Origin of the sequence: Modicisalibacter radicis (genome assembly GCF_900961225.1) — a bacterium.
Taxonomy (GTDB): domain Bacteria; phylum Pseudomonadota; class Gammaproteobacteria; order Pseudomonadales; family Halomonadaceae; genus Modicisalibacter.
The window spans coordinates 168,389-250,733 of the sequence record NZ_CAAHFN010000076.1 but is presented as its reverse complement, the minus strand read 5'-3'; the positions used below and the strand labels follow the sequence as shown (position 1 = coordinate 250,733).

The following is an 82,345-nucleotide window of genomic DNA, read 5'->3' as shown; positions in this document are numbered from 1 at the left end:
GAGATAGAGGGCATCAGGGGGCATAATCTAGGTCCCAGGCTATACCGCCTCAGGGTTTGTGGATGCTCACCCTGATGCCAGAGCCTGCTGGTAGCTAATCAACAGGCCCGGAGAGACACAAGGGTTTTGTTTCGTCAAGGAGAAACACCGCGACGGGCCTCTGCACTATTCATCGCAAGATGCCGGCTTTGTGTTTGAACTTTACCCATTGGCGGAGATTTAGGAAGCGGGCAACTCCAGGATAGGTTTCTCGGCAAAAGACATACAGCAGGTTCTCTCCCGAGTGGCAATTACGAGTCAGCATGAATTCGATGGCAAGCAGATTTACGTCGTTCGAGATCCTGATGGAAGAAAGGTCGAGCTTAGGGAACAATGACCATACAATACGCGTCACACGGATGCTCTTGTCTCCGCTTCGCTACGTCAAGGCCACCGGCGCGCTCTGCGCATGAATAGGGAGTAAATGCATGGTTTTCGAGCTACCTGCACCGGGATTGCAAAGCTCTGAGTCATTGGTTGGCTGTATTGAGTCTCGGCGTAGCTCAAGAGAATATTCGAAGGCACCCCTACCTTTAGGTGTTTTGTCCCAATTGCTTTGGTCGGCTCAAGGCGTAACTGGTGCCGAACAGAAAAGATCCACTCCATCGGCGGGAGGGTTATACCCGCTGCATCTAAAAATTGTGGTGCAGCGGGTATCGGAACTTGAGCCCGGTACTTATGAGTATGACGCTGATAGCCATTCGTTGAAGCTAGTCGGTGGCTGTATTCCGGAAGGGGCAATGCACGAGCTAGGGATTGGTAATCAACCGTGGTTGAAAGACGCGGCCGTTGTCATCGGAGTTACAGCGAAACTTGGAGATGCGGTTCGGAATTTTGAGCATCAGCCACCCCAGGGAGAGCGCGGTGCTTGCTATGTGTATATGGAAACTGGTGCTTTAGCACAAAATGTCTATTTACAGAGCACTGCTTTGGGCGTTGGTTGCGTTCTCGTTGCAGGGTTTGATGATTCAAGGGTGAAGAAGGTATTGAGATTGCCTTCGGAGTTGGAACCTACAGCGCTGCTGTGTATCGGGAAACTGCGGGATGCCTAGCAGCGCATAACTATGGAATCAAAGAACACCTTGATCCGATCAAGGCTCAGCTCTCTGAGCTCTGGCTCCAAAGTTTTAAGCTACCCCCTGAATATGATGGAGGTTCAGCATGTTCGACTACTCAATGGTCCATTGGATGACGTTTTTATCTGCGGCGGTTCTTCTAAATATTTCTCCAGGCCCAGATATGGCTTTTATTTTAGGGCAGACACTGCGCAGCGGTCGTCGATGCGGGGTTGCTGCGATGCTAGGTATCTGGTCAGGTGCGTCGTTGCATGTAGTTATGGCGGCGGTAGGACTGTCGGCAATCCTTGCCACATCAGCTTTGGCATTTTCAGTGGTCAAGTGGGTTGGGGCTACATATTTGATATGGTTGGGCATCAAGATGCTTCGTTCGCAAGGTGCTTCATTTTTATCTAATAACGAAGGTGACAGTTTACGGATGCAGTCGGTCTATTGGCAGGGAGTTCTTGTTTCTGCTCTCAACCCGAAAGTAGCTGTATTTTTCCTCGCTTTCTTGCCACAGTTCGTCGTCGACGGTGCTGGCCCTGCCGGTGCTCAGCTATTACTTCATGGAAGTTTGATCATTGTTGTCGCGGCTTTTATAGAACCTCCTTTGGTTGTTGCGGGTTCGAAATTGGGTGCTTTCTTGAAGAAAAATAAGCGCGTTGGGTTATGGATAGATCGAAGCCTTGGGGCCTTGTTTATTGCCCTGGGAGCGCGCCTCGCGGCTAGTACGAAATAAAGCCATGGTGGCCGAGACGAATTATACCATCAACCATATGATCAGGCCTTGCGCCGAATGCCAAAATCTTCGCTCTGCTGCGAGTTTGTCATCGGTGATGGCGGGTGTCATGCCTTTGGATGAGATTCGATACCGGAATCGAGTTTGCTTTTAATGAGAGTTTCCGATCTGGAAAGCTCAAGAGCTTGGTACGAGCATCTCGGTTTGGAGTTTTCTGAAGAGCGGCATGATGACGGACCTGTCCATTATGCGGCAGCGGAGGCCAATTTTGTCTTCGAGCCATATCCGGAATCGGCATCCAATCCCGTGTCATCGGCTGTAAGACTAGGTTTCTGTGTGCAAGATGTGTGTGCGATCGTTGATGCCAAGACACCACTTGGTTCGGTAGCGGTTGAACCGGATCTGAGCTCTGGTCGACTCCACGCTGTTCTGGTAGACCCGGAGGGCATTAAGGTGGAAATAAATGAAGCCAAGACATAAGATGGCGCTCAATGTGACTGGGTTACGCTTCGCTCCACCCAGCACCTCAGCTCCGCGTTCAGCAGTCACGGGTAGAAGTATGGAAGGAGTTTCGAATGCCAGAGAAATTTGTAAAATTGGACTGCAGATCGCTCTGGAGTGAGTCAGTTGGCCCAGGCCCAGCGGAAACAATTCTCCTGATTTCTGGTGCAAACGCATCTGCTCTGATGTGGCCGGATGACTTTGTCGAACTGCTAAGTTCCAAGGGGTATCGCGTGATTCGTTATGATCATCGGGATACCGGGCGTTCTACCTTTATTGGATTTGATGAAGCTCCTTATACCGTCGAGGAGATGGCAGCAGATGCAATGTCCGTCCTTGATGCTTGGGGAGTGGATAAAGCCCACGTTGTGGGTTTATCGCTAGGTGCGACGTTAGGCCAGGTTTTGGCACTTGATCATCCTGAGCGACTTTATAGCCTCACGCTCATGTGTGGAGCAGCACTGGACGTAGACTTTGTTGGCAATATTGCTCGTACCTTTTCAGGTGAGAGATCTACAAATGAACTCCCTCTACCCAATAGGGAAGTATTGGAAGCACTTTCGCAGCGTGCCAAACCATCCAACACGATGGAAGAAGAGCTAGATCGCCGTGTCAAAGAATGGAGCCTGCTATCAGGGAATAGGCTCGAATTTGACAAGTCAGATTTTCGGCTGCGTGAGCAACGCTGTATAGAGCACGCAGGTACTTGGGTACAGCCCGGAAATCACGCAATGGCAACCCCAGTATCGCTATCGCGGGGAAAAGAGTTAAGAAGGGTGCACGTTCCGATCCTCGTGATTCAGGGTTCTGAGGACCCGCTTAACCCACCGCCGCATGGAAAACATATTGCAGGTATGTTGCCAAATGGGCAATTAGTAGAAATTGAAGGGCTTGGCCACTGTCTGCCGAAAGCGCTCCTGCCCATACTGGCGGATGAAATCAGTAGCCATGCAGTCGACGCTCGCACCTCGCGCGCCTGATGGCGGCGCTATACAATCGGGGAAACTTTTGTGTTAAACATCGAAGCTTTTGAGGCGATCGAGAATGAATCAAAGATAATTGAAGGTCTTGAATTAGACGGGTGTGTCTGCGTACACGGAATGAGAACAAATGTAAGAGATCTTCTCGGCCGAATCTGCGATTATTTGAACAGTGGTTGTGAGAGTGAAGAGGAAGACTATCTTCGAGGCGATTACAATCACCCATATGCTCAGGTTGGTTTCGCATACCACAAAAAATTCAGTTATAGTGAGGCAAAAATAATGGCGATAGAGGCGTACGAGCGCACAAATATATAATGCATGTTAGGCAATGCAATCGGTTCCGCAACCGGGATCCGAGGTTCCAGAATGAGAAAACCGAGTATGGAAAACGTCACCAAAACTGGCTGGAAGAAGGCCATTCTTGACAGTGAATTCCAGTTCGATCCGGTGACTCTCAGATGTCTCTGCCAGGCAGGCGAAAGCCTCACCTGTCGCAGCCAGCGGGAAACCGAGGATGCAAGATCCGGGTGTACTTCGAAGGGCGTGATTGTTCCAATGCCGCCACTGCCCGAAGAAGCGCCGGTGCATGCAGGATCCCTCCTCGGCAGACCATCGCAATGGCTCGGGGCGCCAAGTCTTTTTCACGATCGAGAACAAACAAACGTCTGCCGAACTACACTGATTGGGTGAAACACCGGGTGGATAGCCCAAAAGGTAAGGTCATCTATCGCTTTGTTTGAAAATGATGCCTTGCTAACCTTTCCACCATCAGGCTTGAAGAGGTTGTCATGGCAGGACGTTACGAGATTTTCGATCAGGGGTGGGCATTGATTGAAGATATCGTTTTGATCTTACCCAGCACTCGTGGACATCGATCTAAGCGATCATTCGATCCTCGAAGGCCTCTGGGCTGATCATCCCAATCGCACTGTGCCGGCGTTGTCGGTTGTAGTCCATCTCGATGTACTCGAACACGTGCCGTCGCATGACGTCCCGTGTCTCGAATTGCTCGCCATGGATCGCTTCAACCTTGAGACTACGAAAGAAGCTCTCGGCACAGGCGTTGTCGCAGCAGTTGCCCTTGGCACTCATGCTGCACTTAGGGCTACGCACCCACATACGCAGCGAGCTCCTCGGGCCCACCCGAGGGAAACACTTCTTTTAGAAATTCCAGAAAAGCCGAAACACGGGCATTGAGCAGCCGGCGTGACGGATAGAGCGCCCATAGGGCGATTTCGGGGCCTTCGACGTCGCCCCAGCATAAGAGTCGTCCAGCGTCCAGATCCTGACTGACCAGTGAAACCGGAAGCAGGCCGGCGCCGGCACCGGCACGCACCGCATCGCGAACCATGATCATCGACGAAAGATGAAGCACTGGGTTCACTGCCAGGCGCTCTTTCCTGCCAGCCGTGTTTAAATCCCATGCAGACGTCTGCTGGCTGGACCCTCGGATAACAGCCGGTACCGCTTGATTTGCAGAGGGTCGTATCAAGTCGGGGCTGGCCACCACCACCAATCGATCCCGCAGAAATTTGCGCCCGTAAAGGTTTTCATCGGTGTCGGGATTCACTCGAATCACTAGGTCATAACCTTCATCAACCATATCGACAGGCCGATCTTCTGTAGTCACCTCAAGTTGCACATCCGGATACTTCGCGGCGAACTCGGCAGCGAGCTTGCCCATTGCCAGTTGGCAGAACAGCAGTGGCGCACTGATGCGCAAGCGGCCTGAAGGCCGGGCTGCGCCCGAAGCAATTGAATTGACGGTCTCATCCAACTCGGTAAGCAAGGTTCTGGTTCGCTCGTAAAGTGCCATTCCCTCCTGAGTCAGCCTGAGTTTGTGAGCTCCACGCTCGAAAAGCCTCAGTTGAAGGCTGCCCTCCATCTCGGAAACCCGACGGGACAAGGTTGCCTTCGAGCGTCCAGTCGCCCGTGCGGCTCGACCAAACCCGCCATGGAGGGCAACCAGGTTGAAATCAGCGAGAGCAAGCAGATCCATCATGTTCCACCAGTAAGACAGTCTGTCTATATATAGCATCTATCGGGCCACAAATGAAACAAATAGAGTGGGAGTCGTCAATAAGACAGAACCTTAACCCTTATCAGGAGTACACCTCATGACTATTCTCGTAATTGGAGCCACTGGCCGTGTCGGCCACCACGTCGTAGATCAGCTCGTCAATCGTGGCGCCGAAGTGCGCGTGTTGACCCGTGACCCGTCAAAGAACGCGTTCCCGGATGGCGTGGAAGTCGCGAAAGGTGATTTGCTCGACATTGACTCGCTGCGCCACGCTTTTAGCGGCATCACTAGCCTGTTTCTCCTCAACGCGGTGACTGGCGACGAATTCACACAGGCCCTCATCACTTTGAATATTGCTCGCGAGGCGGGGGTTGAACGCGTCGTCTACCTGTCGGTATTTGACGCCGATAAAGCTGTCAATGTGCCTCATTTTGCGGTGAAGTACGGCGCTGAGCGTATGCTTGAGAAGATGGGTTTCAGTGCGACCATCCTGCGGCCGGCCTACTTTATCGATAATGAGAAAATGATTAAGGAGGTGATCTTCAACTATAGCGTTTACCCGATGCCGATCGGTGGCAAGGGTGTTGCCATGGTCGACGTCCGCGATATCGCCGAAGTTGCCGCGATCGAATTGATCCGTCGCGATCAGGCCCCGGAAAAATTGCCTAATGACACCATTAATATGGTCGGTCCTGACACGCTTACGGGTTCAGGGGTGGCCGAAATCTGGTCGGAAATTATCGGCCGTCCAGTTAACTATGGTGGCGACGATCCCAGCGAATTCGAGCAGAACATGGCGACCTTCATGCCGAAATGGACCGCCTATGAAATGCGCCTGATGGCCGAACGCTATGTCAGCGACGGCATGATCCCCCAGTCTGGCGATGTCGAGCGCCTGACCCGAATTCTCGGCCGACCGTTGCACAGCTATCGCAGATTTGCAGAGACCCTCTTCTCTGAGACGACCGAAAAGGCTTGATTGTGGCAGTTAACGACTAAGCTTGAATATCAAGGAATCTTCCTGTTTGAACGAACATTCTCGACTGCAAGAAAGTGTAGTAACACTTTCTTGCAGCCCAACCAAACCCCTCAGAACAACACACAGATAACGATATGAGTCCGCATTGGGATACAATGGTGGGCTTTCATCGTTCCTTCGGTCTGACTTTCTCTCCAGAAACCGGTCCATCGGCAATGTGAAATTTCTGCTACGTTGGCCTGATAGCGGTCGTGGATCGCTGCATGCACATAGCAGCGATTGAGCGAGATACAGATCTGACCGAAGTTGCGAAACTTGGAACCGATATCGGCAGCGTCGAAACCGATGGCCCAATCACCAACGCTTACAACGAGTCGAACAATTGATCGGCCAAGAATAGGAAGCGTGATGACCGGGGCTACTCATTCGAGGTGATATTATGGCCCTCGTCTAAATCCCCAAGCACAAGAGAAATCGCCAAAGGCCAAGGAGACCCAAATTCTAGGCTAACCGACGAAAAAGGTGGTCAATTGTTCGGTTACTATGCCGGGCGCCTCTTCCGGTATGTAATGGCCACAAGCATCGATCGTTCCACCGCTGACCTCGCCGGCAATGCTTTTGAGGGTGTCCAACAGTACGTTACCAACACCACCGCTAGCGCCCCACGCCAATAGCGGGATGCTCAGTTGTCGCGTCCCGCGCTCCCGGTTCTGCGCTATGCCGCCTTCGTTGAACAGGGCCCGGTAGTAATCAAAGCCGGCCCGAGCGGCGCCCGGCGCACTGAAAACTCGCGTGTATTCGTCCAGATCGGCAGGCGTAATCGCTGATCGGTTAAGCATCTTTGACGTGAACAGCCAGTCCAGATAGAGCTTCTCACGACCCTGGACGAGCAACTCCGGTAGATCTGTGAGCCGATTGAACCCGAAGTGCCAAGTCCGAACATTGACCTCTTCCGAGGGACTGCCTCCGGGCCCCGCAGGGGTAATACCAGGCAAGGCGGCGTCATAAAGGGCTAGGCGTCCGATGTCATCCGGCCAATCGGCTGCCCAGGCGTAGCCAATCCACGCGCCGACATCATGGCCGGCCACATCCAGAGGTCCATCGGACAGAAGCCCTAGATGCTCGACGAAGCAGTGAAGATCCTTCGCCACGGTAGCCAAGTCGTAACCATGGGCGGGTTTATCGGAGTCACCCAGACCCCGTGGATCAAGAGCGATGACTCGCCGTCCTGCTGCTACTAGTGCCGGCATGACGTAGCGCCATGCGTACCAGCTTTGCGGCCAACCGGGGATCAGTAGCAGAGGCTTACCGGAGCCACCCTCGACATAGTGCAGCTTGATGTCCCCGATCTGGACATGACGATGGCGGAAGTGTTGCCAAAACTCAGAGAGTTCCATATTACGGGGCTCACTAATAGCGGGATCGGTAGAAGAAATAGTACTCATGACAGTCTCCCTTTGAGATGGAATGTGCCAGTCAGATGGCAACCGAGGGTTTGATGCGACGCATCTTCAGTACGGCCACGGCAGCTATCGACAACAGCATGACCAGAACTGAGAATGTGATACCTGCTGCACGCAGGCCTATGTATTCGATAGCTATACCCAGGCCCAGGACCGGCACGGCTACCGCGAGATAAACGACGACAAAGAGCAATGAGGTGATTTCGGCTCTCTTGCCTGCTGGACTGGCGGCAGTGACGGCCACGATGCTGGCCGCGAAGATCGCTCCCTGCCCCAAACCGGACGCGATGGCACCGATAATGAGAAGTACTATGGAATTAGCGATCAGGGACACGGCCAGCAAACCGGCCCCCAGAACCAGCACGCCACAGGCCAGAGGCAATCGCACCTCATCGGCGAGTCGACGCTGAAGGAACTGTCCGCCCAGCGAAGCCACGAAGACGATGAAGATCAGGCCACCCACTGCAGCACGGTTGGAAATGCCGACGACCTTGCCAAGAATCGCCGGCTCCAGTGATGTCAGCAGTCCTAGTAAGGCAAAACCAGCGAAGCAGGCGATGGCAGCCGGGACGAACGCCGTTCGTACGCTTGTTGGCAACCCCAGGCCTTGGGGACGCAGATTAGGGTTAGACGGTCGCGTGACGGTTTCAGGACATTGGGAAAGAAGCGCACCGGCCACCACCAACAAAAACAGGTATACCAGATACGCAAGGTGCAACGGTCCTGGCAGGTATTGCGAAATCGCCCCACTCAAGAGAGGGCCAAGGCCCAGTCCTCCCATATTTGCCGCGGCGGCCATCATCGCCGCAAATGTCTTTTGACTGTCAGGCGCCAATTCGATGACTGCAATCGTCGCCGTAGCCGTGAAAAAACCGGCGGACAGTCCCGACAGCGCACGACCGAGCAGCAAAACCCACAGCGCTCCCCCGTACAGAAACAGCAGCGAACTGGCTGCCGCACACGCCAGGGCGGCATAAAGTATCGGCCGGCGCCCAATCTGATCGGACCACGGCCCAGTAACGAAGAGTGCGCCAAGCACACCAAAGGCGTAGGTCGCGAAGATCACGGCCACCATCAACTCGCTTATATTCAGATGCTGCTGATAAAGAGGGTAGAGAGGTGTTGGCAGCGTCGTGCCCGCCATACCAATGGCGAAGACCACCGCCATCACGATGAATCCATAGGTTCTGTGACTTGTTTGGAGCTGGTAACGCTTGATGTTTGGAGCGTTGTGCATGTGGCCACCAAAAAGGTAATGATCGTTTCCTAATAGGGCAAAAAAATTAATCGAGACTGCGCATGGCCTGTAGGACAATACCTTCGATTTCGGCCGCGTTCGCCCCGCGCTTGCCCAATACACGCATGCCTTCCACCATGCAAAGCAGGTAACGGGCCGACATCTCGACATCGAGATGATTCGGCAAGGACTCGTCCTGAACGCCCAGCTCTATGAAGCCAGCGAACAGGTGCTCGATACGCGAGAGGGCTTGGCGGAAGCGATGTGCCAATTTAGCATCGAATGTGTCGATATCAGTCAGTCCACCCAACACTAGGCAACCACGCCGGCCCTCAACGTCATGCGAGACATCACCGTAGCAGCGCAGGGTGGCCAATACTTTTTCGCGGCCAGTTTGCGCCGACTCAAGGTGGCGGGCGAGCTCCACTTCGCGTGACTGGATATAGCGATCCAATGCAGCTATGAAGATCGCTCGCTTGTCCTTGAATGCCTTGTACAGACTGCCGGCGGTTAGTCCCATGGCAGCACGCAAGTCCGAAATGGACGTAGCGTTGTACCCACGCTCGCGGAATACGATCAATGCGGCATCCAGTGCCTGGTCTATATCGAACTCACGTGGCCGCCCTCTGGGGCTTTTTTTCGCATTGATGATTGGTGTATTCATAGTCAAATTATAGGTAACGATCATTTCCTAAGTCAAGGTTGGCGATCTTCGCGCTTGGACCTTACCGTCTATATGGATGGGCTCAGAGAAGACCCGTCGTATGCGCCCAGTGAATACACCTTCCAATCAGGCTCCAGGGCGCGCCACGGCTGCGCGCGAGCGGCCTTCGCAGAATGCGTGACTGATGAGGGACCATGCATTTTACGCGCTCTCGAGCGGCCGATCAGACGAGACAGGTTCAAGCGCGGCCACGCCCGAGCCAATAGACCAAAGCGCTACTGCGCCTCGGTTGGCAACTGAGCATCGATTATTTCCAGCTGCGCACTTACTTGGCCGCCATTGCCACGCCCACCTTCGACCGGTTCGGGCGCCCAATAGCCTGGGTGACCCAGGTGCCGGTTCCTGCCAGCTTATTCAGGTCGATTCCCGTCTCGATACCCAGCCCATCCAGTAGATACACCACGTCCTCGCTGGCGACGTTGCCGGAGGCCCCTTTGGCATAGGGGCAGCCGCCAAGGCCGGCGACGGAGCTGTCGATGACCGAGATGCCTTCTTCCAGCACGGCATAGAGATTGGCGAGTGCCTGGCCGTAGGTGTCGTGGAAGTGGGCGGCGAGCTTGTCCATGGGGATCTCGCGGCTGACGGCTTCGATCATGCGCTTGGCCTTGAGCGGGGTGCCGGTGCCGATGGTGTCGCCGAGCGAGACCTCGTAGCAGCCCATGTCATACAGCGCCTTCGAGACGTCGGCGACCTTGGCCGGCGTGATCTCGCCTTCATAGGGGCAGCCGAGCACGCAGGAGACGTAACCGCGTACGCGGACGTTGGCGGCCTTGGCGCGTTTCAGTACCGGTTCGAAGCGTTGCAGCGATTCGGCGATCGAGCAGTTGATATTCTTCTGCGAGAAGGCCTCGCTGGCAGCGCCGAACACCGCGACTTCCTCGGCGCCGCATTCCAGTGCGGCTTCCAGCCCCTTTAGGTTAGGGGTGAGGGCGGAGTAGACCACGCCGGGCCGATGGGTGAGGCCGGTCATCACTTCGCGGTGATCGGCCATCTGCGGTACCCACCTGGGCGAGACGAAGCTGGCCGCCTCGATATGTCGGATGCCTGCCGCGCCGAGGCGATCGATCAGTTCCAGCTTGGTGGCGGTGTCGATCGGCTCGGGTTCGTTCTGCAGGCCGTCGCGGGGGCCGACTTCGACGACGCGTATCTGTTTGGGAAACGCCATCAGTGGTCTCCTGCCTGAAATTCCAGCAGTACGTCTCCTTGTCCCACTGTGTCGCCGGCGGCGAAGTGGAACGCTTCGACCGCACCGTCGGCGGGGGCGCTCAGGGTGTGCTCCATCTTCATCGCTTCCATCACCATCAACGGCGTGCCCTTGTCGACGCGCTGGCCGGGCTCGACCAGCAGCGCGACCACGGTGCCGTGCATCGGTGCGGTGAGGGTGGCGTCGACTTCGTGCTGGCCGTGGTCGACGGCGTCGAGTCGGCGCCAGGCGAGGCGTTTCTCGCCGTGGGCATCGGCGAGTACCAGCGTCTCGCCGTGGCTGTCGCGGTCGCGGCGCGCCAGCAGGCGGCGGCGATGGCCGTCGAGGGTCAGTGCGACGCCGTCGCCATCCAGGCGTTGCAGATTCCCGCTGAAGCGACGGTCGCGCACCGTCAGGCGCCAGTCGCCCCGGTTCGGTTCGCGTTCGGCGAGAACGGTGACGATCGCGGCAGTGTCGCGGCCGTGCGCCGGCGCGGCGAGGGCGATGCGCAGGCGGGCGGGGGCGTTGAGCCGCCAGCCGTCGCGGCGCTGCCAGGGCGAGTCATTGGCGGCCTCGCTGTGCAGGCAGTCCAGCGCGACCAGTGCGGCCCGTGCGTAATCGGCCTCGTCGAGCGCGGTCGGGGCGAACAGCGCCTGCTCGTGGTGCTCGATGAAGCGGGTAGTGAGTTCGGCCCCGGCGAACGCCGGGTGGCTCGCCAGGCGTTGCAGAAAGGCGCGGTTGGTGACGACGCCGCTGACATCCAGCGCGGCCAGCGCGCGGTTGAGCGTGGCCAGCGCCTGGGCGCGGTCGTAGCCGTGGACGATCAGCTTGGCGAGCATCGGGTCGTAGTGCATCGAGACCGCATCGCCGGCTTCGACGCCGCTGTCGAGGCGCACGCGTTCGGCGCCCAGCCCCGCACCGGTCAGGTCCAGCCCGAAGCGCACGAGCGTGCCCGTTGCCGGCAGGAAATCCTGCTCCGGGTCCTCGGCGTAGAGCCGCGCTTCGAAGGCGTGACCGCTGATGGTCAGTTCGCTTTGCTTCTTGGGTAGCGGCAGGCCGGCGGCGACGCGCAGCTGCCACTCGACCAGGTCCTCGCCGGTGATCATCTCTGTGACCGGGTGCTCGACCTGCAGGCGGGTGTTCATCTCCATGAAGTAGAAAGCACCATCCTGACCCTGTGAAGGGTCCAAAAGAAACTCGACGGTGCCGGCACCCACGTAGCCGATCTCCTGGGCGGCGCGCACCGCGGCGTCACCCATCTCGCGGCGCAGCGCCTCGCTCATCCCCGGCGCGGGTGCCTCTTCCAGCACCTTCTGATGCCGGCGCTGCACCGAGCAGTCGCGCTCGAACAGGTAGACGCCGTTGCCCTGGCTGTCGCAGAACACCTGGACCTCGACGTGGCGCGGCTGGGTCAGGTATTTCTCGATCAGCATGCGGTCGTCGTTGAAGGCGGCCTGCGACTCGCGCCGGCAGCCGTCCAGCGCGGTCTGGAAATCGGCGCCGCGTTCGACCACGCGCATGCCCTTGCCACCGCCGCCGGCACTGGCCTTGAGCAGCACCGGGTAGCCGATGCGTTCGGCCTCGGCCTGCAAATGCGCGTCCGCCTGGTCGTCGCCATGGTAGCCGGGCACCAGCGGCACGCCGGCGGCATCCATGCGCGCCTTGGCGGCGGACTTGTCGCCCATCGCGGCGATGGCGCTGGCCGGCGGGCCGACGAAGACGATGCTGGCCGTCTCGCAGGCGGCGACAAAGTTGGCGTTCTCGGAAAGGAAGCCGTAGCCCGGGTGGATGGCGTCGGCGCCGGTGCGCCGGGCGGCGTCGATGACCGCTTCGACGTTCAGGTAACTGTCGCGGGCGGCGGCGGGGCCGATGCGTATTGCTTCGTCGGCTTCGCGCACGTGACGCGCCAGGGCGTCGGCATCGGAATACACCGCCACGCTGGCGAGCCCCAGGCGGCGCGCGGTGCGGATCACCCGACAGGCGATCTCGCCGCGATTGGCGATCAGCAGTTTGTTCAGCGCTCGCGGTGCGTTGGCCAGGCTCATGAGCGCGGCTCCTTGTCATGGCTGTCGTCGCTGGGGTCGCCGCCGCGCTGCCAGGCGGGGGCGCGCTTGTCGAAGAAGGCGGCCAGGCCTTCCTGACCCTCGTCGCTGACGCGCAGCTCGCTGATGGTGCGACAGCAGCGCTCGCAGGTGGCGTTCGAGTCCGGCTCGCGGGCTACCTCGGCGAGCAGGGCCTTGGTGGCACGGCTGGCCTGGGGCGAGGCGTCGAGCAGGGTGTCGACGTAAACTGCCACCCGCTCGTCGAGTTCCTGCTTGCCGGTCACTTCATGGACCAGCCCCAGTGTCTGGGCGGTAGTCACGTCCATGACCTCGGCGGTCAGTGCGTAGCGGCGCATCTGACGCTGGCCGATGGCGCGCAGCACGTAGGGGCTGATCACCGCCGGCGACAGGCCGATCCTGACCTCGGAGAGGCAGAAGCGCGCCGCCTCGGAGGCGATCACCAGGTCGCAGCAGGCGGCCAGACCCACCGCGCCACCGTAGGCCGCGCCTTGCACCCGGCAGACCGTGGGGCAGGGCAGGGTGTCGAGGCGTTGCATCAGCCGCGACAACTGGCGGGAATCATCGAGGTTGGCGTCGAAGCCGTAGTCGACCATGCGCTTCATCCAGTTCAGGTCGGCCCCGGCGGAGAAGTGCTTGCCCTCGGAGCCCAGCACAACCACGCGCACCTCGCCACGCTCGGCGGCGTCATGCAGGCGGTCGAGGTGCGCGTTGAGCTCGCCGATCAGCGCGTCGTCGAAGGCGTTGTGCACGTCGGGCTTGTCGAGCGTCAGCCAGGCGACGCCGCGGGGATCGATCCGAAGCTTTGCAAAGCTTGTTGTGTCTGTCATATACAGCGGCCTCATCGGTAAAGCTGTAAGCCGTAAGCTTTAAGCTGTAAGAACCCCAGTTAGGCCTTCGAAGCGTGCGGCGGAAACTTCCAGCTTACAGCTTCAAGCTTATAGCTCCCCTTGCGCAGCAAGGGGCTCACATCCGGAACACGCCGAACTTCGTATCTTCGATCTCGGCATTCATCGCCGCGCTCAACGCCAGGCCCAGCACGTCGCGGGTCTGTAGCGGGTCGATCACGCCGTCGTCCCATAGCCGCGCGCTGGCATAAAACGGGTGGCCCTGGTGTTCGTACTGGTCGCGAATCGGCGCCTTGAAGGCGGCCTCGTCGTCGGCGCTCCAATCTTCATCGCTTCGCTCGAACTGCTCGCGCTTGACCTGGGCCAGCACATTGGCGGCCTGGTCGCCGCCCATCACCGAAATGCGCGCGTTTGGCCACATGAACAGCAGGTTGGGTTCATAGGCGCGCCCGCACATGCCGTAGTTGCCGGCACCGAAGCTGCCGCCGATCAGCACCGTGAACTTGGGCACCCTGGCGCAGGCCACCGCGGTGACCAGCTTGGCGCCGTGCTTGGCGATGCCTTGCTGCTCGTACTTGGAGCCGACCATGAAGCCGGTGATGTTCTGCAGGAACACCAGCGGGATCTTGCGTTGGGCGCACAGTTCGATGAAATGCGCGCCTTTCTGCGCCGACTCCGAGAACAGCACGCCGTTGTTGGCGACGATGCCCACCGGGTGGCCGTGCAGGTGGGCGAAGCCGGTGACCAGGGTGTCGCCGTAGTAGCGCTTGAACTCATCGAAGTCGGAATCGTCGACCAGCCGCGCGATCACCTCGCGCACGTCATAGGGTTTCTTGAGGTCGGTACCCACGATGCCGTAAATCTCTTCGGGATCGAGGCGCGGCGACCTGGATTCCCGCATCGCCAGCTCGCCGTGCTTGCGCCAGTTCAGCCGCGACACCGCACGGCGCGCCAGTTGCAGGGCGTGGGCGTCGTTGTCGGCGTAGTGGTCGGCGACGCCGCTGATCTTGGCGTGCACGTCGGCGCCGCCCAGATCCTCGGCGCTGATCGTCTCGCCGGTGGCGGCCTTCACCAGCGGCGGGCCGCCGAGGAAGATGGTGCCCTGGTTGCGCACGATGATCGATTCGTCGGCCATCGCCGGCACGTAGGCGCCGCCGGCGGTGCACGAGCCCATCACCACGGCGATCTGCGGGATGCCCTCGGCGGAGAGCGTGGCCTGGTTGTAGAAGATGCGCCCGAAGTGGTCGCGGTCGGGGAATACCTCGTCCTGGTGGGGCAGGTGGGCGCCGCCGGAGTCGACCAGGTAGATGCACGGCAGGCGGTGCTTGCGGGCGATCTCCTGGGCGCGCAGGTGCTTCTTCACGGTCAGCGGAAAGTAGGTGCCACCCTTGACCGTGGCGTCGTTGGCGACGATCACGCACTCGACGCCGGAGACCCGGCCGATCCCCGCCACCACCCCGGCGGCCGGCACATCCGTGCCGTAGACCTCATGGGCGGCCAGCGCGCCGATCTCGAGAAACGCCGAGCCCTCGTCGAGCAGATGATCGATACGGTTGCGCACGAACAGCTTGCCGCGGGATTCGTGGCGTTCGCGGGCCTTGTCGCCGCCGCCCCGGGCGATGCGCGCGGTCAGTTCGCGCAGCTTGTCGACCTCGCCGCGCAATGCCTTGGCGTTGGTCTGAAAGGCCTCGCTGCGCGGGTTGATCTGGGTCTGCAAAATAGCCATTCATCTCTCCGAGATGAGCTATAAGCTATAAGCCGGAAGCTGTAAGAAAAACCTCAATGCAGTTACTTACAGCTTAAAACTTATGGCTTACCGCTGGGTTTACGCCGATTCATTGAAGATCTCGCGCCCGATCAGCATCCGTCGTATCTCGCTGGTTCCCGCGCCGATCTCGTAGAGCTTGGCGTCGCGCAGCAACCGCCCGGTGGGGTATTCATTGATATAGCCGTTGCCGCCGAGCAGCTGGATGGCGTCGAGCGCGACCTGGGTGGCCTTCTCGGCGCAATAGAGAATCACCCCGGCGGCGTCCTTGCGCGACGCCCGGCCCCGGTCGCAGGCACCGGCCACGGCATATAGATAGGCGCGGCAGGCGTTCAGCGTGGTGACCATGTCGGCGACCTTGCCCTGGACCAGCTGGAACTCGCCGATCGGCTGGTCGAACTGCCTGCGCTCGTGGATGTAGGGCACCACCACGTCCATCGCCGCCTGCATGATGCCGATGGGGCCAGCGGCGAGCACGGTGCGCTCGAAATCCAGCCCGCTCATCAGCACCTTGGCGCCGCGATTTTCCTCGCCGAGGATGTTCTCGGCGGGTACCTCGCAGTCCTCGAACACCAGCTCGCAGGTGTTGGAGCCGCGCATGCCCAGCTTGTCGAGCTTCTGCGCGGTGGAGAAGCCCGGGCAGTCGCGCTCGACGATGAAAGCGGTGATGCCCTTGGAGCCGGCGTCCGGGTCGGTCTTGGCGTAGACCACCAGCACGTGGGCGTCGGGGCCGTTGGTGATCCACATCTTGTTGCCGTTGAGCACGTACTTGTCGCCGCGCTTCTCGGCGCGCAGCTTCATCGACACCACGTCGGAGCCGGCGCCGGGCTCGGACATCGCCAGCGCGCCGACCTGCTCGCCGCTGATCAGCCCGGGCAGGTACCTGGCTTTCTGTTCGGCACTGCCGTTGAGCTTGATCTGGTTGACGCACAGGTTGGAATGCGCGCCGTAGGAGAGCCCCACCGAGGCGCTGGCCCGCGAGATCTCCTCCATGGCGATGCAGTGGGCGAGATAGCCCATGCCGCTGCCGCCGTCTTCTTCCGGGACGGTGATGCCGAGCAGGCCCATGTCGCCGAACTTGCGCCACAGGTCCTCGGGGAAGACGTTGTCGTGATCGATCTGCGCGGCACGCGGGGCGATCTCGTCGCGGGCGAAGGCGTTGACCTGATCGCGCAGCATGTCGAGGGTTTCATCGAGACCGAAATCCAGCGGCGAATAGGGGGCGTGCATGGTCGACTCCTGATGTCTCGGGGACGGCGTTGGCCGGCGCTCCGTTTCATTTTCAGCCAGCTTAGTTTTGGTTTACGTTAACGTAAAGTAGAGCTTTGGTCGCACCCCTGTCACTTCCGGTACTTCTTTCATAGCCGCTCGCTGTCGCCACTCTTTGTCGCCCTTCTGCGACTCCCGGTAACAGTGTGTTTGCGGATAAGCTGGCAGGCGCTTCTCATACGAACCCCGTACGAAAAAAGGGAGAACCTCATGCGACAGTGGATGCCCATGACCGCCGTCCTGCTGGCTGGATTGACCGTGGCCGGGTGCAGCTACACGCCGGCTCGAATCCATCCGGAACCGATCGTCGAGGTGGGTGACGGTCATCACGACCATGATCGTGATAGCGACCATGGGCAGGGGCACGGCAATTTCTGCCCGCCGGGTCAGGCCAAGAAGGGCAACTGCTAACACTCGGGCGTAGAACGTGGAATTTCCGTCGGCTTCTGTCACCGGGCCGGCGGGAGTATGGTTAAGCATTGGCCTCGGTCGACCACCCTGGAACCGGCAATGTCATGGCATTCTTCAATCTGCGCAGCTGCACGCTGACTCCGCAATACATCGCCCACGAGCATGTCTTTCACCAGCTGATCCTGGCGACGTCGGGCGTGACAGAACTGACCATCGAGGGCCGCGGCGAGCGGATCACCCGCGAGCGTGGCTGCCTGATTCCGTCCACCTACCACCATGAATACACCGGCGACGGCCAGAACCAGACCCTGGTGCTCGACGTGCCGCTGGACAATCTGGCGTTGACGTCGTGCGCCGGCGAGGTCGAGCGGCTGTTCGAGAGCCCGCGGTTCTTTACCGTTCCTCCCGAGCTTCACCGGCTGGCCGAGGGGCTTCTGCCCCAGGTCGCCATGCAGCCCGCGCTGCACGGCGAGATCGCCACGCTGATCCTGCGCGCGTTGTATCTCAATCTGCACGACGAGACGCTGGTGCCGGCTTCGGCATGCAGCGAGGGACGCGCGCGCATCGAACTGGCGCGCATCGAGAACTACGTCGATGCTCACCTGGGCGAGCCGATTCGCGTCGACGATCTCGCCGCGCTATGCGCCCTGAGCCCGGGGCATTTCCACGCCTGTTTCCGCGAATTGCTGGGCATGACCCCGCAGGCCTACGTCCAGCAGCGCCGCCTGGCCCATGCCCGCGGCTTGATCGAACGCACCTCGCGCTCGTTGGGCGCCATCGCCGCCGAGGTCGGCTTCCTCGATCAGGGCAGTTTCTCGCGTGCCTATCGGCGCACCTACGGGGTGCCGCCGTCGCTGCATCGGCGACACTGATTGCTGTATCTGGATACCGGTGCCGAGAATCGCATAGATCCGGCAAGGCGTTTCTATATTCTGTCAACCTACACTTGAGTTGTGGTTGACTACGTGGGGTGAGATCATATAGTCAACTTGTTAAGTTGAATAAGGTTGACTGTAACGATGGCTCGACTACAGACGACGCAAGCGCAGAAAACGCTCACGCGCCACGACTGGCGGCGGGAAGAGATCCAGGCGCTGCTGGAATTGCCGTTCAATGAGCTGCTGTTTCGGGCTCAAGGCGTGCATCGACGGCACTTCGATCCCAATGCCGTGCAGATCTCCACGCTGCTCTCGATCAAGACCGGCGCCTGTCCCGAAGATTGCAAGTACTGCCCGCAGTCGGGGCATTACAACACCGGGCTCGAGCGCGAGAAGCTGATGCAGGTCGAAGCCGTGCTGGAGGAGGCGCGCAAGGCCAGGGCGGTCGGCGCCAGTCGCTTCTGCATGGGCGCGGCGTGGAAACACCCGAGCGCCAAGGACATGCCTTACGTGTTGGAGATGGTACGCGGCGTGCGGAAACTGGGACTCGAAACCTGCATGACCCTCGGCATGCTGACCCGGGACCAGGCCGAACGACTCAGCGAAGCCGGACTCGACTACTACAACCACAACCTCGATACCTCGCCGGAATACTACGGCGAGATCATCACCACGCGTACCTACGCGGATCGGCTCGAAACCCTCGATCACGTACGCCAATCCGGGATGAAGGTCTGTTGCGGTGGCATTCTCGGCATGGGCGAAAATGCCGACGATCGCGCGGGGTTGCTGCAGCAACTCGCCAACCTGCCGGCGCACCCCGAGAGCGTACCGATCAACATGCTGATCCGGATTCAGGGAACGCCGCTGGAGCATGTCGAGGATCTCGATCCCATCGACTTCATCCGCACCGTCGCCGTGGCCCGTATCCTGATGCCGGGCTCCCATGTGCGCCTTGCCGCCGGCCGTGAATTGATGAGCGACGAGACCCAGGCCATGGCGTTCTTCGCCGGGGCCAACTCGATCTTCTACGGCGAGCGTCTGCTGACCGCCCAGAATCCCCAGGCCAACCATGATCGACGCTTGTTCGAACGCCTCGGGCTGCACCCCGAACAGCGCGAGGGAGCCGATGATGCTGCCTGCGAGGCGGCGATCCAGGAGAGCATGGCGCGAGCCCGTATCGATGCCATGGTGACCGATGCGGCGGCGCAGCCTTGAGTCGTACCGCCGTGCGTAAGGGGCCACGCTCCCATCACGACAGTACACTCGACAATGCAAGGAGAGTCTGAGCCCCTACGATTTCCGCGAGCGGCGCGGGCTTCGGGTGTTCCGTCATGCGTTGTCGCGTGGCGTCATGCTGCGCTGCGCCCGCTGGGCAACGTGATCTACTGGGTGCCACCCTACGTGATCACCCCCGAAGAACTGGAGCTGGTGGCGGAAGTCACCCGTGAGGGCTTGGAAATCGCCACCGCCGATTGACTCGTAGCGGCATAGGCCTGGGGACGTGATTCATGGCAGCCGATGAATCGCGGTGTCGAACTTTTTGCGGTCGCGGGAGATCAAGGTGCGAAACTTCCTGACATTATCATCGACGTAGAGCAGTTCATCGCAGAATCGATCATAGGCATCCATATCGGGGACTTCGACGATCAATACAAAGTCGACTTCCCCGGTGACCTGATAGCACTGCTTGACCTCCTGGATAGCCATCGCCCGTTTCAGGAAACGGGCATAAAGGTCCTTGCGGTCCCTCTCCATGGTGACCTCGACCACCATATGCATGCACAAGCCCACTGCAGCGGGATCGACCAGCACTACCTGGCGCTCGATGATGCCACTGTCCCACAGTCTCTTGACGCGCTTGAGGCAGGCTGAGGGGGATAGCCCCACGATATCCGCCAGCGCCTGATTGGTGAGGCTGGCGTCCTGTTGCAACTGGGCCAGCAGGCGATGATCGATGGCGTCCATGATGGAATCCTTGGGTAACGAATTCAGGAGTGTCGCTTGCGGCTTGTGCCTCGAGACTCTCCTCTCGTAGCTGCAATCAATAATCTGCACTTTTTCAAAGAAAAACAATATAAAATATATCGAAGAATCGGTATTCGACGGAAGATTTTGCAGTCTTGCTGATACCATCAGTCATCATTAATGGATATCGGAGGCAATATGTCATCCGGCGCTGTTGGCCGTGTGGGCGGATTCCTGCGCGATGTATTCAGAGTCTATGGTGCTTTGCTGAAGGTGCTGGTCCCGGCACTGATCGTGGTCAAGATTCTCGACGAACTTGGCGCGACGGTCTGGTTGGGTTATCTGTTGGCGCCTCTGATGCAACTACTGGGTTTGCCTCCCGAGTTGGGAGTCGTCTGGGCCGCGACGCTGTTGACTAATATCTTCACCGGTATGGTGGTGTTCTTCGAGATTGCGGGCGACATGCCGCTCAGCGTGGCGCAGATCAGTGTCTTCAGTGGATTGTTGCTGATCGGGCATTCGCTGCCGGTGGAAGGAGCCGTTGCACGCAGGGCCGGAGTTCCCTGGTCAGCGACTGTTGTTCTGCGCATGGGAGGCGCGCTGCTGTTTGCGGCGCTGCTCGCCATTTGCTATCGCCTGCTGGGTGATACTCGCCAGGTCGAACTGGTGTGGCGACCGGAGCCCGTGGCATCGGGGCTGGATGGTTGGCTGCTGAGCCAGCTAGAAACCTTGACGATGGCCTTTCTGATTATCCTCGCCTTGATGGCATTGCTTGTCGTGCTCAGGTGGCTGGGTATTGAGCGCCTGATTCACATGGCGCTGACACCATTACTGAGAACGCTCGGTATCGGGGGAGCGGCGGCCAATGTAACAGTCATTGGCGCGACTCTGGGGCTCACCTATGGCGCAGGGTTGCTGATTCGTGACGTGGACAGCGGTGCCATGGGCAGGCGTGATAGCGTGTTGGCACTGTGCTTTCTGGGGCTCTGTCACAGCGTGATCGAGGACACCTTGCTGATTCTGTTGCTGGGGGCGGATCTATGGGCGGTACTCTGGGGGCGACTGGCATTCGCGGTGGTCCTCATCGCCATCATGGCGCGTTGGCCGCGCCACTGGCTGCCGGCTCGCATGAACAAATCCTCTGCAGGGTCCTAGGGCCTGTTATCACGAGGGCCCGATAGCAGCACCGGCAGCCATTGCCTGCTGCTCGGCTTGGCGCTTTCGTATGCCGCGCACGGCACGTCTCCAGAGTCTCGGGCAAAAACTGCCGAGCCCCGGGCAAGTCGTGGGTGCCTTGATTGGCTAGTCTGAAAGACAATCGTTCTCGCCGAACGCAACAACAACAAGCCAAGCAAGGAACCTCTCATGTCCCCAGGTAAACTCGTTGCCGGCGGCACCGCGCTCGCCGCACTGCCGCTAGCCCTCTCGCTGAGCACGGCCGTTCAGGCCCAGGAATACGAGATGGCGATCGCCACGCTGATTCCCGAAAACCTGACCAACAACAGCATCTATCCGGCCCTGGTCCACTTCAAGGAGCTGGTCGAGTCGCGTACCGATGGCGAGGTCGCGGTCTCGATCTTCGGCAGCGGCCAGCTGGGGTCGGAAGTGGAGACCGGCTCTCAGGTGCAGTCCGGCGGCCGTGCCCTGCAGTCGACGATTCTCACCTCGGGGGCGATGTCGTCGTTCTATGGCGATTACCAGGTGGTCACCGCGCCGTTTCTGTTCAACAACTGGCGTCAGGCCTGGGCGTTCTTCGACGGCGAGTGGTTCGCCAACTTCATGAAGGGCACCGTCGAAGCTGCCGACATGCGCTACCTGGGCACCTTCGACGACGGCGGCGGCTTCGTCGCCTTCACCAACAACGAGCGCCTGATCAAGACCGTCGATGACCTCGAGGGACTCAATATCCGTACCGAGGAGAACCCCGCCCACGTCGCCACCATGCGTGCGCTGGGCGCCTCGGCCACGCCGCTGCCGTGGGGCGAGCTGATCACCGCGCTGGAAACCGGCCTCGCCGACGGCCAGTTCAACGCCCCGGTGATCAACACCACCTACGGCCTCGACGAGGTCACCGACTACACCACGCTCACCGGCCACGTCTACAACAGCGCAAGCTGGGTGGTCAGCGAAGCCTGGTACCAGGCATTGCCGGAAGAGTACCAGCGGGCGATCACCGAGTCGGCCCGGGAGGCGATAGCCCTCAGCCACGGCGCCTCGGCGGCGCTGGCCACGGCCAGCTGGCAGAAGTCCTGCGAGCTGTTCGAGGAGTGCTACATCATGCCCGCCGAGGAGCGTAACAAGATGGCCGAGATCGCCCGCCCGGCGTGGAAAGAGTGGATCGTCGGCGAGTACGGCATGGATGCGCAGCTGGTCGACGACATGCTCGCCGAGGTCGAGTCGCTGGGCGAATCGCTGCCCAATGAGGCGTACCAGCGCTACGGTCAGTAAGCCGCGGCGCCGACCAAGCCGCCGGCCGGGCGCGAGCCCGGTCGCTACCTATCCGCGCTGCCTGTGCAGCATTCGGGGCGATTCCATGGCGATACTGGCAACCGCGCGCCGCCTCAGCGACGTCGTCAACACGGCCTGCACCGTGCTCTGTGTGGGCTGCGTGCTGGGCATGCTGGCGATCTCCTTCGTCGGCTTCCTGTATACCCTGGTCACCGGTTCGGCGTTGAGCTGGACCTACTCGCTGGCCCGGCTGTTCCTGCCGTGGATCGGCCTGATCTCGATCACCATCGCGCTGCGCTCCGGCGAGCACGTGGCGATGACGCTGCTGGTCAGGCTGCTGCCCGCGCCGCTGGTCAAGGTCGCTGCAATCGCTTCGCTGGCGGTGATGGCGTTCTTCGCGCTGCTGATGATCTGGTACGGCTGGGGATACTTCCTGAACGCCACCCAGGTCTACATGGTCTCCGACAATATTCAGATTTCTTATCACTGGACGGCGGTGACCGTGCCGCTCACCGGACTGATCTTCCTGCTGCATCTGGTCTATGGCTTCGAGCTGCTCGAGCATTTCAGCGACGAGAATGCGCTGATCGACGAGGCGCTGGGCGACGCCGGAACGGACGCTGCCGAACTGAAGAGCAATCGCGAGGTCCGGCCATGAGCGTTGCGATCGTGGCCTTCCTGGCGGTACTGCTGATCGGCGCACCGGTCGCCGTGGTGATGGCGATCTCGGGCGTTGCCGGCGTCTATTCGCTGGGCGGCGAGCGGATGGTGGGGATCATCGCCGACCGCATGTTCTCCGGAGTCTCCGGCTACATGCTGATCGCCGTGCCGTATTTCATCTTCACCGCCGAGCTGATGAACCAGGGCGGGCTGACGCAGAAGCTGATCACCTTCAACAATGCGCTGCTGGGTCGGGTGCGCGGCGCGCTGAGCCACGTCAACGTCACCGTGTCGCTGTTCTTCGCCGGCCTCACCGGCGCGGCGATCACCGATACCGTGGCGATCGGCAAGATCATGATCCCCGAGATGAAGAAACAGGGCTACGACGCCGAGTACGCTGCGGCGATCACCGCCTGCTCGTCGATCATCGGGCCGATCATTCCGCCCAGCGTGGTGATGGTGGTCTACGCCACGCTGCTTCGGGACATCTCGGTGATCGATCTGTTCGCCGGCGGCATCCTGCCGGGGGTACTGATGACCGTGGCGCTGCTGATCGTCAGCATCGTCATCTCGTGGATGCGCGGCTATCCCAAGCAGGGCGCCACGCCGCTCAAGGTGGCGGTGCTGGCCTTCCTGTCGGCGCTGCCGGCGCTGCTGGTGCCGCTGATCATCCTCGGTGGCATCCTCTCGGGGTTGACCACCATCACCGAGGCGTCGGGGTTCGCCGCGGTCTACGCGATCGCCATCGGCTTCGTGTTCTACCGCAACCTGACGCTGCGCAAGGTGTGGGACGCGCTGGTCACCACGGTACGCTTTTCGGGGGTGGTGTTCTTCCTGCTCGCCACTTCGGCGGTGCTCGGCTGGTTCGTCACCCGCTCGGGGATCGCCCGCGACGCCGCCGAACTGATCACCACGCTGAGCGACGTGGCCTTCGTTCAGATCATGCTGGTCTGCCTGCTGCTGATCGTCATCGGCACGGTGATGGACGTGTTGCCGGCGCTGGTGGTGATCGGCCCGGTGGTGGTGCCGGCGATGGTCAGCCTGGGCTTCGACCCGCTGCACTTCGCCATCGTCATGATCGTCACGCTGAACATCGCCAACGTCACGCCACCGGTGGGCATGACGTTGATGACCGCGGCGCGGATCGCCCAGGTGCCCTACGAACGGGCGATCATTGCCTCGCTGCCGTTCTACGCCGCGTTCATCAGCGTGGTGGTGGTGCTGGCGCTGTTCCCGGCGCTGTCGACCTGGATTCCAAGCCTGCTCGATTGAGGAGGCCAGCGGGTCGGATGAGGCGGCGAGGCCACGACTCGTCTAGCCTGACGGCGAGGCCAAATACAACAACGATCCAGGAGGGATCGCCATGAGCCCGATATCGACGGCCAGATCTCATCATCTCGAGCGCAGCATGGGGCTCACCGGAGCGATCGCCACGGTGGTCGCCGGCACCCTGGGCGCGGGACTGTTCGTCACCCTGGGCACGGCCAGCTCCACCACCGGGCCGAGCATCATCGTGGTGGTCGTGGCGACCGGAATACTGGCGATGGCGATCGCCACCAATTACAGTTGGATCGCCAGCGTGTTCCCGGGCGCGGGCGGGGCCTACACCTACATCTCGCGCACCTTCGACAACCGCCTGCCCGGCTTCGTCGTAACCTGGTCGAAGTGGCTGGGCTACATGGCCGCCGATGCGGTATTGGCGCTGGGCTTCGGCAGCTATCTCAAGGTCTTCTATCCGGCGGTGGATCCGGCGATGGCGGGCTTCGTGCTGCTGAGCGTGCTGTTCCTGGTCAACCTGGTCGGCACCAAGAGCTACAGCGTGGTCCAGAACGTGATTTTCCTGATGCTGATCGTCTCCGTGCTGGTGCTGGTGCTGCCGGGCATCGGCCATATCCGGATGGCCAATTACCAGCCGTTCTTCACCGGCGGCGTGTCGGGGCTGGCGGCGGCCACGGTGCCCATGTTCTACGCCTACATCGGTATTGCCGTGGCGGCCCAGATGGGCGCGGAGGTGAAGCGCCCGCAGCGCAACCTGCCGCTGGCGATGGTCGGCGGCACCGGCATCCTCATCGCGCTGTACCTGTTGACTGCCGTGGTGCTCTACGGCGTCGTCGAGGACTATCGCGTGCTGGCCGAGTCGGAGCGTCCGCTGGCGACCGCCTCGCAGGCGTTCCTCGGCGAATACGGCACGGCGATCGTCGCCTTCGGCGGGCTTCTGGCGACGGCGTCGAGCGTCCACGCGGTGATGGCCGCGGCGATCAAGATGCCCTATGCCTGGGCCTGGGACGAAGTCTTTCCGCAGTGCTTCTCGGTGGTCAGCCGGCGCTTTCATACCCCGCACTGGTCGCTGTTGACGCTGTATATCGTCTCCTCGGCGCTGATCTTCTGGTCGGCCGGTCTCGATCAGGCGCTGTCGATCGCCACGTTCAGCTATCTGATCGCCTACCTGACGGTGTCGCTGACGGTGGGCTACGTCTATCTCCGGCGTGCGGACATCCGGGCGCGGGCCGCGTTCCAGCCGGGCGGCTGGTTCTGGCTGCCGATCGGGGTCGGTGTGCTCGGCTCGTCGGCGATCCTCTTCCAGGCTGCCAACTGGGGGGCACTGTTCAGTGGCAACTTCGCCGAACTCTCGACTCTCGCCGTCTATCTGCCATGGCTGGCCATCGGACTGCTGGTCTTCACCGTCTACTGGGCGCTGGGGCGGCGTCGCGGCGACGACGTAACGGCGATTCTGGCGACGATCCCCGGGGTGGTCGACGAGCCTCCCACCGACAGGCGCCGCGCGAGGTGAGCATGCGTTACTTCTATTCGGCCTGGCAGGACCGCCATGCCCCCGAGACCTTCCTGCTGCGCGGCGCGCCAGCGCCATCGCCCGAGGGCCCGGTGCGCGCCGAGCTGCTTTCCCGGGCCATCGCTGTCGCCGGCGGTCGTCTCGAGGCGCCCGAGGCGGCGGGCACGCCGCGCCTGCGCGAGCGGCTGGCGCGCATCCACACGTCGCGTTACCTGACCTTTCTCGAGACCATCCACGCCCGCTGGCAGGCACTGCCGGGCGCCGCCGAACGGGTCGCGCCCAACGTGCATCCCACCGGCGGCGGCCACCATTACCCGGAGCATCCGATCGGCCAGGCCGGCTGGCACATGCACGACATGGCCTGTCCGATCGGCGCCGACAGCTTCGCCGGTATCCTGGCCAGCGCGGCGAGCGCCGAGGCCGCCGCCGGGGCGGTGCTCGACGGCGCCGACGCGGCCTACGCGCTATGCCGGCCGCCGGGTCATCATGCCGGGCCGGAGCGCGCCGGCGGGTTCTGCTTTCTCAACAATTCGGCGCTCGCGGCGAGCGTGCTGCGTGAACGCTTCGCGCGGGTCGCCATCGTCGATGTCGACCTGCATCATGGCAATGGCACCCAGGATATCTTCTACGCCCGCGGCGACGTCTGGACCGGCTCGCTGCATGCCGACCCCAGCGGCTTCTACCCGTTCTTCTGGGGCGGTGCCGACGAGCGCGGCGAGGGCGAAGGGCTGGAGTGCAATCTGAATATACCGTTATCTATCGGGAGTGACGGCAGCATTTTTCTCGACGCTCTCGAGCGCCTGCTGAATGGCATGCAGGCCTTCGCGCCGGAAGCCGTGGTCATCGCGCTGGGCCTCGATGCCCACAAGGACGATCCGCTGGCCGGTCTGAGCCTGGAAACCGCCGATTTCATGCCGCTTGGCGCACGGCTGGCCACGCTCGAGCTACCCTGCGTGCTGGTTCAGGAGGGCGGCTATCCGACGGCCAGCCTGGCGCACAATCTCGCCGCGTTGCTGCGCGGTTTCCACGCAGCCCGAACCGACACGTAGCGCGCCGTCGAACGTTTCATTCATCGTTTCATTCAACCTGCGAGGAAACACGCCATGCCCATCGAATACACCGACGCCAACCAGCGCATGAGCCAGGTCACCGTGCACAACGGCACCGTCTATCTGGCCGGCCAGGTGCCGCACGATGCGAGCGCCGACATGCAGGGCCAGACCCGTCAGGTGCTCGAAACCATCGAGGCCAAGCTGAAGCAGGCCGGCTCGGCCAAGGATCATCTGCTGTCGGCGACCATCTGGGTCACCGACATGGCCGAATTCGACGCCATGAACGCCGCCTGGGATGCCTGGGTCGTGCCGGGGCGGCCGCCGGTGCGCGCCTGTGTCGAGGCCCGACTGGCCAAGCCGGAGTGGAAGGTCGAGATCATGGTGACGGCGGCCCGGACGGAGAGCTGACATGCGCATGATTACCGCCCGGGAGGTGGCCGGGGCGATGCCCTGGGTACCGCTGGTCGATCGCCTGGCGCGCTGCTTCGTCGAGGGAGTCGAGGCGCCGCCGCGCCACCATCACGCCATGCAGCGCGGCGACGGCGAGGCGACCATGCTGCTGATGCCGGCGTGGGAAAAGGACGGCTACATCGGCATGAAGATGGTCAACGTGTTCCCGCAGAATGCCGAACACGGGCTGCCGGCGATCGCCGGGGTCTATCTGCTCTGCGAGGGCGAGCACGGCCAGCCGCTGGCGTGCATCGAGGGCAGCGAACTGACCCGCCGGCGGACTTCGGCGGCCTCGGCGCTGGCCTGTCGCGAACTGGCCCGCGCCGAGGCCGAATCGCTGCTGGTCGTCGGCACCGGCAAGCTGGCGCCGATGCTGATCGAGGCGCACGCCGCGGTGCGCCCGATCAAGCGTGTACGCATCTGGGGCCGTAACCCGGAGAAGGCGGCGCGCCTGGCCGAGGAGTACGCCACGCGCTTCGATTGCGCCGCGGCCGAGGACCTGGCCGCGGCGGTGGGTGAGGCCGACATCGTCAGCTGCGCGACGCTCTCCAGCGAACCACTGGTGCGTGGCGAATGGCTCAAGCCCGGCGCGCACCTCGATCTGGTCGGCGCCTTCCGGCCGAGCATGCGCGAGAGCGACGCCACCTGCCTGACCCGCGGCGAAGTGTTCGTCGATACCTATGCTGGCGCCAAGGGCGAGGCCGGCGACATCCATCAGGCGATCGAGGAGGGCGCCTTCGAGTTCGCCTCGATCCGTGGCGAACTGGCCGAATTGCTGCGTGGCGAGCGGCCCGGGCGCAGCGACGACCGGGCGATCACCGTGTTCAAGTCGGTCGGCGCCTCGCTCGAGGACCTGGCCGCGGCGATCGAGGTCTGGGAGTGCCTGGCGGACGAGCGGGGCGCTTCATGACTGGCTCTAAGGCGACCGGTTTCTACTGGCACGAACGCTGCTTCTGGCACGACCCGGGAGCGATCGGGGTGTTCTCGGCGCCCGGCGCGTACCTGCAGCCGCAGCCGGCCTCGGAGAGCCCGGAAAGCAAGCGCCGGCTCAAGAACCTGCTCGAGGTCTCGGGGCTGATCGATGAGCTGACGGTCGGCAAGTCACCGCCGGCCACCCGCGAGGATCTCGAGCGTTTCCATACACCACGCTACCTGGACGAGCTCGAGGCCGGCAGCCGGCGTGGCCTGGGCGACGGCGGCGATTGCGCGCCGTATACCGCCGGCAGCCTGGCGGCGGCGAAGCAGTCCGCCGGGCTGGCGATCGCTGCCATCGAGGACGTGGCACGGGGTCGGCGGAGCAACGCCTATGCGCTGTGCCGCCCGCCCGGACACCATGCCGAGGCCGATCGCGGGCGCGGTTTCTGCCTGCTGGGCAACATTCCCGTTGCGGTGCGACGCGCTCGCGCGCTGGGCCAGGTGGGGCGGGTCGCCATCCTCGACTGGGACGTGCATCACGGCAACGGCAGCCAGGCGGCGTTCTACGACGATCCTGACGTGCTGACGATCTCGCTGCACCAGGCCGGCAGCTACCCGCTGGACACTGGTGAGTTCGACGAGCAGGGTAAAGGGGCGGGGTCGGGGAGCAACCTAAACCTGCCGCTGCCGCCGGGTTGCGGCGTCGGGGCCTATCGCTACGCCATGCAGCGTTTGGTGTTGCCAGCGCTCGCGGCGTTCCGGCCCGAGCTGATCGTCGTCGCCTGCGGCTTTGACGCCTGCGGCAAGGACCCGCTGGGCAAGATGCTGCTCAACAGCAGCGCCTTCGCGGCGCTGACCGCGCAGCTCAAGGGCCTGGCCCAGCGGTTCTGCGAGGGGCGCCTGGTGATGATCCACGAGGGCGGCTATTCCGAGGGCTATGTGCCGCTGTGCGGCCATGCGGTCATCGCCCGGCTGGCCGGCAGCGCCATCGACGTGGCCGACCCGCAGGATGCCGAGATCGCCGCCTGGGGCTACCAGGCGCTGCAGCCGCACCAGCGTGAGCTGATCGATGGCTGGCGCCGGGGCTGGGCCGCACATGCCGATCTCGATGCCGCGGATGGCGTCGTCGCTGACGCACTGAAAACATCGGATTGAATTCATCCAACGTGGCCGTCGGCGATCCTGGGCGGCCGGATACGGGGAGTGGCCATGCATATCGCCATTATCGGCGCCGGGGTGGTCGGGGTGACGACCGCGCATGCGCTGGCCTGTCGTGGCCATCGGGTCAGTGTGGTCGAGCGCCTCGATGCCGCGGGCCTGGAAACCAGTCGCGGCAACGCCGGCCAGCGCTCCTACGGTTACGTCTATCCGTGGGCCTCGCCGGCGATGATCAAGAAGGCCCTGCCATGGCTGGTCAAGTCCAGCGGCCCGCTGAAGATGCGCATGCCGCCGACGCCATGGACGCTACGCTTTCTGACCGCGACCTGGCGCTTCGCCAACGCGCCGGGGGTTTTCGAGGCCAACAGGCGGGCGATGCTGCGCCTGGGCACGTACAGCCGGCAATGCTTCCTCGATCTCGAGGACAGCCTGGACCTGGCCTTCGATGGCAATCACGGCGGGCTGATCGACCTGGCCAGCGACGCGGCGACCGCCGAGGGGCTCAAGGCTACCGCGGGGCTGCTCAGCGAGATGGGTATCGATCACCAATGGCTGACACCCGAGGGACTGGCCGAGGTCGAGCCGGGGCTGCGCGGCGATGCGCCACTGGTCGGCGCGTTGCGGCTGCCCGGCGACGGCACGGGGGACTGCCAGCGCTTTACCCAGGCACTGGCCGTCGAGTGCGAGCGGCTCGGCGTCGCCTTCCGTTATGCCACCGAGGTTCGCGAGCTCGTGCGTGAGCGCGGCGTGGTGCGGGCCCTGCAACTGGTGCCGGCAAACGCGGCTTCGTCCCGCGAAGGCGAGACGCTGGAGGTGGATGCGCTGGTGGTCTCGGCCGGTTGCCAGTCGCCGGGGCTGGCCGAGGCGGTCGGTGTCAGGCTGCCGATCTACCCGATCAAGGGCTACTCGTTGACGGCACCGATCGAGGACCCCGGGCGGGCGCCGCGTTCGACGGTGATCGATGACCGCTACAAGGTCGCGGCAACGCGCCTGGGCGATCGCCTGCGGGCCACCGGCTTCGTCGAGCTGGACGAATTCGACCGGCGGATACCCGAGGCACGCCTGGCGACCATTCGCCAGGCGGTGGAATCGCGCTTTCCCGGAGCCGCCGATCTCGACCGGGCCGAGTCGTGGACGGGCTTTCGGCCGATGACCCCCGATGGGCCGCCGATCATCGGCCAGGCCAAGCTCGACAACCTGTATTTCAACACCGGCCACGGGACTTTCGGTTGGACGCTCTCGGCCGCCAGCGCGCAGCTGATCGGGCAATTGGTCGACGGCGAGACTCCGGCGCTGGATATCTCGCCGTTCCGGCCGGATCGGTTCGGCAGGTGATCGGATACGCTCATCGTTCAAGCTACGGGGAGAGTGACATGCAGTCGATCAGCGACCGCGATGGCTGGTTCTGGCTCGATGGCGAGTGGTTGGCGTGGCGCGATGCCCGGATGCATCTGCTCACCCATACCCTGCATTACGGGATGGGCTGCTTCGAGGGCGTGCGTGCCTACGACGGCCCGAAAGGCGTCCACCTGTTCCGTGCCGATGCGCATGTCCGGCGACTGCTGGATAGCGCCCACGCGCTGGATATTCCGCTCGATTTCGACGCCCCGGCATTGCTCGACGCGCAATGCGAGGCGTTACGTCGCAACGCGCTGAGCGATGCCTACCTCAAGCCGACGGTATTTCTGGGCGCCGAGGGCATGGGGCTGCGCGCCGCAGGCCTGACCACCCATGTGATGATTCCCGCCTGGCATCTCGCTCACTACATCTCGCCGCACGCCGCCGAAGAGGGGCTGCGGGTGCTGACCTCTTCGTGGAGCCGCCACCACGTCAACATCAGCCTGTGTCGGGCCAAGACCAACGGCCACTATGTCAACTCGATGCTGGCATTGAACACCGCGGTCAAGGCGGGCTTCGACGAGACCCTGATGCTCGACCCCGAGGGTTACGTCGCCGAGGGCTCGGCCGAGAACGTCTTCCTGGTCCGCGACGGCGTGCTGCATACCCCGGAGGTGACCTCGTGCCTGCAGGGCATCACCCGCGACAGCGTGATCACGTTGGCGCGCGAGCGCCTGGGAATGGCGGTGCGCGAACGGCGCATTACCCGCGATGAGCTCTACACCGCCGACGAGGCGTTCTTCACCGGAACCGCGGCCGAGATTCTGCCGATTCGCGAACTGGACGGACGGCGCATCGGCCGCGGCGATCAACGCCCGGTCACCCGCGAGCTCCAGGGACTTTATCGGCGGCTGGTGCGTGGCGATCTGGCCAGCGACCTGGCGGCCTATGGCGACTGGCTGCAGGCCGTCTGATTTCGCTGGGGCTGTTCCCGACACAAAGACGCCACGGTCGACCTCGACGGGCCCCGTGGCGTTAAGATGACTATCTCCCTGAACGGCTTCCTGCCGTGCGGCGCCGGTGTTCCCCTGGGCCCGCTCCGTGTGGCGCTTCCCGCGCCGCGCTTCCGTGACGCGCTGAACGACAGTTTCCCTTGTCTGAACCGCGGATCGTCTGTTGCCGGCAATGATCCTGAATTCAGGATGCGCGGCACCGATTGCATCGCGACGACGCTTTCTTGAAGCTTGTGTGACAGCTTGGTCGTGGCCTCGACACTCAGCGCAGGCCACCATCGGCTGACACTCTCTGGTAGAATCCCCGGCTTTTTGGCGGCGCCATGCTGCAGGGGCCGAAAAGCGGACGGGGGATGACAATGAATGCGGTAATTCTGGCCGTACTGGTCATGGTGGGGCTATCGCTGGCACGGGTGTCGGTGGTCTTCGCGCTGATCGTCGGGGCGCTGGTCGGCGGCCTGGCGGGCGGGCTGTCGCTGGCGGATACCATCGCGGCCTTCAACGACGGCGTCGGCGGCGGCGCCAAGGTGGCGTTGGCCTATGCCACGCTGGGGGCGTTCGCGGTGGCGATCTCGCGGGCCGGCTTGCCGGAGCTGCTCGCGCAGCGCCTGATCCGGCTGCTGGGACAGGAGGCCACGGAGCGACGTCAGGCCATGGTCAAGGCGCTGCTGTTGAGCTCGGTGCTGCTGGTGGCGATCTCCTCGCAGAACCTGATCCCCGTGCATATCGCCTTCATCCCGATTCTGATTCCACCACTGCTCGCGATGATGAACCGGTTGCGCCTCGATCGACGTGCCGTGGCCTGTGTCCTGACCTTCGGCCTCACGGCGCCCTACATGTTGTTGCCGGTGGGCTTCGGGGCGATCTTTCTCAACGACATTTTGCTGGCCAACATCAACGAGGCGGGCCGGGCGCTGGGGCTCGAGGTATCGCGGGGCATGGTGCCGCTGGCGATGGGCATCCCCGTCGCGGGCATGGCGGTGGGGCTATTGGTGGCGCTGCTGTTCAGCTATCGTCGGCCGCGCGACTATCCCCAACGGGCGCTTGCCGTCGGTGACCCGCAGCCCACGACACAGCAGCAGCGCGCGGCGCGAGCGACGCCGGATCCCGACCGCGAGGCCGCGATACGCCCGCTGGGGCTGGCGATGTCGGTGGTGGCGATCGTCGCCGCGCTGGGCATTCAGCTCTACAGCGGCTCGATGATTCTCGGCGGACTGGTCGGCTTCGGCCTGCTGTCGTTGGGCGGCGTCTTCAAGTGGCGCGAAGCCGACGACCTGTTCACTTCGGGGATGCGCATGATGGCGCTGATCGGTTTCATCATGATCGCCGCCGCCGGATTTGCCGCCGTGATGAAGGCCACCGGCGAGATCGATACGCTGGTTCAACAGGCGTTCGCAGTGATCGGCGACAATCGGGGGTTGGCGGCGCTGGTCATGCTGCTGGTGGGGTTGTTCATCACCCTGGGTATCGGCTCGTCGTTTTCGACGATCCCGATCATCGCCGCCATCTATGTCCCGCTGGCCGTCCAGTTCGGCTTTTCCGAGTTGGCCACGGTCGCCCTGGTGGGTACCGCGGCGGCGCTGGGCGATGCCGGCTCGCCGGCTTCCGACTCGACCCTGGGGCCGACTTCCGGGTTGAATGTCGATCGTCAGCACGACCACATATGGGATTCCGTGGTGCCGACTTTCATTCACTACAACATACCGTTGATTCTGTTTGGCTGGCTGGCGGCCCTGTGGCTGTAAAGTGGGGCGGGCTTTAGTGCGTTGGTGCCAGCCCCGACACGAATGAGCCGGCAGAGCGCTCGGCGGGCCGCGCGAAGCAGACGCGTGATGGTCGTCGAATAACCCGGCCGTTTCGATTAACGCTACTGCAGAAATAAATTTAATGAGTTTTGGGTGACGGCTAAATCGGGTACTTGGCAAATTGCCCCGTAATGCCGATAATGGGATGGCATCCCCAAAAACGTATGGAAGGTTATTAGCGCATGTCACTGTTAAGCGAATACATGAAGAAAGAACAGCTGCTCAAGCAGCTGAGCGACGAGTTGAAGCAGCTTGAAGGTGATCAGCGCCTGAAGTCCGAGCTCGAGTTCAAGGAGCGCCTCGAAGCCTTGATGAAAGAGTTCAACAAGAGCGCCAGCGACGTGATCGACATGCTCGATCCCAGGCAGCAGGACTCCGCTTCAGGCAGCAAGCCGAAAGCGACCAGCACCAGCGGCCGTCGCAAGCGCAAGCTGAAGATCTACAAGAACCCGCATACCGGTGAAGTCGTGGAAACCCGCGGCGGCAACCAGAAGACGCTCAAGGTGTGGAAGGATGAGCACGGTGCCGAAACCGTCGAATCCTGGCTCGTGCGTACCGAAGACTGAATTTTCACGGCGAAATCGTGTCGAACGATCGCTCGAAGTGACCGGGCTGAACTCTCAGCCCGGTGTTTTCAGTTTTCACACCCGTCATCTGCAGTCCTGTTTGCAATCTCTGCCCTTCGCGTTAGTATGCGCGGGCGGCATGCGGTGATCGGCTGATGCCGAATACGTCAGCCCCTCTTCATCCGAGCACGGTTTCCTCGATCATTGCCCATGGACCACTACTTTCATAAATGAAAGCATCGAATCCCAAGCATTCACATCAGATGGACGAACGCGAGAAGCTACGCAAGTTCCGTGAGCTCGACGATGCCTTCGCCAGGGCCTTGAAGGAGATGGAGGCGCCGTCGAACGAACCCGCCGCAGACCCTCAGCAGAACTTCGAACAGCGTCTGCGCCTATTGATGAGCGAGTTTCGACAAAGCGACGCCGATGTCGTTGCACTGCTCAGGACACTGATCGAACTCGAGCGTATCGCCTGAAAGCGAATCATCGCTCCACTAGCCGAGCCGAACGCTTTGTCGGTTGGTTCACGCCGAATCCGGCCAATGGTTCTGGCCTGACGTAAAAGGCCTTTACGGCTGGAGTCGCCATTGATCGACTCACGAATCCAGGGCGGGCCAGCGGCACCATGCCTGCCGATGGCCCGACGTTGCTCTTCATGTCTCGTGAGCGCTTTAGTTGAAATATAATGGCAATTGCCAAGCTAGCCTGCCTGCTCACAGGTATGACCAGTGTTGCTGGGCTTGGCTTCCAGCAACGCGTGCCCGGGGCGGTGAACCTATGCCGGGTCGGGGACGAGTATGGTACAGTGCGCGATATCAGACGCTGAAAAGGGTAAGTGTATTAATGGCGACAGAGTTAGACGAGTTCGAACAGAATATGCAGCGGGAAATTAACGCCTTTCTTGGTCCAGCGGCCAAGCCGCAGCGTGACAGGACAACAGAAGGTCGCGCCGGTGTACTGGCTCCCAAGGCCAGGCGTACGCCCGCCAAGGGTGGTTCAATCAAGACCGGGTATGTCGTCAAGCTCGCGGTCCGCAACAAGCCGCTCGAGTGGGATACCGTTTTCGAGCATCAATCGACGAGTATTTCCAAACTCGAAGCGCAACTTCAAGCCGAGAAGGCGGCGCGCAAGGCCGGTTTCCGCATCATTGGCCATGTGATCGATATCAAGCCCCTCTGACAAGCGATCGTCACTGCCGAAGCATCGCGTCGCAGCCCATCGTGACTCTCGAGTAGGCGTCACGCGCGTTGCTGCTCGTCGTGTCGAGCCATGCCCGATGGACAGGTCGCCTCCGCCCGGCGAGCGCCGGCAGGGCCGCGAAGGCCCGAACAGCTCGATTTGTAGCCCTTTTTCATGGCTTTGCCTCCGCAGTCCATCGCTATCATGGAGCCACCCTGGGCTCCGAGCGGATTCGTCTCACATGAATGTTTCTACCCTGATAGGCATAGGCGCCAGCGTGCTGCTGCTGGCCTGCGTCGTACTGTTGAGCGCGGACACGGCGATGAGCTTCGTCAACCTGCCGGGCCTGGCGATCGTGCTCGCCGGCACGCTGGCGGCGACCTTCATCAGCTATCCGCTGCGCGAAGTCGTGCGTGTGGTGCGGCTGGTCGGCGTGGTGTTCCGGCGCGAAGACAGCTACGTCGAAGAGGACACTCGTGAGCTGGTGGACATGGCGCGGCTGTGGTTCAAGGGCGACATACGCTCGGTCGAACGCGCGCTGGAGCAGACCCGCAACCCTTTCCTGCGTACCGGCGTACAACTGGTCATCGACAATACGCGCGAATCGGAAATCACCGATCTGCTGCGCTGGCGAATCGCCCGGCTCAAGGCGCGCGAGCTGGCCGAAGCGCAGATATTCCGGACCATGGCCGCCTATGCGCCGGCCTTCGGCATGATCGGAACGCTGGTGGGCCTGGTCAACATGCTGGAGATCATGCAGGTCGGCGATATCGCCTCCATCGGCCCGCGGATGGCGGTGGCCCTGCTCTCTACCTTCTATGGCATCCTGATCGCCAATCTGGTGTGCAAGCCCATCGCGGTAAAGCTCGAGCGCCGGACCGAGCAGCGTCTGATCGCCATGAACATGGTGCTCGAGGGCGTGGCGCTGATTTCCAAGCGCCGCCTGCCGTCGTTCATCGAGGAAACGCTCAATTCGTTCATGGCCAGCTATCAGGATGAGATCCGCGATCCGATCCGCAAGCCGCTGGCCGAACCGCCCCAGGGCGCGAACGCCAATGCTTGAGAATCATCGCGACGGTCACCACCATGAGCGCCTGCTCTCGTTGCGTCCCGAGGAGCGTGACGGCGAGGGCTGGATGATCAGTTACATGGACATCATGACGCTGCTGGTGGCGTTGTTCGTGCTGTTGTTGACGGTCAGCGGTCAGGTGGGCGATCTGGCGGGCGCCGTGCGGGGCGCCCTGGCGGCGAATGTATCGGCGAAGACCTCCGTGGAGGCAGGCGCATCGCTCTCGTCCGAAGCGATCGGCGCCGCGCATGCCGTGACGGTCGCACCCGTCGCCAGCCCGCGGCCATTGACCTCGCCGCTCGGGGTGCGGCTGGAGGCGCTGCTCGCACCGCCGGCATTGAGTCGCGATGCGCTGGCGGCTGCCCAGCGCGTGGCCGGGCGGAGTATGCTGGTGACACGGATGCCCGCGGTGGCCGAGATTCATCCCGACGCGCTTCAGGCCGCGCGTGCGGTGGCTACCGCACCTTGGGTCAGCAACACTGCCCAGGCGGCGGCCATCCAGGTGGCCGGCGAGTGGCAGTTGAAGGTTCCCAAGCCGTTGCCGGTGATCGAGGGCGTCGAGGTATCGCGGATCAAGGGCGGAATCAACCTGCGTATCCAGGATCACCTGCTGTTCGGCTCGGGCGATGCCGAGTTGACCGATCCGGGCCAGGGGGTCGTGCAGGGTCTGGTGTCGCTGCTTGGCCAGTACGCGGGAACGGTGTCGGTCGAGGGGCACACCGATAGCGTGCCGATCAATACCCCGCGTTACCCGTCCAACTGGGAGCTTTCGAGTGCCCGTGCAACGGCCATCCTGCGCTATCTGGTCGCGGCGGGAATTGCTCCCGAGCGGCTGCGTTCCGTGGGCTATGCCGATACCCACCCGCTCGAGCCCAATGATACGGCCGAGGGCCGGGCCGCCAATCGGCGCGTCGAGTTGATCATTCATGCACCCGAAGGGTCATGAACGTTGTATGCTAGCGTGAGACAGCCGAGTCGCTGTAAGCGCGCGATTCGTGACCGAATGGAACGAAGGAAGGGTTAGGCAGGGCGATGGCAATCCAGAGAATCACTACCAAGAAAGACAGGGCAAAGCGCGACGCGGTCGTCTACAGCGATTCCCAGATCGAGCACTACCTTTTCCTGCTCATCTATTCGGGGCGTCACGAGACGGCCGAGAGCCTGTTTGCCGAATTGCGCAGGATGCTGCCCGGCGTCGATCCGATCCAGCTGAATCGGGTTTCCCACTCCTTTGCAGCCGAGCTCAAGGGGGCCGGCCTGAAGTGACGGGGCGCTCCTTGGCCGAGCGCCTGGCTCGAATCGAGTGGCGCAACCGGGGAGGCAGCAACGCGGCCGGGGGCGAATGCGCCCTCGGCCGCGTCTGCATTGGAGGGTCTAGATCACTTTCCTGCGCAGCCAGGCGGCCAGCGCCTCGCCGGCGATGACCAGCACGAGAATGGCGAGCAGTATGGTCGCCACGGTACGCCAGTCCAGCGTGTCGATGGCGCCTTGCAGAATCACGCCGATCCCGCCGGCACCGACCAGCCCGAGCACCGTCGATTCGCGCAGGTTGATGTCCCAGCGAAGAATGCTCACCGCGAAGAACGTCGGCACCACCTGAGGCACGATGGCATACAAAATGACCTTGGCGCGCGACGCGCCGGTGGCCTCGAGCGCCTCGACCGGCCGCCGGTCGATCTCCTCGATCGCCTCGCCCATCAGCTTGCCCAAAAAGCCCAGCGAGCGAAACATGATGGCGACGATTCCGGCGAGCACCCCGGGGCCGAAGATCGCCACGAACAGCAGTGCCCAGATCAGCGTGTTCACCGACCGGCTCGAGACCAGGATGAAGCGGCCCAGCCAGAGGGTGGCGCGGTTGGGCGTGGTGTTCTGCGCCGAGATGTAGGCCACCGGCAGCGACAGGAAGACCGCGAAGAAGGTGGCGATGGTGGCGATGTTCAGCGTCTCGATCAGCACCCGGACGATGGTGCCCAGTTGCGAGACGTCGGGCGGCACCATGCGCCCGAACAGGTCGCCGATCTGCGCCGGGGCGTCCCACACCCAGGGCCAGATGATATCGATGGTGCCCAGCGACCAGGCGACCGCCATGGCGACGAGCATCAGGCCGGCAAAGCGCCACCAGCGCTGGCGAGAGCTGTAGCGCGTCCACACGCGCTCGGCGACTGAATCGTTCACCAGATCCTCCTCCTGATGCGGCCGCTGACCGCTTCGCTGATCAGGATCGCGCCGATGATCACCAGCGTGATGGCCAGCGCGAAATCATAGTCGTAACGGCCGAAGGCATTCATCAGCGTCGCGCCGATTCCGCCGGCGCCGACGATGCCGACGACCGCCGAGGCGCGTAGATTGCTGTCCAGCTGATACATCGCCAGGCCGATCTGGCGAGGCATGATCTGCGGCAATACGGCGAACTGCAGCACGGCGATATAGCGGGCGCCGCTGCTGCGCATGGCTTCGACCTGGCCCCAGTCGATCTCCTCGATACGCTCGGCGAGCATCTTGGCGACGAAGCCGATCGAGTAGATGGTCAGGGTGAGGATGCCGGCCACCGGCCCGAAGCCCACCGCCTTGACGAACAGGATGGCGACGATCACCGGGTGGAAACTGCGGGCGATGACGATCACCGCCCGGCCCAGGGCGTAGATAGGCTTGATGGCGATGTTGCGCGCCGCCATGAAGGCGATCGGCACGCTCAACCCGACGCCGAGCAGTGTCGCGAGGATCGCGATCTTGAGACTTTCCAGGAAGCCGTCGATGAGCAGCTCGTGGCGCGCGAAACTGGGCGGAAAGGCGCCGGCGAAGATGCGCGCCGCGCGCTCGATGCCCTGGGCGACCCGCTGCCAGTCGAAGGGCAGGGTGCTTATCGCCCAGGCGGCGTATGCCAGCAAGCCGATCAACAGGCTCCAGCGTAGCCAGGGGTTGGCGATGAAGGGGGGCTTGCGCCAACGGCGCGGCGCGGTGACGGTTTCGCTCATGACGTCACCGCTTCATGATCGTGGGGCGAGCGACGGCGCGAGGCGTCGTGCTCGCCGGTCCCGCTGTAGACGGCGTCCATCGCCGCCTCGTCGAGATCGTCCGGCTTGCCGTCGAAGATCAACTTGCCGAAGCGCATGCCGACGATGCGCTCGGTGAATTCGCGCGCTTCGCCGACGTTATGAATATTGATCAGTACGGGCAGATGCAGTTCGGCGGCGAGTTTCTGCAGCAATTCCATGATCTGGCGGGAGGTGACCGGATCCAGCGAGGCGGTGGGCTCGTCGGCGAGCAGGATCTCGGGGTCCTGCATCAACGCCCTGACGACCCCGACACGCTGGCGTTCGCCCCCGGACAGCTCGTCGGCGCGCTTGTCGGCGTACCGGGCGATGCCGACCCGCTCCATGAGGTGGAAGGCACGATCGATGTCTTCCTGCGGATAGCGGCGCAGCGCGGCGCGCCAGTAGGGGATGTAGCCGAGGCGTCCGCACTGGACGTTTTCCATGACCGAGAGCCTGTCGACCAGATTGAAGCCCTGGAAGATCATGCCGATGCGCCGGCGTGTCCGGCGCAGCGCTTCGCGCTTAAGCGTGGTGATCTCCACGCCGTTGAGTTCGATACTGCCGGATGTCGGCTCGACGAGCCGGTTGATGCAGCGAAGCAGGGTGCTCTTGCCGGCTCCGGAGGCGCCGATGATCGAGGTGACCGATTCGTCGGGCACCTCGAGTTCCAGGTCCTTGAGCACCGGCTGATCGTTGCCGTAACGCTTCACCAGGTGAGAAATTCGCAGCATGGGTAGCCTCCATGACCCGAGTAAGCCGGGCCGGCGACAGTCGCGCCGGCCCGGCCCGTAGGCTTGCCGTGATGGCCAGGGCTCAGCTCTTGTCCAGGTTTTCGGGGGTGTAGGTAACGCCGTTGGCCTGCTGGATGTCGCGAATCACTTCCCAGTCTTCCTGGTAGGTGATCGGCACGAATTGCGTCACGCCGCTGAACTCCTCGCCCAGCGCGGTGCCCTGAAAGTCGAAGCTGAGAAACGCCTGCTTGATCTTTTCCGCGAGCTCGGGGTCGAGATTGTGCGCATGGGTGTAGGAGGTCGTCGGGAAGCGCTTGGATTCGAAGATGATCTTGACCTCTTCGGGGTCGTACAGGTCGCGCTCGGCCATGCGGTCGACGACTTCGGAGGCCACCGGGGCGGCGTCGTAGTCGCCGGCGACTACGCCTAGCATCGACTGGTCGTGGGAGCCGGAATAGACCACTTCATAGTCTTCGCCGGGTACGACGCCCTCCTTGGGGAATAGCGCGCGGGGCGCCTGGTTGCCGGAGTTGGAGGTCGGCGAGGTATGCGCGACCCGCTTGCCCTTGAGATCCTGCAGCGTGTCGATGCCACTGTCCTTGCGGGTATAGACCTGCAGGGTGTAGCCGAACTCGCCCTCCTCGGAGCCCATGATGGCGAAAGGTACCGCCCCGGCCAGGTTGACCGCGAAGGGCGTGGGGCCCGTCGAGAAGCCGGCGATATGGATGCGGTTGCTGCGCATCGCCTCGATTTCCGCCGAGTTGGACTGCACCGCGAAAAAGCGCACGTCCTTGCCGGTGGCTTCGGATAGGTGCTCGATGAACGGCTCCCAGATGTCGGCGTAGATCGCCGGGTCCTCGACCGGCGTATAGGCAAACACCAGAGTGTCCGGGTCGAGCAGCTCGTCGGGGTTGGTGGGCGTGTCGGCCACCAGGTCGCCATTGGCGTCGCAGTAAATGTCGGCCAGGTCGCCGCGGTTCTCGCAGGATTGCGATTGCTGGGCGCCGACGGTACCTGCATAGAGCGCCAGGGCGGCCCCGACGCCCAGGGCCAGGCGGCAGGACCGGCCGAGCGTCGTCTGAAAATCGGTCTTGGTCGTTGTCATGGCATGACTCCCGTTCCGGTTGGTTTTTTGTCTTGGTAATACCAACCGGTTGCGTGTATTAGAGTTGGTTTTCACAACAAATATAAGTCAGAATGTGGTTATAGCCACGTATAATGTGGCCTTTGCCACATTATCCATTGGTCGTATCGCTTGCCTGCGAGGGAACAAGCATGCCCCGTCGTCTGCAGAAGGATGAGCGTCGCGCGCGGATTCTGGATGCCCTGCGTTATACGCCGCATTTGCGTATCGCCGCGCTGGCGCAGCGCTTTGCAGTGACCACCGAAACGGTACGCCGCGACCTCGACGCGCTCAGCGAAATGGGGTTGGTCGATCGTGCGCATGGCGGTGCCGTGGCGCGGCCCATGGGCATTCAGCCCTCGATCGCCGAGCGCGAGCAGTCGACCGTCGATGAGCGGCGGTGCATTGCCGTTGCCGCGGCGGGGCTGGCTTCCCCCGGGCAGGTGGTGATGATCGATGCCGGCTCGACCACCACCCAACTGGCCTGGCAACTGGGCGCCGTCGGCGAGGGGCTGACGGTGATCACCAACAGTTATCCTGTGGCTTCGGCGCTGGCGACGGCGTCCGTCCGTTCGATCCTGTGTCCCGGCGATTTCAATGGTCGGGAGGGCGGCGTGTTCGGTCAGGATGCCAGTGAGTTTCTGGGGCGGTTTCATGGCAATGTGGCATTCATCGGCGCCAGTGGCATAGCCGCGGATGGTATTTCCGACGTCAACCGCGAGGCGACCTGGATCAAGCGTGTGATGCTGGCACGTTGCGAACGCGCGTATCTGCTGGTCGATCACACCAAGTTCGACGTACGGGTACTCGAAGTGGTGGCGCCGCTGGATCATCTCGACGGCATCGTCACGGATCGCCCCCCCCAGGGGGCGCTTGCCGAGCAACTGCGCAAGGCCGAGGTCGAGGTCCATCTTGCACCGCCGGTGGCATCGACGGGCCGTGCAACGGTGGATCTTCGGTCATGAGGCTTGACGATGGCACCCGGGCCACCTAGGAGAAGACAATGCAGCGATTGCAGGACGCTGATATCGATGCACTGCAGTCCATCGATGTGGTGCTGACCGATGTCGACGATACCCTGACCCGCCACGGTCGGCTCGGCGCCGCCACTCTCGCTGCCATGGAGCGACTCGCTCGGGCGGGCATTCGTCTGGTGCCAGTCACGGGGGGCTGTGCGGGGTGGTGCGATCATATCGTGCGTGCCTGGCCCGTGGCGGCGGTGATCGGCGAGAGCGGCGCCTTCCGTTTCCTCAAGACGCCCGGTGGCGGGCTAGATCAATGCTTCGTGCGTCCCCGCGAGCAGTTGCGCGACGAACAGAGCCGCCTGCTGGCACTCGCCGAACGCGCCTTGGCGGCCGTGCCCCGGGCGCGTCTGGCGGCCGACCAGCCTTATCGCCTGGCCGATGTGGCGATCGACCATGCGCAGGATGTCGCGCCGCCACTGGAACGCGATGCCATCGGCCGGCTGGTCGGCGCCATGCGCGAGGGCGGGGCGAGCGCACGAGCCAGCTCGATACATGTCAATGCCTGGTTCGGCGACCATGACAAGGCCAGCATGGCATCGCGAGTGCTCGAGCAGGATTTCGGACTGTCTCTTGAGCAGCAGCGTCAGCGGGTTCTTTTCATCGGCGATGCGCCCAACGATGAGTCGCTGTTTCGCAGCTATCCCGCCTCGGTCGGCGTTGCCAATATTGCCGTGCATCTTGACACCATGCAGGCGCATCCACGCTGGTTGTGTACGGCCAGCCACGGGGAGGGTTTCGTGGAAATGGCCGAACGGCTTATGGCGTCACGTCGCTGTTGACTGTAATGTTGAATGGATTAAATATCCGCTCGTGGCGATGCACTGATCATCGTCCAAGTTGATGCATTATAAGTGAAATTCAGCTGACCAAAAGATTCTCCGCTGCCTTTAACGGAATAACGGGAGCTATTCCGAAAAGATTAAAAAAACAGGCGAGGATATCCCGATGGAACGTCAACAGCGAAACATACTGCAGGTCGTCATCTGGCTGTTTGCATTGATGTCGACGCCTTACACGACACTTCTGGCGCTTGAATTCGATCCTGATCTGCAGCCCCATACGCTGCTTGCCCGGTTGTATCTGGTGCCGGCCGGAGCCATTGCAGTCAATGTCCTGCTCTTTGTCATGGCGCTATTCGTCTCGCGGCTATGTGCCGAAATGGACGTGCTTCAGGAAACCGGTAGCGGGGAGCGTTCGCAATCGAACCACGCAGGCACGAGCGGGGACGAGGAAAGTAGCGAAAAGAGCCGCAACGCCGTGCTGAAAATCCTTCGCATGTCGCGACGCAGTCCGTTGCGCGGACGTGTCAGCGAACAGGCATTGATCTATTCGGTGAACGACGTTACCCCGACCACGGCGGCCGAAGCCAATCGGGCACTGGTCGAGGGAGTCAACGACGTCGAATGGGTCGACCCCAAGGGTGAGCTGAGGCACACCCGGTTCACCACCCGGGAACATGACCTGCAGGCCCAGTTCGAGCAGGTCGCACCCCCGTCGGTGCGCAAGGAAGAGGACGAGCGCTAGGGCCTGCAGAGGAGTCTGCCCGCTATCCGCCACCCGGACTGAAGCCGGCCGATGCTGCGCCCGCCGGGCGGCACGTGCTGCCCCGCCTTTCCTTCGCATTGCGCTTTATCGTCCTGTCCCTCCGTCGTCCTGTCTGGATCGCCATCGGCACGTTGCGGGGCGTACCATGCACGCTCGAGCCAGCCCCCGCTCCGGCGGGTCCGGCGAGCATTGCAACAAGGGAGAGGTGATGGCCGCACTGGTATTCTTTTCGTCGCTATTTCTGCTGGTGGCGCTGTTGTCGGTAACGGCCGTGAGCGGCTTGTTCGCGGGCTCGCGCCGTGGCACGAAGCGCAAGAGTGGCGCCAGGGCCGGCCAGGCGACCCGCAAGCCGCGTCCCAGGCGACAGCCTGGCGGCACGGCCAAGTCGAGCCGCGCCGCCAGCAGCAAGCCCGCCGCGCCGCGCAGAAGACTCCGGCTTCGCTTGCCGAAGATCCCGATCCCGCCCGGACTGTCATCCTGCCTGCCGCTGGGCCTGCTTTTCGTCTTGATGGTCGGCGCGGGGCAGTTGGCCTTGTACGGTCTACGGCAGGCTCGGGAAGGGGGCGCCGACGATCCCCGACTGATGGCTTTCGCCACGGCCCTGGACTATCTCGGCCTGGCGAGCCTGGCGCTGGTGGCTCTGGGGTTGGTCGGGGCGATTGCCGCGCATCGTCGCAAGCCTTAGCGTATCCGGGACGCTACTCCCCGGGGGGCGCTCACATGATATAGTGCGCGCAATTTTTCACGCGACTCGGAAGGTTCATGAACATTCTGATTACCGGCATGGCAGGTTTCATCGGTCATGCGGTCGCCAAGCGATTGGCCGAGGATGGACATGCCATCGTCGGCATCGACAATCTCAACGAATATTACGACGTTTCCCTGAAGCGAGCCCGACTCGACGATCTGGGTGGTTTCACCAACGTACGCTTCGAGCGGCTGGACATTGCCGATAGTGCGGGCATGCAGCGCCTGTTTGCCGGCGAGCGCTTCGACCGGGTGGTCCATCTCGCCGCCCAGGCGGGGGTGCGCTATTCGCTGGAAAACCCGATGGTCTATGCCCAGTCGAACCTGATCGGGCACCTCAACGTGCTGGAAGGCTGCCGTCAGCAGCAGGTCGCGCACCTGGTCTACGCTTCTTCGAGTTCGGTCTACGGCATGAACGGCAAGGTGCCGTTCGAGACCTGCGATAACGTCGACCATCCCATCAGCCTGTACGCGGCGACCAAGAAGTCCAACGAGCTGATGGCGCATACCTATGCGCATCTCTATGACATGCCCACCACCGGACTGCGCTTCTTTACCGTTTACGGTCCCTGGGGGCGGCCCGACATGGCGCTGTTCAAGTTCACCCGGGCGATTCTCGAGGGGACGGCGCTGCCGATCTACAATCATGGCGACATGTCGCGGGATTTTACCTATATCGACGATATCGTCGAAGGCGTTGTGCGGGTCCTCGACGTCATTCCCAGCGCGCATCCCGAATGGCCGGCCGAGGCCATGGTCCCGGACAGCGGACGCGCGCCGATCGCGCTCTACAACATCGGGCACGGTAGTCCGGTGGCGCTGATGGATTTCGTCCGTGCGATCGAGACTGCCACCGGGCAGACCGCGCGGTACGACTACCAGCCGATGCAACCGGGCGACGTGCCGCGGACCTGGGCGGATACCGAGGCGCTGTTCGCGGTCACCGGCTACCGGCCCACGGTGGGTGTCGAGGAGGGGGTGGCGCGTTTCGTCGCCTGGTATCGCGATTTCTATCAAGTATGAGAGTGGCTCAGGGATAACACGTCATGAAAATCACCATCTTCGGCACCGGTTATGTAGGGCTGGTAACCGGAACCTGCCTGGCCGATGTCGGTCACGATGTGCTGTGCATGGATGTCGACGCCGACAAGATCGCCCGGCTCGAGCGCGGTGAACTACCCATCTACGAACCCGGTCTCGACTCGATGGTGAGCCACACCATGGCCGCGGGCCGGCTGCGCTTTACCACCGACGCCGCCACCGCGGTGGCGTTCGGCACCCTGCAGTTCATCGCCGTGGGTACGCCGCCGGACGAGGACGGCAGCGCCGATCTGCAGTACGTCCTCGCGGTGGCGCGCAGCATCGGCGAACACATGACGGATTACAAGGTGGTCGTCGACAAGTCCACCGTGCCGGTGGGTACCGCCGACAAGGTACACGCCGAGATCGCCGCCACCCTCGCCGCGCGAGGCCTGCAGACGTCGTTCGATGTCTGCTCTAACCCCGAATTTCTCAAGGAAGGGGCGGCGATCGAGGACTTCGCCCGGGGCGCGCGGATCGTCGTGGGCACCGATTCGCCGCGGGTCAAGACGCTGATGCGCGAGTGTTACGCGCCCTATAACCGCAACCATGAAAAGCTGATGTTCATGGACGTGCGCAGCGCCGAGCTGACCAAGTACGCGGCCAACGCCATGCTCGCCACCAAGATCAGCTTCATGAACGAGATCGCCAATCTCGCCGAGCGGCTGGGGGCCGACATCGAACAGGTGCGCCACGGCATCGGCAGCGACCCGCGTATCGGCTATCATTTCATCTATCCTGGCTGTGGCTACGGCGGTTCGTGTTTCCCCAAGGACGTCCAGGCGCTGGCGCGCACCGCCAGCGAGATCGGCTATCGCTCGGAGCTGCTCGAGGCCGTCGAGTCGGTCAACCAGCGTCAGAAGGTCACGCTGTTCGCCAAGCTCGCCCAGGCCTTCGACGGCGGACTGGCCGGCAAGACCATCGCGGTGTGGGGGCTGGCCTTCAAGCCCAATACCGACGACATGCGTGAGGCGCCGAGCCGTACCTTGATGGAAGCGCTATGGGCGGCCGGTGCCCGGGTGCGGGCCTTCGATCCCGAAGCGATGGCGGAGTGCCGCCGGCTCTATGGCGAGCGCGACGACCTGGTTCTGGTGGACGATCGCGAGCAGGCGGTCTCCGGCGCCGATGCGTTGGTGATCTGCACCGAGTGGAAGGCCTTTCGCAGCGTCGATTTCGACTGGCTCAAGGCACAATTGACCACCCCGGTGGTGGTCGACGGGCGCAATCTCTACGACCCCGCGGCGATCAAGGCGGCCGGGCTGCTGTATTTCGCCGTGGGTCGAGGCGATTCCCTGGTGACGCGAACGCATTAGACCCGACTGCGCAAACGCCCGCTGCTAGCGGGCGTTTGCGTTGCTGGCGGGGCTCGGGCCGGGCTTTCGGAGCAACCGGCCAGGCCATGGTCAGCTCATGAGCAGCGGCGTGAGCGCCCATCCTCCTCCCAGCAGCAGCGCGAACAGGCACAGCGCCAGCAGGAAGGGGCGGATTCCCAGTGCCTTGAGCCTTTCCAGGCGCGTCTCGAAGCCCAGGGCCGCCATGGCCATGGCCAGCGCGATCTGGCCGGTCACCACCAGGCCGCCATGCAGCATGGCCGGCAGGGCGACCAGGCTGTTGAACACCACCATGGCCAGGAAGCCGAACGCGAACCAGGGAATCACCAGTGCGGGACGCGCCGCGTCCGGATCAGAGTCCTGGGTATCGCGACGCAGCCACCATTGACCGACGATCAGCAGGAAGGGTACCAGCAGCATCACCCGCACCAGCTTGACGATCACCGCGTTGGCCAGTGCCTGGGGGCCCACCGCATCGCCGGCGACGACCACCTGGGCCACTTCGTGCACGGTGGCGCCGATGTAGATGCCGTAGAGGCCCTCGTCCATGCCGGTCAGCGGATAGAGCAGCGGATAGAGCAGCATCGCCAGGCTGCCGAAAAGCACCACGGTGGCCACCGCCATCGCCGTCGCCGCGGGCTTCGAGCGAATCGTCGTCTCCGTCGCCAGCACCGCGGCGGCGCCGCAGATGGCGCTGCCGGCGCTGGTCAGCAGCGCCGTTTCGGCATCCAGCTTGAGCACCCGCGTACCCACCCAGTAGCCGATCACCAGCACGCTGGTGATGACCAGGGTATCCAGCACGATCACCTTGGGGCCGAGGCCGAGGATCTGCTGCAAGGTCAGGGAGAGGCCGAACAGCACGATGCCGCCGCGCAGCAACCAGCGCGTGGCGAACTGCAGTCCGGGGCGAGTCTGCGGCAGCCGCCTGGCGAGCGGCAGGTTGCCCGCCACCAGGCCCAGCAGCAGGGAGAACACCAGGGGGCTGATGCCGCTTTCGGCGATGCCGGGGACCTGGGTCAGCGCGAACCCACCCAGGGTCAACCCGGCACATAACACGATGCCCTGCCACATGAGACGCCTCCGTCGAGACCGAACGGTTCGAATTGTCTGGATAGACTAATCGGCGATGGCGTTATGTGTTATTGGGTAATAACGATATGCCTATTAAGTGGAGCCGATATGTCGACGCACGTGACCTTCCGTCAGCTTCAGGTCTTCGTCGGGGTCGCCCGGGGCGGTTCGGTGAGCGCGGCGGCCAGGCAGCTCAGCCTGTCGCAGTCGGCGGCCAGCCAGGCGCTGGGCGATCTCGAACGTCAGCTTGGGGTGGTGCTGTTCGAGCGACTGGGCCGGCGTCTCGAGCTCAACGACGCCGGGAGCCGGTTGCTGATCCACGCCGAAAGGCTCCTGCACGGCATGGCCGAGTTGATCGATGCCGCCCGGGAACCGGAAGGAGCGTTACGCGGTGCACTGCACGTGACGGCGAGCGCGACCATCGGCACCTATCTGCTGCCGATGCTGGCCGGGGGCTTCAGTGAACGCCATCCGGCGGTCGATCTGCAGTTGCGGTTGCGCAACACCCGGGAGGTGATGAGCGACATCCTGCGTTTCGATGCCGATCTGGGGCTGATCGAGGGGCAGTGCACGGAGTCCCGCCTGGTCAGCGAGGTCTGGCGTCACGACGAAATGGCGATCATCGCCTCGCCCCAGCATCCGCTGGCCGGTCGAGGGCGACTGGATGGCGATGCACTGCAGTCGGCGCAGTGGATTCTGCGCGAGCCGGGCTCGGGTAGCCGGGCGATCTTCGAGGCGGCGATTCACCCCCACGTCGAACGGATCCATGTGCGCATGGAGCTGGACCAGCACGAGGCGATCAAGCAGGCCGTGCGCGCCGGGTTCGGCCTGGCCTGCCTGTCGCGGCTGAGTGTCGCCGGCGAGCTGGCACGTGGCGAACTGGTGGCGCTGGAAAGTCCCCTGAGCCTGACCCGGGCCTTTTCGCTGGTCTGGCACCCCGAACGCTATCGCAGTCCGCTGTGGCAGGCCTTCAAGGTCTTCCTCCAGGAAGAAGCGCCGGCACCCTGAGAGGGCTGCCTCACAGGGTGCACGCATAGGCATAGTCGCGGGTCGATAGCCGCGAGATCCGCCGTTCGATGGGCACGTCCTGATAATCCCGCGCCACCCGGCGGATCTCGATCAGCGGTTCGCCGCTCGCGACCCCCAGCTGTTCGACCTCGTCGCGCCCGGCACGGACGGCTACCAGGGTCTCGTCGGCGTGGGCCACGGTGCGGCCGTACTGCTGTTGATAGAGCTGATACAGCGTATTGGGCAGCACCTCGGGCTGGTTTTCCAGCGCCGCGAAGCGGGCGGCATCCAGCACGATATCCTCGAGCAGGATCGCTGTTCCCTGCAATTCGCGCACCCGGCGGATATGAATGACCTCGCCGCCGTCGGCCAGTTCCAGCGTCTGGCGCTCGTCCGCGGTGGGGGCCCGCCGGGTCCGACCGAGCACCCGCGATACCGGCAGGCAGCGTTCGCCGTCGTGGCTGACGATGTTGAAGAAGCGGAATAGCGCGCGATCGGCGTCATGGGTGGCCACCGCCGTACCCTTGCCCTGGCGGCGAATCACCACGTTGTCGGCGACCAGTTCGTTCAGCGCCTTGCGCAGGGTACCCACGCTGACGTCGTAACTGGACGCCAACGACGCTTCGCTGGGGATGAAGGTCCCCGGCGGCCACTCGCCCGAGGCGATCCTCTCCAGAAGCAACTCCTTGATCTGCTTGTAGAGCGGCTGAAACGTAGGGCCTTTCGGCGCAGTCATCGGCAAGTCGTCCTTGGCCATTTTCGAAGGGTTTCGGGTCACGATGAGGGGATTATAACGATCAGCGGGCATCGCCGACATCTCCTTGACTGTTATATATACTATGTCATATACATGACTTGCGAGCGAGCGGCTCGCCAGTCATAGGAGAGGAGCATGAGCATCGATTTCGTGGTTCACGACGCCGACGATGCGGTCGGCGTGGTGGTCGTGGAGGGGGTCCAGGCGGGTCAGACGCTGACCGGTTGGGTGATGGATCAGGACAAGACGCTGCAGTTCGAGGTCCGTGACGCCATTCCGATCGGCCACAAGCTGGCGATTCGCGACCTCGCCGAGGGCGACACGGTGATCAAGTACAGCGTCGACATCGGTCGCGTGGTCAAGCCGATTCGCAAGGGGGAGCACCTCCACGTCCATAACGTCAAGACCAAGAGGTGGTAGGCATGGAACTCAAGGGAAGCACTTTTCTGGGGTATCGGCGCGACAACGGCCGCGTGGGCATTCGCAACCACGTCATCGTGCTGCCGGTGGACGATATCTCCAACGCCGCGGCCGAAGCGGTGGCCAACAACATCAAGGGTACGCTGGCGCTGCCGCACCCCTACGGACGGCTGCAGTTCGGCGCGGATCTCGACCTGCATTTCCGCACCCTGATCGGCACCGGCTGCAATCCGAATGTCGCCGCGGTGATCGTGATCGGCATCGAGCCCGGCTGGACCGGCAAGGTGGTCGATGGCATCCGTGCCACCGGCAAGCCGGTGGAAGGTTTCTGGATCGAGCAGAATGGCGATCACAACACCATCGCCGCCGCCTCGCGCAAGGCCCGCGAATTCGTCCAGTTCGCCACCGAGTTGCAGCGCGAACCCTGTGACATCGCCGACTTGTGGGTGTCGACCAAGTGCGGTGAATCCGATACGACGTCCGGCTGCGGGGCCAACCCGACGGTGGGCGACGCCTTCGACAAGCTCTATGCGCAGGGCTCGACGCTGCTGTTCGGCGAGACCTCGGAACTCACCGGCGGTGAGCACCTGGTCGCCGAGCGTTGCGCCGACGACGGCGTGCGCGATGAATTCCAGGCGATGTTCGACCGCTACAGTGCGATGATCGATCGCCACAAGACCAGCGATCTATCGGAATCCCAGCCGACCAAGGGCAATATAGAAGGCGGGCTGACCACCATCGAGGAAAAGGCGTTGGGCAACATCCAGAAGATCGGCAAGCTGTGCCGGGTGGATGGCGTACTCGACAAGGCCGAGGCGCCGACCGGGCCGGGCCTGTGGTTCATGGATTCCTCGTCGGCGGCCGCCGAGATGGTCACGCTGTGCGCGGCGGCCGGCTACGTGGCGCATTTCTTCCCCACCGGCCAGGGCAACGTGATCGGCAACCCGATCCTGCCGGTGATCAAGATCTGCGCCAACCCGCGCACGGTGCGCACCATGGGCGAGCATATCGATGTCGACGTCTCGGGTGTGCTGCGTCGCGAGATCAATCTCGGCGAGGCCGGCGATCAGTTGCTGGAGATGCTGTTGCGTACGGCCAACGGCCGGCATACCAACGCCGAGGCGCTGGGCCATCGCGAGTTCGTGCTGACGCGGCTCTACGAGAGCGCCTGAGCCACCGGCCCGGGCGGCCGGACTCGACGGGTGGCGCATCGCCACCCGTGATCGATAACAACAGCCGACGTAGAGCGGCGAAATGAAGTTGCTTGAGACAAGACGGTTAGGACGTGCCAGGCATCCGGTGCAACCGGCACTCGAACGGCCACTACCGGATACCACAACAATATCAAGCGGAGACAACGTCATGCGCCAGTTGAACCCCCTCAGGACCCTCGCGACCACGACCGCCCTGGGCGGCCTGCTCGCCCTGTCGACACTCGCCGGATCGGCGATGGCGGCCGATGCCGGGAACTATCCCGACCAGAACGTGCAATACATCATCCCCTTCGGCCCCGGCGGCGAGTCGGACATCAGTGCCCGGTTGCAGCAGCAGTATTTCCAGGAACTGACCGGCCAGCAGCTGATCATCCAGTACATGGCCGGCGGCGGCGGTGCCGTGGGCTGGTCGCAGCTCAACGAGATGGGGGATGACGGCTACACGATCATGGGCACCAACCTGCCACATATCATTCTCAAGCCGATGGGCAAGGAGCCGGGCTTCACGACAGAGGAGCTCAAGAACTTCTTCTACTTCCACTATTCGCCGGACGCGCTGATCGTCAACAACGACAGTCCCTTCGAGACGCTCGACGATCTGATCGCCGCCGCCAAGGAGGCCCCGGGCAGGATCACCGTCTCGGGCAGCGGCACGCAGTCCGCCAACGACATCGCCAATCAGCGGTTCGAATCGCTGGCCGACGTCAAGACGACCTACATTCCGTTCAAGGGCACCGGCGCGGCGGTTGCCGCCTTGCTGGGCGACCAGGTGCGGGCCGAGTGGGGCTATACCACCACCGCCGCCAACCACAGCGACAAGGTGCGCATGCTGGCGGTGGCTTCCGAGGAGCGTCATCCGCTGTTTCCCGAGGTGCCGACCTTCAAGGAACTCGGCTACGACATGACCGGTGGCGCCTACCGCGGCATGGCGGTTCCCGAGGGGGTTTCCGACGAGGTGACCACCGAGCTGTCCGATATCTTCTCCGAGATCAATCAGAATCCCGAGTTCCGCCAGAAGATGGAGGACCTGGGCTTCGTGCTGATCGATGTGCCCTACGGCGAAATGGACGACTTCATGGACAAGCGTCGCCAGGAATACGAGCAGGTCGCCCGCGACATGGGGATCATCGAGTGAACTGACCGCCGGCCCGGGCCCGCCCGGGCCGACGCGTTCCTCAAGGGAGGTAGTTCATGGAAACATTGAGTTTCATGGCCGCCGCGCTGTCCCCCGTCAATCTGTTGCTGGCGATCGTCGGCGTCGCCGCGGGGATCGTCATCGGTGCCTTGCCGGGCCTGTCGGCAACCATGGCCGTGGCGGTGCTGGTACCGGTGACGTTCGGCATGCCGCCGGAGGCGGCGCTGATCATGCTTGGCGCGATCTACACCGGGGCGATCTACGGCGGCTCCTATGCCGCGATACTGGTCAATACGCCGGGCACGCCCTCGGCGATTGCGACCACCTTCGACGGCTATCCCATGGCCCAGCGCGGCGACGGCGATCTGGCGGTCACGCTGTCGACACTCTCGTCGGTGATCGGCGGGCTGGTCGGGGCCCTGGCGCTGCTGACCCTGGCACCGTTACTGGCGCAGATCGCCCTGAAGTTCGGCCCGGTCGAATACTTCTGGCTGGCGATCTTCGGCCTGACGCTGATCTCGGCGCTCTCCGAGGGCTCGACCCTCAAGGGCTTCATCGGCGCCGGCATCGGCCTGCTGCTGTCGACGGTCGGGGTGTCGGTTGTCGGCGGCGACATTCGTTACTCCTTCGGCTCGCAGTTTCTGCTCGGCGGGATCGAAACCATCTCGGCGCTGATCGGCCTCTACTGCATTCCGGTATTGATCGATCTGGTCGCCACGCCCAGTGCTCACCTGCAACCGCCGGAAAAGGGGCGGGGCATCCGCCTCGGCGAGGGGATGCGGCTGGTCTGGCGGGGCAAGTTCAATGCCGTACGCAGCGCGGTGATCGGCACGCTGGTCGCCATCCTGCCGGGGGCGGGCGGTTCCATCGCCAGCCTGGTCTCCTATTCGGAGGCCCGGCGCACTTCGCGGCGTAGCGAGCGGTTCGGCCATGGCGAGCCGGATGGCGTGATCGCCACCGAAACGGCCAACAACGCCACCGTGGGCGGCGGCTTCATACCCACCTTCGTGCTGGGCATTCCTGGTACGCCGCCCGATGCGGTGATCCTCGGGGCGCTGCTGGTCCAGGGGTTCCGGACCGGCCCGGAGATGTTCACCACCAATGCCAGCGTGACCTACACCTTCATCGGCGGGCTGGTCATCGCCACGCTGTTGATGTTGCCGATGGGGCTGTTGATCGGCCGCTACGCCTTCAAGTCGATCGTCAGCATCCCCAAGGCGCTGCTGGTGCCGAGCATCGCCTTCATGACCGTGATCGGGACCTATGCCATCCGCAACAACCCGTTCGACGTGGTGGTGATGGTGGTGCTGGGCGTGATCGGCTGGGTGCTGGCGCGCTACGGAATCAAGCCATCGCCGATCGTGCTGGGGCTGATCCTGGGACCCATCGCCGAGCAGGGCTTCGTCCAGGGCTACCTGATGGGCAACGCCTCGGGCTCGGTGCTCGGCGCCTTCTTCGGCCGGCCGCTGTCGCTGGCGATCATCGCGATGGTGCTGCTGTCGGTGTTGTATCCGCTATGGCGCGCACACCGCGCGCGGCGGCTGCCCAGGGAACCCGAGGAGGCCCGTCCATGAAGTCGACCACGGAACCGACGCAGCGGGTCGCGGCACGCGGCTCCGACGCCTGTCTCGCCGTCGCCATGCTGGGCATCGCGCTCGGCGCGCTGTGGTTCAGCGCCGACATCTCGATCATGGCCAGCGTCTTTCCCCGGACCATTGCCGTGCTGGTGCTGATCTTCAGCGCGGCCCTGCTGCTGCGTAGCCTACTGGCAAAACCGACACGACCGCGCCCCGAGCCGGGCAGCGTGGCCCGTCGCCTGGGGCTGATCGTCGTGCTGCTGCTCTGGAGCCTGACGCTCAAGTGGCTGGGGTTCGTCACGTCGAGCCTGTTGAGCGCGGCGTGCCTGGCGCTGCTTTCCCACTATCACGGCTGGACGCCGAGGCGCGCCGCGGGCTACGCGACCGTGCTGCTGCTGATCATCGCTCTCTTCTACGTCCTGTTCGCGATCATTCTCAACGTGCCGCTGCCGGTTGGCCTGCTGTGGCGTACTCAATGACAAACGAGGTAACGATGACCGACATCCTGATCACGGAATTCATGGACGAGGCGGCCGTCAGCGAGCTCGAGCGCGACTTCGCGGTCACCTTCGAGCCGTCGCTGGTGGAGGATCGCCAGCGACTGTTGACGATGGGCGCGGGCGTACGCGCACTGATCGTCCGCAACCGCACCCGGGTCGACGCGACCCTGCTCGGCCTGTTTCCCGACCTGCAGGCGGTGGGTCGGCTGGGCGTGGGGCTCGACAACATCGACCTGGATGCCTGCCGGGAAAGAGGCATCGCCGTGCTGCCCGCCCAGGGTGGCAATACCGTCTCGGTGGTGGAATACGTGCTGGCCGGGGTGTTGATGCTACAGCGCGGCGCCTATCTTTCGACATCGCGGGTGGTGGGCGGCGAATGGCCGCGTCAGGCGCTGATTGGTCGCGAAAGCGAAGGCACCATGCTGGGCCTGGTGGGGTTCGGGGCGATCGCCCGCGAAGTGGCGCGCCGCGCCGGCTGCCTGGGCATGTCGGTGATTGCCTACGACCCCTTCGTCGACGAGCGGGACGCTGTCTGGCAGGAGGTCGAGCGCGCGGCCAGCCTCGAGGCGCTGCTGCCGCGCGTCGACGCCTTGAGCCTGCATGTGCCGCTGAGCGAGGGAACCCGGCATCTGCTGGGACGCGAGACGCTGGCGCTCATGAAACCGGGCAGTGTGCTGATCAATACCGCGCGCGGCGGGGTGGTGGACGAAGCGGCGCTGGCCGAGAGTCTGCGTGCCGGCCACCTGGGCGGGGCGATGCTCGATGTCTTCGAGCAGGAGCCGCTGGCCGCCGGTTCGCCGCTGGCCGGTCTCGAGGGGCTGATCGCCACGCCGCACATCGCCGGGGTCACTCGCGAGTCCAACGAGCGTATCGGCTGGATAACCGTCGACAATGTGCGCCGCGCGCTGGGGGTGACGGCATGACCGTTGTGTCGATCGACAAGGCCCATGCGCTGGCGATCGCCGCGCTGACCGCGGTCGGGGTGCCCAACTGGGAAGCCGAGGTCACGGCTGACGCCCTGGTGATGGCCGACCGCGACGGCCTGGCTTCGCATGGGCTGTCGCGGCTGCCGTTCTACCTGGACCAGGCGCGCAGCGGCAAGATCGATGCCGGTGCGCGGGCCAGCAGCGCCATCGAGGGCTCGGTGATCCGGATCGACGCCCGGCACGGGCTGGCCTTCCCGGCGATCGCCCGGGGCGTGGAAAGTGCCATACCGCTGGCGCGCGAGCTGGGCATGGTCGCCGTGGCGATCTCCCGCTCGCACCACTTCGGGGTGGCCGGCTATCCGGTGGAGAGACTGGCCCGCGAGGGGCTGATGGCGATGGCCTTCAGCAACGCGCCCTCGGCGATGGCCCCCTGGGGCGGCAATCGTCCGCTCTACGGCACCAACCCCATCGCCTTTGCCGCGCCGCGGGCGAACGCCGAGCCCCTGGTCATCGACCTGTCGCTGTCGAAGGTGGCGCGCGGCAAGGTGATGCTGGCCAGGACAGCGGGCGAGCCGATTCCCGAGGGCTGGGCGCTTGATCTCGAGGGGCGTCCCACCACCGACGCCGAAGCGGCCATTGCCGGCAGCATGGTGCCGGCCGGCGATGCCAAGGGCGCTTCGCTGGCGCTGATGGTGGAACTGCTGACCGCCGGGCTGACCGGCAGTCACTTCGGCTTCCAGGCCGGCTCGTTCTTCGAGGCCGAGGGCGAGCCGCCCAGCGTGGCGCATCTGTTGCTGGTGTTCGATCCGAGCCGGTTTGGCGAGGGGTATCTTGACCACGCCGAAGCCCTGTTCAGCGAAATGCTGGCCCAGCCCGGCGTGCGGTTGCCGGGCACGCGACGCTTTGCCACCCGCGCCGCGGCCGCCGAAACGCTGGAGCTGCCCGACGCGCTGATCGCGGAACTGAGGGCATCCGCCCAGGCGGCGGCGCCCTCATGAACCGCCGCAGGCATGCCGGCCGCGCTGGGGCGCGGTGTGAAAGGGCACGGATCACTCGAGCGCCTCGAACTGCGGCAGCACGGTCTGCTTGAGAAAGGGCCGGTAGTGCGCTTCGGTGACTTCGATCGGGGCGGCGTCCATGGCGGCGATGGCTTCGGCGAGCGCGGCCTCGTCCTCCCTCGGCACCAGAAAAGGCGCCAGTGTGCCGCGCAGGATCTCGCGGGGGCCGGACGGGCAATCGACGCTGACCACCGGCGTGCCCAGCAGTAGTGCCTCGATCAGCGCCCGGGGCAGCCCCTCGGAATCCGAGCTCAGCACCAGCGCCTTGGCGTGGCGGATGAACGGGTAGGGGTTGGTCTGGTAGCCGGGCAGGATGACCCGCCCGGCGAGGCCGAGCTCGTCGATCAGGGCTCGCAGACGCGTTTCCTGATCGCCCTTGCCCTTGCCAAGCAGCATCAGCGGCGTGCTCACGCCGCTGGCCTTGTAGGCGCGCAATAGCCGGTCGTGACGCTTGCGCGGCTCGTAGGTACCGACGTTGATGAGGTAGTCGCCTTCGGGCAGGGCCGCCGGCTCGTCGGCCATCGCCAAAAACGGTTCCTGCTCGTAGGGATTGTAGATCGCGCGTATCTCGTCGGCCTCGAGGCCGATGACCTCGACGAGATTGTCCTTCACGCCCTGGGAGACGGCGATGACCTTGCGCCCGGTATAGAAGCGGTGAACCTTGGCGAAGGCCTTGGCGCGCTGCTTGGGGTCGCTGAACTTGGCCGAGATGTCGCTCTTGATCCAGAAGTGCAGGTTCGGATAGCGCAGGTGGCGGGTGATCTTGTCGCAGGAGCAGGAAATGATCACGTCCGGGGCGAAGGTGTCCAGGGCACGAGCGATGCGACCTGCCTGCCATCGCTCGACCAGCGGGTTGGAGAACAGCTTGGTGAAGCGGTTGACGGCCTCGAGATCGACGATCTCCAGCCCTTCGGGGATGCGATGCTCGATCCGGTCGCGCAGGATGAAGACCTTGACCCGATTGCCGCGCTGGCGCAGCCCGTCGGCGGTATAGAGCAGCGATTTCTCGGCGCCACCCCCGTAGAGATCCTCGATGACGAAGGCGAAGCGTTTGGCGGTCATCTATAACCCTTGGTAGTTGTCAGTGCACCGCGGATATGCTCGTGGGCGAGCTGGCGGTACGTCTCGCCCTGTAGCTTGGTCGGGCTGAGCATTGCCTCGAGGCAGGCCTGGCGACGGGCGAGGGCCCGCGGGAGTCGCCGAACATGGGTGTCGATCCAGATCAGTTCACCCTGGGCGTCGACCAGCACATTGCCGAAATGAAAGTCGCGATGGACATAGCCGTGCGCGATCAGGCGAAGGGCTTCATCGCACATGCGGCGCAGAAAATCGCGCCGCCCGGCCTCGTCCTGTTCAAGGAAGTGGCGCTCTCCCGAACGGGCGCCGTCGAGATATTCCATGACATACAGCGAACCCAGTGGATTGCCGGGGTTCACCGCCACCCCGTAGGCCCTGCAAGCGATGGTCCTCAGGCCGGCGCGGCGAATGATGCGGTTGCTGCGGTATTCGCGCGCCGCTGCAGAGCGGCCGGAGAGACGCTTGTCCAGAAGATCGCGGAACAGCCACTTTGCGCTCTGCTGGCGCCAGTCGTATTTGTCGCGGACCAGCTTGTAGAGCGAACCGCCGGTTTCATCGAGATAGAAGGCGCTGCTGCCGATCCTTTCGAGCGTGGCCATCGCCGGCGGGTGGCTCAGGGAGGCCCGTGTCGGCAACGAGGCGAGATCGCGTATCAGGTACCAACGCGGCACGCCGTCCAGGCTGACTCGATGAAGGGGCATGGATTTCGCTCGACGAGCTTGCAAAGGAAGCGGCAATCGTCGTGATAGCGCCGAATAAAGTCAAGCGGGCTCTGGGGCGCCGGGGCATCCAGCGCCAGTATTGGGGCGCTTCAGGGGCTCGAACGAGCGGCCCATGCCTTCACGACTCATCGATCGTCGCCCCCAGGTCGCGCAGCGCCTCCTTGCAGGCTGCGGCGTGCTCGGGCTCCACCGCGCGGGTGCCGGCGGCGATCAGCGTCACCTCGAAGCCGTGCTCGCGGGCTTCCCGGACGGTGGCCTGAACGCACACATCCAGGGCCAGGCCGGCCACCTTGAGCGACGTGATGCCGTGACGCTGCAGGTAGCTGGCCAGCCCCGTTCCCTGGAAGGCCGAATAGTTGTCGCGATCGAAAGCGCAGCCCTTGCTGACGCGGATCGCCTCGTCCGGCAGTTGCAGGGTGGCATGGTATCCGGCGCCGGGCGTGTCCTGAACGCAGTGCTCCGGCCAGTCACCGCCCTGGGCGGCGAAGCTGCAGTGCTCCCGGGGGTGCCAGTCGCGGCTGGCGATGATCGGCCAGCCCGCCTGGCGAGCGCGTTCGATCCACCGGTTGACGACCGGCATGATGGTCTCGGCGTCGGGCACGGCCAGCGTGCCGCCGGCGCAGAAATCGTTCTGGATGTCGACGAGCAGCAAGGCGGTGGATGGCATGACCGGCTACCTCCTGAAGTGCATGGATGATTCCTGTGTGGCCGCCGTGGCGGATTTTTTCAAGTTCGATCACCGGCGGGATCGAGCGAGCCGGGGATCAGATCGATGCAACAGGACCGCTCGCCGTCGCTGATAGGATAGACTCGCTACGACTGACGATTCGATTCGTCATGGTTTGAACCGACCTAGAGGCGCACGTGTACGATTTCATCATCATCGGCGGCGGTATCCTGGGCCTTTCCACCGCGATGCAGTTGAAAGAGGCCTATCCCGATCGACGCATGCTGCTGATCGAGAAGGAGAGCGGTCCGGCGCGGCACCAGACCGGCCACAACAGCGGCGTCATCCATGCCGGTGTCTATTACACGCCGGGCAGCCACAAGGCGCGTTTCTGCCTGGAGGGCAATCGCGCGACCAAGGCGTTCTGCGCGGAGCACGCCATTCCCTTCGAGGTATGCGGCAAGCTGCTGGTGGCGACCAACGAACTCGAGATGCAGCGCATGCAGGCGTTGTGGGAGCGCACCGCGGCCAACGGCCTGGAGCGGGAGTGGCTGTCGGCCGAGGCGCTGCGCGAGCGGGAGCCCAACATCACCGGCGTCGGCGGCATCTTTGTGCCGTCCAGCGGCATCGTCGATTACGCGCAGGTGGCGATGGCCATGGGCAGGCGCTTCGAAGCGGCCGGAGGCGAGATCCGCCTGTCGACGGCGGTGACCGGGCTCGAAGAGCGTCGCGAGGAGGTCGTGGTCGAGACCTCCCGGGGGAGTTTCACCACACGCCGGTTGATCTCCTGTGCCGGGCTGATGGCCGATCGCGTGGTGCGCATGCTCGGTGTCAGGCCGGGGTTCACGATCTGCCCGTTTCGCGGCGAGTACTACCGGCTGCCCGCGGCCCATGACGATATCGTCAATCATCTGATCTATCCGATCCCCGATCCGTCGATGCCGTTTCTCGGCGTTCATCTCACACGCATGATCGATGGCAGCGTCACGGTGGGGCCCAACGCGGTGCTGGCCTTCAAGCGCGAGGGTTATCACAAGCGCGACGTATCGCTGCGCGACAGCCTGACGATGCTCGCCAATCCCGGCGTGCTCAAGGTGCTCATGGCCAATCTGCGTCCCGGGATGATCGAGATGAAGAATTCGCTGTTCAAGAAGGGCTATCTGAAGGAAGTGCGCAAGTACTGTCCGGGCCTGACCCGCGACGATCTTCAGCCGCATCCGGCCGGGGTGCGTGCCCAGGCGGTTTCCGACGATGGCAAGCTGATCGACGATTTTCGCTTCGTCAACACCAAGCGTACCGTCAATGTCTGCAATGCCCCTTCGCCGGCCGCGACATCGGCGCTTCCCATCGGCGCGCACGTGGTTGCCAAGGTCAGGGAGCTGGTCGAGGCCTGAACAGGGCGCGGCGGGGCCGCCGGGGGTTGCACTTTGGTCGAGCTTTGTCCCGCCAGGCTTGAAGCCCCCGGTGCCGCGCCGCATGATCGCTCTTCGTAACGCATCGATAACAACACCGCTCATCGCCGGCCGTCGCAGGAAACCCATCACCATGACGATGCATGCCTCGACCGTTGTCGTGGTCGACGACGATCTCGAGATACGCGAGCTGCTCCAGGATTACCTGGAGCGGCAGGGCTATCGCGTGCTGCTCGCCGAAGATGGCGACGCGCTGTACGCCCTGTTGCGGCGGGAGAAGCCGGATCTGCTGGTCCTGGACATCATGATGCCCGGCGAGGACGGCCTGTCGTTGTGCCGGGATCTGCGTCGTACCAGTGACGTGCCCATCATCATGCTTACCGCCAGCGCCGACGAGACCGATCGGATTCTCGGCCTGGAACTGGGCGCCGACGATTACCTGGCGAAGCCCTTCAATCCGCGTGAGTTGCTGGCGCGCATCAAGGCCGTGCTGCGCCGCGTTCGCGTGGCGCCGGCGGAATCGGCCCGGATGGTGCGTTTCGGCAGCTGGCGGCTGGATCGCATCACCCGCGAACTGGTCGACCATGATGGCCAGCGCAGCGCGCTGTCCGGCGCCGATTACCTGTTGTTGCGGGTCTTTCTCGACCATCCCGAGCAGGTACTGTCCCGCGAGCAGCTCTACGATCTGAGCCGCGGCCGGCGAGCGCCGCCGCTGGATCGCTCGATCGACGTGCACATCTGCCGGTTGCGCCAGCGTCTCGGTGAGGATGCCCAGCATTCGCAGCTTATCCGTACCGTGCGCGGGGCGGGCTACGTGCTCGCCGCGCCGGTGGAAACGCTGGGGTGAAAGGCAGGCTTCGGGCCGGGGAGAGAGCCTGGTTCCGTCCCCGCACCCTGCGCGGGCGGTTCGTACTGATCATGCTGCTCGGCGTGCTCGGCGCACAGGTGACCAGTTATGGCCTGTGGAGCTGGCAGCAGGATCGTCAACGCCTGGCGCAACTGGACAGCCTGTCGCGCAACCTGGCCGATAGCCTGGCGGCCACGGTGCGCTATTTTCGCTCGCTGCCTTACGAGTATCGACACATCGTGCTCGACCAATTGCGGGACATGGGCGGCACGCGCTTCTTCGTCAGCGTCAACGACCACCGTATCGCCCTGGAGCGCACCGATGGCGGCCGGGCCCGCGAGCTGGTCGCCGGCAATCTGCGCGAAGGGCTGGAGCGGGAACTGGGGCGCCAGGAGCTGTATATCGGTTTCTCGCGGCCGGAGGATCTCAGGGTCTTCAACAACGAGGTCCCGCTGACCGAGCTGCCGGCGCACTGGGCGCATCGCAGCCTGGCCATGGCGCCCCTGTCGACGCCGATACTGGTGGTACAGATGCCGCTCGAGGGCAACAGCTGGTTGTATGTGGCGACCACGCTGCCGATGGCCGGACTGCTGGACGAGCCGGCCTGGCTTTCCGGGGATCGCCTGTTCGTCTCGCTGGCCGTGCTGGTGACCGTGATCGGCTTGTCGCTGCTGGGGATTCGCTGGCTGACCCGGCCACTCTCGGTGATGGCGCGTGCCGCGCGACGCCTGGGCGACGATCTCGAGTCGCCGCCCCTGGCCGAGCGGGGCCCGCGGGAATTGCGTGATACCGCCGCCGCGTTCAACCGCATGAGCGAGCGGATCCGCCAGCAGGTCGACGAACGCGAACGGCTGTTTTCGGCGATCTCGCATGACCTCAAGACGCCGATCACCCGGCTGCGGCTGCGCGCCGAGATGCTCGACGACTCCCGGCAGCGCGAAGCCTTCGTGCGCACGCTCGACGAGATGGACCAGCTGGTCAAGGGCGCGCTGGCTTCGGTGAAGGGCCTCGACCTGCACGAGCAGGCCGAACCGCTCGATCTCGATGCGCTGATCGCGACCCTGGCCGAGGAACTGGCGCTGTTCGGCGGCGCGATCGACGTGCGGGGACGAGCCGGGGTGGTCGAGGCCAAGCCGCTGGCGCTCAAGCGCTGCCTGGGCAATCTTCTGGAGAATGCGGTTTTCTACGCGCAACGCGTCGATGTCTCGCTGAGTCGTGGCGCGGACGCAATCGCGATCACGATTTGCGATGACGGCCCGGGCATCCCCGTCGCGCAGCGCGAACGGGTCTTCGAGCCCTTCGTGCGCCTCGAACCGTCGCGCAGCCGGCACACCGGGGGGAGCGGCCTGGGATTGGCGATCGCCCGCCACATTGCGCGCGCCCATGGTGGCGACATCGGCCTCGACCAGGCGGCGGCCGGCGGGCTGATGGTCGTTGTGCGGTTACCCTGCTGAAAGCGGGTTTATTACAGCGGTGTAAGATTCGGCAATGCTTTGCAGTGATTGGTAATCCCCGGCGCCGCTGTCATGCGCTAGCCTCTGAGGAGGCGTCACGCCAGGACGCCGAACGACAATCACAAAACGACACGCTTGCAGGATCCGCCATGCTTCTCGCCTTCCCGGCATCCGTCGCGGGCGCTTCGCCCGGTCGAGGGCATTCCACGCCCGCGCTGCACCGATCGACTCCATCCCGCTGCTTCCGCAAGGGGCGAGGCGCCGTTGCCTCGCGGTCGGTCCGTGCCTGTAACGCATAACAATCAAGGAGTCTCACGCCATGAAAACGATCCATACGTTGGCCGTCGGCGCGGCATTGGCCGCCGCCGTCTCGCAGGCCCAGGCCGCCGAAATCGAGGTCCTGCACTGGTGGACTTCCGGCGGGGAAGCCAAGGCCGCCAACATGCTCAAGCAGAAGCTCGAGGCGAAAGGCCATACCTGGAAGGATTTCGCCGTGGCCGGCGGCGGCGGCGACAGTGCCATGACGGTGCTCAAGTCGCGGGCGATCTCCGGCAACCCGCCGGCGGTGGCCCAGATCAAGGGGCCGCTGATCCAGGAGTGGGGCGAGATGGGCTTTCTTGGCAACATCGACAAGATCGCCGAGCAGGAGAACTGGGACTCCTTCCTGACGCCACAGCTCGCCGCCGACGACAAGGTCGAGGGGCACTACGCCGCGGTTCCGGTCAACATTCATCGCATCAACTGGCTATGGGCCAATCCCGAGGTGCTCGACAAGGCGGGTATCGAGGGCTTGCCGACCACCTGGGACGAGTTCTTCGCCGACGCCGAGAAGATCCGTGAGGCCGGCTTCATCCCGCTGGCGCACGGCGGCCAGCCGTGGCAGGACGCCACCGTCTTCGAGGTAGTGATGATGGGTATCGGTGGCGGGGAGTTCTACCGCCGGGCGTTCGTCGATCTCGACCCCGAGGCGCTGACCAGCGACACCATGGTCGAGTCGCTGAAGACCTTCAAGAAGCTGCGCGGGACCATGGACCAGAATATCGCCGGCAGGGACTGGAACCAGGCGACCTCGATGGTCATCAACGGCGAAGCGGCGATGCAGATCATGGGCGACTGGGCCAAGGGCGAGTTCACCGCCGCCGGCCTGACCGCCGGCGAGGACTACCTGTGCGAAGCGGCGCCGATGACCGAGCACATGTTCTCCTACAACGTCGACAGCTTCGTCATGTTCGAGGTCGATGACGCGGGCAAGAAGCAGGCTCAGCTGGACCTGGCCAGCCTGATCCTGTCGAAGGACTTCCAGGCCACCTTCAACAAGACCAAGGGCTCGATTCCGGTGCGGCTCGACGTGCCGCTGGACGACTTCGATTCGTGTGCCAAGGATTCACGCAAGGCCTTCGATGCAGCGAGCGAAGGCGACGGCCTGGTGCCCAGCCTGGCGCACGGCATGGCGGTGTCGGCGAGCGTCCAGGGCGCAGTCTTCGACGTGATCACCAACTTCTTCAACGATCCCGAGATGACCGCGGAAACCGCCGCCGAGCGTCTGGCCAGCGCGGTTCGCGCCGCGGGCTGATCCTGCCTCCGCCGCTCGCGCGACGCGAGCGGCGGCTCATGTCGTTTCGTTCAAGGACACTGTGATGTCGCAAACCGATTCTCCGCCGCGCCGAGGCGCGAACGCGGGCCGGCATTCGCTGTCCGGCACCCTGGAGCGGGTACTGCCACGACTGGTGGTCGCCCCATCCTTCGCGGTAGCGCTTTTCTTCGTCTATGGCTACATGATCTGGACGTTCGTGCTGTCGCTGACCGGGTCGCGGATGCTGCCGCAGTACGACTTCGTCGGCTTCGAACAGTACGCGCGACTGTTCGCCAATGAACGCTGGAACGTAGCCGCCACCAACCTGGTGATATTCGGCGGGCTGTTCATCGTCATCTGCCTGATCCTGGGGCTGGTGCTGGCGATCCTGCTCGACCAGCGCATACGCCAGGAGGGCGTGCTGCGTACCATCTATCTCTATCCCATGGCGCTTTCGCTGATCGTCACCGGTGTGGTGTGGCGCTGGATCCTCAACCCGGGCCTGGGCATCCAGTCGCTGGTTCGCGGTTGGGGCTTCGAGGATTTCACCTTCGACTGGCTGGTCGATCCCGACATGGCCATCTACGCGCTGGTGATCGCCGCCGTGTGGCAGGCCTCGGGCTTCGTCATGGCGCTGTTCCTGGCCGGGCTGCGCAGCATCGACGACAGCCTGTTCAAGGCCGCGGCGCTGGATGGCGCGAGTCTGCCCAGGGTCTACTGGCGGATCGTGATTCCCTGCCTGCGGCCGGTGGTGTTCAGCGCGGTGATGATTCTCGCGCACATCGCGATCAAGAGCTTCGACCTGGTCATGGCACTGACCGGTGGCGGGCCGGGCTACGCCACCGACCTGCCGGCGACCTTCATGTACGCGCACACCTTCACCCGCGGCCAGATCGGCCTGGGCTCGGCCAGCGCGATCATGATGCTGTGCGGGGTGCTGGCGATCCTGGTGCCGTACCTGTATTCCGAATTGCGAGGGAGCAAGCATGGATAACATCATTCGGCGCCGCACGCCGGGCGCCCGCCTGCTGCGCGCGGGACTGTATGCCTTGCTGCTGGTGATGGCGCTGGTCTATCTGCTGCCGCTGGTGGTGATGGTGCTGACCTCGCTCAAGCCGCTCGAGGAGATCCGCGCCGGAGGGCTGCTCTCATTGCCGGATTCGCTGACCCTCGCGGCCTGGCTCAAGGCCTGGGGCACGGCATGCACCGGGATGCGCTGCGAGGGCCTGTCGGGCTACTTCATGAATTCGGTGAGCATCGTGATCCCGGCGGTGGCGATCTCCACGCTGGTCGGCGCACTCAACGGCTACGCGCTGACCAAGTGGCGCTTTCGCGGCGCCAACCTGTGCTTCGCGATGCTGCTGTTCGGCTGCTTCATTCCCTTCCAGGTGGTGCTGATGCCGATGGCCCAGACGCTGGGCTGGCTGGGCCTGGCGAGTTCGACGAGCGGACTGGTGCTGGTCCACGTGGTCTACGGCATCGCCTTCACCACGCTGTTCTTCCGCAACTATTACGTCTCGGTCCCCGACGAGATGATCTCCGCCGCCAAGCTCGACGGCGCCGGGTTCTTCCGTATCTTCTGGCGGATTCTGCTGCCGGTGTCGGGGCCGATCATCACGGTATCGGTGATCTGGCAGTTCACCCAGATCTGGAACGACTTCCTGTTCGGGGTGGCCTTCGCCGGGTTCGACTCGCAGCCGGTGACGGTGGCGCTGAACAATCTGGTCAACACCTCGACCGGGGTCAAGGAGTACAACGTCGACATGGCGGGGGCGATGATCGCCGCCTTGCCGACACTGGTGGTCTATGTCCTGGCCGGCAAATACTTCGTGCGCGGGCTGACCGCGGGATCCGTCAAGGGTTGAGCACAGGGTTTCAGGGGTTTTTATGTCCGCATTGGAAATTCGCAACGTACGCAAGACATTCGGCACCACCGAGGTGCTCAAGGACATCTCGCTGGCGATCGATTCCGGAGAGTTCCTGATCCTGGTGGGGCCGTCGGGCTGCGGCAAGTCGACGCTGATGAACGCCATCGCCGGCCTGGAGCCGGTCACCGCCGGCGAGATGCTGATAGGTGGCGAGGACGTCACCTGGCGCACGCCGGCCGAGCGCGACATCGCCATGGTCTTCCAGTCGTACGCGCTCTACCCGAGCATGACGGTGCGCCAGAACATCGTCTTCGGGCTGGAGGTGCGCAAGGTGCCCAAGGCCGAGCGCGAGGAGGCGGTGGCGCGGGTCGCCGAACTGCTGCAGATCACGCCGTTGCTCGATCGCAAGCCGTCGCAGCTGTCCGGCGGCCAGCGCCAGCGTGTCGCCATGGGCCGTGCGCTGGCGCGGGAGCCGCAGATCTACCTGTTCGACGAGCCGCTGTCCAACCTCGACGCCAAGCTGCGCGTCGAGATGCGCACCGAGATCAAGAAGCTGCACCAGCGGCTGGGCACGACGATCGTCTACGTCACCCACGATCAGATCGAGGCGATGACGCTGGCCGACCGCATCGCGGTGATGCGCGACGGCAGGATTCTTCAGCTGGGCACCCCGGACGAGGTCTACAACGATCCGGCCGACATCTTCGTCGCCGGCTTCATGGGCTCGCCGTCGATGAACTTCATTCGCGCCACCCTGGCCGGTCAGCCCGGCAGCTATCGGCTGAGCGTGGATGTGGGTGGCGAACAGCCGCTGGTGCTGCCGTGGCCGGCGGAGCGCGAAACGCCGGCGCTGGTCCGACATGTCGGCGAGCCGGTGACGCTGGGATTGCGTCCCGAGCATTTCAGCGAGGAGGATGCACGACTCGGCGATCGGATCGAGGGCACGCTGCTCAACACCACCACCACGGTCGTCGAGCCGACCGGCGCCGACCTGCTGCTGCGAGTCGCTCTGGGCGAGAGCGAAATCACCGTGCGGCTCGGCCCCAAGAGCCGTGCGGTACCCGGCGAGCCGATCGCGCTGCGTGTCGACATGAGCCGGGCGGTGCTGTTCGAACCGGAGACCGAAAGCCGCCTGGCCTAGGCGGCGCGGCTAGCCGAGCGGGCGGATGGGTTCGCTGCTGCCCGTCATGGAGGGGCGCAGTTCGCTCCAGGCCGCATAGGTGCTGAGGAAGACCCGGCCGGTCAGCGTGTCGAGGAAATCGCTGTGCTTGAGGCGATCCATGACCGGCCCCTTGACCTCGGCGAGATGCAGCGTGACCCCGGAATCCTTGAGGCGGGCGTTGATCGCCTCGAGGCTCTCGAGCGCCGAGGCGTCGATCAGATTGACCGCCGAGCAGATCAGCACCGTGTGACGAAGCTGCGGGCGTTCGGCGACCAGCGCATACAGCGTGTCCTCGAGATAACGGGCGTTGGCGAAGTAGAGGCTTTCGTCGATGCGCAGCAGGGCGACCTGTTCGTGGCTTTCCACCTGGTAGCGGGCGACGTTGCGGAAGTGCTCGGTGCCGGGCACACGCCCCACCAGCGCGCTGTGCGGACGGCTGGTACGGTACAGGAACAGTCCGATCGACAGCGTGACGCCGGCGATGATTCCGGTCTCGACGCCCTCCACCAGGGTCAGCACCAGCGTCGCCAGCAGGGCCGCGAAGTCGCTGCGCGAATAGCGCCAGGTGCGGCGCATCGCCGGAATGTCCACCAGGGTCAGAATCGACACCGTTATGGTCGCCGCCAGGGTCGCGGTCGGCAGGTAGCGGATCAGCGGGGTGAAGAACAGCGTGACCAGGCCGATGCCTAGCGCCGCCACGACGCCGGCGATGGGGGTGCGCGCACCGGCGTCGAAATTGATCACCGTGCGTGACAGCCCGCCGGTGACCGGCATCCCGCCGGTAAACGCGGCGGCCAGGTTGGCGGAGCCCAGGCCGATCAGTTCCTGGTCCGGCGAGATCCGCTCGCGGCGCTTGGCGGCGAGCATCTGGCCCATCGACACCGACTCGACGAAGCCGACGATGCTGATCAGCAGCGCCGGTACCAGCAGCGAGTACCATAACGACGGGGCGAAATCGGGCAGCGTCAGGGGCGGCAACCCCGCGGGCACTTCGCCGACCACGGCGACGCCGTCGGACACCAGGTCGAATTTCCAGGTCGCCAGGGTGGTCAGCACCACGGCGAATACCGGGCCGGCCTTGGCGATCAGGTCGGCAAGCTTGGCGGGCAGACCGATTTTCTTCAGGCCCCGACGGCCGTGGCGGCGCATGCCCAGCAAGAAGGCCAGCGCAAAGACGCTGATCGCCAGGGTGGGCAGGTTGGTGGCGTCCAGCTGGCCGGCGAGATTGCCGAGCAGGGCGGGGAGGGTGAAGCCCGCGCCTTCGATGCCCAGCAGATGAGCGGCCTGACTGGCGGCGATCAGGATCCCCGAGGCAGACAGGAAACCCGAAATGACCGGGTGACTGAGAAAGTTGGCGAAGAACCCCAGCCTCAGCAAGCCCATCACGGTGAGCATCACGCCCGACAGCAGCGACAGCACCAGCGCGCCGGCGATGTATTCGCTGCTGCCCGGTGTGGCGATGCCGGCCAGCGCGGCGGCGGTCATCAGCGCGACGATCGCCACCGGGCCCACGGCGAGGGTGCGGCTCGAGCCGAACAGCGTGTAGGCGAAGACCGGCAGGATACTGGCATACAGGCCCATCACCGCCGGCAGGCCGGCCAGCAGGGCATAGGCCAGCGACTGGGGGATCACCATGATCGCGACGATCAGCCCGGCGATCAGGTCATGGCTGAACAGCTCGCGCCGATAATGGGGCAGCCATTGCAGAAAGGGCAGATAACGCTTGAGCATCGGTATCTCGTGGCAACAGGCTTGCGATTGACGTACGTCCGCAAGGGGCACGCGTGCCTCGGCTGGCGAAGGGGTACGGCGAATTCCGTGGAAATGATGAGGGGTTGCCCGAGGCGGTGCAAGGCCGGCGGCGCTGTGGAGCGCGCCAGGAGACAGCTTGATTAGCGGCCGGGCATGAATAGTCGGGCATTTGTACGCCGATCGCCTATGCTGCAAATGCCCGGGCATCGCGACGCGTAGCGACAAGCATGCGTGCCAGGGCACTCGGTCGATGGAAGCCCTGGGGAAGCCTGGATATGGACAAGACGGATCGTGCCGGACTGGTGGTGTTCTGCGTGGCAATCGCCTTTCTCTCTTTCCTGGGCGGAGCCTACGTCACACTGGCCAAGGTATTCCCCTACGATTATTTCAATGATGCCTTCAAGGCCGCCAAGGCGCTGAGTGCCCAGCGCGCCGTGGTCGACCCCTATACCCAGACCGATCTGTGGCGACGCGCCCGGCGCGACGATCGCGGGGTGACGATCCACGACCCCCGGCGCGCCTATCAGGGCTACACCCTGTATACCTCCGGCGACGGCACCTACGCGCAGCTGGTCGACATGGCCGGCGAGGTCGTGCATCGCTGGGAGCTGCCGTTCAGCGCGGTCTGGCAGGAAACCCCCAGCGGTCGCGAGCCGCAGCCCGACGACTTGATGTACTGGCGCAAGGCCCGCGTTCTGCCCAACGGCGATCTGGTGGCGATCTACATCGCCGCCAACGACACGCCCTGGGGCTATGGGCTGGTCAAGATCGACCGCGATTCGAAGCTGATCTGGCGCTACACGGCCCACGTCCACCACGACCTGGACATCGCCCCGGACGGCCGGGTCATCACCCTGACGCACCAGTTCACCGACGAGCCCGTGGAGTCCTTCGCCCAGCTGCAAAAGCCCTGGCTCGATGACTTTCTGGTGGTGCTGGCGGGCGAGGATGGCCGGGAGCTGAGCCGCCACTCGCTGTTTCACGGCTTCCTCGCCTCGCCATTCGGCGACATGCTGTACTCGACGCCCAGCTTCGCCACCGCGGACCCCTTGCATACCAACAGCGTGCAGTTTCTCGACGAGGCGACCACGGCCGCCTTCGCGCCTGCCGCCAATCGGCCCGGGCAAGTCCTGCTGTCGTTCCGTCATCCCGGCAGCGTCGCGCTGGTCGACCCGGCCAGCGGCGAGATGACCTGGGCGACGCGCGGCTCCTGGCTGGGGCAGCATTATGCACGGGCGTTGCCGAACGGCCATATCACGATCTTCGACAACCTGGGCAACTACCAGCCCGGCAATCGCACACGGCTGATGGAAATCGACCCCGCGAGCGAAGCCGTGGTTTGGCGCTATACTGGGGACGACACTCATCCATTCGACAGCGGTCTGCGCGGGGCGGCCGAAACGCTGCCCAACGGCAACCGTCTGATCACCGAGTCGGATGGTGGTCGACTGCTGGAGGTGAGCCCCGACGGATCGCTCGTCTGGGAGTTCGTCAATCCGGTTCGCGGGGGGGACAAGGACCAGTTCATCCCCGTTGTCTCATCAGGCCAGCGCATCGCTCCGGAAGCCTTCGACGCGGATTTCCGCGCCGTTCTCGCGACACCTGGGAGGAAAACCCATGATGCGTCAAGCCAAGCACTCTCTTTGCAGTCACTCTCGTTTCCAGCCGAACCGACGGCAGTTGGCACTGCTGCCGCTCGCCATCGTCGCCACGCTGCCCCTGGCCGCCGAGGCCTACGTCGGTCCGGGCGCCGGGCTCAGCCTGCTGGGTGCCCTGTGGGGGCTTGTCGCGGCCATCGGCGTCGCGGTGCTGTTCGTGATCCTGTGGCCGATCCGGCGCATGCGCCGTCGCCGCAGGGCGCGTCACGCGGATGAGCTGGCCGCCGCGCGAACCGGCGACGCCGGCCCGCAGGGCGTCGCCGAGGCAGCGTCCGACAAGCCCCCGGTCCCGCCGCGGTGATGAGGTCCGCTCCCGGCCCGGCAACGCTCATCGCGGCGCTGGCCGGGCCGGGACCCGCTTTTTTGCGACACGCGTCGACGAGGGCGCTGAATGGGACTTTTCGATCTACCCGGACCCTTTTTCGGGGCCATCGATGCCGCGATGGCGATGGCCCTGCCAGCTGGCTGGCGGTTGGCTTGCTGGGCGGCGCTGGCTGGCGCCGGCACGTTGATGCTCTACAAGGTGATGTCGCCGCAGCAGCGTATCGGGCGCGCCAAGCGTGCCGCGCGTGAAGCCCGCCAGCGCCTCAATGCCTTCGAGGGTGAGCTGGGCGATGCCGGCCCGCTGATCCGCGCCCAGTTCGTGGCGGCGTTCCGTCATCTGGGCCTGGTGCTTCCCGGTACGCTGCTGTCGATACTGCCGTTGCTGGCGCTGCTGGTGTGGCTCGACGGCCATTACGCGCGCGACTATCCAGCCGCCGGCGAGGTCCCCAGCGTGACGGCTTCGCCGGGGCGCCTCGAATCGCGCTGGCTGACGGATGGCGAAGTGCCTCGCGTCCAGGTGCGCCAGGGAGAAGCGCTGCTCGCCGATGTGCTGGTTTCCTCGCCGGTACCGGTCGTCGAGCGTCGCCACTGGTGGAACTGGCTGATCGCCAATCCGCTGGGCTACCTGCCTGCAGACAGCGGGGTCGAACGTATCGAGATCGCCCTGCCCGAACAGGAGTATCTGGCCCATGGCCCCGGCTGGATGCGCAGCTGGCTGACGATCTTCTTCCCGGTAATGTTCATCGTTTCCTTGCTGATGTTCCGTTGGGCGAAAGTGCAATGAGCGATTCCAGGCGCTCCCGCCCTCCGTCAAGCGGCTCGCCGGACGCGCTGGCAAGCTTCGCGGTGCCCGGCTGGATACATCATCTGGGCGGCTGGCTGCATCGCCACCCACGGGCGATGATTCGGCTGGGCAATCTGGAAACGCGCATGATCCAGGAGGCCATCGCCGAGCGCGTAGTCGACCGGCCGATCTACATCGCCGGGTTGGCGCGATCGGGAACGACGATCCTGCTCGAACGGCTGGCCGAGCATCCGGCCGTGGGCAGCCATCGCTACATCGACTTCCCGCTGGTCGCCACACCCTACTGGTGGAACCGCTGGCTGGCGCTGGTCCCGCAAACCGGCGACCGGGCCAGACAGCGTGCCCACAACGATGGCATCGCGGTGACCGCGCAGAGTCCCGAAGCCTTCGAGGAGATGCTGTGGATGACTTTCTTCCCCACGGCACACGATCCCGGGCGCTGCGCGACCCTTGATCGCCGTACCGAGAACCCGCCCTTTGCCCGGTTCTACGACGAACACATCCGCAAGCTGCTGGCCGTTCGCAATCGACAGCGCTACGTCGCCAAGGGCAACTACAACCTGGTGCGTCTGGGCTACCTGCATGCCTTGTACCCCGGGGCGCGTTTCGTGCTGGCGATCCGCGATCCGCTTTGGCACATCGCCTCGCTGATGAAACAGCAGGCGCTGTTCGTGCGTGGCGAAACCGCCCATCCGCGTGCCTTGGAGCACATGCGCCGGGTCGGTCACTTCGAGTTCGGCCTCGACCGGCGTGCCATCCACGTCGGCGACGACGACCTGGCGGCGCGTATCGCTTCGTTGTGGCGCGCCGGCGAGGAGGTGGCGGGGTGGGCGCATTACTGGGCCGGTCTCTATCGTCACGTTGCCGCTACCCTGGCGGCGGATGCGGCGCTGCGCGAAGCCTGCCTGATCGTGCGCTACGAAACGTTGTGCGAACGCCCCGCCGAGACGCTGGCCGCGGTATACGCGCACTGTGGCCTGGGAATCGATAGCGAGGCGCTCGCCCGAGGCGCGTCCCGGTTGCACTTTCCCGGCTATTACCGGCCCGACTTCAGCGACCGGGAAAGAGCGCTGATCGAGGAACTGACCGGCCCGGTCGCGGCGTCGTTCGGTTACGCCGGTGCGCGTGGCGGTGAAGACGGGGCCGAGTGTCGCGGTTAGGTTTACAGTTTCCAATGTGAAGGTTGATACATTCAAGTATTCAAACGCTTTGCGCTGGGCCAAGCTGTCTCTCGAGCCCTCATTCGTGGTCACGACCAACAACAGGAAGCAGCCATGTTCAGCCTCGACTCCCAGACGGACGGCAGGGCGGCCGACGCCCGATCCCAGGATGGCCCCGATACGCTCGGCGACGCCTACTGGATGCCCTTTACCGCCAATCGTGACTTTCGCGCCCACCCGCGCATGGTGGCCGGCGCCGAAGGACGCTATCTGATCGATACCCGCGGACGACGGCTGTTCGATTCATTATCGGGGCTGTGGTGCTGCGGCGCGGGGCATAACCGCGAAGCGCTCCAGCAGGCGGTGGCACGCCAGCTCGGTCGCCTCGATTACGCGCCGAGTTTTCAGGTCGGCCATCCGCTGGCCTTCGAACTCGCCGAGCGGGTCGCGGCGTTGACGCCGAAGGGGCTCGATCACGTCTTTTTCACCAATTCGGGGTCGGAGAGCGCCGATACCGCGCTGAAGATGGCGCGCGCCTACTGGCGGCTCAAGGGCAAGCCCGAGAAGACCCGCCTGATCAGCCGTCTCAAGGGCTATCATGGCGTCAACATCGGCGGCACCAGCGCCGGCGGCATCGTCGCCAATCGCAAGCACTATGGCCAGTTGCTGGAGTTCGGCCATCTGCCGCACACCTTGCAGCCGGGCCACGCCTTTACCCGCGGCCAGGCCGAGCAGGGCGCCGAGCTCGCCGATGCGCTGCTCGACCGGATCGCGCTCGACGACGCCTCCAACATCGCCGCGGTGATCGTCGAGCCGATGTCGGGCTCAGCCGGGGTGATCGTGCCGCCCAAGGGGTATCTGGAGCGGCTGCGGGCGATCTGCGACGAGCACGATATCCTGCTGATATTCGACGAGGTGATCACCGCCTTCGGCCGCTGCGGTGCGGCGACCGGGGCCGAGGCGTTCGGCGTGACGCCGGATATCATGAACGTCGCCAAGCAGATCACCAACGGCGCGATTCCGATGGGCGCGGTGATCGCCTCGCGCGAGATCCATGCGACCTTCATGCAGGCCGGCGGGCCGGCTCACGGCATCGAATTTCCCCATGGCTACACCTACAGTGCCCATCCCGTGGCCTGCGCGGCCGCCCTGGCGGCGCTCGAACTGTTCGAACGCGAGGATTTCCCCGCTCAGGTGCGGGCCATCGCGCCGGCCTTCGAGGACCGCCTGCACGCGCTGAGAGGCCGTCCCCACGTCGTCGACATCCGCAACTACGGACTCGCCGGGGCCATCCAGCTGGCACCCCGCGAGGGCGACCCGGCGATTCGCCCACGCGATGCCGCGCTGGCGCTCTGGGAAGCGGGATTCTACGTGCGTTACGGCGGCGATACCCTGCAGTTCGGCCCGCCGTTCGCCACCACCGAGGCGGAGCTCGAGCGGCTGTTCGACGCCGTCGCCACGAGCCTCGACAAGCTGGCCTGAAGCCGCGGGGCCTTGCCGCAAGCGGCGGACCTGAACAATCAGCAAGGAGTTTGTATGGAATTCATCAGTCATCTGATCGGCGGCGAGCCGAGCGATGCCCCGGGCGCGACGCTCGAGGTGACCAACCCCTCCACCGGCGCCGTCGTGCGGCGGGTCGCCGATGCCGATGCCGCAACCGTCGAACGCGCGATCGCCGCGGCGCGGGCCGCCTACCCGGCGTGGCGCGATACGCCGCCGGCCAAGCGCGCCCAGGTCATGTTCCGTTTCAAGCAGTTGCTCGAGGAAAATACCGAACGCTTGACCTATCTGGTCAGCGAAGAGCACGGCAAGACCTTCGAGGACGCCGGCGGCGAACTGCGTCGGGGCATCGAGAACGTTGAATATGCCTGCGGCGTGCCCGAGTTGCTCAAGGGCGAGTATTCGCATAACGCCGGCCCGGCGATCGATGCCTGGTCGAATTTCCAGCCCCTGGGCGTGGTGGCGGGCATCACGCCGTTCAATTTCCCGGCGATGGTACCCTTGTGGATGTATCCGATGGCCATCGCCTGCGGCAACACCTTCATTCTCAAGCCTTCCGAGCGCGATCCAGGCTCGGCACTGGCGATCGCCGAGTTGCTACAGGAGGCCGGGTTGCCCAAGGGCGTCATCAACGTGGTCCACGGCGGGCGCGAGGCGGTCGATGCGTTGATCGAGTCGCCCCACGTCAAGGCGCTGTCATTCGTCGGTTCGACCCCGGTCGCCGAATCGATCTACAGCCGGGGAGCGGCGAACGGCAAACGGGTGCAGGCGCTCGGCGGCGCCAAGAACCATGCCGTGGTGCTGCCCGATGCCGATATCGAGAACGCGGCGAACACCCTGATGGGCGCCGCTTACGGAAGCTGCGGCGAGCGCTGCATGGCGATCTCCGTGGCGGTCTGTGTGGGGGACGAGACTGCCGATCGGCTGGTCGAGTCGATGCTGCCCAAGATTTCCGCGCTCAAGATCGGCCCGGGCACCGACAAGGGGCTCGACATGGGACCGCTGGTGACCGGCGCGCATCGCGACAAGGTGCTGGGGTTCATCGAGGAGGGCGTATCCAGCGGTGCCGAGCTGGTGGCCGACGGGCGAGGGTTGACGGTGGCCGGTCACGAGAACGGCTTCTTCCTGGGTGGCTGCCTGTTCGACCGGGTCACGCCGACGATGCGTATCTACCGCGAGGAGATTTTCGGCCCGGTGCTGTGCGTGGTGCGGGTCGCCAGCCTGGACGAGGCCATCCAGCTGATCAACGACCACGAGTATGGCAACGGCACCTGCCTGTTCACCCGCGACGGCGAGGCGGCGCGGCGTTTCGCCGACAGCATCGAAGTGGGCATGGTGGGCATCAACGTGCCGCTGCCGGTGCCGGTGGCCTACCATAGCTTCGGTGGCTGGAAGCGTTCGCTGTTCGGCGATCTGCATGCCTACGGTCCCGATTCGGTGCGTTTCTATACACGCCGCAAGGCGGTATCGCAGCGCTGGCCATCGGCCTTCGAAACCACCCAGGCCGAATTCAACTTTCCCTCCGGCGGCCACTGACGAACGAACCCGGGATGCGCCGGTCCGCTTGCGGGCCGGCTCGCCAACCCGCTGTCCGGTGGCCCGACGATAGTCTCACAGGCCAAAGTTCACTACGGACAACCTCCCGCCAGGCCGATATCGGCTTGGAAATCCGCCGGGAGAGTCCGCTGATGCGTATCGTGAATCTGGGTCTTTTGGGTGTCTTTCTGACCGCCGCCGTTGCTGCCAGCCTATGGCTCGAAACGCCATGGGTGCCCTACCTGACGACCGTTCTGGGATTGTTCGCGGGGCTGGCGCTCGATCGCTCGGCGCGGATCCATGACGCCGGGCCCGAGGCGCTCGAAGCCATGAGCCAGCTCGGGCTGCCGGCTTCGGGGCGCGATTACCTGTCGCTGCGGCAAATGGCCCAGCGGCTCGTCAAACGTGCCGGCAGGACGGCGATCGCCTCTGCGGAGGTATCGCACCATGCCGACCGTCTCGACAAGCGGCTCACCGAACAGGAAACCATCGTCAGTGAAGCGGTGACGAGCATGGCGGCGATTACTGCAACCATAGAGACCGTTTCGGTCAGCGCCAGCCAGCTTGCCGCCCGGGCGAACGCCTCGCAATCCGCCAACCAGAGCAACCGTCAGGCGCTTGACGGCGTCATCGGGGAAATGACGCAGCTGGCCGGCCGCTCCGATGAGGCGCTTGAGCTGCTCGAGTCCCTGGCGGGCAAGACCCATCGGGTCAGGGATGTCACCGGGATGATCGAAGAGATCGCCGAGCAGACCAACCTGCTGTCGCTCAACGCCTCGATCGAGGCGGCGCGTGCCGGCGAGCATGGCCGCGGCTTCGCCGTGGTGGCCGGCGAGGTGCGAGAACTGTCGCGGCGTACCGCAGAGGCGACCCGCCAGGTCGAATCGCTGGTCGACGAGATCGGCGACAGCAGCAACCGGGTCGTCGAGACGATCGGCCACCTGATGCGCCGTGTGGGTGCCAGCGCGAGTGAAGTGGAGGCGGTGGGCGGGCATCTCTCGGCGATGACCGAGGATTTCGACAGCGTCGAAAGCCAGGTCGCCGAGATTGCCGATTCGATGCAGCGGACCCGTGGCCATAGTCAGCAGGTTTCGCAGACCTTGACCACCCTCAAGACCCATGTCGACGATGGACTGGGCGATATGCACGACCTCGCCGAGCAGGCCCGTGCGTTGATGGACGCCGCGGAGGCCGTGGATGGCGAACTGGCCCAGCAGCGCCTGGCCAGCCGGCACCAGCAGGTATTCGGCGAGGCGAGGCGTGCCGCCGACCGTATCGCCAGCCTGTTCGAACAGGCCATCAAGCGCGGCGACTTGCGGGAAGAGGCGCTTTTCAGCACCAATTATACCGTTATCTCAAATACCCGACCGCCTCAGTATCGGACTGCCTATGATGAATATACCGACGACAGATTGCCCGCCATTCAGGAACCACTGCTCGATGCGCTACAGGCCAGTTACGCTATCGCCTGCGACCAGCGCGGCTACGTGCCGACGCACAACCGTCACGTCAGCCAGCCGCCCTGCGGCGATTATGACACCGATCTGAAATACAGCCGCAGCAAGCGAATCTTCGACGACCCCACCGGCAGCCGTTGCGGATCGCACACCCGCGCCCTGCTGGTGCAGACCTACAAGCGTGACACCGGTGAAGTGATGCACGACCTTTCCGTCCCCATCCATGTCAACGGCCGCCATTGGGGCGGTTTTCGGGTCGGCTACCAGCCCGGAAACGACGCAATCATGAATTGACAACCTCCCTCATTAAAGAAGTTTACGCGCTTGCCGTTAACCTCTTTAACATAGGATAAACAGAACTCACTAAAAAAGGGCCGGGCGAATTGCCATGATCGGTGCGCATCGCCATGGCCTCGTCTGTGCGCAGGAGTACATTCAATGACCAAGGTGGCCATGGCCTCGTCGGGGCTGTTGCAGGAGTCGCTGCTCGGTCAGGCGGTGAGGGACGTGCTGGCACTGCCGCGGCTGAAGGCGGAGCTGGTGGCCGCTTGCCAGGCGATGGTCAGCCCGTTGCAACGTCTCTACCTGGGGAACATGGCAATGCGCGCAGCGGTCCCGGGGTTAACGGCCGATGCGCTGATGGAGCGCATGACGCAGTCACTGGAAGCCCTGCATGGTTGGGTGCTCGAACCGCGAACCATGCCGAGCCTCGGGGCCGGGGCCGCCGGCCTCAGCGATTTCTGGCACCTGGTCTTGATGGCTCATAGCCTGGGCGAGCTGGCTGGACGAACGCCACCCCAGCGATTACTGCACCTGCTGGGCATCGCCAGGGTGAGGGCGCGCCTCGAGCAGCATGTCGGTCTGGCCAACGTGCTGCCTGCCTATCTGGCGCCCGACCCCGCGGAGCACGGGCTGAGTGTCATCGAGATAGCGGCGCTGTGCAGTCTGAAGTTATCGACCGTGCGTAACGCCGTGTCGCGCCGCGAGATGCCGTTTTCTAAGCTCCATGGGGTGGATTTCGACGACGCGCTGGACTGGATGGTCCAGCGCGGCGGCTTCCTGTATCCACACATCAACGCCTCGACGACAGGGCGCAGAATCAACGGCCGTTTGGCGGCCGAATGGCTTGCCGCCAGCGACAGCGTGGTGCTGGAGCGTACGGTGAGTCGTCTACGGCTGTCGATCTGGCAGCTCGCCGATTGTCGTCAGCGTATCGCCCTCAATACCGAGGGGGTGCGCAGCTGCGTCGTGCTCTTGCCCGGCGTGGAAGGCGCCCGGTTGGCGGGGATGGGGCTTGAAGCGCTCGATGACCGCAGCGCGGATCCCGCTGCGACCATGCATCGCGAGGCGTTGGCGCTGCGTGGCGACGAGACCCTGTGGCAGTGTCAGGTGCCGACAATGGCCGTGCTCGGCACGCTGATAGAGCGCTTGCGCCTTGGCGAATCGCGACTGATGGTCGCCGACGAGGCTTCGCTTGGCTGAACCCCGTGGGCGGGGCGCTCAGGCGGCCTTTTCCCGAGGGCGTTGCTGCCAGGCGGAATAGGAATAGGTTGCCAAGCCGATCCAGATCAGCACGAACGTAGCCAGCTGGATCGCAGACAGCGGCTCATGAAAGACCAGCAGGGCAATGCAGAACTGAATCGTGGGGTTCAGGTACATCAAAAAGCCAAGGGTGGCCAGGCGCAACCGCCTTGCGGCCCCGGCGAACGCCATCAGCGGCAGCGCCGTTATCACGCCGCTGGCGGTGAGCAGCAGCGAGGCCTGATTGTCGCCCTGCATGAAGTGGGAGTGGCCGCTATGGCTCAGCCAGGCAATCGCCAGCAAGCCCAGCGGAAACAGTAGCAAGGTCTCGACGAAGAGTCCCGAGAGGCCGTCCAGCGGTACCTGCTTGCGCAGCAGGCCATACGTGCCGAAGGTCGTGGCCAGTAGCAGCGTGATCCAGGGAAGGGTCCCCAACAGCACCAGTTGAATGGCGATCGCCAGTGCGGCGAGGGCCACGGCGACCCCCTGCAGTGGCGACATGCGTTCCTTGAGGAAGAACATGCCCAGCGCCACATTGACCAGCGGCGTGAGAAAATACCCCAGACTCGCCTGAAAGACCTGGCGGCTCTCGACGGCATAGATGTAGATGCCCCAGTTGAGGCCGATCAGCACCGCGCACGCCAGTACCCGCCCCAGCCGCCGCGGCTCGGCCAGCGCCGCGCGAATCGGCGACCACCGCCTGAGCAGGCTCACCAGGCCGACCAGAAACACGCAGGACCACAGCACGCGATGGATGAGTATCTCCCAGGCGGGGATACCCTCGAACAGCGCGAAGAACAGCGGAAAGCAACCCCACATCAGGTAGGCGCACAGGCCAAAAAGCACCCCCTGGGAGGCTTCCTTGTCGGGCTGGACGGACAGGCTCATGAGTTTTCCTGATTGTGGTTGGCCATGGGGAACGACACTCGGCCGCGTGTTGTCGCGCCCCGAGTGGGTCGTGGCCCAGCGTGAAGCAGACGCTAATGTTAACATGGCGGGTGTTCCTGCGGCTGCACCTTGGCGGACCCTCGGTTAGGCTAAGGACACGACCCATGGGGGAACCCGCGACAGGAGGACAGCATGAGCGAGCTACGCACGACCCTCGTCCAACCGGATCTGCGCTGGGAGGATCCCGAAGCCAATTGTCGCTTGCTGGAAGAGCAGCTCGGCGCCTTGGGGCAGGCACAGACCGACCTGATCGTGCTGCCCGAGATGTTCGCCACTGGCTTCACCATGAACTCGCGCAGCATGGCCGAGCCGATGGAAGACAGCCGGAGCGTCGCCTGGTTGCGTCGCCAGGCGATGCAACGCGGATGCGTCGTGACCGGCAGCGTGGCGGTGCTCGCCGATGGCGATTACTACAACCGCATGATCTGGGCGACCCCCGACGGCGAGCTGGCTTATTACGACAAGCGTCACCTGTTCCGCATGGCCGGTGAGCATGAGCGCTATGGCATGGGCGATCAACGGGTGATCGTCGAGCTCAAGGGATTTCGCCTGCTGCTGACGGTCTGCTACGACTTGCGGTTCCCGGTATGGCTGCGCCAGCAGCCTCGTGCGGGTGCACACTTCGAGTACGATGCCATGCTGTGCGTGGCCAATTGGCCGGCGCCCCGTCGCCAACCATGGCGTACGCTGCTGCAGGCGAGGGCGGTCGAGAACCTGTGCTACGTGATCGGCGTCAATCGTGTCGGTGAAGACGCCAAGAAGCTGGCCTATTCCGGCGATTCGATGCTCGTCGACTTCAAGGGCGAGCCGCTGATCGATGAGCCCCGCGATCAACCGTTCCTGCGCACCGGTGTGCTCGACAGCGACACGCTGGCCCAATTCCGCGACAAATTCCCCGCCTGGATGGATGCTGATCGCTTCACGCTGGAGATGTAATGCGCCTGGACAAGTTTCTTTGCGAGACCACCGATTTGACCCGCAGCCTGGCCAAGAAGGCGCTTCACCGGGGCGAGGTGAGTGTCGACGGCGAGATGACCAAGAATCCGGCCGTCCAGGTCGGCGAGGGGAGCGCCGTCGACTGGCTGGGTGAGCGGTTGACGCCCTTTGGCCTGCGTTATCTGATGATGAACAAGCCCCCGGGGGTCGAATGCACCACGCGCGCGGGACGCTACCAGACGGTGCTCGAGCTGATCGACCTGCCCAAGGTCGAGCGTCTGCATCCGGTGGGGCGGCTGGATGTCGATACCACCGGGTTGATTCTGCTGACCGACGATGGGCAATGGTCCCATCGCGTGACATCGCCGCGAACCCGGTGTCCCAAGGTGTATCTGGCAACGCTGGCCGAGCCCCTGGAGGGCGGTGAGCTGGACAGGGCGATAGACAGCTTTGCCAAGGGCCTGTTGCTGGATGGCGAACACAAGCCCACACAACCCGCAGGGCTCGAAGCGCTTTCATCCGAGCGTTTTCGCATCACCGTGACCGACGGGAAATACCACCAGGTACGGCGCATGTTCGCGGCCATCGGCAATCGTATCGACACGCTGCACCGCGAGTCGATCGGGCCCCTGGTCCTGGATCCCGACCTGGAGCCTGGCGAGTGCCGAATGCTGCGAGACGAAGAGATCGCCGCCTTTTGAAAGATTTATACCGTTATCTTTTCTTTCGACCTCGCACGATCATTCGATTTCATCCAAGCTCGATAGCTGTTCGTTCAGCATTCAGGAGAAGATCGAATGGCCAACAAACGGCACAAGGTCGTCGAGGTACTGCTTGATCGCCATGGCGAGACATTCGCCCATGAACTAGGCGTGGATCTGACGCGCAACACGCCGACTCCGCTGTTTCGCATCCTTGGCCTGGCGCTGTTGACCAGCGCACCGGTAGGGGCCGACCAGGCCATGCGCGCCTGCCGGGCGCTTGCCAAGGCGGGCTTGACCACGCCGCGCAAGATGGCCGATTCGAGCTGGGAAGAGCGGGTCAAGGTACTCAACGGCAACGGTTATGCGCGTTATGACGAGAAAACCGCCAGCCAGTTGGAGGCCCTGAC

The 82,345-nt window shown here is 63.9% G+C and carries 79 protein-coding genes and 1 pseudogene (1 of these 80 only partly in view); 58 read left to right on the top strand and 22 right to left on the bottom strand.

Annotated features, from left to right (window positions below):
* Positions 1-467 precede the first annotated feature (467 nt).
* The 4 genes from HR9077_RS15190 (at position 468) to HR9077_RS15175 (ending at position 3,317) form a co-directional block, all read left to right on the top strand.
* Complete coding sequence (locus tag HR9077_RS15190; protein WP_136067830.1) at positions 468-1,091, top strand: SagB/ThcOx family dehydrogenase; 624 nt, start codon at positions 468-470, stop codon at positions 1,089-1,091.
* Positions 1,092-1,200: 109 nt separating this feature from the next.
* Positions 1,201-1,836: a LysE family translocator gene (locus HR9077_RS15185; protein ID WP_136067829.1), complete on the top strand. Its 636-nt coding sequence runs from the start codon at positions 1,201-1,203 to the stop codon at positions 1,834-1,836.
* A 153-nt stretch (positions 1,837-1,989) separates the two neighbouring features.
* Positions 1,990-2,316 carry a VOC family protein gene (locus HR9077_RS15180; protein WP_136067828.1) on the top strand — a complete coding sequence of 109 codons (327 nt, stop codon included), beginning with the start codon at positions 1,990-1,992 and terminating at the stop codon, positions 2,314-2,316.
* 95 nt (positions 2,317-2,411) lie between these two features.
* Positions 2,412-3,317 (top strand): alpha/beta fold hydrolase, encoded by a 906-nt coding sequence (locus tag HR9077_RS15175; protein ID WP_136067827.1) that lies wholly within the window; start codon positions 2,412-2,414, stop codon positions 3,315-3,317.
* 879 nt (positions 3,318-4,196) lie between these two features.
* Here HR9077_RS15175 and HR9077_RS15170 read toward each other — a convergent pair.
* Together HR9077_RS15170 and HR9077_RS15165 are read right to left on the bottom strand one after the other, a co-directional pair.
* Positions 4,197-4,415: pseudogene (locus HR9077_RS15170) on the bottom strand (IS3 family transposase); the annotation flags it as partial.
* Positions 4,416-4,425: 10 nt separating this feature from the next.
* Entirely contained in the window at positions 4,426-5,322 is an 897-nt protein-coding gene (locus tag HR9077_RS15165) for a LysR family transcriptional regulator (protein ID WP_210725937.1), read from the bottom strand.
* A gap of 115 nt (positions 5,323-5,437) precedes the next feature.
* On the opposite strand from HR9077_RS15165, the gene HR9077_RS15160 reads away from it, so the two are divergent.
* Entirely contained in the window at positions 5,438-6,319 is an 882-nt protein-coding gene (locus tag HR9077_RS15160; RefSeq protein WP_136067826.1) for an SDR family oxidoreductase, read from the top strand.
* Between the two features lie 506 nt (positions 6,320-6,825).
* On the opposite strand, the gene HR9077_RS15155 is transcribed toward HR9077_RS15160, so the two are convergent.
* The 8 genes from HR9077_RS15155 to HR9077_RS15120 form a co-directional block, all read right to left on the bottom strand.
* Positions 6,826-7,764: an alpha/beta fold hydrolase gene (locus HR9077_RS15155; protein ID WP_136067825.1), complete on the bottom strand. Its 939-nt coding sequence runs from the start codon at positions 7,762-7,764 to the stop codon at positions 6,826-6,828.
* Between the two features lie 31 nt (positions 7,765-7,795).
* A complete protein-coding gene (locus HR9077_RS15150) occupies positions 7,796-9,019 on the bottom strand; it encodes an MFS transporter (RefSeq protein WP_210725936.1) in 1,224 nt (407 codons plus the stop codon).
* Between the two features lie 46 nt (positions 9,020-9,065).
* Entirely contained in the window at positions 9,066-9,707 is a 642-nt protein-coding gene (locus HR9077_RS15145) for a TetR/AcrR family transcriptional regulator (RefSeq protein WP_210725935.1), read from the bottom strand.
* Positions 9,708-10,008: 301 nt separating this feature from the next.
* Positions 10,009-10,908 (bottom strand): hydroxymethylglutaryl-CoA lyase, encoded by a 900-nt coding sequence (locus HR9077_RS15140; protein WP_136067824.1) that lies wholly within the window; start codon positions 10,906-10,908, stop codon positions 10,009-10,011.
* Positions 10,908-12,971 (bottom strand): acetyl/propionyl/methylcrotonyl-CoA carboxylase subunit alpha, encoded by a 2,064-nt coding sequence (locus HR9077_RS15135; RefSeq protein WP_136067823.1) that lies wholly within the window; start codon positions 12,969-12,971, stop codon positions 10,908-10,910. Before HR9077_RS15135 ends, HR9077_RS15140 begins: the two co-directional genes overlap by 1 nt.
* Positions 12,968-13,816: an enoyl-CoA hydratase-related protein gene (locus HR9077_RS15130; protein WP_136067822.1), complete on the bottom strand. Its 849-nt coding sequence runs from the start codon at positions 13,814-13,816 to the stop codon at positions 12,968-12,970. The genes HR9077_RS15135 and HR9077_RS15130 overlap by 4 nt, the downstream gene beginning before the upstream one ends.
* A 136-nt stretch (positions 13,817-13,952) precedes the next feature.
* On the bottom strand, positions 13,953-15,560 hold the full coding sequence (locus HR9077_RS15125; protein ID WP_136067821.1) for a carboxyl transferase domain-containing protein: 1,608 nt from the start codon (positions 15,558-15,560) through the stop codon (positions 13,953-13,955).
* A gap of 99 nt (positions 15,561-15,659) precedes the next feature.
* Positions 15,660-16,829, bottom strand: coding sequence for an isovaleryl-CoA dehydrogenase (locus HR9077_RS15120; protein ID WP_136067820.1), 1,170 nt, complete (start codon positions 16,827-16,829; stop codon positions 15,660-15,662).
* Between the two features lie 249 nt (positions 16,830-17,078).
* Here HR9077_RS15120 and HR9077_RS15115 point away from each other — a divergent pair, with 249 nt between their 5' ends.
* The 3 genes from HR9077_RS15115 to bioB all read left to right on the top strand — a co-directional run bounded on the left by HR9077_RS15115 (position 17,079) and on the right by bioB (position 19,375).
* Positions 17,079-17,279: a hypothetical protein gene (locus HR9077_RS15115; protein WP_136067819.1), complete on the top strand. Its 201-nt coding sequence runs from the start codon at positions 17,079-17,081 to the stop codon at positions 17,277-17,279.
* Between the two features lie 104 nt (positions 17,280-17,383).
* Entirely contained in the window at positions 17,384-18,151 is a 768-nt protein-coding gene (locus tag HR9077_RS15110) for an AraC family transcriptional regulator (protein WP_136067818.1), read from the top strand.
* A 147-nt stretch (positions 18,152-18,298) separates the two neighbouring features.
* Complete coding sequence (bioB, locus tag HR9077_RS15105; protein WP_136067817.1) at positions 18,299-19,375, top strand: biotin synthase BioB; 1,077 nt, start codon at positions 18,299-18,301, stop codon at positions 19,373-19,375.
* Positions 19,376-19,666: 291 nt separating this feature from the next.
* Here the strand turns inward: bioB and HR9077_RS15095 are convergent, their stop codons facing one another.
* A complete protein-coding gene (locus tag HR9077_RS15095) occupies positions 19,667-20,125 on the bottom strand; it encodes an Lrp/AsnC family transcriptional regulator (protein ID WP_136067816.1) in 459 nt (152 codons plus the stop codon).
* A gap of 198 nt (positions 20,126-20,323) precedes the next feature.
* On the opposite strand from HR9077_RS15095, the gene HR9077_RS15090 reads away from it, so the two are divergent.
* From HR9077_RS15090 to HR9077_RS15000, 19 genes are all read left to right on the top strand, one after another.
* Positions 20,324-21,280: a nucleoside recognition domain-containing protein gene (locus HR9077_RS15090; protein ID WP_136067815.1), complete on the top strand. Its 957-nt coding sequence runs from the start codon at positions 20,324-20,326 to the stop codon at positions 21,278-21,280.
* Positions 21,281-21,490: 210 nt separating this feature from the next.
* Positions 21,491-22,573 (top strand): TRAP transporter substrate-binding protein, encoded by a 1,083-nt coding sequence (locus tag HR9077_RS15085; RefSeq protein WP_136067814.1) that lies wholly within the window; start codon positions 21,491-21,493, stop codon positions 22,571-22,573.
* A gap of 85 nt (positions 22,574-22,658) precedes the next feature.
* On the top strand, positions 22,659-23,231 hold the full coding sequence (locus tag HR9077_RS15080) for a TRAP transporter small permease (RefSeq protein ID WP_136067813.1): 573 nt from the start codon (positions 22,659-22,661) through the stop codon (positions 23,229-23,231).
* Complete coding sequence (locus HR9077_RS15075) at positions 23,228-24,505, top strand: TRAP transporter large permease (RefSeq protein WP_136067812.1); 1,278 nt, start codon at positions 23,228-23,230, stop codon at positions 24,503-24,505. The genes HR9077_RS15080 and HR9077_RS15075 overlap by 4 nt, the downstream gene beginning before the upstream one ends.
* A 91-nt stretch (positions 24,506-24,596) precedes the next feature.
* A complete protein-coding gene (locus HR9077_RS15070; protein ID WP_210725934.1) occupies positions 24,597-26,024 on the top strand; it encodes an APC family permease in 1,428 nt (475 codons plus the stop codon).
* 2 nt (positions 26,025-26,026) lie between these two features.
* Complete coding sequence (locus tag HR9077_RS15065) at positions 26,027-27,073, top strand: histone deacetylase family protein (RefSeq protein ID WP_136067811.1); 1,047 nt, start codon at positions 26,027-26,029, stop codon at positions 27,071-27,073.
* Between the two features lie 54 nt (positions 27,074-27,127).
* Complete coding sequence (locus HR9077_RS15060; protein ID WP_136067810.1) at positions 27,128-27,484, top strand: RidA family protein; 357 nt, start codon at positions 27,128-27,130, stop codon at positions 27,482-27,484.
* 1 nt (position 27,485) lies between these two features.
* Positions 27,486-28,436: a bifunctional Delta(1)-pyrroline-2-carboxylate/Delta(1)-piperideine-2-carboxylate reductase gene (gene lhpI, locus HR9077_RS15055; RefSeq protein ID WP_136067809.1), complete on the top strand. Its 951-nt coding sequence runs from the start codon at positions 27,486-27,488 to the stop codon at positions 28,434-28,436.
* Positions 28,433-29,596 (top strand): class II histone deacetylase, encoded by a 1,164-nt coding sequence (locus tag HR9077_RS15050; RefSeq protein WP_136067808.1) that lies wholly within the window; start codon positions 28,433-28,435, stop codon positions 29,594-29,596. Before lhpI ends, HR9077_RS15050 begins: the two co-directional genes overlap by 4 nt.
* Before the next feature lie 54 nt (positions 29,597-29,650).
* On the top strand, positions 29,651-30,934 hold the full coding sequence (locus HR9077_RS15045; RefSeq protein WP_136067807.1) for a D-amino acid dehydrogenase: 1,284 nt from the start codon (positions 29,651-29,653) through the stop codon (positions 30,932-30,934).
* Positions 30,935-30,972: 38 nt separating this feature from the next.
* Positions 30,973-31,911: a branched-chain amino acid transaminase gene (locus HR9077_RS15040; protein WP_136067806.1), complete on the top strand. Its 939-nt coding sequence runs from the start codon at positions 30,973-30,975 to the stop codon at positions 31,909-31,911.
* Positions 31,912-31,977: 66 nt separating this feature from the next.
* On the top strand, positions 31,978-32,178 hold the full coding sequence (locus HR9077_RS15035) for a hypothetical protein (protein ID WP_136067805.1): 201 nt from the start codon (positions 31,978-31,980) through the stop codon (positions 32,176-32,178).
* Between the two features lie 131 nt (positions 32,179-32,309).
* The gene (locus tag HR9077_RS15030) at positions 32,310-33,695 is read left to right on the top strand and encodes a Na+/H+ antiporter family protein (RefSeq protein WP_136067804.1); all 1,386 of its coding nucleotides are present in this window, start codon (positions 32,310-32,312) and stop codon (positions 33,693-33,695) included.
* A gap of 242 nt (positions 33,696-33,937) precedes the next feature.
* A complete protein-coding gene (locus tag HR9077_RS15025) occupies positions 33,938-34,321 on the top strand; it encodes a histone-like nucleoid-structuring protein, MvaT/MvaU family (RefSeq protein WP_136067803.1) in 384 nt (127 codons plus the stop codon).
* Between the two features lie 263 nt (positions 34,322-34,584).
* Positions 34,585-34,800: a hypothetical protein gene (locus HR9077_RS15020; protein WP_136067802.1), complete on the top strand. Its 216-nt coding sequence runs from the start codon at positions 34,585-34,587 to the stop codon at positions 34,798-34,800.
* Positions 34,801-35,167: 367 nt separating this feature from the next.
* Positions 35,168-35,503 (top strand): hypothetical protein, encoded by a 336-nt coding sequence (locus HR9077_RS15015; RefSeq protein ID WP_136067801.1) that lies wholly within the window; start codon positions 35,168-35,170, stop codon positions 35,501-35,503.
* A gap of 241 nt (positions 35,504-35,744) precedes the next feature.
* Entirely contained in the window at positions 35,745-36,566 is an 822-nt protein-coding gene (locus tag HR9077_RS15010; RefSeq protein WP_136067800.1) for a motility protein A, read from the top strand.
* The gene (locus HR9077_RS15005; RefSeq protein WP_244613269.1) at positions 36,559-37,518 is read left to right on the top strand and encodes an OmpA family protein; all 960 of its coding nucleotides are present in this window, start codon (positions 36,559-36,561) and stop codon (positions 37,516-37,518) included. Before HR9077_RS15010 ends, HR9077_RS15005 begins: the two co-directional genes overlap by 8 nt.
* Positions 37,519-37,604: 86 nt before the next feature.
* Positions 37,605-37,838 carry a hypothetical protein gene (locus HR9077_RS15000; RefSeq protein WP_136067799.1) on the top strand — a complete coding sequence of 78 codons (234 nt, stop codon included), beginning with the start codon at positions 37,605-37,607 and terminating at the stop codon, positions 37,836-37,838.
* Between the two features lie 108 nt (positions 37,839-37,946).
* Here HR9077_RS15000 and phnE (HR9077_RS14995) read toward each other — a convergent pair whose 3' ends face one another.
* From phnE (HR9077_RS14995) to phnD, 4 genes are all read right to left on the bottom strand, one after another.
* Positions 37,947-38,747 (bottom strand): phosphonate ABC transporter, permease protein PhnE, encoded by an 801-nt coding sequence (phnE, locus tag HR9077_RS14995; protein ID WP_136067798.1) that lies wholly within the window; start codon positions 38,745-38,747, stop codon positions 37,947-37,949.
* Positions 38,744-39,547 carry a phosphonate ABC transporter, permease protein PhnE gene (phnE, locus tag HR9077_RS14990; RefSeq protein ID WP_136067797.1) on the bottom strand — a complete coding sequence of 268 codons (804 nt, stop codon included), beginning with the start codon at positions 39,545-39,547 and terminating at the stop codon, positions 38,744-38,746. Before phnE (HR9077_RS14990) ends, phnE (HR9077_RS14995) begins: the two co-directional genes overlap by 4 nt.
* Positions 39,544-40,338 (bottom strand): phosphonate ABC transporter ATP-binding protein, encoded by a 795-nt coding sequence (gene phnC / locus HR9077_RS14985; protein WP_136067796.1) that lies wholly within the window; start codon positions 40,336-40,338, stop codon positions 39,544-39,546. The genes phnE (HR9077_RS14990) and phnC overlap by 4 nt, the downstream gene beginning before the upstream one ends.
* An 82-nt stretch (positions 40,339-40,420) precedes the next feature.
* Positions 40,421-41,443, bottom strand: a complete 1,023-nt coding sequence (gene phnD / locus HR9077_RS14980; protein WP_136067795.1) for a phosphate/phosphite/phosphonate ABC transporter substrate-binding protein — start codon at positions 41,441-41,443, stop codon at positions 40,421-40,423.
* A gap of 170 nt (positions 41,444-41,613) precedes the next feature.
* Here phnD and HR9077_RS14975 point away from each other — a divergent pair, with 170 nt between their 5' ends.
* From HR9077_RS14975 to HR9077_RS14950, 6 genes are all read left to right on the top strand, one after another.
* Complete coding sequence (locus HR9077_RS14975) at positions 41,614-42,426, top strand: DeoR/GlpR family DNA-binding transcription regulator (protein ID WP_136067794.1); 813 nt, start codon at positions 41,614-41,616, stop codon at positions 42,424-42,426.
* A 38-nt stretch (positions 42,427-42,464) separates the two neighbouring features.
* Complete coding sequence (locus HR9077_RS14970) at positions 42,465-43,265, top strand: HAD-IIB family hydrolase (RefSeq protein ID WP_136067793.1); 801 nt, start codon at positions 42,465-42,467, stop codon at positions 43,263-43,265.
* 166 nt (positions 43,266-43,431) lie between these two features.
* Positions 43,432-44,010, top strand: coding sequence for a hypothetical protein (locus HR9077_RS14965; protein ID WP_136067792.1), 579 nt, complete (start codon positions 43,432-43,434; stop codon positions 44,008-44,010).
* Positions 44,011-44,239: 229 nt separating this feature from the next.
* Positions 44,240-44,716, top strand: a complete 477-nt coding sequence (locus tag HR9077_RS14960) for a hypothetical protein (protein WP_136067791.1) — start codon at positions 44,240-44,242, stop codon at positions 44,714-44,716.
* Between the two features lie 77 nt (positions 44,717-44,793).
* The gene (locus tag HR9077_RS14955) at positions 44,794-45,801 is read left to right on the top strand and encodes an NAD-dependent epimerase (RefSeq protein WP_136067790.1); all 1,008 of its coding nucleotides are present in this window, start codon (positions 44,794-44,796) and stop codon (positions 45,799-45,801) included.
* Positions 45,802-45,824: 23 nt separating this feature from the next.
* Positions 45,825-47,171 (top strand): UDP-glucose dehydrogenase family protein, encoded by a 1,347-nt coding sequence (locus HR9077_RS14950; protein ID WP_136067789.1) that lies wholly within the window; start codon positions 45,825-45,827, stop codon positions 47,169-47,171.
* Between the two features lie 90 nt (positions 47,172-47,261).
* On the opposite strand, the gene HR9077_RS14945 is transcribed toward HR9077_RS14950, so the two are convergent.
* A complete protein-coding gene (locus HR9077_RS14945) occupies positions 47,262-48,260 on the bottom strand; it encodes a YeiH family protein (protein ID WP_136067788.1) in 999 nt (332 codons plus the stop codon).
* Between the two features lie 108 nt (positions 48,261-48,368).
* Here HR9077_RS14945 and HR9077_RS14940 point away from each other — a divergent pair, with 108 nt between their 5' ends.
* Positions 48,369-49,268: a LysR substrate-binding domain-containing protein gene (locus HR9077_RS14940; protein ID WP_136067787.1), complete on the top strand. Its 900-nt coding sequence runs from the start codon at positions 48,369-48,371 to the stop codon at positions 49,266-49,268.
* 10 nt (positions 49,269-49,278) lie between these two features.
* Here the strand turns inward: HR9077_RS14940 and HR9077_RS14935 are convergent, their stop codons facing one another.
* On the bottom strand, positions 49,279-50,004 hold the full coding sequence (locus HR9077_RS14935; protein WP_136067786.1) for a GntR family transcriptional regulator: 726 nt from the start codon (positions 50,002-50,004) through the stop codon (positions 49,279-49,281).
* Between the two features lie 156 nt (positions 50,005-50,160).
* Between HR9077_RS14935 and HR9077_RS14930 the strand changes: the two genes are divergently transcribed.
* The 7 genes from HR9077_RS14930 to HR9077_RS14900 all read left to right on the top strand — a co-directional run bounded on the left by HR9077_RS14930 (position 50,161) and on the right by HR9077_RS14900 (position 56,795).
* Complete coding sequence (locus tag HR9077_RS14930) at positions 50,161-50,445, top strand: UxaA family hydrolase (RefSeq protein ID WP_136067785.1); 285 nt, start codon at positions 50,161-50,163, stop codon at positions 50,443-50,445.
* 2 nt (positions 50,446-50,447) lie between these two features.
* The gene (suyB, locus tag HR9077_RS14925; RefSeq protein ID WP_136067784.1) at positions 50,448-51,617 is read left to right on the top strand and encodes a (2R)-sulfolactate sulfo-lyase subunit beta; all 1,170 of its coding nucleotides are present in this window, start codon (positions 50,448-50,450) and stop codon (positions 51,615-51,617) included.
* A 190-nt stretch (positions 51,618-51,807) separates the two neighbouring features.
* Positions 51,808-52,794, top strand: a complete 987-nt coding sequence (locus HR9077_RS14920) for a tripartite tricarboxylate transporter substrate binding protein (protein ID WP_136067783.1) — start codon at positions 51,808-51,810, stop codon at positions 52,792-52,794.
* A 56-nt stretch (positions 52,795-52,850) separates the two neighbouring features.
* The gene (locus HR9077_RS14915) at positions 52,851-54,368 is read left to right on the top strand and encodes a tripartite tricarboxylate transporter permease (RefSeq protein WP_136067782.1); all 1,518 of its coding nucleotides are present in this window, start codon (positions 52,851-52,853) and stop codon (positions 54,366-54,368) included.
* Entirely contained in the window at positions 54,365-54,850 is a 486-nt protein-coding gene (locus tag HR9077_RS14910) for a tripartite tricarboxylate transporter TctB family protein (protein ID WP_168380964.1), read from the top strand. The genes HR9077_RS14915 and HR9077_RS14910 overlap by 4 nt, the downstream gene beginning before the upstream one ends.
* 14 nt (positions 54,851-54,864) lie before the next feature.
* A complete protein-coding gene (locus HR9077_RS14905) occupies positions 54,865-55,794 on the top strand; it encodes a hydroxyacid dehydrogenase (protein ID WP_136067780.1) in 930 nt (309 codons plus the stop codon).
* Positions 55,791-56,795 (top strand): Ldh family oxidoreductase, encoded by a 1,005-nt coding sequence (locus tag HR9077_RS14900; RefSeq protein ID WP_136067779.1) that lies wholly within the window; start codon positions 55,791-55,793, stop codon positions 56,793-56,795. The genes HR9077_RS14905 and HR9077_RS14900 overlap by 4 nt, the downstream gene beginning before the upstream one ends.
* Before the next feature lie 51 nt (positions 56,796-56,846).
* Here the strand turns inward: HR9077_RS14900 and HR9077_RS14895 are convergent, their stop codons facing one another.
* The 3 genes from HR9077_RS14895 to HR9077_RS14885 all read right to left on the bottom strand — a co-directional run bounded on the left by HR9077_RS14895 (position 56,847) and on the right by HR9077_RS14885 (position 59,321).
* Positions 56,847-57,917: a glycosyltransferase gene (locus HR9077_RS14895; RefSeq protein WP_136067778.1), complete on the bottom strand. Its 1,071-nt coding sequence runs from the start codon at positions 57,915-57,917 to the stop codon at positions 56,847-56,849.
* Complete coding sequence (locus HR9077_RS14890) at positions 57,914-58,633, bottom strand: lipopolysaccharide kinase InaA family protein (protein WP_136067777.1); 720 nt, start codon at positions 58,631-58,633, stop codon at positions 57,914-57,916. The genes HR9077_RS14895 and HR9077_RS14890 overlap by 4 nt, the downstream gene beginning before the upstream one ends.
* Positions 58,634-58,772: 139 nt before the next feature.
* Positions 58,773-59,321 (bottom strand): isochorismatase family protein, encoded by a 549-nt coding sequence (locus HR9077_RS14885; RefSeq protein WP_136067776.1) that lies wholly within the window; start codon positions 59,319-59,321, stop codon positions 58,773-58,775.
* A gap of 197 nt (positions 59,322-59,518) precedes the next feature.
* Between HR9077_RS14885 and lhgO the strand changes: the two genes are divergently transcribed.
* From lhgO to HR9077_RS14850, 7 genes are all read left to right on the top strand, one after another.
* Positions 59,519-60,715, top strand: coding sequence for an L-2-hydroxyglutarate oxidase (gene lhgO / locus HR9077_RS14880; RefSeq protein ID WP_136067775.1), 1,197 nt, complete (start codon positions 59,519-59,521; stop codon positions 60,713-60,715).
* A gap of 151 nt (positions 60,716-60,866) precedes the next feature.
* Positions 60,867-61,580: a response regulator gene (locus HR9077_RS14875; RefSeq protein WP_136067774.1), complete on the top strand. Its 714-nt coding sequence runs from the start codon at positions 60,867-60,869 to the stop codon at positions 61,578-61,580.
* A 71-nt stretch (positions 61,581-61,651) separates the two neighbouring features.
* Positions 61,652-63,034 carry an ATP-binding protein gene (locus HR9077_RS14870; RefSeq protein ID WP_136067845.1) on the top strand — a complete coding sequence of 461 codons (1,383 nt, stop codon included), beginning with the start codon at positions 61,652-61,654 and terminating at the stop codon, positions 63,032-63,034.
* A gap of 319 nt (positions 63,035-63,353) precedes the next feature.
* The gene (locus HR9077_RS14865; RefSeq protein ID WP_136067773.1) at positions 63,354-64,607 is read left to right on the top strand and encodes an ABC transporter substrate-binding protein; all 1,254 of its coding nucleotides are present in this window, start codon (positions 63,354-63,356) and stop codon (positions 64,605-64,607) included.
* A 64-nt stretch (positions 64,608-64,671) separates the two neighbouring features.
* Positions 64,672-65,601, top strand: coding sequence for a carbohydrate ABC transporter permease (locus tag HR9077_RS14860; protein ID WP_136067772.1), 930 nt, complete (start codon positions 64,672-64,674; stop codon positions 65,599-65,601).
* The gene (locus HR9077_RS14855) at positions 65,594-66,472 is read left to right on the top strand and encodes a carbohydrate ABC transporter permease (RefSeq protein WP_136067771.1); all 879 of its coding nucleotides are present in this window, start codon (positions 65,594-65,596) and stop codon (positions 66,470-66,472) included. Before HR9077_RS14860 ends, HR9077_RS14855 begins: the two co-directional genes overlap by 8 nt.
* 22 nt (positions 66,473-66,494) lie before the next feature.
* Positions 66,495-67,616, top strand: coding sequence for an ABC transporter ATP-binding protein (locus HR9077_RS14850; RefSeq protein WP_136067770.1), 1,122 nt, complete (start codon positions 66,495-66,497; stop codon positions 67,614-67,616).
* Between the two features lie 9 nt (positions 67,617-67,625).
* On the opposite strand, the gene HR9077_RS14845 is transcribed toward HR9077_RS14850, so the two are convergent.
* Positions 67,626-69,368 carry a SulP family inorganic anion transporter gene (locus tag HR9077_RS14845; protein ID WP_136067769.1) on the bottom strand — a complete coding sequence of 581 codons (1,743 nt, stop codon included), beginning with the start codon at positions 69,366-69,368 and terminating at the stop codon, positions 67,626-67,628.
* Positions 69,369-69,664: 296 nt separating this feature from the next.
* Between HR9077_RS14845 and HR9077_RS14840 the strand changes: the two genes are divergently transcribed.
* From HR9077_RS14840 to HR9077_RS14805, 7 genes are all read left to right on the top strand, one after another.
* On the top strand, positions 69,665-71,263 hold the full coding sequence (locus tag HR9077_RS14840; RefSeq protein ID WP_168380963.1) for an arylsulfotransferase family protein: 1,599 nt from the start codon (positions 69,665-69,667) through the stop codon (positions 71,261-71,263).
* A gap of 175 nt (positions 71,264-71,438) precedes the next feature.
* Positions 71,439-72,155 (top strand): hypothetical protein, encoded by a 717-nt coding sequence (locus HR9077_RS14830; RefSeq protein WP_136067766.1) that lies wholly within the window; start codon positions 71,439-71,441, stop codon positions 72,153-72,155.
* Complete coding sequence (locus HR9077_RS14825; RefSeq protein ID WP_168380962.1) at positions 72,152-73,336, top strand: sulfotransferase family protein; 1,185 nt, start codon at positions 72,152-72,154, stop codon at positions 73,334-73,336. Before HR9077_RS14830 ends, HR9077_RS14825 begins: the two co-directional genes overlap by 4 nt.
* Positions 73,337-73,450: 114 nt before the next feature.
* Positions 73,451-74,818, top strand: a complete 1,368-nt coding sequence (gene aptA, locus HR9077_RS14820; RefSeq protein WP_136067765.1) for an omega-aminotransferase AptA — start codon at positions 73,451-73,453, stop codon at positions 74,816-74,818.
* Between the two features lie 54 nt (positions 74,819-74,872).
* Positions 74,873-76,372, top strand: a complete 1,500-nt coding sequence (locus tag HR9077_RS14815; RefSeq protein ID WP_136067764.1) for a CoA-acylating methylmalonate-semialdehyde dehydrogenase — start codon at positions 74,873-74,875, stop codon at positions 76,370-76,372.
* A gap of 152 nt (positions 76,373-76,524) precedes the next feature.
* Positions 76,525-78,123: a methyl-accepting chemotaxis protein gene (locus HR9077_RS14810; RefSeq protein ID WP_136067763.1), complete on the top strand. Its 1,599-nt coding sequence runs from the start codon at positions 76,525-76,527 to the stop codon at positions 78,121-78,123.
* A gap of 144 nt (positions 78,124-78,267) precedes the next feature.
* Positions 78,268-79,311 (top strand): hypothetical protein, encoded by a 1,044-nt coding sequence (locus tag HR9077_RS14805; RefSeq protein WP_136067762.1) that lies wholly within the window; start codon positions 78,268-78,270, stop codon positions 79,309-79,311.
* An 18-nt stretch (positions 79,312-79,329) separates the two neighbouring features.
* Here the strand turns inward: HR9077_RS14805 and rarD are convergent, their stop codons facing one another.
* Positions 79,330-80,238: an EamA family transporter RarD gene (gene rarD, locus HR9077_RS14800; RefSeq protein ID WP_136067761.1), complete on the bottom strand. Its 909-nt coding sequence runs from the start codon at positions 80,236-80,238 to the stop codon at positions 79,330-79,332.
* A 192-nt stretch (positions 80,239-80,430) separates the two neighbouring features.
* Here rarD and HR9077_RS14795 point away from each other — a divergent pair, with 192 nt between their 5' ends.
* The 3 genes from HR9077_RS14795 to HR9077_RS14785 form a co-directional block, all read left to right on the top strand.
* Positions 80,431-81,234, top strand: a complete 804-nt coding sequence (locus HR9077_RS14795) for an amidohydrolase (RefSeq protein WP_136067760.1) — start codon at positions 80,431-80,433, stop codon at positions 81,232-81,234.
* Positions 81,234-81,935 carry a pseudouridine synthase gene (locus HR9077_RS14790; protein ID WP_136067759.1) on the top strand — a complete coding sequence of 234 codons (702 nt, stop codon included), beginning with the start codon at positions 81,234-81,236 and terminating at the stop codon, positions 81,933-81,935. The genes HR9077_RS14795 and HR9077_RS14790 overlap by 1 nt, the downstream gene beginning before the upstream one ends.
* Before the next feature lie 96 nt (positions 81,936-82,031).
* Positions 82,032-82,345, top strand: the start of a protein-coding gene (locus HR9077_RS14785) for a hypothetical protein (RefSeq protein ID WP_136067758.1). The gene runs 343 nt beyond the window's last position; only the first 314 of its 657 coding nucleotides appear in the window; its start codon is at positions 82,032-82,034; its stop codon lies off the right edge, out of view.

Excerpts from the sequence above, each read along its gene's own strand:
- HR9077_RS15110 (WP_136067818.1), top strand. The coding sequence starts at position 17,384 with ATGGCATTCTTCAATCTGCGCAGCTGCACGCTGACTCCGCAATACATC.
- HR9077_RS15040 (WP_136067806.1), top strand. The coding sequence starts at position 30,973 with ATGCAGTCGATCAGCGACCGCGATGGCTGGTTCTGGCTCGATGGCGAG.
- HR9077_RS14840 (WP_168380963.1), top strand. The coding sequence starts at position 69,665 with ATGGACAAGACGGATCGTGCCGGACTGGTGGTGTTCTGCGTGGCAATC.
- HR9077_RS15175 (WP_136067827.1), top strand. The coding sequence starts at position 2,412 with ATGCCAGAGAAATTTGTAAAATTGGACTGCAGATCGCTCTGGAGTGAG.
- HR9077_RS15080 (WP_136067813.1), top strand. The coding sequence starts at position 22,659 with ATGGCGATACTGGCAACCGCGCGCCGCCTCAGCGACGTCGTCAACACG.
- HR9077_RS14930 (WP_136067785.1), top strand. The coding sequence starts at position 50,161 with ATGAGCATCGATTTCGTGGTTCACGACGCCGACGATGCGGTCGGCGTG.
- HR9077_RS15065 (WP_136067811.1), top strand. The coding sequence starts at position 26,027 with ATGCGTTACTTCTATTCGGCCTGGCAGGACCGCCATGCCCCCGAGACC.
- HR9077_RS15035 (WP_136067805.1), top strand. The coding sequence starts at position 31,978 with ATGACTATCTCCCTGAACGGCTTCCTGCCGTGCGGCGCCGGTGTTCCC.
- HR9077_RS14870 (WP_136067845.1), top strand. The coding sequence starts at position 61,652 with ATGCTGCTCGGCGTGCTCGGCGCACAGGTGACCAGTTATGGCCTGTGG.
- HR9077_RS14915 (WP_136067782.1), top strand. The coding sequence starts at position 52,851 with ATGGAAACATTGAGTTTCATGGCCGCCGCGCTGTCCCCCGTCAATCTG.
- HR9077_RS14815 (WP_136067764.1), top strand. The coding sequence starts at position 74,873 with ATGGAATTCATCAGTCATCTGATCGGCGGCGAGCCGAGCGATGCCCCG.
- HR9077_RS14960 (WP_136067791.1), top strand. The coding sequence starts at position 44,240 with ATGGCCGCACTGGTATTCTTTTCGTCGCTATTTCTGCTGGTGGCGCTG.
- HR9077_RS15155 (WP_136067825.1), bottom strand. The coding sequence starts at position 7,764 with ATGAGTACTATTTCTTCTACCGATCCCGCTATTAGTGAGCCCCGTAAT.
- HR9077_RS15075 (WP_136067812.1), top strand. The coding sequence starts at position 23,228 with ATGAGCGTTGCGATCGTGGCCTTCCTGGCGGTACTGCTGATCGGCGCA.
- HR9077_RS14850 (WP_136067770.1), top strand. The coding sequence starts at position 66,495 with ATGTCCGCATTGGAAATTCGCAACGTACGCAAGACATTCGGCACCACC.
- phnD (WP_136067795.1), bottom strand. The coding sequence starts at position 41,443 with ATGACAACGACCAAGACCGATTTTCAGACGACGCTCGGCCGGTCCTGC.
- aptA (WP_136067765.1), top strand. The coding sequence starts at position 73,451 with ATGTTCAGCCTCGACTCCCAGACGGACGGCAGGGCGGCCGACGCCCGA.
- HR9077_RS15050 (WP_136067808.1), top strand. The coding sequence starts at position 28,433 with ATGACTGGCTCTAAGGCGACCGGTTTCTACTGGCACGAACGCTGCTTC.
- HR9077_RS15165 (WP_210725937.1), bottom strand. The coding sequence starts at position 5,322 with ATGATGGATCTGCTTGCTCTCGCTGATTTCAACCTGGTTGCCCTCCAT.
- HR9077_RS14890 (WP_136067777.1), bottom strand. The coding sequence starts at position 58,633 with ATGCCCCTTCATCGAGTCAGCCTGGACGGCGTGCCGCGTTGGTACCTG.
- HR9077_RS15060 (WP_136067810.1), top strand. The coding sequence starts at position 27,128 with ATGCCCATCGAATACACCGACGCCAACCAGCGCATGAGCCAGGTCACC.
- HR9077_RS14940 (WP_136067787.1), top strand. The coding sequence starts at position 48,369 with ATGTCGACGCACGTGACCTTCCGTCAGCTTCAGGTCTTCGTCGGGGTC.
- HR9077_RS15185 (WP_136067829.1), top strand. The coding sequence starts at position 1,201 with ATGTTCGACTACTCAATGGTCCATTGGATGACGTTTTTATCTGCGGCG.
- bioB (WP_136067817.1), top strand. The coding sequence starts at position 18,299 with ATGGCTCGACTACAGACGACGCAAGCGCAGAAAACGCTCACGCGCCAC.
- HR9077_RS14945 (WP_136067788.1), bottom strand. The coding sequence starts at position 48,260 with ATGTGGCAGGGCATCGTGTTATGTGCCGGGTTGACCCTGGGTGGGTTC.
- HR9077_RS14855 (WP_136067771.1), top strand. The coding sequence starts at position 65,594 with ATGGATAACATCATTCGGCGCCGCACGCCGGGCGCCCGCCTGCTGCGC.
- HR9077_RS15130 (WP_136067822.1), bottom strand. The coding sequence starts at position 13,816 with ATGACAGACACAACAAGCTTTGCAAAGCTTCGGATCGATCCCCGCGGC.
- HR9077_RS15135 (WP_136067823.1), bottom strand. The coding sequence starts at position 12,971 with ATGAGCCTGGCCAACGCACCGCGAGCGCTGAACAAACTGCTGATCGCC.
- HR9077_RS14950 (WP_136067789.1), top strand. The coding sequence starts at position 45,825 with ATGAAAATCACCATCTTCGGCACCGGTTATGTAGGGCTGGTAACCGGA.
- HR9077_RS15150 (WP_210725936.1), bottom strand. The coding sequence starts at position 9,019 with ATGCACAACGCTCCAAACATCAAGCGTTACCAGCTCCAAACAAGTCAC.
- HR9077_RS14920 (WP_136067783.1), top strand. The coding sequence starts at position 51,808 with ATGCGCCAGTTGAACCCCCTCAGGACCCTCGCGACCACGACCGCCCTG.
- phnC (WP_136067796.1), bottom strand. The coding sequence starts at position 40,338 with ATGCTGCGAATTTCTCACCTGGTGAAGCGTTACGGCAACGATCAGCCG.
- HR9077_RS15005 (WP_244613269.1), top strand. The coding sequence starts at position 36,559 with ATGCTTGAGAATCATCGCGACGGTCACCACCATGAGCGCCTGCTCTCG.
- HR9077_RS14830 (WP_136067766.1), top strand. The coding sequence starts at position 71,439 with ATGGGACTTTTCGATCTACCCGGACCCTTTTTCGGGGCCATCGATGCC.
- HR9077_RS15015 (WP_136067801.1), top strand. The coding sequence starts at position 35,168 with ATGGCGACAGAGTTAGACGAGTTCGAACAGAATATGCAGCGGGAAATT.
- HR9077_RS15120 (WP_136067820.1), bottom strand. The coding sequence starts at position 16,829 with ATGCACGCCCCCTATTCGCCGCTGGATTTCGGTCTCGATGAAACCCTC.
- HR9077_RS15095 (WP_136067816.1), bottom strand. The coding sequence starts at position 20,125 with ATGGACGCCATCGATCATCGCCTGCTGGCCCAGTTGCAACAGGACGCC.
- HR9077_RS15190 (WP_136067830.1), top strand. The coding sequence starts at position 468 with ATGGTTTTCGAGCTACCTGCACCGGGATTGCAAAGCTCTGAGTCATTG.
- HR9077_RS15070 (WP_210725934.1), top strand. The coding sequence starts at position 24,597 with ATGAGCCCGATATCGACGGCCAGATCTCATCATCTCGAGCGCAGCATG.
- HR9077_RS15160 (WP_136067826.1), top strand. The coding sequence starts at position 5,438 with ATGACTATTCTCGTAATTGGAGCCACTGGCCGTGTCGGCCACCACGTC.
- HR9077_RS14905 (WP_136067780.1), top strand. The coding sequence starts at position 54,865 with ATGACCGACATCCTGATCACGGAATTCATGGACGAGGCGGCCGTCAGC.
- HR9077_RS14865 (WP_136067773.1), top strand. The coding sequence starts at position 63,354 with ATGAAAACGATCCATACGTTGGCCGTCGGCGCGGCATTGGCCGCCGCC.
- HR9077_RS15010 (WP_136067800.1), top strand. The coding sequence starts at position 35,745 with ATGAATGTTTCTACCCTGATAGGCATAGGCGCCAGCGTGCTGCTGCTG.
- HR9077_RS14805 (WP_136067762.1), top strand. The coding sequence starts at position 78,268 with ATGACCAAGGTGGCCATGGCCTCGTCGGGGCTGTTGCAGGAGTCGCTG.
- HR9077_RS15000 (WP_136067799.1), top strand. The coding sequence starts at position 37,605 with ATGGCAATCCAGAGAATCACTACCAAGAAAGACAGGGCAAAGCGCGAC.
- HR9077_RS14875 (WP_136067774.1), top strand. The coding sequence starts at position 60,867 with ATGACGATGCATGCCTCGACCGTTGTCGTGGTCGACGACGATCTCGAG.
- HR9077_RS15180 (WP_136067828.1), top strand. The coding sequence starts at position 1,990 with ATGAGAGTTTCCGATCTGGAAAGCTCAAGAGCTTGGTACGAGCATCTC.
- HR9077_RS15025 (WP_136067803.1), top strand. The coding sequence starts at position 33,938 with ATGTCACTGTTAAGCGAATACATGAAGAAAGAACAGCTGCTCAAGCAG.
- HR9077_RS15030 (WP_136067804.1), top strand. The coding sequence starts at position 32,310 with ATGAATGCGGTAATTCTGGCCGTACTGGTCATGGTGGGGCTATCGCTG.
- HR9077_RS15140 (WP_136067824.1), bottom strand. The coding sequence starts at position 10,908 with ATGGCGTTTCCCAAACAGATACGCGTCGTCGAAGTCGGCCCCCGCGAC.
- rarD (WP_136067761.1), bottom strand. The coding sequence starts at position 80,238 with ATGAGCCTGTCCGTCCAGCCCGACAAGGAAGCCTCCCAGGGGGTGCTT.
- HR9077_RS15090 (WP_136067815.1), top strand. The coding sequence starts at position 20,324 with ATGTCATCCGGCGCTGTTGGCCGTGTGGGCGGATTCCTGCGCGATGTA.
- HR9077_RS14825 (WP_168380962.1), top strand. The coding sequence starts at position 72,152 with ATGAGCGATTCCAGGCGCTCCCGCCCTCCGTCAAGCGGCTCGCCGGAC.
- HR9077_RS15125 (WP_136067821.1), bottom strand. The coding sequence starts at position 15,560 with ATGGCTATTTTGCAGACCCAGATCAACCCGCGCAGCGAGGCCTTTCAG.
- lhpI (WP_136067809.1), top strand. The coding sequence starts at position 27,486 with ATGCGCATGATTACCGCCCGGGAGGTGGCCGGGGCGATGCCCTGGGTA.
- phnE (WP_136067797.1), bottom strand. The coding sequence starts at position 39,547 with ATGAGCGAAACCGTCACCGCGCCGCGCCGTTGGCGCAAGCCCCCCTTC.
- suyB (WP_136067784.1), top strand. The coding sequence starts at position 50,448 with ATGGAACTCAAGGGAAGCACTTTTCTGGGGTATCGGCGCGACAACGGC.
- HR9077_RS14860 (WP_136067772.1), top strand. The coding sequence starts at position 64,672 with ATGTCGCAAACCGATTCTCCGCCGCGCCGAGGCGCGAACGCGGGCCGG.
- HR9077_RS14965 (WP_136067792.1), top strand. The coding sequence starts at position 43,432 with ATGGAACGTCAACAGCGAAACATACTGCAGGTCGTCATCTGGCTGTTT.
- HR9077_RS14975 (WP_136067794.1), top strand. The coding sequence starts at position 41,614 with ATGCCCCGTCGTCTGCAGAAGGATGAGCGTCGCGCGCGGATTCTGGAT.
- HR9077_RS14910 (WP_168380964.1), top strand. The coding sequence starts at position 54,365 with ATGAAGTCGACCACGGAACCGACGCAGCGGGTCGCGGCACGCGGCTCC.
- HR9077_RS14885 (WP_136067776.1), bottom strand. The coding sequence starts at position 59,321 with ATGCCATCCACCGCCTTGCTGCTCGTCGACATCCAGAACGATTTCTGC.
- HR9077_RS14790 (WP_136067759.1), top strand. The coding sequence starts at position 81,234 with ATGCGCCTGGACAAGTTTCTTTGCGAGACCACCGATTTGACCCGCAGC.
- HR9077_RS14955 (WP_136067790.1), top strand. The coding sequence starts at position 44,794 with ATGAACATTCTGATTACCGGCATGGCAGGTTTCATCGGTCATGCGGTC.
- HR9077_RS14845 (WP_136067769.1), bottom strand. The coding sequence starts at position 69,368 with ATGCTCAAGCGTTATCTGCCCTTTCTGCAATGGCTGCCCCATTATCGG.
- HR9077_RS15115 (WP_136067819.1), top strand. The coding sequence starts at position 17,079 with ATGCGACAGTGGATGCCCATGACCGCCGTCCTGCTGGCTGGATTGACC.
- HR9077_RS14810 (WP_136067763.1), top strand. The coding sequence starts at position 76,525 with ATGCGTATCGTGAATCTGGGTCTTTTGGGTGTCTTTCTGACCGCCGCC.
- HR9077_RS15085 (WP_136067814.1), top strand. The coding sequence starts at position 21,491 with ATGTCCCCAGGTAAACTCGTTGCCGGCGGCACCGCGCTCGCCGCACTG.
- HR9077_RS15145 (WP_210725935.1), bottom strand. The coding sequence starts at position 9,707 with ATGATCGTTACCTATAATTTGACTATGAATACACCAATCATCAATGCG.
- HR9077_RS14900 (WP_136067779.1), top strand. The coding sequence starts at position 55,791 with ATGACCGTTGTGTCGATCGACAAGGCCCATGCGCTGGCGATCGCCGCG.
- HR9077_RS14935 (WP_136067786.1), bottom strand. The coding sequence starts at position 50,004 with ATGACTGCGCCGAAAGGCCCTACGTTTCAGCCGCTCTACAAGCAGATC.
- HR9077_RS14895 (WP_136067778.1), bottom strand. The coding sequence starts at position 57,917 with ATGACCGCCAAACGCTTCGCCTTCGTCATCGAGGATCTCTACGGGGGT.
- HR9077_RS15045 (WP_136067807.1), top strand. The coding sequence starts at position 29,651 with ATGCATATCGCCATTATCGGCGCCGGGGTGGTCGGGGTGACGACCGCG.
- HR9077_RS15020 (WP_136067802.1), top strand. The coding sequence starts at position 34,585 with ATGGACGAACGCGAGAAGCTACGCAAGTTCCGTGAGCTCGACGATGCC.
- HR9077_RS14970 (WP_136067793.1), top strand. The coding sequence starts at position 42,465 with ATGCAGCGATTGCAGGACGCTGATATCGATGCACTGCAGTCCATCGAT.
- HR9077_RS14795 (WP_136067760.1), top strand. The coding sequence starts at position 80,431 with ATGAGCGAGCTACGCACGACCCTCGTCCAACCGGATCTGCGCTGGGAG.